Here is a 115343-nt window from a genome sequence, read left to right on the forward strand (position 1 = left end):
TCATTAACGACAGGTAAATTAGGAAGTTCCGCTTTAACTCGCTGTCCATCATTAAAGATATGCTGACCAGCTTTAACTTCAAATTTACCCCCTGTTATCAAACTAATACCTTTATCATTAATTACAATACGTGTACCACCAGCCATACTTTTTTTATTCTCTAATATTAGAATATAAAGTTATACTAGCATAATCTGATTAAATCTAAAAATTAAACCCAATGACCATGATTGTTTCTGCTCACTTAGGTGATGTTATTATGATTGCAGCAGATAAGAGGGCAATGAATTATAATGTTGAGACTAATGAATTAAGCGTATCACATAATAATGAAAATAAAATACAGTTATGGTGCAGAGGTGCAATTGCGGGAACAGGTGATGTTGTATTTATAAACAGAATAATGAAGCGATTCGCTGATATTTCTATTGAAGAACAAAAGATTAAACAAATAGATATAATTGCTGAGGAAATAAATAGAAGATTATATGAAGGATTACCTATAGATTTTATTAATAATAATACAATTGTATTTTCTATTTTTAATGGTGTGAATTCCTTATTATATTCAATACCGATTAGCGCATTTCTTGAAAAACAACTGTCTAATACTTACCTTAATAAAGTTGAACCAGGAACAGTTGAAGTGTGCTGTCTACATACTCCTCCAGATTTATCGTATCTAAAAAACTTTCAAAGTAATTTACGGAGTCTTAATAGTTTCGATAGCATTGTTCAATTCCTTATGTGTTATGTTGAACAACTAAAACAAATCTTTGCGATGCAAGCTTCAATTGATCCCAGTGTTACTTCTGCATTTGATTTATATTTACAGTCTTGCCAGTCAGGTCAAAGGCTTGCTTTACATATTGAAAATCCGCTTTTAATTTCATCTATTATATTTAAATGACTAAACATCTAATTTAGAAGTACTTATTTTGATATGCTTCTATGTAAAAGATAAAGTCGAAGAATATAAAAATTCTGATATAGTAGCCATCTATTGATGGTGGCTTTATTTTATACATGAGTACTTTAGCAATCTTGGGTACTAAATTGAGAATAAAAACCACATCAAAATAGAATCCCCTTATTTATTAGCGAGTTGAATCTAAAATGCTTCTAATGATCGACAATTACGACTCTTTTACCTACAACATCGTCCAGTATTTTGGCGAGTTGAATCAGGAAGTAAAAGTAGTTCGCAATGATCAAGTCACATTAAAGGATATTGAACGATGGCAACCAAAATATCTTGTGATTGGTCCTGGCCCTTGCTCTCCAAGTGAAGCAGGTATTTCAATTCCTGCAATTAATCACTTTGCCGGAAAAATTCCTTTGCTTGGCGTGTGTTTAGGGCATCAAAGTATTGGGCAAGCTTTTGGCGGAAAAATTGTAAGAGCCAAAACGGTGATGCACGGACGTTTATCTGATATGTACCACAGCAATAAAGGTATTTTCAGTAATCTTCCTAGCCCATTCTCGGCAACTCGTTATCATTCTTTGGTGATCGATCAGCAAACACTGCCTGATTGCCTTGAAGTAACTTGCTGGACCAATGAAGCAGATGGTTCAATGGAAGAAATTATGGGTGTTAAACATAAGACACTTCCTGTTGAAGGCGTGCAGTTCCATCCTGAATCAATCTTAAGTCAACATGGCCATCAAATCTTTAAAAACTTTTTAGATATCTATGCATAAGGCTGCCGTAAATAGATTATTTTAAAAGTAATGTGATAAGAACCCTGAATAAAAAAAGCCAACTACGATCAGTTGGCTTTTTTAATGCTTGAATCAATTACAACTTTAACTGCTGCACAATTGATCCATCTTGTTTTGCCACTAAAGATTCACAGAGTTGAATACGTTCTTTGGTCTGTTTCAATCCTCTTTCAACCCCGACTAATTCTTTAGTTCGTGGTGCAAAAAAGTCATTTAACTGGACTGCTTGTTGTTGGGTACATGCTGCCCCACTGAACATTGCAGGAAAACGCCCAGCTGAAGATTTCCCTAAACGATCAAATACGGCGTCATGATTTACCTTAAACCAAGACCATAAGCCACCTTGTTCATCTCCATAATTATTGATTGAGTTGACCACGGTATGAACTTCACCGACTTTAACACGCGGGTTCAAAATTAACTGACGTGCTTGTTGGCGTGTTGCTTCTTGATTTGCTGAACCTAGAGCCGTAAGAATTGCAAGACGTTGTGTTGGTTGAGTCACGCGTTGTAACTCTCCAGATAAACGATCAAAAGCAGGTTGGCCTTTTTCTTGTACACGTACAGCTAAAATGGTTGGCAATAATTCAGGGGTTACTTGCGCAAAGTTAAGCTGCTTTTGAGCAAATAGAGCATCTGACTGTTTTAACAGTTGTGTACGGACTTCGGGAACTTGAATATCTAAAGCAAGAAACTTAACTAACTCACTACGCCACAAACTGTCTTCAGCTGCTTCATCTGTTTTGCTGACATAACCCAACTGATTTAATTTAGGTAAATATAAATTAGCTAAGACTTTTCTAAAATGTTCACGTTCAGCTTCTGTTTTTAATACATGACGATGAATAGTACTTAACTGGGAAAACAAGGCTGTACTAATTTGTCGGCTATTCGAATTGGCAAATTTCTTCGCAGCATCTACGACAGCCAATAAATTAATATCACCATGGTTAAATGCAGCAGAAATTGCGTAGGCGTAGGCCAACTGTTCACTGTTAGAAAGCTTCTCTGTAGCGGCAGTCAGGCGAGTAAATTCTTTTTGAGGCAAACTAAATTGGTAGTATCCCGCCGCATTTGCATTTGGAATATACCAACTGCCAAGACTAGCACCTTTGAGTTCAATCTTAGCTTCTGCTTGGTCTACCAATTCACATTGCACTTTACTACCTGCATTTGGAACTTCATAACGTACACATAATGGTACGCCCCACAGGCTTCTGGCATCACCTTTTGAACCCACAGGTAAATAACGAGTTTGCTTCACATTTAAAAAGACTTTATTACCTTTTTGCTGTAGTGAAGTATTGAGTAAAGGTACACCCGGTTGATCAAGGAAACTTTTCATCGCTTTGGCAAAGCGCTCGCCTTGCTCAGACTGCTCAGCTAAAGCGCTAATTAAATCATTGGCTGTCGCATTACCATATTGGTGCTTATTAATATAATTGCGTACGCCTTGTTTGAATTTTTCTTCACCTAAGTAGCTTTCAAACATATTTAAAACAGCTGCACCTTTTTGATACGTGATGCCATCAAAAGCAGTTTGAATATCGGCATTGCTTAAAATAGGCTGACGAATACGACGCACACTTACCAAGCTATCACTTTTCATCGCATCTGCGGTGTCTGAAATACGCTCTAGATCAGCATTAAATTCGGGATGTAATTTTTGAGTAATTTTACTTTGCATCCATGTCGCGAAAGATTCATTGAGCCACAAATCATCCCACCACGGCATCGTAACGACATCACCAAACCATTGATGCGCCAGCTCATGTGCATTGACATTAAATGAATTCTGTACAAATGAAACTGGTGAGTCCTTATCTAGTAACATTAGATAATCTCTAAAAGTAATCAGCCCCGGGTTTTCCATTGCACCAGCGGCGAAGTCTGGTGCTGCCAGTAAATCGAGCTTGTCAAATGGATAACCAAAGGCAAAATAATCTTCTAAAGTTTTTAAAATGGCTGGCGTTTCAGATAAAGCATGCTGCATTTTTTCAGCTTTAGCATCAGGCGCAATACCACGTAACTGAATCGGCTGCTTACGCCATGAAGTTGTCCCAATATCTGGCCCTTTTTGTAATTGCCACGGTCCAACAGCCAGTGCAAGTAAATACGTTGGTAGTGGTTTAGTTTGTGCAAAACTTAGTGTTTTCCAACCCGACTTCTCTGCTTGCTCGGATGTTTGTTGGGTATTGGCAAACCCTGAATATTTGCTTGGAATCGTCAAACGAATATTAAACGGCGTTTTAAAACGTGGCTCATCAAATGACGGAAATGACTGGCGTGCACTAATTGCTTCCATTTGTGTCATAACATAAGGTTTACCCTCAAACTCGATTTTATAAATACCGTCGAGCTGCTGGTCGTACGCCGCATTAAAATCCAGAACGAGTTGATACTGGCCTGCTGGCAAGGTCTTGGCAAATTTAATTTTACTCACCCCATCAACCTCGGAGGCTTGCTCATATTTTGCCGTGGTTTTGACGCCCTCTGCCGATGTAATATTCACATCTTTCACCGTCAAAGATTTACCATGAATCCAGATGTGATCTGTGGCTTGAGCCAGCTTTAAATGAATCGTAGTTTTACCGGTATAGCCTTTTTGTGCGGGATCAATCTTAAAATCTAAATCATAAGATTCGGGTACGACCCACTCGGGTAATTTACCAATCGGGATTTGTTCACTGTTATTCGATGCAAAAATCTGTGTCGCCGATAAAGATAATAATGTTGAAAGTAGCAATCTTTTTTTAAATGAAGGCTTGACCAGCATAAGGGGTTTTATCCTCTGTAGTTTTAAATAAAAAGATGCAGCAAATGCTGTACCACTTTGCTGCATCCACACATCATTCTTAGAATTTATAGTTAAACTCCAACCAACCTTGACGGCCGAATGGTGAATATGATCCTACCGGATAATACGGCCATCCGCCTGTGTCATCTCGTTTCACTTTGTCAAACAAGTTATTAATAATGATTGAAGCAGAAGCTTTTGGAGAGATTTGATAAGTACCACTCCAGTTCACCAAATACGTTGGGCTTAAGTAAACAGTTTGGTCGCCGTTTGGAATTTTGCCATAACGATTAACTAATACTGTTGATGCCCAATCACCAAAGCTCCAGCTGAGGCTGGTATTAAAACGGTCACGCCAATCAGGAATGGTTAAATCTTTTAAGTAGTCATCTTTCTCGCCATCTTTTGATTGTTGATATTCATGTTCTAGTACGCGGCTATAATTTACCGTCCAGAGGAAGTTACCAAAGCTGTCTGTTTTCCAGCGCCATCTCGTAGTGAAGTCAATCCCGCGGGTATGATCTGATGCAGCATTAATCGGGACAATATTAATATTTTTAATCACATTTGGATCGACAACTGCATTTGCAGGATTGCGTTCTACACGTGCCAAAGCATCAATACAGGCCGCAGAGTTAATATCTTGGTTTCCTAAACGACAATCTGCTTCTAAACGTAGAATTTTGTCCGCACTTAAGTTGGTCACAAGATTATCAATTTTGATATCCCAGTAATCGACGCTAATATCAAATTTATTGGTTGGTGACCAAACAAAACCTGCACCATAAGATTTACCCTCTTCAGGTTTAAGCTCTTTGTTTCCGGTTAAAGTGTAATTCGCCCCAGGTGAGTAATCTTTAAAGCTACATTTATCTAAAGGTTGTCCCGTTTGGCTACAACGTAAATAATCTGTTGTACTTGGGAAATAACCTTTTTGCTTATTTAAAAACAGATAGTTCATATCTGGTGCACGAAAGCTGGTCGCGTAGTTACCACGCACCAATAAAGTCGGATGTGGTCTAAACTCAAGGCCTGAACCAAAAGTTAGCTTATCAATGCTGCTATCTGACAAAGCATAACGGTCATAACGTCCAGACAGGGTTAAATTTAACGGTTTTGCTAAAGGTAAGAATAATTCTGCACCGAGTGCTTGGCGTGTACGTGTACCCCCATATTCGCCACTAGAACTTGCATTGTAATATTCACCATTTTCAAGTGCTTGATCTGGCTTAATCGAAAAACCTTGACGCCCAATTTCGGCCACAGCCGCAAGTTTGGCCGTTCCTGCAGGTAACTTAAATACGTCACCATTCGCGCTTAAAGTTAAACTTTGTGCCCACGATTTATCTTTTTCTGTTGTTGTACCCGAAATACTTTCAAATTCACTTGCTGTGAGTGGTCGACTTAAACGATCTAATCGAGGGGAATAAATAGGAATGCCATCTACATCTGTACCAAGTTGCTGACCTAAGAAATATTCATCGACATTAGAACGTAATAAACCTTGGCGCTTTAGCTGACTGGTATAAATGGAACCATTATAGGCTGCTTCATAACGCCAGCTTGTCTCGCCAATATCGCCTCGAATTCCGAAGTTTAAGTTCGAAGAAAGTTCTTTCCACTTTTTATTTACGCGTTCTACCCCGCCTAATTCTTCAGGTGCAAAACGGCGATTCCAAATTTCATAATTGCCTGAATCTTGATTGAGAAAATAACCGCTCGATGCACCTAAAGAAGTCCATGTCGGACCACGGGTATTATTTTCGATTTGATTGGCGCCAATTAAAAAGTCGCCAAATAATTGAGTTTTATCATTCAATTCATAATCTAAACCGAGGTAACCATTTTGACTGCGGTTTTGAGTTTGAACCGTCCAATAGGTTGGTCGTGCTAGACCACTGGCACAATTGTCCGCACCTGCTTGTCCTATATTATTGACTGATCCTTTAAATAAACCGTTAAATGCCTGACACCCACCAATTGAAAGATATTTACCAGTATCAGCATTTTTACGGCCAACAACCGTGTCAGGCTTCTCACCCAAACGTGTTCGGCTCGACATAAAATCTCGATCGGCTGCCCATATCGGCTCACGGCCACTAAGTTCAACCCCATAAACGAGACTAAGCTTGTCTAAAGTTTTACTGCCACTTAGTTGTAAACGTAAATTTTCACCGCCTTCTTTGGTTCCGCCTGCTTTAATATTAAATTGTGTGCCATCTGTTTTCTTTTTCAGAATAATATTCACCACACCTGCAATTGCATCTGAACCATAAATTGCAGAAGCACCACCGTTTAATATTTCAATACGGTCAATAATGGCCGTTGGAATATTAGCTAAGTTTACGAAATTGACAGAGCCATCATAAGGCACAGGATAATCTGCAACCCGATGCCCATTAATCAAAGTCAAAGTGTGGTTGGGTCCTAAGCCTCGTAAACTAATAGCATTAGCCGCAGGTGTAAAAGTATTTCCATAATCGGCACCTTGTACAAAACCCGTGTTTTGCGTCAGGTTATTGAGTGCATCAAATGCATTACTAAAACCTTGTTTTTCAATATCGGCTGCGGTAATGACAGTTACACTGGTCGGGCCATCTTTTTGTGCTTTTGAAATCCTAGAACCTGTCACGGCAACGCGTACCACTTTATCTGGTTTAGCTTGATTTTGTGGTTGCTCTACAGCTTCTTGTGCATAACTTTCTAACGGATGGAACAGTACAACAAATACAAAAATAAATGAGCGCTTATTTTTTAAAGCCCCTAGATATTTGAAGTTATTTAAATACATATTTATTAATAGACAAAATAAAGACCGCCCTACTATATCCACTTTTATTTGGTTGATTTATACACATTTTTTCTAGATATATTGATGTTTAAGATATACCAAATGGTTAATTATTTATCATAAAAACTCACAACAAACTAAAACCTTTTTCAATAAATAAATTTTGTTTATGAATAGATCCAAAACCTTCATTAGGCAAAATTTCTAAATCTCTTATCGAACAACAAAAATCTTTGGTTATTTTCTGCTAACATAGCTCCCCGTAGCTAGTGAAACATGGAACGCAATAGGCCGAACCTCCCACTCTTGATCAACTTCACCTAAAAATTTTAATCATTAATGCTGTAAATCATGACTATGAATATCCAACAGGCGCTCAACCACATTACCAAGAACATTCATTTGACTCAGCCGCAAATGGAAGACATTATGCGTAGCATCATGCAGGGTGAGGCAACCGAAGCACAAATTGGTGCTTTGATGATGGGCCTTCGCATGAAAGGTGAAAGTATTGACGAAATTACTGCTGCTGCACGTGTCATGCGTGAATTTGCCATTAAAATTGATGTCAGTGATATCAAATATTTAGTTGATATTGTCGGCACGGGTGGCGATGGTCAAAACTTATTCAATGTCTCTACCGCTTCAAGCTTTGTAATTGCGGCGGCAGGTGCAACCATTGCCAAACATGGTAACCGTGGCGTTTCAAGCAAATCAGGTTCATCTGACTTACTTGAGCAAGCTGGTATTAATCTTGATTTAGACATGCAACAAACTGAACGCTGCATCCGTGAGATGGGTGTAGGATTTTTATTTGCTCCAAACCACCACAAAGCAATGAAATATGCTGTTGGACCACGTCGAGAGCTTGGTGTTCGCAGTATCTTTAATTTACTTGGCCCGCTTACGAATCCGGCTGGTGTAAAACGTTTTGTGATTGGGGTATTTTCAGATGAACTTTGTCGTCCAATTGCCGAAGTGATGAAGCAACTTGGTGCTGAACATGTGATGGTGGTTCATTCAAGAGATGGGCTTGATGAAATTAGCCTTGCAGCGCCTACAACTGTTGCTGAACTCAAAGACGGTGAAATTACTGAATGGACACTTACCCCTGAAGATGTCGGAATTGAGTCACAAACTTTAAACGGTTTAGTGGTTGCGGATGCTGCTTCCAGCTTAAAGCTCATTAAAGATGCATTGGGTAAAAATAAAACTGATGTTGGTGAAAAAGCAGCAAATATGATTGCGCTTAATGCAGGCGCAGGAATTTATGTGGCGGGTATTACCAAAACTTATGCTCAGGCTGTTACCTTCGCTCAAGATATTATTTACGGCGGACAAGCTTTAGAAAAAATGAGTGTTTTGGCTGAATTTACCAAAACATTAAAACAATGTCAGGCAGATTAAGGATTTCTCATGATTAATATTCAAAATACCATTTTAGGTAAAATTGTTGACCGTAAACATGAGGAACTTGCTGCGCGATTAAAACAACGTAATTTGCAAGACGTTGAAGAATTAGCAAAAGCTGCGACTCCAGTACGTGGCTTTGCAAATGCTTTACAACATAAACGTCCGGGTGTAATTGCTGAAATTAAAAAAGCATCTCCATCAAAAGGAGTTATTCGCGCAGACTTTAATCCTGCTGAAATTGCCCAGCAATATGAACAAGCTGGTGCAGCCTGTTTATCGGTACTAACTGATGTTGATTTCTTTCAGGGTGCAGATGAAAATATTGCGATTGCTCGCAATCATTGTGCTTTGCCTGCTTTACGTAAAGACTTCTTGGTTGACCCATACAATGTAGTTGAAGCACGTGCTTTGCATGCTGACTGTATTTTATTAATCGTTGCTTGTTTATCTGACCAGCAACTCGAAGAAATGTCAAAAACTGCGTTTGAACATCAACTAGATGTATTGGTTGAAGTTCATGACGAAGAAGAAATGGAACGCGCGTTAAAGCTTTCTGAACAATGTTTATTAGGTGTGAATAACCGTAATTTAAAAACGTTTGATGTAGATTTAAATACGTCTATCCGATTGAAAAAATTACTTCCAGCCTCACGTTTATTAATTACTGAAAGCGGTATTGCGACGCCAGACGATGTGCATATGATGCAAGAGCATGATATTCACAGCTTCTTGGTCGGCGAAAGTTTTATGAAACAACCACGTCCAGATCAAGCTTTTACTGCTCTTTTTGGACAACCTCAAACGGTTTAATGAAGATATATGAGTAATAAAGATTCATCGCTTTCTAAAGAGCAACAAAAATTATTGAAGCAATTTAAAAAGCAAATCTCCAATCCTCATTCAAGCAAAATCGCAAATCAGTCTGAGACTAAAAAATCTCAGGCTGAGCCTGAAGAATTGGAAGATACACATTTGTTTCAACAAGCTGTTGCAGGTGTTAAACGCATCAACAATAGTAATGTGGCTAATGTCAAACCACCTCGTGCCAAAAAAGTCGATGCACAAACACTAGCTAAACGTGCAGCTGCCGAAGGTGGCCGTGATACCGAACATGCTGAATTGTCAGACACTCAAGCTGCTTTAAATCCGGTCGCAAGCCAAGCTTCATTAAGCTATCGCATTGCAACACTTCAACATAAGGTGTTTGAAGACTTAAAAGCAGGCAAGATGCGTTGGTTTGAAGCTGTAGATCTACACGGCTGTACCATTGAACAAGCGCGTGACGCAGTTTTACAAATTATCCAGATGGCAAAAGATGAAAATCAAAATGTCATTAAAATTGTACATGGTAAAGGCCCCGAAGCGGTCTTAAAAACCTATGTCAACGGATGGTTACGCCAACATCGTGATGTTTTAGCTTTTGTAAGTGCTCCAGAAAATCAAGGTGGCACAGGTGCAGTTCTCGTGCTGCTTAAACGCGCAGAAAAAAATCCAAAGTTCGAACAAAAAAAATGATCCTTTGGGATCATTTTTTTACATCAAACACCTGCAATAATTGAGCAACTACTGCAATGGCAATCATTGCAGGTTGTTTCGATGAAATTCCTTCTACCCCGATCGGGCAAACCAAACGTTGTAATGTTTCTGGGGTATAACCACGTACTTGCATACGCTTTTCAAAAATAGCTCTTTTACTTTTTGAACCAATCATTCCGACATAAGCAAATGGTTCCGCCGTAGGTTTTAAGGCTGTAAAACACAATTGCAAATCTAGTTGATGATCGTGCGTTAAAATTAAAATTGCCCCCGAACGATCAAATTGCTCGATCTCGGCGTCTAAGGTATCAGTCGTTATACATTGCACCTGTTGCAGTAAATCGGATGGAAAAATATCATCACGCTGATCAATCCATTTCACCCGAACTCCAATAGGCAATAAACAACGAACAATTGCTTCACCCACATGCCCGGCGCCACAAATCAGCACTTGCATGGCATAAGGTTTTATCTGCTGGCTAAATTGCCATTCTTCACTGCTGCCAGAATGAAACTCGAAACTTGGTTGTTGTTCTATATCCATACTCTGCCAAGTGGACACATATTGATGTGAGACCTTACGCCCTATACGCTGACCAGCTCGCCATGCTTGTAAAATCGCAGATAAATCCGATGTGATCGCATTGGGTAATATTTTTTCAAACAATAACCACATCACCCCGCCACAACACTGTCCCAGCCGAGCACTGAGGTTAAAGCGTTCAATACGCCTCACACAAGTTTCCGTTTCTTTTAACATTTCTTTAGCAATATCAATGGCCTGAAACTCTAGATGCCCGCCACCGATCGTATCGGACTGCTGCCATTGCTGTTGCAAATTAAACCGCAATAACATAGTTGCACCAACTTCTCGTGGTGTTGAACCATTTGCACGTACCACTGTGACCAATACCATAGGCAGAGCATCGACTTGCCACGCCACAAAATCAGTCCACCATTGTAAATGTTGCATAATCTTCTACATTTTAGCTTGTGGTCGGTCAGCCAAAGCTTGTCCGCGTCCAATCGCAATTGCGCGTAAAATTTCTTCGGCAGTTGCTGGAGCATTGAGTACGAGCGGTGCATTTTCTGGAATAGCCGCCTGTACTGCCTGACGAATTGCAGAGAACACTGATAATGCCAACATGAATGGAGGTTCGCCTACCGCTTTAGAGCGATAGATGGTGTCTGCCTGATTTTGGTTATCAAACAGTTTGACATTAAAAATATGAGGAATGTCTACACTGGTCGGGATTTTATAAGTTGAAGGCGCATGGGTAAACAAACGGCCAGCGTGTGGTCCTTGTGGCTGCCAATATAACTCTTCTGTCGTGAGCCATCCCATCCCTTGTACAAAACCACCTTCAATTTGCCCTATATCAATTGCAGGGTTAATTGACTGCCCGACATCATGCAAAATATCGGCACGTAACACTTTCATTTCCCCAGTTAGCGTATCTATTGCGACCTCGCTGACCGCTGCGCCATAAGCATAGTAGAAAAATGGACGCCCTAAATGGTTGACCTGATCATAGTGAATTTCTGGTGTTTTATAAAAACCGCTGTCCCATAGTTGTACACGTGCCATATATGCCCGTTGAACCAAGTCAGGAAATGTCCATGAGTGACCATTCGCTGTTGTGACTATACTATTTTCAAACTGGACTTGTTCAGCTTCACTTTGACTTATTTCTGCTGCAAGTTTTGCCAGACGCTCACGAATTTTAATACAGGCATTTTGAACAGCTTTACCGTTTAGATCTGCGCCACTCGATGCAGCAGTTGCCGAAGTATTTGGCACCCGAGAAGTATCAGTTGCAATTAAGCGAATGCTATCGATTGGTAAACCCAACTCATGAGCGGCAACCTGCCGTACTTTGGTATATAGCCCCTGTCCCATTTCTGTACCGCCATGGGTGATAGAAACAGTACTATCCATATACACGTAGACCAGTGCACCCGCCTGATTGTAATGCACGGCGTTAAACGAAATACCAAACATTAAGGGTGTTAACGCAATACCACGCTTAATGATGTCATTGTTCTCGTTAAAGGTATGAATGCTCTGTTTGCGTTTCGCATAATCGCTACTTTGCAATAATTCGGCTACCAATTTTGGCGCAACATTATCACGGACTTCTGCTCCATAGTGCATACGGTCACGTCCAGCACCGGGCTGTTCGGCAAAGAAATTGCGCTGACGAATTTCAACTGGGTCACAACCTAAATAACGAGCAATATCATCAATAATATTTTCAATGACAAACATACCTTGTGGCCCACCAAAACCACGATATGCCGTATTGGAAACAGTATTGGTTTTACAACGTAAGTTACGTAACTCAACTGCATTTAAATAATAGGCATTGCCAATATGGCAAATCGCACGTTCATTTACTGGCCCAGATAAATCAGCCGAAAAACCGCAGTTTGAAGCCAGTTCTACTTTTAAACCTTGTAAAATACCACTGTCATCAAAGGCTACAGACCACTCATAAGCAAAACCGTGACGTTTGCCTGTAGCGCTCATATCATCATCACGATCTAAGCGTAATTTACACGGACGGCCTGTTTTTTGTGCTGCCAAAGATGCAATGCATGCCCACTGCGCCGACTGCGACTCTTTACCACCAAAACCACCACCCATACGACGGCTTTCCACACTCACCTGATGCATATTCATGCCTAATGCATGACAAATCAGTAGCTGCATTTCGGTTGGATGTTGTGTCGAACAATAGACTTTTAAGCTCTGATTTTCTTGGGGAATCGCATAGGAAATTTGTCCTTCGAGATAAAAATGCTCTTGCCCACCCAGCTCAATAGCACCTGAAAGATGATGTGCTGCATTGTGAAATGCTTGTTCAACTTCACCATGGCTGAATTCAACAGGCGGTAACACCCACGATTCTTTTTCAATCGCATCTTGAATGGTTAAAATCGGAGTTTCGGGCAGATATTCAATTTTTGCTAAGCGAACTGCCTGACGGGCTTGCTGATAACTGTCAGCAACAACCACAAACAGGGCTTGTCCATAAAATTCGACCTGATCTTCGGCAAAAATTGGGTCATCTTTTACAATGGGTCCCCAATTATTTTCAACATCAATATCCTTTGCCGAAAAAACTGCATGCACACCATCGGCCTGACGTACTGCATCTAAATCAAGCTTACTAATTTTGCCTTTTGCACAACTTGAAAATCCGACAGCTAGGTGCATGGTATTTTCAAGCTCAGGTAAATCATCAATATATGTTGCCTGCCCCGTTACATGTAAATGGGCACTCTCGTGTGGAATCGAGTCGCCAGCTTTAGCTGATTTTTTAGAAATGCTTAAGTTAATGGTTTGATTCATGTCAGATCTCCACCATAGCAATCAAGTCATTCACACGAGTTAGTGTTTGAGACAGGACTTTTTCTACATAAAAACGCTGTAAACAGTTTTTCGCGACGTGTAAACGATATGCTGAGCTAGCACGTCCATCATCTAAAGGCTGATAGTCTTGCGACAATACTTCTTGTGCCTGAACGATCAATTCTGATGTAAGTTGTTGGCCTTCCAATATGGCTTCTGCATACTTTGCACGTTTGGGAATAGCAGCCATGCCACCAAAAGCAATTTTCACATTGTGAGCGACACAATGATTATCTAGCTCACATGAAATAGCCGCACATACCGCAGAAATATCTTGCTCAAAACGTTTAGCAATTTTATAGCTGGCAAATTTAAAACGTGGCTGCCCTTCACGAAGTGGAATAACAATCGACTCTACAAACTCACCAAGTTGTAATGCTGTTTTTTGATAATCTAAATAAAAGTCTTCCAAGGCAATTTCACGAGCCTGTTCACCTAAGCGCAAAATTAAGCGTGTACCTAGCGTAATTAATGCTGGCATTGAGTCGCCAATAGGCGAACCATTGGCAATATTTCCACCTAAAGTTCCAGCATTTTTAATAGGCATGGAAGCAAAACGGCGCTGTAATTCTTGAAAGTCAGGATAAAACTCTGAAATTTTGATGAGTGCATCACTCAAACTGACATTTGCCCCAATCGTTAAAGTATGGTCTGTGACTACAATCTTTTTCAGCTCTTCCACCTGACCGATATAAAGCATATCTCCTAAATTACGGCCCTGCTTTGTGACCCACAAACCGACATCTGTACTACCTGCAACAATACGGGCTTGCGGCAACTGTGAACGTATAGCAGCAAAATCCCGCAAAGTTTTGGGTGCAAAAAATTGCTGAACATGATGATTTAAATGCAATGCTGGTAATGCTTGAATGTCTTTTAATACATTAAGTACTTTTTGACGTTCTAATTGAACACGCGGATAGTCATATGCTTTTTTTGCTGCATCTAAAATAGGTCGATAGCCCGTACAGCGGCATAAATTTCCAGAAAGATAATCACTGATTTTATCTTTGCTTGGTGGCTGTTGTTCATTTTCATACATTGCCCATAACGACATAATAAAACCGGGCGTGCAAAAACCACATTGTGAGCCATGCATATCCACCATTGCCTGTTGTACAGGATGCAATGTCCCAGCTTGTGTAGGTAATAAATTATGAAGATCTTCTACTGTAAATAAAGCTTTACCATCTAAAGTCACTAAAAACTGAATACAAGCATTCACGCTCCGTAATTGCAAGCTGTCATTGACTAACTCACCAATCACTACTGTACATGCACCACAATCGCCCTCAGCACAGCCCTCTTTTGTACCAGTCTGCCGAGTCTTATCGGCTTGCGTATATTCTCGGAGAAATTGTAAGACCGTCATGGTGGGTAATACATTTTCTACTTGTTGCTGACTGCCACGAAAAAAAAAGGTAATTGGACGTTCTGACATTTTTTATCCTTATGCTCTATAGTACGGCATATTTGCAAATATGATGCCATGAGGCGATCATTTATAACTTAACTGTATTAGTCGCACATTTCATGTTCAAATACTTGACTATTAACGATAAAAAACATGAAATTTATTCACCATTTATCCAACGCATACCGAACAGGATAAATATAGTGCGACGAGTTATGAACATCAGGTCATGTTTCTGATACAATGCCGAGCTTGTCTAATAGAGTAAATTTATACGCCTTATGTCAATGCAGCAATCGTACGCAAACATTCTGACTGCCGTCGGTGAAGACCTTAATCGTCCCGGCCTTAAAGATACGCCTGTGCGTGCGGCTAAAGCTTTTTCATATTTAACTTCTGGCTATAGTAAAACTTTAGAAGAAGTCACCAATAATGCTGTTTTCCCATCAGATAACCATGAAATGGTATTGGTGAAAAATATTGAATTTTATTCGCTTTGCGAACATCACCTCCTTCCATTCTATGGCCGTGTTCATGTTGCCTATTTACCAGAAGGCAAAGTTCTTGGCTTATCTAAATTTGCACGTATTACCGAGATGTTTGCTCGTCGTTTGCAAATTCAGGAAAATCTAACTCAGCAAATCGCTGAAGCTGTGGCTGAAGTGACTGGTGCTCGCGGTGTTGCTGTCGTAATTGACTCTGCACATATGTGTATGATGATGCGTGGTGTAGGTAAACAAGAGTCTACCACCCGTACAGTTTCTTTTGTCGGAGATTTTAAAACTGACAAAGAAGCACGCCGTGAATTCTTAAGTGCAGTACCAGAAAGCTACTAATCTGGTAGCTACTGCAAAAAAGCCCGACTCAGTTGGGCTTTTTTATATTTAGATAAAGCACTTACTCTATAAAACATAACAATCAAATTATGTGATTTTTGTTATAAAAGTACACATCTTTAATTTTAAATAATTTATGAGTTAATCATGCGATTTAACAAAATTTCTTGCTTACTTTTATTCCCTCTTTTTATTTTTAATACCTCAATTTATGCAGGGAATACACCAAAAGAGCAAGAAATTAAGAAACTGGTTGATCAAAATTTTAAACCGTTATTAGAAAAATATAATGTGCCGGGTATGGCGGTAGGTGTTATTCAAAACAATAAAAAATATGAAATGTATTATGGCCTTCAATCTGTTCAAGATAAAAAAGCTGTAAATAGCAGTACCATTTTTGAGCTAGGTTCTGTCAGTAAACTATTTACCGCTACAGCAGGTGCTTATGCTAAGAATAAGGGAAAAATCTCTTTTGAAGATAAACCAAGTAAATACTGGAAAGAGCTAAAAAACACCCCGATTGATCAGGTCAATTTACTTCAACTTGCTACTTATACCAGTGGTAATCTTGCGCTACAGTTTCCAGATGAAGTACAAACAGACCAACAAGTTTTAACTTTTTTCAAAGACTGGAAGCCTAAAAATCCAATTGGTGAATATAGACAATATTCCAACCCAAGTATTGGCCTATTTGGAAAAGTTGTAAGCTTGTCAATGAATCAGCCTTTTAGTCAGGTTTTAGAAAAAACCATTTTTCCAGACCTTGGCTTAAAACATAGTTATGTCAATGTACCTAAAACTCAAATGCAACATTATGCATTTGGCTATAACCAACAAAATCAGCCGATTCGAGTCAACCCTGGTCCCTTAGATGGTCCAGCTTACGGCGTTAAATCGACTCTTCCAGACATGTTGGGGTTTGTTCATGCCAACCTGAACCCGCAGCAATATCCTGCTGATATTCAACGTGCAATTAATGAGACACATCAAGGTTTCTATCAAGTAGATACCATGTATCAGGCGCTTGGTTGGGAAGAGTTTTCTTACCCTGCAACCTTACAAACTTTATTAGACAGTAATTCTGACCAGATTGTGATGAAGCCTAATAAAGTCACTGCTATTTCTAAAGAACCTTCAATTAAAATGTTTCACAAAACTGGTTCAACCAATGGCTTTGGAACATACGTCGTATTTATTCCTAAAGAAAATATTGGTTTAGTCATGTTAACCAATAAACGTATTCCAAACGAAGAACGCATTAAGGCGGCTTATGCTGTGCTAAATGCGATAAAGAAATAATCATCTTTAGCTAAAACAAAAAAGAGAAATAGATGAAATCTATTTCTCTTTTTTTATGAATATACGATTTAAAAGAACCAAACATATCCAAGACTTGATTTCATCCAGTCCAGATGATTTTGTTTTTCATAATCCCAATTCAGGCGAATAGCATTATTGCTATTAATGGCATATTGCCACTGGGTATTTAAGCGTAAGTTCCATTGGTTTTGGTCTTCCCAATAGGGTAGTTCAACTTGTATCACTGAGTTAAACTTTTCAAACCACTGATTCATACAGCCTAGAGTTGGCCCCATTCCTACACGCCAACCTTTATCTAAATTTGAACCTGCTTGAACATAAGCTTGGACTTGTCCATAGCACACATGTTTACGGTCATAGTCCGCAACACTATAGCCAACTTGGGTATTAAAACTCGCTACACCATGCTGTTTTTCATCACTATAAACACCGTCATGAACTGCTTCTTGACGCCAGCCTAGGTTAAATCCCCAAGTAAGAGGTGTTTTGAATGGTTGGATCGGGTTATAGGAGTTCACTTCTAGTAGATCAAGACGTTCTAGCTTTAAATGATCATCTCTCCACTGGGCATTACCATTTAAAAAAAGCAATTGAGTACCAGCACGATACCCTCCTTGAGGGTCAATCAAGTCATGGTAAGCTTGTCTATGCCCAATCTCGATAAACTTATCACCTTGTACTTCACCCAGTTTTAGCGAAACATTGCGTGCATTATGACCTTGTGTAGGTTCAGTAGAAGGTCGTTTAGGTTCTTGGCGTTGTTTATCTAAATCAATCTGACTTCTCAAAGCCAAAAGTTGCCTTAGCTGTGGTTGAGCAAAACTTTCTTCAACTTTTCGACTAATGAATTGTAGATATAAATCATCGTAAGCCATCTCAAGAATTTTGGCCTGATCTGGCTGACTATACGACTTAAGTATTTCGGAGGACTCTTTAGTTGGCATCATGGCTACCTGATGAGCAACTTTTGCCAAAGACGCGCCATGCTGATGAGCTTGAGCTAATAATTGAGTCTCTAAAGCTGGTCGATATACAGGAGGATTCGTAAGCCCTTGCTGCTGCATCGCTTTAATCGTTTCCATTGGAATAGAAGCGTAATTAAACTTTTCTTGTAAGTTAGACTCAGGTTTAACCAAATCAACCAATCCCAATAAACGATAGGCGCAGTTGTCACTCACAAAGTAATAAGGGAAGCTCACATGTTGCATTTCCCAAATATGAGACACTAAAAAGTGTGTTTCCTCAGGAGATAGATTTAACTCATATTCCCATAAATCACGGCTTTCAAAATCACCATACTCTTTTACCTTACGATAATAAGGCATTAGTGAATATTCACCCGGATACTGCCCTGTTAAGCCTTTCCAAGCATATGACCAGTTGTCATTGCCTGCGACAGTGGCTGCATAATTTACAGCGTAAGAAACGAGGTTTAACTGTTTTTGATCTTTAGGGTCTAAGCGTAATAAGGTATGTCCAAACATTGAGCTTGGATTGCCCATAAAGTCTGTCGCGTAAATTAGCGTCGCTTTATAAGGTTTAATCTGGCCAATCCAGTTTTCAAACTCTGAACATTTTACTTGCGGTAATTCATTTTCTTGAATGCCTAATTGCTTTATAAGCCATTGACTGCGCGCAGGAAACTTACAACGAATTGATTGATTGTCTGGAGCTGGTGCAAATAATGCTGTGATATCTGCTTTCTGTTCTTCTTTTAAATTATTTTTCCCATTTGGTGCCATAAAGTAACCAGCGTAACTCACTTCACTCTTCTGGTTTTTATTGGCATACATCAGACGTTGCCATGTGATGTCTTGATCTAACTTTTTTTGTTCTGCAATAGACCAGTAGTTTTGAATAGATGGATTTATTTCTGCTGAATACGCAATATTAACTGCCAATGAGGCAAAAATTAAAACAACCGATTTCATTAAGCTCATCAATTTTTATCATTAAATATAAGAAAAACCCTGCCAAATGACAGGGTTTTCAATTTCAAACTTATACGTAAGCTTTTAAAACGTCGTCTTTAGCCATTACGTTTTGTAATGATGCTAATACTTGAAGTGTGTTTTGGTTGTCTGCTGAATAGATTTCACCAAAGTTTGCTTTTGAAACTTTGAAGAAACGATCTTTATCTTGTGGTTTAATTTGCATTAACTCAGCAAGTACGTTCAGGCTTTCACCTTGGCCTACAGCCATATCACGCGCTAAAGTTTCTGCATTTTCATTTGTGAAAGTAACAACTTGAGCTGTTACTGTTCCGCCTTGACGGCAGCCTAAAGTACCAAAAGTAATACCTAATAATTGGTTAGTAAAAATACCGTTTGTTGTTGCAGCAAGAATTTTAGGCACCACTCCTTTTTGGCCAGCCCATACTTGCGTACCCACACCACAACCTACATCGTTATCAGCCATAGCAACACTTGAACCAGCTGCTAACAAAGCAGCTAAAGCTAATTTTTTTAACATAGATGTATATCTCCAAAAATCATTATTGATTTGTTTCTTATGTATTGTTATGTGTAACTATTATTACACCCTTCAAAGATAGCGATAAGCCAGTCATTTAGCAATTAAAAATTAAATAATATGATAAAAAGTGAAAATGAAATTTTTACTTTAAATTCCAATTACCTTGATTATCTCGATGACCTAATATTTTAAGAACTAATACTAAACTTAGCAGTAATAATAAATACCACGAACCAAGTTTACCCCATCCCACCATATGCCAAGCATTAATCTGACTTGGGTAAACCCAAATTTTGTAAAATGTACTAATATTTTCAGCAACCCAAATTATGAATGCGAGTGTCACCAAAACAGGGAGCATCGGCGTTTTAAACTTACGTTCATTTATTTGAAAATAAAGTGTAGTTTTCCAGAATATATAAACACTAAATGCAAATAAAATATAGCGAATATCAGGAATAAAAAATTTACTCATAAAGTTAATATATGAGAAAAATGCGAGAAAAAGCATGCTTCCAAAGCTTGGCAGTTTCTCAAAGGAAACTTGAAATAGTCGTATTGAGCGAGCAAAGAAACTACCTACAGCCGAGTACATAAAGCCTGCAAATAAAGGCACAGTAATAATTTTAAATACCGCAGGCTGCGGGTATTGCCATGAAGCAATGCCGGGGTGTGTCAAAAAGATTTCCATGACCATTGCCATGATATGAAATAAAGCAATGACTTTGGCTTCTTGCCATGACTCCAGCTTTAAATATAACAAGCAAATTTGAATAATGAGTGCATAGATGAGTAAATAATCATAACGATAAAAACCCATATATTCATGGCTACCCATCGGTGCTGTCAGGGCAAAAGCTATTAAAAGCAGAATACCAAACAAGGCTGCCGAAACAGCCTTGCCGATAAAATGAATTGGTAAAGTTAGGTGGCGCACAAAGAACTATCCTAGATATTTAGCACTATACTCATGCACTGTATCTACAAAGATTTTTGGTTGCGCAGGATCTACCCACTGGGTAATGCCATGACCCAAGTTTGCAACATAACCAGTCTTCTCACCATTTGCGTAAGCGTCATCTAACATCGCTTTTACGGCTTTTTCAATCGTAGCTGCTGAACCATATAAAACAGCCGGATCAAGGTTCCCTTGTAGAGCAACACGACCTGCTACAGTTGTACGGGCTGTATTTAATGGTGTCGTCCAATCTAAACCTAATGCATCTGCACCTGTTGTGATCATTGGTTCTAACCACTGACCACCACCTTTGGTGAATACAATGACAGGAATACGGCGCCCATCTTTTTCACGTTGCAGACCCGCAATAATCTTTTTCATATAGTTCAAAGAGAACTCTACATATTCACGGTGTGCTAAAGCACCGCCCCAACTGTCAAAGATTTGAATTGCTTGAGCGCCCGCATCAATCTGAGCATTTAGATAGTCAATCACTGAATCTGCTAAATGGTCGAGTAGAGCATGCAAAACTTCCGGCTGTGCATACATCATTTGCTTGGTAAAACGGAACTCTTTGCTTGAACCACCTTCAACCATGTAAGTTGCTAGCGTCCAAGGACTACCCGAAAAACCAATGAGTGGAACCTGACCACCCAAAGCAGAACGAATTGTACTTACTGCGTTCATCACATAATCAAGATCAGATTTAGCATTTAACTTTGGTAAATTTGCTACATCTTGTTCAGTACGAACCGTTTTATGAAACTTAGGGCCTTCGCCTGTTTCAAAGTAAAGACCTAAACCGAGTGCATCTGGAATAGTTAAAATATCTGAAAATAAAATTGCTGCGTCTAAATCATAACGACGTAAAGGCTGTAAAGTTACTTCACAAGCAAACTCTGTATTTTTGCATAAAGATAGAAAGTCACCCGCTTTTGAGCGTGTTTCGCGATATTCAGGCAAATAACGTCCTGCTTGGCGCATCATCCATATCGGTGTGGTGTCTACAGGCTCACGTAATAAAGCACGTAAGAAACGATCATTTTTAAGTGTCGTCATTGCCGATCTCTATCTTTTTCATGTGGCAGCATCATATCAAAACGTAGATGTTTTTATAATTTCAATTTCATACAAAAACTTGTCAATCCACTAAAAAATGCATATTTACACAAAAGTCTACTGCAAGAAGCTCGGTTTTCTGCAATACTTGCAACATGTTACATCGGGTTTATTGATATTCCTTTAATGCTTAAATTCACCAATATTGAATGCGCAAAAATTGCGTTGTTGGTGATTTTATAAACGTTAGGATCAGTCTCCTTGCCCTATTGCTTATATGAAAATTCTTAAGGTTGAATTACATGTTTGTTCGCTCATTACTCGCTATGAGTTTAAGTTGTATTATTGCTAATGTTGCTTTGGCTGCGTCAACAACTGAGCAACCACTGAACCCTAAAAAAGTATCTGCTCCTGTAGAGGATCCAATTGATCCGCTTGCTGTAGATGCTGCTTCAACTGCAAAAGCCCAAGCGCAGACACAGATTACTGCTCAAGAACAAAATGATTTAAATCGAGCGTCTACAACATTACAAAATTTGCAAAAAGCTGAAGACCCAAATGCTGATTCAGGCATTGCTGCTTCAGAACCAACTGCACCAGCTAAAACAGCGACAGCTACTAAGACTTCTGCTCCTGCTCCAGCTGTTTCATGGACATTAGATAGCTTAAACAATGCTGACTGGTACGAAAACATTGGCAAAGGCCAATTTCCAGTTTATGCACGTGCTCACGTTATGTTGAACAATGCACATGCTTCGCCGGGTGCGATTGATGGCATGAGCGGTAAAAATACCCTAAAAGCAATTGCATCTTTCCAACAAATGAATGGTTTATCTCCTACTGGCGAGTTAACTAAAGAAACTTGGGATGCACTTGTTGCAAAACAAACAAAACCAGCATTTATTGAATACACAATTACCGATGCAGACTTAAAAGGTCCATATGCTGAGTCAATTCCTTCTGACTACGCATTACAAGCCAAAATGAAAGGTTTGTACTACACGCGTGTGACTGAAATGTTGGGCGAGAAGTTCCATATTGATGAAGGTTTCTTAAAGAAATTAAACCCGAAAGCAACCTTCAAAAAAGTTGGTGAGAAAGTTATTGTTCCAAACGTACGCAATGACTTACCAGAAGATATTCATTTGATTATTGCGCATAAAGGTGCAAAACAGTTGTATCTGTTTAACAGCCGCAATCAAATGGTAGGTTCCTTTCCTGCAACAATTGGCAGTACTGATACGCCTTCTCCGACCGGTACTTATAAGGTAGTTGGTGTTGCGCGTAACCCTTGGTATAGCTATTCACCTTCAAACTTCGTACAAGGTAAAAACTTAAAACCGCTTTCTTTACCACCAGGCCCTAACGCTCCTGTAGGTAATATCTGGATTGGTTTAAGTAAAAAATCATTTGGTATTCACGGCACACCAAACCCGTCTTTAATTTCTAAAACTGCATCACACGGTTGTATCCGTTTAACCAACTGGGATGCTAACGATTTAGGTAATAAAGTACGTGCAGGTGTAACTGTTAAATTCTTAGAATAATCCTTTAAAGAAGAAAGCCTGCTTTATGCAGGCTTTTTTTATACTTAAAATTTAAAACGAATATTTATTGATATATCGATCATATTAAAAACGCAACAATATGTTGCATCTACTCTATTTTTAGCTTCATTCTACAGGTTTAACATAGTCCTCAAGAGATCAATAATAATTTGAGGAGATCGAGTCATGAATGCTTTTTTGCATCGTAGTGAAGATCGTGGTCATGTTAAAGCGGGTTGGTTAGAGTCTTATCATAGCTTTTCATTTGGTAACTGGTATAACCCGAAATATATGGGTGTCAGTGCATTACGCGTTATTAATGACGACAGAATTGATGCCCATAACGGTTTCGGCACACACTCTCATGACAACATGGAAATTTTAACCTGTGTGCTCGATGGTGCAATTTCACACCGTGATACGATGGGAAATGAAGGCCAAATTAAAGCTGGTGAATGGCAACTCATGAGTGCTGGTACAGGCGTGGCGCACAGTGAAATCAATAACACTGATACACCTGTCCATCTATTACAAATCTGGATTATTCCAGATGTAAAAGAAGCTGAGCCAAACTACCAACAAATTAATTTGGACCCACGTAAAGATCCAAATAAATGGCATTTAATTGCAGGCCCAGATGCAAATGCACCTATGCACATTCGCCAAAACGCAGAAGTAAAATCTGCAGTATTGAAAAAAGGAAATGAACTTCCTGTTGAAACATCAAAACGGGTAAATTACGTTCATGTGATTTCAGGTGTAATTCGTATTGGTGATCAAGAAGTTAAAGCTGGTGATGCTTTAGTGTTTGAAGATAACGCCGTGATTCATGCACTTGAAGACAGTCAATTTATTTGGTTTGATTTACCTTAAACAGCTAAAAGCCCTTTTATATAAAAGGGCTTTTTAGTCACTACTACCGCCACTATCGCAGCTGCCTGAATCCGAAGATGACGAACAATCATTTGAGTGGCTTGAGCTATGATGATGGCTATTGTCATGAACATGATGGTTTGATGAAGATGAATAATCAGGTTCACCCGATGATGAATAATTCTTTCGATAGCGAAGAGCTGCAATTAACAGAAACAGTCCGATGCTGGAAAAAATAGTAATAAATACAATAAAAAACACCTTCAAATAATGACCTCCTAAATAAATCTATGTAGATGATTACTGTATCACCTAGTTCATTATTTAAATGAGGTATGTTGATTAAACAAGTTATTTTTTGATAAATACCATAAAACCTTTAAAGCAAAAAACTGAATGGGTAACCTTTCAAAAAGCACAAAGGTTATGCAACACCAAGTACAACACACACTATGTCTAATTTTATAAATGATGAAAAAGCTTTTAAGTTTCCTTCACATATAAATAGGCACTTGCTCTAGATATACCTAAATGCTGAGCAACCGTTTCCACGGCCTTTTTAATGTCTAATAAGCCATTATTCTTGAGTTCATGTATTAACTGTTTTCGCTCATTGAGTTTTAGCATACGCGGTGTCGTAGCGTGTTTTGAAGCAAATTGATCAATATATCTTCGAATTGCTTCTGTACCATTCGGTTCCAGATTTTCAATAATGTTGTCAGTTTCAATTTTAGTGAACTGGTCTAGAGCACTTTGCATTCCCCTAAATAGGGTTAAATCTATATTCATACATAAAGCGGCCACATATTGCCCTTCTTCATCTTTAATTCCAATAGACGTACTTTTGGCAGGACGACCATCTGCAAATTGGTTTGCGTAATTTGAAATGAGGTTTGGAAACTCTGGAGACATGATTCTAGCCAAGCCCAGCTCAGTGGCAGGATCTCCAATTTTTCGACCAGATAAATTGTTATGTATAGAGAGTATGGCATGCTCAGGATTTGTTAAGTCATGGACAACAACTTCGCAAAAAGGAAATAGCGTTTCACTTAGCCCTTTCGCGATAGTATCTAGTTGAGTGAGTAAATGTTTATCACGATTGCCCAAGGTATTTCCTCCAAATGACTTAGTTGCTATTTCAAGCCCTAGCATAAAGCATGCAATAGTATTTTAGACTTTTTATCCAATTTTAAACTTAATGTAAATCAAAATCTTATATCTCATTGTTATCAAATTAGAAAATAAAATTAGACATTTTATCTAAATCTATATATTTTATCTAAACAAGGTCCATATATTGTATGTCACTTGAGCAATAGCAAATCTTGCATCCGAAAACATTGAATAGCATTAGGTTTAATTATGAAAAATTTAACCCTTCCCACTTATGAAGATGTCGCAGCCGCTGCTGAACGTATAAAAGGTTTCGCAAATAAGACTCCTGTTTTAACTTCACGTACTGTGAACAATGAATTTGAAGCAGAAGTATTTTTTAAATGTGAGAATTTTCAGCGTGTTGGTGCTTTCAAATTTCGTGGTGCAATGAATGCACTTTTGCAATTTAGTGGAGCTCAGAAAAAAGCGGGTGTGGTTGCTTTCTCTTCAGGAAACCATGCGCAAGCAATTGCACTATCAGCAAAAACGCTTGGTATTCCAGCCATAATCGTTATGCCGCAAGATGCACCTGCCGCAAAAATGGCAGCAACACGAGAATACGGCGCCGATATTGTTGAATTTGACCGCTATAGAGAAGATCGGGAAAAAATTGGAAAAGAAATAGCTGAAAAAAATGGCCTGACACTCATTCCATCTTATGACCACCCACATGTAATTGCAGGTCAAGGAACGGCTGCAAAAGAGTTATTTGAAGAAGTCGGCGAATTAGATTACCTGTTTGTATGTTTAGGGGGCGGTGGTTTATTGGCAGGTTCTGCCCTGTCTGCTCGCCATCTCTCTCCAAACTGTAAAATATATGGTGTTGAACCTGCTCTAGGAAATGATGGGCAAATGTCTTTTAGAAAAGGAGAAATTGTTCATATTGATACGCCACAAACCATTGCCGATGGCGCTCAAACTCAATATTTAGGCAAATTAACATTCCCTATTATTCAAAAGAATGTGGATGACATTTTGACAGTAGAAGACGAAGAACTTATTAGCTGTATGAAGTTCTTTGCTGAAAGAATGAAAATGGTAGTTGAACCGACAGGATGTCTCGGATTTGCTGCTGCACGTAATTTAAAGCATGAGTTAAAAGGCAAACGTATAGGCATCATCATTAGTGGTGGCAACGTCGATATTTCTAAATATGTAGAGTTTTTATCTGCTTAATAAAAGTTAGTGCCTATCTATGAGTTCAGTTAATACGTCATAGATAGGCATTACATGCTACTCGTCTCTCGGCTTGCTCGTGTCTTAATTTAAATAAACTTTTGGAGATATGATGAGATTTATTTCTGAGTCTGAATCTGCTGCTCTCATCAATCATGAACTGGCTTATGACGCCATTTACCAAGCTTTAATTGCTGCAACTCAACCAGAAACCAAAAGTTTTGCTGTGGTTCACGGTCAAGGGTCCGATAGCAAAAATACCTTTAGCGTTAAGTCATCGGCGACCGAGCATTTGGCTGGCCTTAAAGTTGGTTCTTTTTGGGAAGATAACCCTAAACATGGTTTGCCTCGCCATAACGCGCTCATTTTATTATTCAATCAAGCTAATGGAAAAATGGCAGCAGCCATCGAAGCAGGCAAAGTCAATGCGTTTCGTACAGCTGCATCTAATGCTGTCGCAACCCAGGTACTTGCAAGAAAAGATTCAAAAGTATTGGCTATATTTGGTACAGGAAATCAGGCCAAATATGAGTGTGAGGCTTTAGCGAGAATTAGAAATTTCGAACAGATTTTTATAGTCGGGCGCGACCCACATAAAGCTGAAAAAATGGCAGAAGACCTCAAACCATTAGGTATTCAGCTTCAAATTACGGGTGCAAAAGAAGCCTGTGAACAAGCCGATATTATTGTGACCGCAACTTCTTCTCATACTCCTCTTTTTAAAGCTGAATGGGTCAAAGCTGGCACTCATATTTCATCGATGGGTTCTGATAAACAAGGCAAACAAGAACTTCCGCCAGAGCTATTTTCACATAGTGGTTTATTTTGCGATCTTAATGTCCAGTCTAAACTCATTGGTGAATTTCAACATGCGCCTGAGTCTGCAACCTTAATCAATATAGGTGATGTGCTTTTAGCAAATGCCCAAGGTAGGCAGTTACCAGAACAAATCACAATTTATGACAGTTCAGGCTTATCTATACAAGATTTATATATCGCTCAGAAAATTTTAGAAATTTCTTAATATTGATCATTTAACTGCATCGTTCAGGCTGATGCAGTTAAATTAAAATCATGTTCCTTTTCACAATGCTTTACTGAATTTTGTTTTTAAAATCAGAATGAATCTTCAATAAAAACTTTAGCAAAAGACGCGATATATTGCTCAGCCTTAGCATCATAATTTTGAAAACCTGCATCAAATACCCATTTTTCAATTTCAGATTTTTTGACTAATTTTTGCAAATAAAGCTGATGATGTTTGTCTAATTCTTCTTTTAAACTTCTTAGCATCAGTTCATTTAAACCAGTAGGAGGATTCAGGCCTGTATCTAAAAGACTAGGCGCAAATGCCACACTTTTGAGTTCCAGTTGATGCACTATTCTTACAACAGTTTTTATCGCAGTCTCGATTCGCTCTAACGTGAAATCTTCTGGTGCTCCCATGCCTATAAGTAAAACTTTAGAGGCATGTATCGTGGATGGGGTTTGATTTATTAAAAGAACATCATTCAATTTTGCGCTAAACCAGTTATTTTTCCGTATTTCATATAGTCTGCCGTTTAGAGCTTCATCTAAATGTGCCAAACCACCCGAAAAAGAACGGTTATTCATTTCATGTTCAAAAACACAAGCACAGGAAAGCTCAACCTCGGCCGTGGTACAGTCCCAAGTCACGAGTTCAATGTTTAAATTTTGGTAACGCCCAATTTTAGTTTGCTTTATACCTGTGCTCATATTTTTACTCTTCTCGTTTTACCAACCATATTTAAGCTCAAGGCCTAAATAGTTTGCGTCTTTACCACCCGCTTTCTTAATGGTATCTCCAACCTCAAAGTGCACGCCTTCGGCAGCCACAGATAGATTAGAATTAATTTTTCGATCTGCTCTGAGTTGAAGATATGCCCCAGTCCAGCTCGAACCTTGCCCCGCGGTATTTGCCATGCTGTTCTTACCTTGGAAATAAATCGCATCTTGGGTAGTTTCACGCCACTGAAAACCTAAGGCACTTAACAAAGTAAGTTTTTCGGAAGGCTTGAGCGTCAGAGACGGTTTTAGGTGAATAATATTGCTATAACCACTATAACCCGCCAAAGTAAAATATGAGCCATTTGCAAAAAGCTGGTTAAAGGTATTAAGTTGATTATCGTTGGTACTTTTGTCGCCTGTGGCAATATCAAATTGCACTCCTAAACGCGGTGACCACGCTTGGTCAGCAAAAGTGTATCCCGTAATACTACTCAGTGCCCAAGCTTGAATTGTTTGTCCACCGATTTTTCCATGCTGAAGCATGCCTTCAACATCCCAATCGACATTATTCTTTTTACCCATATGGCGAAGGTCATATAAGTCTCGAACCTCATTGCCCTTAATACTTGGAAAAGAGGCATTATCTCGTTTATAACGCGAGTAATAACCCGATAACTCGCCATCCCCTACATTTTGTTTATCTACACGAAAGCCGCTAAAACTTAAATTGCTTTTTGAGTGGTCATTAAACGTGGAATCTTTTTCTATCTGAACAGGTCTGGTGAGATAACCTAAAACTCTCCAGTCGCCATATTCATACCCCGACCATACACCATCAAAGGCTTGCCGAACGTTTGGGCCTTCTCTATTCGAGATAAAGCGCTGTAAGTCAAAAGCCATTTCTTGACGGCCTACTCTAAATTTAAAAGTTCCGTTATTTAAAGGGCTCACCCATGCAATAAAGGCTTGTTCTATATCAAGTCTATTTTGATCGGTACTACTAATATTTTTTTTATCAAACGCACGGGCATCGCTTAGCTGAGTAAATAATTGTAAATGATCGCCTATTCTTACATCTGCATGCGCTTGTAATCTTTGAATTAAATAGCTGTCGGCCTGATTATTTCCAGTACCAAACTTTGCATTATTATTGACTTCAAAACGTTCACGAATATTTGCCCCAAGTGATAAATAATTATTATCGCCAAAAGGTATATATTTGAAGTCGTCTCCTATTTTCTTTGGCACACACGGATTTTTTAAAACATCCCAATTTTCTTGCCAACGATTCGTTGAGATTTTTGGACGAGTTGGACATGCATTTGTGTTTGAGGCTTCATTTTCTGCATAAGCAGATTCATAGAAAAATAAACTGCTGGTTAATAACAGACTCATTTTTATTATTTTCAGGTAAGTCTCTGAGTGCTTAGTTCGATATGTTCTATCTTTAAAAACATGCGAGGCCATCAAGTGTTATCCATAGTAATAAATAGGTCGTTGCAGAGACTTGGTGTTTTGCACTCATACTGCTCTTAGGCAACATAAGTGCAAATTTCAATCCATCATTTAGGCTATAAATTATTTGATAGACGCATGAATTTCAGCGATATAACCGCCTGGGAACTGCACCATTGCTGACTCACGACCATCCGACTTATAAGCATTCACCAAAACAGATGCACCTGCTTTTGTGGCTTTATCTAAAGTTTCAGATAAGTTTTTAACTTCATAACCCGTCATATCACGCCCATACGGATAAGGAAGATGACCATTGGTCACGAATACTGTCATTTTGCCGAAGTCAGACTCAACGCGAATACGTCTATACGTTTCATTTGGGCGACCAATTTCTATACCTGCGGCTTTAGGGTTATCGGAAACGACTTTACCGTGCGAGAAACTCACGAACTTCTTAACAAACGAGTCAGCACTTTGTTTTGAAACATAAATACGGTTTTCTGGAACAGTCTCTAACTGGTTATAGTTAGGCTTAGTCGTGTGCCAATAGAGCTGCATATTTACGCCACCCGGCCATTGGACAATCGCATCACGCCCAATTGGGTCTGGGAAAGCATCTACAATGACATCTGCCCCATTTGCTTTGGCAGCCTGCACTGCTGCGTCCATGTCTTTGACTAAATAGCCAGTTCTTTCTAAACCAAACGGATATGGAATTGGAGTTTTAAAACCAAATACAGACAATGTACCTACTGGGGTCAATACAAGCTGAGACATCGTCTGGCTCGGTGTTGGTGTGACTTGGAAAACACCTTGTTTCGACTTGGTACCACCGAATGTTGCGACCAAGCTATCGGTAAATTTGTCAAAGTCTTCAGGGTTTACATAAACATGCGTTGTATCGTATTGGGGGGCTACACCGGGTGCCTCACTTTTTATACTTGTTGTTGTTTTGGCAAAAACCTGAGGAACTAGGGCAACATTTGTGCCCACTAGCATGGTGCTTAAAAGCAATGCTGATAATGATTTACGCATAAAATGCTCCTGTTTAAATGAGATGCTTAAACTTATTGTGATTTTGAAGATTGATTAGAAAGAATGGTGACCATCACCAAAGCAGCGATGAGCCCAAGATGTTCGAAGAAACTATTAAACGTACTAAAAAATGCTGAGCCTGTATGATTCCAAAAGTCGTTTGCAACGAGCATTGCTATGGCAGTTAGACAGCCTAAAGCCCCTGCTCCTAACCAGACAAAACGATTAAAAATAACTAAGAGCGAACCAACAATTTCAATAAAAATAGCGGTAGCTGCCCAAAGCCAAGCAGGCTGTAAACCAAAACTCGCCTGCTCTTCAATAGCCGCATGAAATCCGATGAATTTATTAATTCCCCCCACTAAATACGCTGAAACGAGTGCAAGTCGAAGTAGCGGAAGCAATCCATGAATTGATAAGATCTTTTTTACCCATACTGGGTTATTATTAATCAAGTCACTCATCTATTTACCTTTTTGAAATCTCATAGTTTTAATATTTAAAAAATATAAGTTTCATGCATTAATAAAAGTTTATAAAATATGCAATATTCATGATCTAATTTATAAAATTATCTTTATAAAAAAAAGACAATTTAAATAATTTTAAATATTTTATTAACCTTTAAAAAACCAAATAACTTACGATATATAAAATCAAAAATCCGTGTAAACTACTAGATATTTATTTAAATACAAACTGTATTCTAAAAAGATACAATGATTGATATACAGATATTCCTCATATAATTTAGCGGCAAGATCATTTAGCCTTTAAAATTTGATGGATAAAATAGACTGTATTAATACTTTTATAAGTGTGGTAGAGAATGGAAATTTTAGTCATGCTTCTAGAAATCTAGGCATTACGAGAGATCAAGTTTCAAAAAGAATTTTTTATTTAGAAAGTCTATTTAATACATCATTATTTATACGCAACACCCGAAAGATGGACCTGACTCGCTCTGGAGAAAAGTTCTATGAGCGATGCAAAGTGATTGTGAAAGAGTTAGATTTAGCAGCCCATGACTTTGTATACGACCAGAAGTACCCTGAAGGCTTACTCAAAATTAGTGCTCCACATGCCTTTATCCAAACGTGCTTTTCAGATGTCATTTCTAATTTTCTAATCAAATATCCTCATATTGAAATTGATCTTATGTTTTCAGACCACTCCACTCATATCAATCCTCATAAGTTTGATGTGATTTTAAAAGTTGAAGAAAATATTGAAGAGCAAAATACTTTCATTTTAAACACATATAAAAGAAGCTTTTATGCAACAGACGCATATTTAAATAAATATGGAAAACCGAAAAATATAGAAGAGCTTAGAGAGCATAGCATTTTACTATATTCTAAAGATGACTTAAAAAATAATATTATTAACTCAATACCAAAATTGACATGTAATAATATAGAAATTCTTTTAGAACTTTGTAAGAGAAATCAGGGTATTTTATTTGCACCTGACTTTTTAGCAAAAAAATATGAAGATGAGGGAATTATTATTAATTATTCAAAAACCCTTTTAAACTCTGATCTTTATTTTTATGCAACCACACCTTATGGATCGAGAGTTCCAAAGAAGGTTGAACTTTTTTTAAATTCTTTAAAGCAGCATTTTTCAAATTATCATTAAATGAATAAAACTTTAGCCGCTAAATTACTCTTTTTCTTTATCTACATTTACCAAGTATTCTATTTTAGCTCTGCCCTAGAAAGCCTTAAATTACTTTAATTTAGGGCTTTTTCAGTCATACAAAGCTATCAAGTTTATTTCTTATAAGTTAGAGCCCGCAGAAAATATTCAAGCATCTGCTCTTTGTCGTCTGCTCTATCCGAGCCTAAAAGTTGAATAATTCCGCCTTCAATCATATATAAAAAGAGTTTGGCATCGGTAAATGAAACATCAGTTTTAACTAATCGAAGCTGGCTATAAATTTCATTGGTGAGCCATGTTCTGTACCTCACGGCGGTTAGGTACGCGTTTGGATAGCTATTTTTAGTTTCAAAAATGGCTTTAAATAATAGGTAATATGGCCCATCTATATCACTATGTAGATAATATAGTTTCTTAAGTTTATCTAACGCGCTTGTGGCATGGTCATATTCGACCATTTCAATGACTTGGTCTTGGAGGCGTTCTTTTTGTACAACTAAACAAATGTCAATAAATCGCTCTTTAGAGTGAAAGTAATTATAAAACGTCATTCTCGTTATTTCAGTTTCTCTCACGATTTTGTCGACACCGACTGTGTGAAACCCACCGTGATGAAATACCTGAATCCCGTTATTTATAACTTTTACAGCACGTGCTGGGAGAGTTAAATTTGGCATAGTTTTACCGTTATAAATTAAATTTTTGTTGTATATAAATGAGATATAAAAAGCCTTTCACTTTTTTAAAGCTGAAAAAAAGGCATAGCAAAGCCATAAAGACTGTGCTTGGCACATCTCAAGTTTTATTGTTGATGCAAGTTTTTTGAGCCGTAATGACTGAAAGCCTGAAAACCCTATAGGTGATCAAGCTGCTTTAAATTTTTAAGTGGTGTCGTTATAGCTTTTGGCAAAGGTTGCCAAGAAATAATGGATGTGCAAAGCCAACTCCTTTTTATTGGGAGTTCTGCCAGACATTTATAGAATTATGGTGGCAGAACGGAAGAAGGTTGACAGACTAGTATTATCTCAAACTAGCACACCCGAGGGTGTCCCTCTCCCGTCCTACCGCTACGGGAAAGAGACGAGTGGCACACCACACACAAAACTATTCCTCAGAAGGAAAAGCTCTGATGCGGGAGATAATATTCAGCCTGTCAAAGCCGGCTGGCAATGTGGCCAGCAGGCAAAGAATAGTGCCCAACCCTGTTGCAGTCAAGCACACAAAATGACATTTGTTTTAAATTAGATCATTAAAAAGTAAGGATAAATAATGAGATAGTTATTGTTAAATGGGAGTTTATAAAGGGAAGTAAAAGGAATCAGGTATCAGCACTTATGCTTTTGATCCATAATGTACAAATATTGGCTCATAAAAATATTACATGACTTAAAAAATAGAAATTATTTAACTTCAAATAATAAAAAAAGGATATTAAAATAATATCCCTTCAAAAACATAAATTAATTTACCTATATATCAACTAATTAATTCCTTATTTTCAATTTGATCTAAAATACAAATTAAACGTCTAAATGTTGAAGGGTCAGCAAACTCTTTCAAATTATCAAATTCAGGCTGTAAAAACTCTGCTTTTAAACGCATACAATTATTCACATCTTGATTATTAATCAACCACAAAGCCAAAAAGTCTAATTTCTTATTAATACTACAATCTGAATCAGCTCTATCCTTAATATCCTCTAATACCCAACTTGTATCAAATTTTCTCTTCACATAAGAATTTATTTTGTCTTCATAATATGTCAAATCATTTAAGCACAAACTTTTCAATGCAGGATAATTATCTAGCTCCGATAAAAATGAAGGATCTGCTTTAAAGTATTTCTGTACAGGAAGATAAGTTCTATTCTGTTTTGAAAGTTGAGGTAATGATTCTTTCAAAACATCAATATCTTGAAATGGTAAGTCATCAAATACAATATCTTTACAGATATCAATACTGCCAATACCGCTTAGTCCTCTACTACCATTTGACTCATTTTGCGCTACGCCAACACCTACTACAAATTCTATTTCAGAATTATCAGCTGTGGCTTCATCAAAATCTTTAACTGCGATACGTCTATCGGCTTCCTCTGTAGTTTTTACAATATTATAAATCTGCTCTTTAAATATACGTAATAAATGTACTGGTATTTTCCGTTCTGAATATTGAAGAGCCTTATAAACTTTAGAAAAATCATTCGTTCGAATATGAGTAAAGTATAGTTTTCTCTCTCCTACCGTCATTAAAACAGATTCTATAGCCTCTTTATCATTCGATGGACGAGTCAAGAATATAAGGTTTTTACCTAGACGCTCTAACTGTTCAGATGATTCCATCATATCTGCTATTAATTCGAGAAGATCTGTTATATTTTTATCAGTAATTGAATAACCAATAAAAATTACAGGATTTTCTAAAAAAATTGATAGTAATTTTGCAGCAAGATAGGCATTTTTTTTATTAAAGTTTTCATAATCATTTTTACTTAAAATTAAGCTAGGAAATTTTGAAATACATCCATGTATTTTAAATATTTCACCTATAGATTGAGGATGCTTAAAAAATAAATCAGATTGACCAATATATACTTTTAACGTTGGGAAAAGATTTTCAAGCAATTTATCCCAATTAGTCGTTATAATTCCATCAATTACTACCTTTTCATTAAGCAATTCTTTTAATTCATCATTATTGTGTATTTTACTTTGTATATCTACTTGGCTTAAATATTGTGCAATTTCATATTTTAAAGGCGTTTCTACAGCTGGTGCCCAGTTAGCTGACTGATAAATATCAGTACGATCTTTATTTAAACTCCACCATTCCTTAGAAAAATCTTGTGCTAACGCTAATGCTGCTTTAGGAAAATCATTGTCTGCCGTCCCTAAATAACTGTCAAAAGGCATTGAAGTAGAAAAATGGCTTAATAGGCCTTTCCAATCAGGTAGGTCAAGGTATCGTCTAGAGAAGCCAGAACCTATAAATAAGAATGGAGCCGATAGAGACTCACTCAACAATTCAGCCAATTCTTTTTCAATATCAATTTCTTGTGACATTCTTTAAATCCAAAATTATGTTTGTATATTTATTAAAATACTATACTCAAAAATAAAAAATTTAAATGCAAAAATCAATCTATATTATTAAAATATTATTTTAAATCAAGTAATAGCATTATCATAAGACATGTAAAATAAGAATTAATGATAATTGATTATTAGAATATATATCCGTGCAAGTACAAAATATCAAGACAGAGAACGAGCATTAAATGATTTAAAAACACTTCTTAATTTTTTAAAAATAACTTTATTCAAAGCAATAAAAAAGCCCTAAACCATTACAGTTTAGGGCTTTTCAAGTCATGTAAAGCTATTCGAGTTTATATGACTTTAAATCTTGGTAGGTATATCCAGACTCGAACTGGAGACCTCTACGATGTCAACGTAGCGCTCTAACCAACTGAGCTATACACCTAGAATGGAAAGCATAATATTCATTTTTCAAAAGCAAAACAAGAGATTTGCCATTGAAAAAAATACAAGTGAGCAGACTTTGAGCAAACTTTTTTCATTTTCCAAAAAAATAAAACGGCACATGGTTCAACCACATACCGTTTTGTTTAGCTGAATTTAACTCTCAATTTAACAAGGGCATTTCTTTAAAGTACCGCCTGCCGATGGATAACGCACATCAACACAATGTCGATAGAAAGTCTTCGCATCCATAGGTGTTAAATCTGGATGATGAGCTTTCATGTGCTCCAAATACGTTTGATAGTCTGGCACTCCGACCATGAGTCGGAAGCTTTGCTGTAAACGCTGCCACAAGGTTGCTATACGCGACCAGTTCTTTGGAGAAAGTAATAGCTCTTTTTGCGAGAGCACTGTCATTTTGATGATTTTCGCAATAATGACAGTTCCATTTTTTGCAAATTTAAAATTCATCTTTATTCTCCTCGAGTGGTAACCACTTCAGGATCGGCATATACCGCAGGTGCTTCATTTACAGTCGGAGTACGACTCGCTAAAGCACGGCGAACAATACCAATTGAGGCAATAATCATGACAATCGAAACAATCATAAAGAAGCCACAAAGCGCAGCATTAATCTGATTCGACATCACAATGTTTTGCATCTCAGCAATAGTTTTGGCTGGTTTAATAATTTCACCGCGAGCAATCGCATCAGAGAACTTATGCGCTTGCGCCAAGAAACCAATTTTTGGGTTTTCGTGGAAAATCTTTTGCCAACCAGCAGTCATACAGGTTACGAACAAGAAAATAGTTGGGATAATCGTTACCCATACATATTTTTCTTTTTTCATTTTAAACAGAATGACTGTACCTAAAATAAGTGCCATAGAAGCCAGCATTTGGTTACCAACACCAAACAGAGGCCATAATGAATTAACGCCACCAAGTGGGTCAATCACACCTTGATAGACGAAGAAGCCCCATCCACCAACTGCAACGGCTGTACCAACCAAATTACCAAAGAATGAACCTGATGCTTTAACCGCAGGAATAACAATACCTACCGTGTCTTGCACCATAAAACGACAAGCACGAGTACCGGCATCGACAGCAGTTAAAATAAACAATGCTTCAAATAAAATGGCAAAGTGATACCAAAATGCCATCATTTGGCGGCTATTAAAAATTTCAGAAATGATATGAGCCATACCAATAGCGAAGGTAGGCGCACCACCTGTACGTGAAAGAATCGAGCTTTCACCTACTTCTTGAGCCAATACGGTTAACATTTCTGGGGTAACAATAAAGCCTAAATTACGTACAGCTTCTGCCGCAGACTCTACAGTTGTGCCGAGTACTGCCGCAGGCGCATTAATCGCAAAATATACACCTGGGTCTAAAACTGTCGCACAGATCATGGCCATGATCCCGACAAAAGACTCCATAAGCATACCGCCGTAGCCAATCACACGAATATCAGCTTCGTTATCGACGAGTTTTGGTGTTGTACCACTTGATACAAGCGCATGGAAACCAGAAATAGCACCACAGGCAATGGTAATAAATAGGAATGGGAATAAACTACCTGAGAAAACTGGACCTGTACCATCAATGAAGTGAGTTACAGCAGGCATTTTCAATTCAGGTAATGCAATGATAATACCCACCGCCAAACCAAGAATCACCCCAATTTTAAGGAAGGTAGATAAATAATCACGCGGTGCTAACAACAACCAAACTGGTAATACCGATGCGATAAAACCATAAATGATGAGACACCAAGTGAGTTGTGTACCCGTTAAAGTGAAGAACTCACCCCAGTACGGGTCTGCTGCAACATGTCCACCATAGACAATTGCCAGCATCATTAAAACAAAGCCAATAATTGAAACTTCTGCAATACGTCCTGGACGGATAAAGCGCATATAAACGCCCATGAACAATGCAATTGGAATGGTTGCTGCAATACTAAAGACACCCCACGGACTGTGTGCAAGTGCTTTAACAACCACCAACGCCAGTACTGCAAGGATAATAATCATTACCCCGAGCGCACCGAGCATTACCACAACACCAGCAAAAGAGCCAAGCTCCTGCTTTGCCATTTCACCAAGTGAACGACCATCACGGCGTGTCGATATAAATAAAACTAAAAAGTCTTGTACCGCACCTGCCAGAACCACACCAACCAGTAGCCAAATGGTTCCCGGTAAAAAGCCCATTTGTTCTGCCAAAATTGGTCCGACTAGCGGCCCTGCTCCAGCAATTGCAGCAAAGTGGTGCCCAAAAAGCACATATTTATTGGTGGGAACATAATCCAGACCATCGGCCAAGCGATGTGCTGGGGTTAAACGTCTTGGGTTTAATTCAAATACTTTAGTTGCAATAAATAGACTATAAAATCGGTATGCGATGCTATATACACATGCTGCAGCTAGTACAAGCCAAACCGCGTTAACATGTTCACCACGACTAAGTGCCAGCATCCCAAAAGAAATTGCACCTATAATTGCCACTAGGCTCCAGACCAGCTTGGAGGGAAGCGTAGATTTCGCTTGCATTGTGTCCATTCTTAACCTCTCAATAAATAACTACAGCATTTTTATATTGTTATGTACTGTTTCTCTTAATCCCTGTGACTCTACTCCTCCTTTTTCTTTTTTCCTCTTATACTTTCGCATAAAAAAAGGGATGATTTACATCATCCCTTCGATAATAGTGTATTTTTTAACTATTATGCACGCTCTAAATAATCGCCAGTACGAGTATCTACACGAACGCTTTCTTCTTGCTGAACAAATAACGGAACACGAACAACCGCACCTGTTTCAAGCTTAGCTGGTTTACCGCCACCGCCAGATGTATCACCACGTACGCCCGGATCAGTTTCAACGATTTTTAATACAACGAAGTTCGGTGGGCTTACTGTTAAAGGTACGCCGTTGAACAACATAATTGTACATTTTTCATTTGAATCGTCTTTTAACCATTTAGCAGCATCGCCCATTGCAACTTTGTCTGCAGCGATTTGCTCAAAAGATACAGGATCCATGAAGTTCCACATTTCACCATCGTTGTATAGGTATTCCATTTCAACTTCAACGATGTCAGCTGCTTCTAAAGAGTCACCTGATTTGAAAGTTTTTTCTAATACTTTACCGGTTTTAAGGTTACGTAATTTTACACGGTTGAACGCTTGACCTTTACCTGGTTTTACATATTCGTTTTCCATGATAGAACATGGGTTACCATCAAGCATAACCTTAAGGCCAGCTTTGAAATCATTTGTAGAATAATAGGCCATGAAAGGCACACTCCAAACTTAACAAGTCAACTATGCGATATAATGCGTTGTTGCATTATCTTAATCGTGTCAAATGATAAACTATTTATACCAAGAGCAAAACTGGCAATCACAACTCAGTGACCTTATTACTGATCCTTCTGAACTGCTAAGCCTACTCGAGTTATCCTCAGATCAGCTATTATCGGGTGCGATTCTAGCTTCTGAAAAGTTTAAATTACGTGTGCCTCGTGCGTTCGTCGGAAAAATGAACGCTAAAAACCCACTTGACCCGCTTTTGCTACAGGTATTGCCTCATCATTTAGAACTTGAAGAACATCCTGAGTTTGTAACCGACCCTTTAGGTGAAGAAGCAGCTAACCAGTTACCGGGTGTATTACACAAATATAAATCACGTTTTTTACTGACTTTGACAGGTGCTTGCGCAGTTCATTGTCGTTATTGTTTCCGTCGTCACTTTCCCTATCAGGAAAATTTGCCAAAAAATGACGATTGGCTAAACATTAAAAACTATATTGAAGCGAATCCTGACATTAATGAAGTGATTTTAAGTGGCGGTGACCCACTTACATTGTCTAACCGAAAATTAGCACTTTGGTTGGAACGTTTATCATCTCTCAAACAAGTGAAGATTCTGAGAATTCATTCACGCGTTCCAATTGTTATTCCAAACCGTATCGATGAACAGCTTATTTCTTTATTAAAAAACAGTAGGCTGCGTATTGTTCTGGTGGTACACTCGAACCATGCTTCTGAACTCGATGACTTTACTTGTTCAAAATTGTTGCAGTTATCTGACGAGCACATTACTGTACTTAATCAGGCGGTGTTGCTTAAAGGTGTTAATGATTCTGCCGAGACACTCGTTGATTTAAGTTATCGTTTATTTGAAGCTCGCGTTATGCCTTATTACTTACATGTTTTAGATAAAGTAAAAGGTGCACAACATTTTGATTTAATACCATCTGAAATAGATGCAATATATCAAGACGTGTTAGCGAGCCTACCGGGGTATTTGGTTCCTAAACTCGTCAGGGAAATTGCGGGCGAAAAGAATAAAACACCGCTTTTTGGGGCTACAACTTTTTGAGTTATATAATAAGTGATGATGAATAATGCACTTTCGGACATTTTTCACAATCAAACCGCACTTACTCGTGAACGGTTAAGCTTTTGTGAAGCCAATATTAAAGACCTTAATGAATGGGTTACTACCCTTTCTATTATGCAATTGGGTGATACCTCAAAGGCGTTATTTACAGCACTTTTGGAATTGAATGAATTAAATTGCAGTGAAACGCTTCGCTTCGATTTAATTCAAACACTTCACCCAACCATTAATAATGTTTTAGCGAGTCTAGAAAAAAACTTTTTTAACCAAGGTGTGATTAGTACAGACCGTAACGAGCACATTATTGAACTGGCAATGCTTCTACGTTGTTATTTTGCGAGTATTTATTTAAATATCGCAAGGACAAGCCACGGACAACTACAAAGACAGAAGTTTTCTCTATTTTCATTTAAACAAAAGAAAAATTTACAAACTGCGCGTATTTTGGCGACTTTCCATGCATTGCAGCAACTCACCAACCTTTTATATCAGCAGCACATGCTCTATAGCGAACCTGTCAAAGGCCAATGGTTAATTGCTCATGAACTTTATGAAACCGCAGTCCAATATAAATATCATTTAACCAATATTAATCATATTCAAGGCGTACAGCATCCTTTAGCCAATATTACACAGGCATACGCTCAGCTTATTTTATTAGATATTTTTAATACCAATCAGATTCGTCAATCGGAAATTCAAGCGCTATTCCAGTGTAGTTTTGACTGGGCACGTATGATTCAAATTTTACCTAAAGATAGTGCTTTAACTAAGTATGTGGTCGACCCGACTAAAGACCATCCACCGGTATATAACAAAAAACAAAGCTCAAATTTCAATCCAAGCATTTTTATTAGCACTCAAGCGTTGCTTGAGCATGTCACTGCCACCATGCATAAAAATGCTCAGTACATGTCTAAAAATGAAAAGATTTATTTAAGCCCTGCGTTAAAGTTTCACGTTCAAACCATTTTAGGCACGACCGCACAGCGCCGTCATGAACGTTATGAATATAATGCTGCTCTCCAAATTTGCTTCGGATTAACTACCGCACATTTTTATCTATCTAAAGCAAAGAACTTTGAAGAAACACTACAACTGAACAATAACTATAATTTACAAAGTGAATCGAAAGTTTTATCAAACCTAGAGAAAAAAGAGCAACAAACTTCGTCTTACCAACGCTTAAGCCGTGAAAGTAAAACCATTTATCAAACCACAGTGCTTGATATCAGTGTTAATGGCTATCGTATTAAATGGTCTGGTGAAGCGCCTAAAAACTTACGAACTGGCGAATATATTTTAGTTAAAGAAACATTGCATGGTCAGTGGCGTGGCGGTGTGATTCGCTGGATTAAACAATCAACAGAAAAAAGTTTGGAACTGGGCTTAGAAATTCTTTCACAAGCCATGTTCCCTTGTGCTGTACATATTCAGGCTGAGCGCCATACTCGTAATTATCACCCTGCACTATTACTACAAACTCAAAACTTAGAAGAAATACAAAACACGCTTATTTTACCGGGGTCTCAAATTTTTAGAGAGCAACAAACAATTCATTTACGATTGGGGACAGAAGAAATCAAAGTGTATCTACTCAAAGCACAACTCATTACTCAGAGTTTTATTCAATTTCAATTTGAACTTTTAAATGATCAGCAACAACATTTGCTTGATCAGTTCATGTTGAAAAAGAATAGTAACGCGAATAGTCAAGATTTATGGGAAGCATTAAAGTGAGAAACTCTTTACTATCTAAAAAGTTAAGACGTACTGAAATACGTTTACTCATTATTGATGATAACCAGTTACGTTATAACCAAATTTTAAATCTTTTATCGGGGAATCAATATCAAGTTAATGCTTTATTACTTGATGATTTAAAAAGTTTTGAAAAGCAGCTCAATACATCATGGGATGTGATTATTTTTGGCCGCGCGTACGATTTGAAAATTGAACAAACTCTCTCCCTCGTTCAAGCGTCAGAACAGCCGCAGCTTCCAATTTTACTTTTACAACCAGATGATTATCAAACACAGCAATACCAAAGCTATGTTCAAAAAGGTATTTACGATGTAGTCCCATTAGAACCATTGGATTATTTCTACATCACCCTTGTTCGAACCTTATCGTATAGCCGCCTTTTACAAACGGAACAACGTTTGTTAGCAGAGCTTGATACCATTCATAGTCATACGCAAACTCTAGTCGACAACAGCCATAAAGCAGTCGCTATTTTTCAAGAAGGCATACATATTAAGGCAAATCCTGAATACCTTAATCTTTTTGGCTTTAAGCAAGAAGAAGATATTATTGGTTTGCCAATTTTGGATGTCTTACAGCCGAACGATTTAAATATTTTCAAACAACGATTTAAGAAAATTTCTTTAGGTCAGTTTGATCAAGCTCGTTTTGAAATTCAAAGTCAGCATCAGGCTATTTCTGGTAATAATGCTTTGAAATTGGAATTTATTCCAAGCCAAGAAGAAGATGCTGTACAACTGACCATCGATTATCAAGTTGATTTAAGCATTCCAGCAAACACGTCTCCATCCGAAAAAAGTGTCGGATTAAGTACGGCTTGGCAACAAATCAATCGACATTTATCAACCCATCCTGCGCAAGCCAATGCTGTAGTGTTATTTAAGCTCGCGCAATGCCCAGAACGCCTCTTTCAACAAGGTTGGCAGACGTTAGGACTATATTTCAATCAGCTTCATGGTTTTTTAAAAGACCATGCGCAAATGCCAATTTTCCAAGTCGATTTGGGAACTTATGCTGGGATTTTACAAGCTGAAAATAGTTCAGTTTTAAATTCGCAGTTAACAAGTCTACAAACTTTGCAAAAAGAACACTTGTTAAAAGTGAATGAACAAAACTTCTCGGTACAGTTAAAGCTTGGCTATGCTCCGCTTAACCAACCACTCACTGAGATTTCTTTTAGCTCATTACTCAATGAAGCTGAAAAGCAGAATCTACCTCAAGTTACACCTCAACTTGAAATAGCACCAATTGAAGAAAAAATCGTTTCAACGACTGTTGAAACTGTTCCTCTAGATTTAACGATTGAACATTTCGAGGTGAGTTCTCAGTCATCTTTGCTACAGCAGTTAAAACAAAAACTTGCTAAAGGTGAGATACATTTGAAGTATCAGCAAGTGTATGACAAACATGATGAAGAAACTCATAACTATGAAGTGACGAGTGGCTTTATTGCTGATGAACAATGGCATGATTTAAATGACTTAGCTGACTTAAAAGAAGATGCTGAGCTTTCAATTCAAGTAGATCGCTGGATATTAGTTGAAGCATGTAAACAGCTTCACAATTTTATTGCTCAGTATCCTAAAGCAAGACTCATTATTAACCTGAATATTGATATTTTGCTGAAAGATAAATCATTCCCAGAGCTAATTTCAAAGCTGCTTACCATCATTGGTAGCAAACTTGAAAGTCCATTGATTTTGCAATTTTCAGAACAAGCACTTCAGCACTACCTTCCAACAGTTCAGCCATTGATTGGTCGTTTACGTCAACACGGTGCAGAAGTTTCAATTCGAGATTTTGCTTCTTCTATGCATAGTGATTCAATTTTACAGCAGCTTGATATTCAGCTTGTAAAATTACAGTCTAGCAAAACGGATTTGTTAAGTTCAGATCAGGGTCTGAATAACTTGCAAGAAAAGGTATTGAACTATCTGACTGTAAAACCAATTGGAATTTTATTGGCTAACTTAAATGATATGAACCTATTTGCAAATGCATGGAATGTGGAAGCACGTTTCTTACAAGGTGATTATTTCCAGAAAAAACTTGATCGCTTAACTGATGTACAAGACCAGTAATGGTCTTGTTATTTAAAAAATAAAAAACGGGCATAAGCCCGTTTTTTATTTCGTTCTGAAGTATTAACGCTTGATAGAGCGAGACATACCAGAGAAACGTTGTTTGAATTTGTCGATACGACCACCAGTATCTACATTCTTTTGTTTACCAGTGTAGAATGGGTGGCAAGCTGAACATACGTCAAGGTAAATAGTTTCTTTACCTAAAGCAGAACGAGTTTCGATTACGTTACCGCATGAGCAAGTTGCAACTAATTTTTCATATTTTGGGTGAATATCGGCGCGCATCGTCGATTACTCCTAATTGAAGAAAGGCTTAAGCTGTCATCGCAATTGATCACTCTCAATTAAATTGAGGAAAGCTTTTTCAAGCAGATCAACACCACAACAGACCATTCTTTTGGCCCACCGAAACCTCTAGGGTTAGAGCTAAGCACAACAAGTGGACAGTATTATACGCCATATAAATCTTTTTTGCGAATTAATCTTGGGATTTAGCCCAGTAATTTGCGATTACTCCACACACCATTAGCTGTATTTGGTGAAATATCATAATTGGCAAAACAATCATTCCTAACGGCTGACCAATAAATAAGATTTGTGCCATAGGTACACCGCTTGCCAAGGTCTTTTTTGAGCCACAAAAGAAAACAGTAATCTGATCGGCACGGCTAAAACCAAAAGCACGCGGTAAATACAGCGCAAGCAACATAATAATGGTGAGTAACACAGAACAAGCGAGTGCCAAAAGCAGTAAAGTTTTCCAGTTTACCTGATGCCAAAGTCCGGCAACTACTGCCCCGCTAAAAGCGCCGTAAACCACCATCAAGATTGAACCTTGATCGAATGCTTTTACAATGCTTGGTACTTTTGCCATATATGGAAAAACGTAGGGACGAAGCAATTGGCCTAAAACAAATGGCACTAATAGCAACAGCGTAATTTCAATAATAGACGATGTAGGATCAAACCCGTGCTGACTTTGCCCTAAAATAAAAAAGCTGACTAAAACTGGCGTGATAAACATACCCACCAAGTTTGAGAAAGATGCACTACATACCGCCCCTGCCACATTTCCTTTTGCAACTGAAGTAAATGCAATAGAAGACTGAACAGTAGATGGCAAGAAGCACATAAATAGAAAGCCCCAATAGAGCTGCTGTCCTAATAAGGGTAAAAGAATAGGTTTAGCCAATAACCCCAAGGCAGGAAAAATAAAGAACGTAATTGCAAATACAAGTAAATGCATTTTCCAATGCAAAATACCTTCAATTACAGCCTCACGAGACAATTTAGCACCGTGTAGAAAAAATAAAATTGCAATCGCGACTGTAGTTAATGTATTGAAATACTGCGCAGCTTGACCACTGACTGGAAAAAACGTTGCTAGTAGTACCATGCCAACCAACAAAACTGTAAATCGATCAAGTGCCAAGAACTTCAGCATATTCACATCCTATGATTATTTTAGACAAATAAAAGCCCAGTTGATAAATTGACCATTTGGTCAGGTCTTCATCATACTGGGCTATAAAAATAAAGCTAGACTTTTAAGAGCTAAATCTTAAAGCACTTAAGTCATTTACTTAATTATTTCTGGCATCTGCATCTTGCTGAATGAGCTCGATTTTGTAGCCATCTGGATCTTCAACAAAGGCAATAACCGTAACACCACCCTTCATTGGGCCAGCTTCACGCACAACTTTACCGCCACGTGCTTTAATTTCTTCACATGCTTTGTAAGCGTCTTCGACACCAATCGCAATGTGACCATAGCCATTTCCTAAATCATAACTTGAGGTATCCCAGTTATGAGTAAGTTCAAGCACGGTATTATTTTCTTCATCGCCATAACCAACAAATGCCAGTGTAAAGCGACCTTCTTCATAATCACGCTTACGAAGTAACTTCATCCCTAATACTTCGGTATAGAACTTTAAAGATTGTTCTAAATTGCCTACTCGCAACATTGTATGAAGCATTCGCATATATTTATCTCCAGAAAACCCTCATTCTGATGCTTGTTTAGCCAATAACTTACTTACCCAAATTACAAGTAGTAAAATTGGTAATCCCATCAAGAACGTAACCGTAAAAAAGCCAGAATAGCCTATATGATTTACTATTGTACCTGAGTATCCGCCAATAGTTTTAGGCAGTAATAACATTAATGAACTAAAAATAGCGTATTGCATAGCTGTAAAAGATACACTTGTTAGACTTGAAAGAAATGCAATAAAAACCGCTCCTGCCAGACCCGAAGCTAGATTATCAAATATGATTCCCATAACAAGCCATGTCTTACTGTAAGGTACAACTACTTTTCCTTTCAATTCGATATCAATATTTTTATCAATCGGAATCGCTGGGATATCGGATAAACTCATACGATATCTAGGTTGGCTTTCTGATAAATTTTTTTGATAGGTATGAATCTGAACTAAAGTCTTTGTTTGCCCATTAACCTCATAATTTGCCTGCACTCTTATTGCATCAAGCTTAGCAAGTTCTGTCCCTGAAATAACTGCATTCCAGTCACTATTTTTAATTTTACCATCTACTTTAACTTGTGGATTTAAGAAAATATTTACAGATTTTATTTGACTATTTTTCGGCAAATTTAGCAAAGTGCCATGAAGGATTATATCTTTTGCTAACTCATCTTTATATACAAGATTATCGCCCCCTATAGCTTGGATATAAATCTCCGGTTTTGGCTCATTTTTGTATAGTTTTAGTGGAATAGTTATTTTTAAAGGTTCAATATACCCTTTAGGTTGCGAGGCAATAGAAACTTCTGCTTGGGTTGTTAAAGTATTACTTGGAAATTTTAAAGACCAGTTTCCTACCTCATCAGGGTTTGCGGTATATACTTGATCGCCAATATTAACCCGGACCTCTTGCATAGAAGCACCAGATTTGACTAAACCAACAAAAATTAAATTAGTTGTGCTAGCTAAAATTGCTCCTAACAACATCATTTTCATGATGTTATAACGCTGAGCTAACATCCCTCCGAGAAATCCACCTAATATTACAAAGAAAATCGCAAAAAACTTATTAAACCAAGCAATTTCTTCTTTATCAAAATTTAAATCTAAATAAAACAGATTAGCCATTACCCCAGCAACGACATCTGAAATACGATAGAAACCTATTAATAATAAAATTGCTAAAGCTACTTTTAATCCATATCGCTTAAAAAAGTCTAGTAAAGGTGATAACCATGTTTCTACAACAATTTTTTTATTAATTAAACCAAATTTAATTAAACCCAGAATAACAATAACAGCAATTGATATACTAATTAAAAACTTAATAACTAAAAGTATAAAATTTAAAAAAGCATCTTCGATAGAAAATGAATCAAAAATTAAACCGATTTGATAAAAACTAATTCCAAAAACTATGGTTGAAATAACAAAAACTGCAAATAACTGGACATAATCTTTTGCATGATAATGATGTTGTAGGCGCTTAACTACAGGTTCATGGATGAGTAAAGTTGTAATAATTCCTACAATCATCAAACCAGCCATTAATAAATAGGTGGTTCGCCATGCTTCATAAATATAATTACCAACTGCTGTTCCCAAAGATGCAGCAAATAATAGTGCACCTAATTGAGTAATAATTGTAGCAGTGCGATACCCTGCATTATAAGTTGAAGCTAAAACAGTTTGTATATTTGGGTCTTCAGTTAATTCGATACGGTAAGCATCCACAATAATATCTTGTGTTGCTGATGAGAACCCAAGAAAAATAGCAGCCCCTGCCATAATCGTTAAATTTGACAATGAACCGAAATCAGATGTGTTGGGTAATGGATTTGTAAATGCCATCATACAAATTGCACAAATTACCAAAAGTTGTGATACCAACAACCAACTACGTCTTAGGCCCATTCTTCTGGTTAGATATGGCAAGGGTAACTTGTCTATTAGCGGCGCCCAAATAAACTTAAATGAATAAGCCAAAGCTGCCCAAGAGAACATTGTAATAGTACTTCGGTTAATTCCAGCCTCAGTCAACCAAAATGATAGAGTTGAAAAAATTAGAAAAATTGGAATTCCCGATGAAAAACCCAAAAACAACATAATGATTGCACGGCGATCCAAGAAAGCTTTAAAAGAACTTTTCCACCCTTTCGATTCAGAAATCATTCGTTTTTTATTTTCCATAAATTATAAATGTGCCTATTCAATCGCTTCTTACCATTCCTTTCAAGATTCTTTATGCAATCAAGTTTGGTTTTGATGATAAAAACGGCAAGTTTGCTTGATATTTTATGCTAAACCTGTATACCTTTAACCCTCAACCTTCGTTTTCTTTTGCTGGATACCAACAGTGACACAAAAACTTGATCAAGTGACAACTTCAACTTTATCACTCGCTAAAACAAACACCACAAACGTCACAATAAATGCATTTCCTTCAGCTCTTGAGCAACCTGATATAAAAATGACTTTAGATAAAACAGCCTTAAAACCGGAACAACTTACCCATATTCCAGATTTTGAAAATATTCCAGCTTCAACAAAACGTATCAAACCACTCAATAATTTTTTAGGTCAAGACCGCGCTAAAGCATCGGTAGAAGCGGGCATTTCTTTACCCTACTCAGGTTATAACATTTTTGCAGTAGGAACGGCAGGCTTAGGCAAACGCACCATGATTAAGCGTTTACTACAGCAACATGCCAAAACAATGCCAACCCCTGACGACTGGGTATATGTCTATAATTTTAAACACGCGCGTCAACCAATTGCCTTACGCTTCCCTGCTGGTCAAGGCACCAAGTTCCAACAAGCTCTTCATCAAGCTTGGCAAATTATTTTAAAACAGCTTGAACGTCGTTTTAGTGCCGAAACTTATCATAACCGTATTGAACGTATCCGTGAGGAAACCGGAGATGAACAACAACAAGCGCTGGTTGAGTTAACCAAAGAAGGCGAAGAGCTCGACTTAAAATTGATTTCTCGAAATGAGAAACATGGTTTTGTACCTGTACAAGTAAAAGACGATCAGGTGCAAGAGCTCACTCAAACAGAAATTGATGCTTTAAATACGAAACAACGCGCTGAAATCGCGGCTAATGTTCGCTACATGGATAAAAAACTTGAGCGTCTTGGTTTGCATTTAGGCGATTTAGAAGATGATGCACGCGACAAAGTTTCTGTATTAAATCGAGATATTGCGACTCAAGTGGTTATGCCTCGAATAGATCTGATTTTAAATAAATATAGCCAAGTGAAAGGCCTTGAAGATTATTTAAAACAATATGCTCAAGATATAATTGAGAATGTTGAACTCATTTTAGAGCAAGAAGAAGACGACTTTGCTCCTGCTATGTTCAATCGCGTACCAGCACGTTACCAAGCAAATGTGATTGTCTCAAATAAACCAAACAGTGGTGCTCCGGTTATTTTTGAAGATTTCCCAACGCACTACAACTTACTTGGTCACGTTGAGCAACTTACACATAACGGCACAATTACCACAGATTTTACTCTCATTCGTCCTGGTGCTCTTCATCAAGCGAATGGTGGTTTTCTAATGCTTGAGGCAGAGCAATTACTTGAGCAACCTTATGCATGGCAAGGTTTAAAACGTGCCTTAAAATCAGGCCAACTCAAGCTCTCTTCTCTTGAGCATATGTTGACGTTAACAGGTTCTATCTCGATTGAGCCTGCTGCGGTTCCACTGGATATTAAAGTGGTACTTATGGCAGAACCTGAAATTTATTATGAAATTTTAGAAGTAGAACCAGAGCTTGGCAGCGTATTTAAAATACGCGCAGATTTTACCGATACATTACAACGTAATGACGAAAATGAACAAGCTTACATGCAGCTAATTGCTGACTATGTCCAAACCGACAAACTACTTCCATTTGACCGTAGTGCTTTAGCTGCTTTACTTACCGACTCAAGCCGTCAAGCAGAAGATCAAAGCTCACTGTCGTTACATGCTTCAACTTTGGGTGACCTGATTCGTGAAGCACATCATCATGCGTTTAAAGCCAATGAAAAGCTTGTAACTGATCAGCACATTAACCTTGCGCTACAACATAGACAGTATCGCTTAGGCTATTTAAGAGAGCTTTACTGGCAGGATTTATCACGCGGAACTCAGCTAATTGAGACTTCTGGTCATCGTTTAGGTCAAATTAATGCCCTCTCTGTTATTCACTATGCAGATGTCGAGTTCGGTTTACCTTCACGGTTGACTGCATCAGTCTATCAAGGTGGCGGCGATATTCTTGATATTGAGCGTAGTGTAGAGCTTGGTGGTTCACTGCATGCTAAAGGCGTCTTACTTATGTCGAGCTTTTTGAAAGCTCACTTTGGTCGTGAACAGATTTTACATTTTTCTGCTGCGCTTGCATTTGAACAAAGCTATGGCCAAGTAGATGGAGATAGCGCCACGGTTGCCGAACTTTCTGCGTTAATTTCTGCAATTAGCCAAATTCCAATTGATCAATCATGGGCGATTACAGGTTCTATGAACCAGTTAGGTCAGGTTCAACCCATTGGCGGTGTAAATGCAAAAATTGAAGGCTTCTATGATGCTTGTAAATTACAAGGTTTAACGGGTAAACAAGGTGTCATTATTCCACGTCAAAACATGCAGCATTTAATGCTACGCCAAGATGTAATTGATGCGGTACAAAGTGGTCAATTCCATATCCATGCGATTGATACCATTGATCAAGCACTTGAAATTTTAATGGCTCGCCCTGTTGGTACATTGGATAAAAAAGGTAGATACAGCAAACATTCAATTTACGCTGCCGTAATGGAACAGCTTGAATATTGGCAAGCGATTGAAGATGGCGAAGAAATTGAAGAGGAGCCAAAGAAGAAAAAGAAAAATAAGAAAAAAATTAAGAAGCACGAAGAGCTCACAGCAAATGATCTTCCACAGGAAACTCAGGAAGAAGTTGCGACTCTCAAGCAAAAATAATACTCATATAAAAAGGGCTTGTAATCACAAGCCCTTTTTATGCATCAATTGAAAGTTAGCGAACGATCTGCATCGCTCGTCCACCAGCCAACTGACTAAAATATTGTTTAAGTGCTTCAACACAGCGTTGAATTTTCATTGGCTGTTGATCGTGTTTGGCAATCTCTGCATACAAAGTAAAAGCCGGCAGTTTCCAATCTGGTAAGATTTCAATTAAAGAACCAGCTTTCAATTCTTTTTGAGCATCTAAATATAAAATTCTAGCAATACCATGTCCTTGCTGACATAAGGCTTTAGCAACTTGCAAATTATTGCTTTGCAAACGGCTTGCCATTTCAATATGCAATTTTTCACCAGTTTTAGCATGTTGAAAATGAAAACTGCGTGATTCATTCATTGCATTGATTGAAAGCAACTCATGGTTGTTTAAATCGTTTGGATGCAAAATCGGGCTCGATTGATTGAGATAGCTGGGAGAAGCTACCAAAATCTGATCTACAAAAGCCATAGGAACGACAGAACTACTCTCTTCTACTGGTGTAGAACTCATACGCACTGCAACATCAATTCGTTCTTCAATGAGGTCAATATAACGATGACCTACTTCGAAATGAACAGATAAACCGCGATGAGCTGACATCCAATGAGATAGAGCAGGAATAATGTGCTGAACCGCTAAGTCTGGTGTGCTTGCAATCCGCAAATCTCCAATCAAATCATCTCGCAATTCATTGATTCTGATTTTGCCTCTTTCTGCAGCTGCCAACATTTCTTGACAACTTGAAAAAAAAGCCTGTCCGGCCTCTGTCAAACTAAGTTTCCGAGTAGAACGGTGTAATAAAATTACATCCATTTCATGCTCAAGAGAACGTATTTGCTGACTTACAGCACTTGTTGTAATGCCTAATTCACGTGCCGCACCACTAAATGAACTTTTTTCAACCACACAAGCAAAAACACCCATCGCACGAAGCTGATCTAACATAGGTTTCCTCAAATCTAATTTTAAATTTATAAAAAATGCTTATTGTTGTAATGAAAGCAACCAATTACATTATACGAGGAAACCTATATTTATTGCATTAGCTAATTAGGTAAAAGATTTGCTGGGTTGATTGGTTTACCATCAAGGCGAATTTGGAACTCAAGCATAACTCTCGACGCACCTGAAGAGCCCATTTCTGCAATCTTTTGACCTGCGGTTACATTATCTCCACTCTTCACCATCATCTTGCTATTGTGGGCATACGCACTGATATAGCCATCAATATGTTTAATTAAAACTAAATTACCATATTCTTTTAAGCCATCGGCTGCGTATACGACTTGACCATCTGCTGCCGCATAAATTGGATCACCTTGATTACCACCATAACGAATTCCTTTGACATTATTCGCCAAATTAAATCCTTGAATCACTGGTCCGTTATTTGGTTTGATCCAACGTAAGCTTGAACTTGGAATAGCAGTTCCCACTGTTGTATTGGTGGTTGGTGCAACTGTTCGTGGTGGGGTTGTTGTTGGTGCCGTTGTTGTCGTAGTCGGTAATGCTATTGTTTGGCGCTTAATTGGTTCAGGTTGCGCCATGACTTGTGTCGACACGGTTCTTGGTGAAGAAGATTTCTTTAATCGTAATGATTGATTAACATAAATACGATACGGTGGAGCAATACCATTCATTTCAGCAATACTGACATAATCCAGACCGTAGCGCATTGCAATACCACTTAAAGTATCACCCGAACGAACTGTATAATAGTTAGGAGCCGTCGCATAGCGAGAACTATTATTAATTTGTGGTCTAGAAGCACATCCTGCCATTGCAACAGTAAAACCCACAGCTAAAGACAACATCATAATTTTCATTATTTTGTCTCTTTGAATATGCAATCTGCTTTGTTGCTCAGTTAAATGCATCGATCTCCCTCACTAAATGCTACAAATCATTTCGGCTAAGAGTACCAAAAAAGTAAGAGGAAACATGTTCCTCTTTTTCTTTATTCACAAAGTTATAACATTCGACCTAGATTATTCGCCCAAACTGGCCTGTAAATCCTCTAAAACCGCATAGTTTGTTGCATCCATCTGAATTGGAGTTACACTCACAAAACCATTTGCAACTGCAAAAAAGTCAGATTGAATCTGGCTAGCAATACGCTGTGGGTCAGTAACAGCTTCACCTGCCAGACCAATCCAATAAACCTGTCTTCCTCTTGGGTCGACATGACTGGTGATTGGTTTAGATTGAGCACGGCGGCCTTGATAGGTAATTTGAGTCCCTTTAAGCTGTGGCACATCCGGAATATTAATATTAAAAATATGTCGCGGTGGTAGCGCAGGTAAACCTTTGGCAATAAAGTCATGCACCCACTTGGCTGCTTGCGCATAATCATCTTTATGATTGTATGAACGTACATCCGACCCAGCTAAAGAAACTGCAATTGCAGGTTGTTTCATTAAGCGGCCTTCAAACGCAGCACCGACTGTTCCCGAGTACAGAACATCGTCACCTAGGTTTGCGCCACTATTGATTCCACTCACAACCAAGTCAAATTCGAAATCGAATAGACCATTCATAGATAAATAAACGCAATCCGCTGGTGTTCCATTCACAGCCCACACATCTTCGGCAATTTGAATAGGACGTAAAGGACGATCAAGTGTTAATGCACTTGAAAAACCACTTCTCTCACTTTCTGGAGCAACCACGACAACACGGCCTAATGGTTTTAACGCTTCAGCTAAAGCTTGTATACCTGGTGCAAAGACACCGTCATCATTCGCAATTAAAATATTCACTAAAAATCTTTCTCGACAAATAAACCCGAAGGTTTTCTCAATTGAATTATTTGTTGAATTATATATATTTATGCCTCCATAGCATTATAAAATTGTGAAAAAATGAAAACTTTCGCTCCTTTTTTTCAAGTATTGGGGATCAGTATCACACTGTGTACACAGACGGTTTTTGCTGATGAGGGTATCTCGACACAAGAAGCTGATAGCTTAATTAAAGATGACATTGCATCTACTCAAGTTTTACAAGAAATTTGCCCGACTTTTGTTGGTGCAAATAAAAATCTTGAAACCAATACTAAAAAGATTATTGCAATGTACCTTGGCGGTTATTCCAATAAATCAATCACCTTCTCTGCGCTGCAAAATGATTCAGAATATAAAACCCTGCTAAATGAAGCTCGTCAGGCTGCAAAAGAAATGGATCACCATGAACAACATGAGCTTTGTGAAGAAGTGGTAAATTACAAAGACTAAGCCTATTTCACTTGATATGCTTTTCTTTAAAAGGTTTTCTGTTGATGTAAAGCAGAAAACCTACATAACAATACATTTTTTCCATTTTTTTAGCCCTTAAATTGTTTAAGCTATCGGCATATTTCAAATTTTTGTTTCAGGTTATCCATGTTTATGAAAAAAAGCTTAGTTCAATCTCTTTCTGTTGTTTTACTTATGACAATGGCAACAGTGGGTTATGCTGCTGACAAGAAAAAACCAACTGAAAATGAAAATGTTGTTGAAGTTACCCCAAATAAAGGCACTACGCCGGAAGAGTTAGCAGCAATTCAGGTACTTTCTGAAATTTGCCCAAGTTTGATTGGCAAAAAAGATGCAGAATTTGCTCAAGGTTATGAACGTCTTGTAAAAGACTATTTGCCAAATGAAGCAGACCCAGTTGCAGCTTTAGAAAAACGTACAAAAGACAAAAGTTTCAAGAAAGTCTTAAAAGAAGCGCGTAATGATGCAAAAGCTGCTGGTAACGAGCAAAATACGTTAGTTTGTCAAGACGTAAAAGCTTATCAATCGCAAAACTAAATTAGTTAAAAACTCTCTAGTTACAATACTGTTCGAAAAAGCCGACTTCCCCCATAGAAGTCGGCTTTGCTTTGTCCTAAAATGCTAGGTTCTTCTGCTTCATACAAGATATTGGAATTACCTAGAATGACTCGAAAAAGCGCTATTGCTGCACTCCTCCTCTTACCAAGTTTTTCTTATGCAGCAACTGTCTTATCAGCTCCGCCAGAATTAAATAATAAGTCTTATGTATTAATGGATTACGAGACAGGACAAATTCTTGCTTCTAAAAATGAAAATGAAAAGCTTGCACCTGCTTCTATGACTAAAATGATGACAAGCTACATCATTGAACAAAAACTATTAAAAGGTGAACTTACCGAGAATGAAAAGGTTCGTATGAACGAATCTGCTTGGTGTAAAGGCAGTAGTTCCGAATCATGTATGTATGTTCCATTAAATGGTACAGCAACTGTTTTAGAGATGCTTCGAGGTATTATCATCCAGTCTGGTAATGACGCATCAAAAGCAATGGCTGAGCATATTGCTGGAAATGAAGGTACTTTTGCTCACCTGATGAATCAGGAAGCAAAACGTATTGGCATGACCAATACACAATTTATGAACTCTACGGGTTTACCTGCAGAAGGCCATTATTCAACTGCAAAAGATATGGCAGTTTTAGCTCAACATATTATTAAAGATAGCTCAAGATACTATCCAATTTACTCTGAGAAAGAGTTTACATTTAACGGTATCAAACAAGGTAACCGTAATGCTTTACTTTACACAGACCCAAGTGTTGATGGCCTAAAAACAGGTCATACCGATGAAGCTGGTTACTGCTTAACAACTTCAAGTAAGCGCGGTCCAATGCGTTTAATCTCAGTGATTTTTGGTACCAATAGCGTTAATGAACGTGCAAACCAAACACGTGCATTGTTGTCTTGGGGTTTTGCAAACTTTGAAACTGCAAATGTTCAACCTGCAAATCAAGTTCTTGCAAAAGCTAAAGTATGGTTTGGTAAAGAAAATGAAGTTCAAATTGGTTTAGCAGAGAACTTTAACGTTACTATGCCTAAAGGCAAAGCAGGCGGCATTAAAACTCAATTGGTTGTTCAACCAAATTTAAATGCGCCTCTTCAAAAAGGCCAAGTGGTTGGTAAACTTGTTGCAAGTTTAGATGGCAAGGTCATTGCTGAAAAACCTTTAGTTGCATTAAAACCTGTTGAAGAAGCAGGCTTCTTTGCACGTATGATCGACCATATTAAACAATTCTTTAGCAACTTATTCTAATTTTAGAGTAGTTGGATTAAGCACTCATGCTATTAGCTTGAGTGCTTTTTTATTTTATAATTTGATTAAATTTTATTTTGATACTTCTTATGACAAAAAACATCCGTCCCTATTTAGATCATCATCCACAAATTGATCCAAGCTGTTACATTGATGATATGTCAGTGGTTGTTGGTGATGTGAAATTGGCCGAAAATGTTTCAGTTTGGCCTTTTGCAGTCATTCGCGGAGATGTAAATAGCATTCAAATTGGTAAAAATAGTAATGTACAAGACCATTGTATGTTACATGTCAGCCATAAAAATGATGCAAAACCTAATGGTTCCCCGCTTATTATTGGTGAAGATGTGACTGTAGGTCATCATGTGACTTTACATGGCTGTACAATTGGTAACCGCGTACTAGTAGGTATCAATACCGTTATTTTAGATGATGTTGTTATTGAAGATGACGTGATGATTGGTGCAGGCAGTTTAGTTCCACCTCGTAAAGTCTTAAAAAGTGGTTATTTATATGTTGGAAGCCCTGTACAGCAAGTACGTCCTCTAACTGAAAAAGAATTGGCATTTTTACCTTATTCAGCAAGACATTATGTAAAAGTGCAAAACAACCATAAAGATACCCAAACAAATTAAATGTACTGAGTTTTTTCAAACGATAGCGTTTTACAATCCTCTATCGTTTGTAAGATCACCGTAGCCAAAAACCCCTAAATTTCGTATCATACGACTTTTAAATTCATGGTGCTTTTTTATGGCCGCATGGACTCCTCATGTCACTGTCGCTACAGTCGTAGAAAAAGATGGACGCTATCTTTTTGTTGAAGAACATAGCGAAGGTTTTGTACACACAGTGTTTAATCAACCTGCTGGTCATGTGGAATGTGGTGAAACGCTAATAGAAGCTGCCATTCGTGAAACTCTTGAAGAAACGGGTCATCATGTTGAGATAGATGCTTTACTTGGCATTTATACATATACTCCACCCATGTTTCCGGATCGGACTTACTATCGCTTCTGCTTTTTAGCGCACGTCACTCATGTCGAAAGCGACCCTAAACTTGATACAGGTATTGTTTCTGCTGTTTGGATGACTCTAGATGAGCTTCAAGAATCTGCCCGTGCTCGTAGCCCTTTGGTGATTAAAGCCCTTGAAGATGCTATAAAAGGTCACCATTATCCTTTAGCTCTTATTTATGAGCACCCTTTCTCTCCCTCATTAACTTCACATTTGGATGCCTAGTCCTATGCAACAACGTGTCATCGTCGGTATGTCTGGTGGCGTAGATTCATCTGTTTCTGCGGCGCTTTTACTTCAACAGGGTTATCAAGTTGAAGGTCTTTTCATGAAAAACTGGGAGGAAGATGACGGCACGGAATACTGTACAGCAATGGAAGATTTAGCCGATGCTCAAGCAGTAGCTGACAAAATAGGTATTAAACTCCATACCGCAAACTTTGCTATGGAATATTGGGATCGTGTGTTTGAACTTTTCCTAGCTGAATATGCAGCGGGCCGCACCCCAAACCCAGATATCTTATGTAATAAAGAAATTAAGTTCCGTGCATTTTTAGACCATGCCATGACTTTAGGCGCAGATTTTATTGCAACAGGTCATTATGCTCGTCGTGCTGAAACTGCTTATAACTCTAAAGGTGAAGCATATGCACCTTTATTACGTGGTTTAGATAACAACAAAGACCAAACCTATTTCTTGCATGCAGTGCATGGCCGTGAAATTAATAAAACCCTATTCCCCGTTGGTGAAATTGAAAAGCCAGAAGTGCGTAGAATTGCCGAAGAACTGGACTTAGCAACGGCGAAGAAAAAAGATTCAACTGGTATATGCTTTATCGGCGAACGCCGCTTTAATGACTTCCTTAAACAATATTTACCCGCTCAACCAGGTAAAATCGTGTTGGATAACGGTAAAGAAGTTGGTGAACATCACGGTCTGATGTACTATACGCTCGGTCAGCGTGGCGGTATTGGTCTTGGTGGACTAAAAGGTGCAGCAGAAGGTGCATGGTTTGTACTTCATAAAGACCTTGCCAACAATCGTTTAGTTGTAGGCCAAGGACATGAACACCCACTTATGCAAAGTACACAGCTTTGGAGTGAGTCAATTGACTGGGTAGCTGGAGAACAACATATTCCGACTGAAGGATTACGTTGTACTGCCAAAACACGCTATCGCCAACCTGATCAGGCTTGCACAGTGTTTATTGATGAAAATAGTGAACACGGTATTCGTGTTGAGTTTGATGAACCTCAGCGCGCAGTCACACCTGGCCAAAGTGTTGTATTTTATTCGGATGAAGTTTGCTTAGGCGGGGGTGTGATTCACCATACAAATGCCCCTACACCAGATTTTATTTAAGGGAATGGATGGCATGGTGGAGTTACCCTTTCAACAATCACAAGCCTTGAATGTTCGCCAAAACCGTGCCCTTGCTTTGGCTGGGGTATTCCAAGCGACCCAGCTTACGCATATGACTGCCATGACTGGACAACAAAGTATTGGTGAAAGCGGTAATTTCTATTTTGAGTTATTAATAAAGGCGAGTTTAAATATTCGCCCTACAATAAATAATAATAATGTTCAGACTTTAGATTTTTTTAATCAACTGGCTGATATTTCATTAGGTCTTAAGACACTCGAAAATTGTATTACGCAGCCTTTTACCAATGCGCCTAAATCTCGTTTGCCTAAAATGCGTAGTGCAAAACTTCCCATGTCTTATGCGATGTCACTTTTGCAATTAGAAAAAAAGGTCTATAGCAATCCTGAATATGTAGCGATTATTGAAAAAGCACAGCAGAAAATTTTAAAACAGCTTTCTTTTTTCGATAATAACTATTTACACCCAAGTATTTTAGCCAATTTGGCGCAAACCTATGTAGATACCGCTGGGCAAATTAATCCACGTATTCTTGTTCGTGGTAATGCTGAGGCATTTAAAGATACCAACCATACTAACCGTATTCGTGCTTGTCTGTTTACAGGGCTACAAATGGCTCATTTATGGCGACAACTCGGCGGTAGTTCATGGAACATGATTTTTAGCAAACGTAAATTGCTACAGGATATTCAAGCACTTGCTCGTTTACAGTACCAAGTTATCTAACGCTGTAACGAGATTATTTTTGTTTTATGTTTATTCCAGCATTAAGGAATCGTTATGAACGCTTTAACCGCACTATCACCATTAGATGGACGTTATGCCAGCAAATGTGATGCGCTACGCCCTTTTCTTTCTGAGTTTGGTTTAATTCATGCTCGTGTCACTGTAGAAGTGCGTTGGTTACAAGCGCTTTCTAACCGTCCAGAAATTATTGAAGTTGCTTCTTTCTCAGCTGAAACAAATGCAGCTTTAGATGCAATCGTAAGCAACTTCTCTGAAGAAGATGCGAATCGCATTAAAGAAATTGAACGTACAACTAACCATGACGTAAAAGCAGTTGAATATTTCTTGAAAGAGAAAATTGCTGGTATTGCTGAATTACAAAATGCGGGCGAGTTCATTCACTTTGCTTGTACATCAGAAGACATCAACAACTTGTCTCATGCGCTCATGCTTAAAAACGGTCGTGAAGTTTTAGTATCAAGCATGAAGCAAATTTTAAATGCAATTTCTGCTTTAGCAACGACTCATGCTGAACAACCTATGTTGTCTCGTACACATGGTCAAACTGCTAGCCCAACAACTTTGGGTAAAGAAATGGCAAACGTTGCATATCGTTTAGCTCGTCAAATCAAACAGTTTGAAAATGTTGAGTTATTAGGCAAAATCAATGGTGCGGTAGGTAACTACAATGCTCACCTTTCTGCTTATCCAGATGTTGACTGGGCTGCTCACGCACAAGCTTTTGTTGAATCTTTAGGTTTAACATTTAACCCATACACAACTCAAATCGAGCCACACGACTACATGGCTGAGTTGTTTGATGCATTACGTCGTTACAATACAATTTTGATCGACTTTAACCGCGACGTATGGGGTTATATCTCTTTAGGTTACTTCAAACAAAAACTTAAAGAAGGCGAAGTTGGTTCTTCAACTATGCCACACAAAGTTAACCCAATTGACTTTGAAAACTCTGAAGGTAACTTAGGCATTGCAAATGCAGTGTTGGCTCACTTAGGCGAAAAATTACCAATTTCTCGCTGGCAGCGTGACTTAACTGACTCAACTGTACTTCGCAACATGGGTGTTGGTTTTGCTCAAAGCTTAATTGCTTTTGATGCTTGCTTAAAAGGTGTTGGTAAACTTGAGCTTAACGCAAATCGTTTAAATGAAGATCTTGACCAAGCTCAAGAAGTTCTTGCAGAGCCAATTCAAACAGTTATGCGTCGTTACAACATTGAAAAACCATATGAGAAGTTAAAAGCTTTAACTCGTGGTCAAGCAATGACTCGCGACATGATGGTTGATTTCGTAAATGGTAACGAACTTGCTCAAGTACCAAGCGAAGAGCGTGCTCGTTTAGCTGAGCTTACTCCTGCAACTTATACGGGTAACGCAGCTGAACAAGCAAAACAAATTAATGAATTAATTAGTAAAATCTAATTAAAAAGTTAATCAAAAGCGAAGCCTAGGCTTCGCTTTTTTATTACACTTATACTCATCAAAATAAAGTTTTCCATAAAATGATCGAAAAAAAATTTCAACTTAAACACTATATTGCAATCAGCCTGCTTTTGATTGCCATTATTGTTTCAGGTATCAATCCTCTGGAGTTTGAAGCTTACTTACTTCATCAATCCGGCACTATTTTAATGCTGATTTTACTTTTTATTATTTTCAAAAAAATTGGTCTCGATTTTTTAAGTTTTTGTTTTTATTTACTGTTTCTTTTAATCCACGTAATTGGTGCTCATTATCTGTATTCATACGTTCCGTATAACGACTGGATTCAGCACATCTTTCATTTTAATTTAGATGAATACATGGGTTGGTCTCGCAATATGTATGATCGACTTGTGCACTTTTCATATGGTGCTTTGCTCTACCCTCTTATTTATCGCGTTTTTCAAGTTTGGTTGCCGACTGCACGTCCGTTTTCCCTATTTTTACTTGTAGTTCAATTCGTGATGGCATCTAGTGTTTTTTATGAACTGATCGAATGGCTCATTGCTATTGGCTTATCACCTGAACAAGCTGAAAATTATAATGGGCAACAAGGCGACATGTGGGATGCTCATAAAGACATGTTACTCGCCACAATTGGATCAATTGTTTATGGAGTTATTACTCTTATAACAACACCGAAAATCAAAAATTAGCCATAAGTAAAAAGCGCTCATTGAGCGCTTTTATATTTTACATAGAGTCTTTTAAACAACCGGATAAGTCTGTTCTAAAATATTTTGCAAAGGTGAAGAAGTCGTATTTGGTAAAATTTGATCAAGATTTATTGTCTGGTCAACTGAAGTATTTACATCAGTTTGTTCAGGTGCTTGTGTAGGCTTTAATGCAGTCGATGCTAAAAGCTTTGCCACTGGATCTGAGTCACTCGCAGAAGAACTTTTCAATAAATCATCTATAGGAACAGTTTTCTGCTGAGTATTGGTCTCAGGTGTTGTATTTTGTGCGACTTTTAAAGTACTCAGTCCAACACTATCTGCTAAAGCTGGTTCATGTGTACCCAACATATCTACTGAGGCATCAGCTAAACTTGCAGTTTTCGGTGCAACTACATAAAAGATAAATGGAGAGCTTGCTTCACTCGTAAGCCCTGCCGCATCAGTTTGAGTCAAAGTAATGCTATGCTTACCCAAAGCTAAGTCTTTATCAAATGTAAATGTCCATGATTTACCAGTTGATACAGTCACTACTCCAATTGCAATACCATTATCATAAATCGTAAGCGTCGCATTTGCCTCGCCTGAACCTGTAAGTTTTGGTCTAGCATCATCCGTTTCTGAGCCAGATCCAATAGTGCCTTTTACATCACCGACATCATCTTCTGCGCTATTTAATATAGGTTTTGTTGGAGGAATAGTATCTTTCGTACCCACAATATCGAAGCTTTCAGACCGGTTTCCAGCGTTATCGATGGCTGAAACAGAACCATGACTGTTATCAGTTAATGCTGGTGAAATGCTAATAGTAAATTTTCCATTCGCATCTGCTGTTCCACTACCAATAACCTTACCTGTCACATCTTTTATTTCAATTTTGGCATTTGCTTCGGCTGTACCAGTTACCGAATTACCCTCTGCATTAATTTGAGCAGTTGGTTTATCAGGAGCAATCGAATCAAAACCTGGTTTAATCTCGACAGGCTTAGACGTATTACCAGCTGCATCTTCAACAACTACTGTACCTTTTTGAGACTCTTTTAAAGCAGGTGAAAGCGTAATTTGAAAGTCACCTTGGGCATCCGCCATGCCAGTTCCAATGACTTTGCCATCTGCATCTTTAATTTGAACTTTTGCATTTGCTTCGGTTTTACCATGTATTACCGACCCTTCTTTGTTAACTTCAACAAAAGGGGAAGCTGGTGGTACAGTGTCTTTACCCGCAATAATTTTAACTTCTTCAGATTTATTACCAGCAGCATCTTCGGCAACTACTTTGCCTCCGGCTTCACTAGTTAATGGTGGAGTAATTTTTAAAGAATAGATACCATCTTTATTTGCAAAAACAGTTCCTAATACTTTGCCAGTGGCATCATAAACTGTGATTTTTGCATTTGCTTCAGCCTTACCAGTTACCAATGATCCATCATCGTTCAATTGAGCCTGTGGAGCATCTGGGGCAATTGTATCTTTTGTTCCTGTTACAACAGTCGCTTTTGAATTATTTCCAGCTCCATCCTGAGCAATAACATTTAATTTATCACCATTCACGAGTGGCTTATCTAATTTAATCGTGTAGTTACCACTTGCATCTGCAACACCTGATGCAACCGTATTGCCTGCGGCATCTTTAAGATAGATTTTTGCATTCGCTTCAGTTTTACCAGTCACTGTCACGGTATCATCAGCAAGCGTAGCTGTAGGAGCAGCAGGTGCGATTAAATCAGGCGCACTTGATGAATCCTCCTTATCATCTTTCTTAAAAGCCCAAAGATATAGTCCTTCCGCAGCTAAAACTGCTAGACCTGCTTTAAGTACGCTTCCCATTGAAAAACTTGGATCACTATCAACCGCGATGTTTGCAGCGGCTGGACTAGTACTGCCGTAACCTAAGTCTGTAACGTGATTTAAGCCTTTATAGTCGATTACTTTACCTTGGGCATCGAATTGTGCTTCAACAAATTTTCCATGTTCAGTCGGAAAAACAAGGGAATGCTCTGTTGTATTTGTTGCTTCATTAAAGAAATTTTCTAAGACAATTGTCTCGCCATTCTTTAAGTGGATGACTAGCCGCCCACCCTGTTTTTCCATCGATGCAATATCTTTTTGACTGATACCAATTTGGATGATCGTAGGTTGATTCAAAATTACTTTATTGAGCTGACCATCTTGCAGAACGTCCAAACCCTTTTTGGATGCCACAATTATTCTTGTCATTATTTCCTATCCTGAATTTCAGTTATATTTTTAAATGTTTAACTTTTTAAATGAGTCATCTAAAAGCTATTTTATTGTTGCCTAAAATATCAAAATCACTTACTCATCACAATTCAATAAGTATATTTATCAATAATATTTTTTTACTTTCCATTCAAAATATAACTAAACAGGACAGACATAAAACGTATATATTACATTCCTAAGTAAAAGTAGCTAAATGCACCTATAAGGACTAAAACAAATAAAGCCATATAATTCGTTATTTTCTTATCAGCAAGTGTCATCTTAAGCATAGTCCAACCCTGAAAGCGTTTCGCAAGTATGCTATTTAAAACAAGTGTCGAAAGATGCACGATAACTAAGGCTAAAAATAAGTTTGCGAAAAATGAATGTAAGTCTCTCAAAGAATAAGTAAAGTGCTCTGTTCCGTATCCAAGTGCTACAACAACAGGAATGAGTATGAAAATAAATACAATCGAAGCTTGAAATAGTCCAATGCTGAACAGTTGAATTGAATTTTTCGAAAAAATACTTGCTGAATTTGCATGACTAAATGATTTTTTAATTGCATTGAATGCCATACTGCTGCGCTTTTTTATGCCAAATGGTGCGCTATTTGAAACACGGGGACTTAAAAAATGCCAAATAACTCGTATGGTAATACTGATGAGAAGTATATAACCAAACATCATATGCACTTGATGTAGGTCTTCATTATCGCCTGTAAAGTAAGCTCCAGTAAAAGCAATCATAATAATGATGTGTAAAATTCTTATGAGAATATCAATATGCGACAAAGTCTTTGACATCACAAAACTCAAAACTTAGGAATTAGCTCCTACTTTGGCAATTGAAACTTAAACAAATATTAAGCAAATTCTTTTAATCATCGATATAAAAAGAGCACCCATTAAGGTGCTCTTTCTTTTATAAATATCTTAATTAAAATTTTGTATCACGCATCTGAACTAGCGTTGAATTCGCTTTTGCCAAAGTGTCTGCAACTTTATTCATTACCGCCGGAATCAGGCTATCCGCCATTTGAGCAGCTTGTAAACCCAACTTTTCACCCAAAGTTGCCTTTTTACGTGTGTTGATCACATAGACATCATGCTGAGGTAATAAAGCTAATAAATACTCATCAGATGTTTCTAGTTTATCTACAAGGTTTAAATCAAGCGCATCTTGTCCATACCAATGCTCGCCTGTAGCAACTTTATCTACATTCAGCTGTGGACGATACTTCTCTACAAAGTGCTTAAACAAGATATGTGTTTGTTGTAGCTCTTCTTCAAACTTCGCTTTACCTTCAGGCGTATTTTCACCAAACATGGTCACAGTACGCTTATATTGCCCTGCTGTATAAAGTTCGAAGTCAACGTTATGCTGTTTTAAAAGACGATTGAAATTTGGAACCTGAGCAACGACACCAATCGAACCAACAACAGCAAATGGCGCAGAAATAATTTCATTCGCAATACAAGCCATCATATAGCCGCCACTTGCAGCAACCTTGTCGACACAAATTGTTAAATGAAAACCTGCGTCACGCAAACGAACCAACTGAGCTGCTGCCAGTCCATAACCATGAACCATACCACCTGGACTTTCAAGGCGTACCACAACACGGTCGCGTCCGGCTTTAGCCGTTGCTAAAATAAGTGTGATTTCTTCACGAAGATTTTCAACCGCAGATGCCTGAATATCACCTTTAAAATCTAAAACAAAAATTTTCTGATTGTTCTTACGGCGGATTTTAGCTTCTTTCGCAAGTTGTTGAGCTAATTGTAAAAGCTCTAAACGACTTGCTGTGGTTTGTGCAATTTTTTTTCTCTGTTCATTTACACGTGCATTTAAATGACTAACACGTATTTCCGCAGGGAGTTTAGGCAAATGGAATAACATAAAATTCTATGCTCATAAGTTTGTCTTTATAGCCTTAAGATGTGGTTCTTTTGATTAAAATTCAATAGCGATTTTGCAAAATAGATTCATTTTCATTTATTGAATAAAAAAAAGAGCACAAGGCTCTTTTTCTTTTACAGCTATAAATTAACCGAAACGGCCAGTAATGTACGCTTCTGTTAATTGATGATCAGGTTGCGTAAATACTTTTTCTGTAGAGTTTACTTCGATCAGATCACCTAAATGGAAGTAAGCTGTACGGTCTGAAACACGTGCTGCTTGTTGCATTGAGTGCGTTACAATCACAATCGTATATTGATCAGAAAGTTCTGAAATAAGCTCTTCCACTTTTGCTGTTGCAATTGGATCAAGTGCAGAACATGGTTCATCCATCAGAATAACTTCAGGACTTACTGCAATCGTACGTGCAATACATAAACGTTGCTGCTGACCACCAGATAAACCTGTACCCGGCTGATTCAAACGGTCTTTCACTTCTTCCCATAAGCCCGCTTTACGCAAGCTATTTTCAACGATTTCTTCTAGGTCGTATTTATCACGTGCTAGACCGTGTAGCTTTGGTCCATAAGCAACGTTATCAAAAATAGATTTAGGAAATGGGTTTGGCTTTTGGAATACCATGCCCACCTGAGCACGTAGCAATACAACGTCCAGATTTGGATCATAGATATTTTTATTATCTAAAGTGATCTTACCTGTTACACGGCAACCATCAATCGTGTCATTCATACGGTTTAGAGTACGTAGGAAAGTCGATTTACCACAACCTGATGGTCCAATGAATGCAATCACTTCATTTTGATAGATATCTAAATCGATGCCTTTAATTGCTTCAAAGTCGCCATAGTAAACATGGGCATCTTGTGCACTAATTTTGATTTCAGTTGAGTTCTGCTTTTTTGAAGTTTGCGGTTCAAAATGCGAAACATATGAAGTGCCATGGTTCAGCGGCTTATCTGTAAATTGAGACTGTTCAGTATTCACCAACTTATCCTTTTCTAAGGAATTCGTAATATCAATAGTATTCATTATTTATCCTCTATTACCAACGCACTTCGAACTTTTTACGTAACCAAATTGCAAGGCTGTTTAAACCAATCATTAATGCAAGAAGTACGATAATCGCAGCAGCAGTACGGCCTTCGAAGAAGTTACGCAACTCATTGCCCTGCCATAAGTAAACTTGAACAGGTAAAGCAGTTGCTTGATCAAATGGAGTTGTTGGAATACTTGCAACGAATGCACTCATTCCGATTAAAAGTAACGGCGCAGTTTCACCAAGGGCGTGTGCAACACCAATAATTGAACCTGTCATGATCCCTGGCATCGCCAAAGGTAAAACATGATGGAAAACGGTTTGTACTTTTGAAGCCCCCAAACCAAGTGCAGCTTGACGAATTGATGGTGGCACAGCTTTTAAAGAAGCACGGGTTGTAATAATGACTGTTGGTAATGTCATTAAACTTAGTACCAAACCACCAACAAACGGAGCCGACAATGGTAAGTGCATCCAGCCAATGAAAATGGCTGCACCAAGCAAACCGAACACAATTGAAGGAACAGCCGCAAGGTTATTAATGTTGACTTCAATAATGTCTGTAAGAAAGTTCTTTGGTGCAAACTCTTCCAGATAAATAGCACTCGCTACCCCAATTGGGATCGAAATAATGATCACAATCAGCATCATAAATAACGAGCCCATGAATGCACCTGCAAGACCACTAATTGCTGGTGAACTACGAGAGTCCGGATTTGTAAATAAATTGGTATTAAATGTATTTTCGAGAATACCTTTTGCTTTCAAATCATCTGCAAGCTTACGAGTTTCCGGGTCAAGCTGTTGCTGGTCATCTGGTAATGAGCGGTCAATGTTACCTTTTAACCATACGTCTACGTTAGCATCGCCCAAGAAAGTAAGGTTCTCTTTTTTACCAATCAGCGATGGGTCAGCAAATACCATGTCACGTAAACGATAAGCTTCAGAACTTGCATATAGACTACGTAAGGAATCGCGCTGTGACTCAAGTGAAGGGTCTTTAGCAACCATACCATTTACGATCAGGCTATCCCAATCCATCATACCCATTTTTGTTTGCCAATCGACATAACGTTCTTGGTAATGCGCCGGTGTTTCACCCTGAGTACGAACAGGCACAGGACCCGCATCAATCACTTTAGGGTCAAAGTAAACTGGAACATTCATGCTGGTTTGCCAAAATGCTGGTAAACCTTTTGCCAAAATACTACCGAACAATAGCGCAACGAATGCAAGACCAATAACAACTGCCGATAAACCAGCAATACGGAAAGCTTTTTCTTTGCGGTGACGCTTCGCCAATGATTTTTCAATCACTTTTTTACGGCGATCACGTGCCTGAGCAGCAGCTTGTGGATCAAATACGTTCTGATCCATAGGAGACGATGTATTTGATGTACTCATTCGTATTGCTCACGGTATTTACGCACAATGTACAGTGCAACAATGTTTAATCCCAAGGTAATCACAAAGAGTGTTAAACCCAGTGCAAATGCCACCAAGGCTTGCGGGCTTGCAAAATCGGTATCGCCAGTTAACTGTTTTACGATGGTTACAGTCACTGTCGAAACAGCTTCAAACGGATTTGCATGTAGAAGTGGACTGTTCCCTGCTGCCAAAACCACAATCATGGTTTCCCCTACGGCACGCGATACAGCCAATAAAAATGCCCCAGTAATACCCGGTAAAGCTGCTGGTAAAACCACTTGGCGGATTGTTTCTGATTTGGTTGCCCCAAGCCCGAGTGAACCATCACGAAGTGCACGTGGAACTTGAGTAATAATGTCATCTGACAAAGATGAAACAAATGGGATAATCATGATTCCCATTACGAAACCTGCAGTCAAAGCACTGGTTGCGTTAATTTCGATACCAATATGAGCACCAACAGCTTTAAAGAATGGACCAATAACCATCATGGCAAAAACACCATAAACAATCGTTGGAATACCCGCTAAAACTTCAATGGTTGGTTTTGCCCATGAGCGTAACCATGGAGATGCGTATTCAGCTAGATAAATAGCAATCATTAAGCCAACTGGTACGGCAACCAATAAGGCAATACCACTGACCATGAGCGTACCCCATAGTAATGGTAATAAACCATAGCTACCTTCTGCATTACCTGAAGTACTAAAACCTGGGTTCCATTCAGTTCCAAAGAAAAAGTCAATTGGACTTACAAAATGGAAGAAGTGCATTGCTTCACCAAACATCGACATTACAATGCCGATAGTGGTTAAAATTGCAACACCAGAACACAGGATTAAAGCAACATTAATGGCACGTTCAACTTGGTTACGAGCGCGATATTCTTGATTGATTTTGTTCTTTGCCCAGACCAAGCCTAGTAAGGCAGTACAAACAACAACGGCAAATTTGGCAAAAGAGGCAATAGTTTGAAATTTTGCATATTGCTGAGCCGCAGCCAATTCATAAGCTTCCGGATGATCACTTACCCCAAAACCTGAAGCAATCGATTGAACTCGATCAACAAGAACACTTCTTGCTGCTTCATCTAGAGATGCAGCGACAGAAGCAGGAACATTATTAAAGATAATATGATTTAAAATACTTGGCTCAACCAAGTTCCAAATGATCAAAATTAAAAAAGCAGGGATACCGCACCAAAGCCCAACCAGTGCGCCATAATAACCAGGACGAGAATGTAGTGTCGCCGAGTTGCTTCCCTTACCTGCTAGGTGGCGGCTCTTTCTTAGCCCAAGTTGATATGCAATTGCCACAAGGGCTAACAACACACCGATAAGTAGCAGATTCATGTATTCTCCACTGTTTTCTCAATTGTCATAATTTGGGAAAAACGTGTTAGACAAAAAGGCTGATGATCACTTGGGATCACCAGCCCCTATTCAAAACAAATTATTTAACAGTTTTACCTGCTTTAAAGTCAGCCAAGACTTTAGCGCGTTCTGCATCAGACATTGCGATTAAACCGTCACGCTCAGCTTTAGAACCTTTACCAGTCGCTTTTTTGCTTAGGAAGTATTCTACATACTGTGGTAAACCTTTAACTGATTTTAAGTGTTCGCCTTTCACATAGAAGAACAATGGGCGAGATACAGGGTATGTACCGTTTAACACAGTTTTCTCAGAAGGAAGTACGTTGTTTACTGATGCTACACGTAACTTGTCACGGTTCATGTCATAGAAGCTTAAACCGAACACACCTACCGCACTTGGAGAAGTTTTTAAGCGAGCTAAAGTTTCTGTATAGTCGCCAGCAATTTCAATTACACGACCGTCTTTACGGAAAGTCGAACATGCTTTCTTCTGAGCGTCTTTATCTAAGTTTTTGAAGTATTCGTATGATTCACAACCAGCATCAATCATTTTCTCTTGGAAAACTTCACGCGTACCATGGTTAGACGCAGGAATTACAAGCGTAATAGGTTCGTTAGGAAGTGATTTATCGATTTGGTTCCAGTTTGTATATGGGTTTGGAACCAATTTACCTTTTGAAGGTAACTGCGCAGCTAAAGCAGCAAACACATGGTAAGGCTTTAATTTATAAGCTGCTTTGTGTGAGCTAGACGCGAATACGATACCGTCATAACCAATTTTGATTTCTTGAATTTGTTTTACACCAGCTTTGTTACAAGCTTCAATTTCAGTGCTTTTAATTTTACGAGAAGCGTTTGCAACGTCGATTGTGTTGTCACCAACACCTTGACAGAACTGCTTTAAACCAGCAGAAGAACCACCAGAACCCACAACAGGAGTTTTAAATTGAGGGAATGTATTACCAAACTCTTCAGCTACAACGCTGGCAAACGGTAATACAGTTGAAGAACCAGCAATTTGAATCGTATCACGAGCTGCATTTGCAGTCGTAGTTACAGCGGCCCCAGTTACTGCTAACGCAATTGCGATTTGACGTGGATTTAAGCGCATTCTGTTCTCTCTCATTAATGCAATAGGTTGTACGTCACTTTTTGTTTAGTGCTTGTACGCTCTTCGATAGCTGCATTGTGAATAGAAAATATGACAAATAAGTTACAGTATTATGACGCTTTAATGATTTTTAAAATTGGGACTGTCATATTTCTAATTCTATTTTATATCAATTATTTAATCTTATTTTACAAGGTAGCTCGCACTCAAGTTTAATCTTGAATATGACAAACTCTCAAATCAACAAATTGATAATTTTGCTTAAATTATAAAAACTTAATGAATTGAGATTACAAAATTATTTTACTAACCCATTTTTTATTTTTTTACATGTCATATTTATTTTGAAAAATTATTTCGCTCAAACATGAAAATATTATGACAAAAAGATAAACGGTTATCTGCCCTTTGTCAGATAACCGCAATATCACTGTAAATTTAAGCTTATTAGTTTGATTGCACTTCTGGCATTGCGACCATTTTTTTACGGTACTTCAAGAAATACATGATAGCTAAAGCCGCCAACCAAATAGGCCCTAAAATAACAGCCAATCTCATATCTGGCGTCATCGCCATAATAATAAGAATAAAGCATACAAAGCTAATGGTTAAATAATTACTCCATGGACTCATAATGCTTTGGAACTTAGTTTGGCGACGTTGTAATTTCATTGCTTTGGTAAATTTCAAATGTGTGACTGAAATCATAAGCCAGTTAATGACAAGTGCTGCCACAACCAACATCATAAAGATCTGAAACGCTTGACCAGGAATTAAGTAGTTCACTACCACACATACAGCTGTGATTGATGCAGAAACAACCGCTGCCGGAACTGGAATACCACGACTGTTCACTTTCTTCAAAATTGCAGGAGCATTACCCTGCTCTGCTAAACCATGCAACATGCGGCTATTACAATAGATACAGCTGTTATAAACCGAAATAGCAGCAATTAAGACCACAAAGTTAAGAACATTTGCCACGCCATTACTATTGAGTGACTGGAAAATTAAAACAAACGGGCTACCACCTTCTGCAACCATATTCCAAGGGTAAAGACATAAAAGAATACCAATTGCACCGATATAAAAAATCAGGATGCGGTACACAATTTGATTTACTGCTTTTGGAATTGTTGTTTCTGGTTTCTTGGTTTCTGCAGCCGCAATACCAATAAGCTCTAAGCCACCAAATGCGAACATAATGACAGCCAAAGCCATAATAAAGCCATGAATACCATGCGGGAAAAAACCACCGTGTTGCCATAAATTTGCAACACCTGCTTGCGGACCTGCTGAACCGGAAAATAATAAATAAGCACCAAAGCCAATCATGCTTAAAATGGCAACAATTTTAATGCAGGAAAATAAGAACTCGGATTCCCCAAAAAAGCGGACATTTACCAAGTTAATGCCGTTAATTAAAATAAAGAAAAATAATGCAGTCATCCATGTCGGAATTTCGGGCCACCAAAATTGGATAAACGTACCAATAGCACTCAGTTCGGCCATACTAACTAGTACATACAATACCCAATAGTTCCAACCAGACATAAAACCAGCCATTTTGCCCCAATACTTGTTCGCAAAATAACTAAAAGAACCACTCACTGGTTCTTCAACAACCATTTCACCTAAATGGCGCATAATTAAAAAGGCAATAATTCCTGCAATTGCATATCCTAATAAAATTGAAGGACCAGCCAATTTAATTGTTTGTGAAAGACCTAAGAATAACCCTGTTCCGATCGCTCCTCCGAGTGCGATGAGTTGAATATGCCGATTGGATAAGCCTTGTTTTAACTCGTGCTTATTGTTTGCATCCATAACATTATCTCCAATGTTGGTGTCACTTCCTGTACACCTTTATTCAGCACTACATCCGAAGATCAGAAACCGACCTTCGGACATAAGTTGCTTTAATATGAGTCCATTTAATTTTAAGAAGACTTGTCCTATCTTCTATTTAAAACGAGCTTGCATCCTTACATTTAACTGGCTGGGAACGCTCCTTTAAAATTTCGTAGCCACGATCGCCGTAGTCAAAACGCGCAATCACAGAAGCAAATTTTTTCAAACTTACAGGTGCATCCATTGCAGGTAGTTTTAATTCAATAAAAGTTAACTGGTCATTTAAATGAACATTGTCTAAAACGCTCTTTAGCTGCCCTGCTGTTTCAACCACATAAGTGGTATGGCCTTTTTTACCGTTAAATACCGCTGGAATTTCAGTGTATTTCCAGTTTTGCACGTCGTTATAGGCAGCATTTTCACCCATAATTAAGCGCTCAATGGTGTAGCCGCCATTGTTCAACAAGAAAATAATTGGTTTTAAACCGTGACGGATAATGGTAGAAAGCTCTTGTACCGTAAGCTGGAAAGAACCATCGCCAATAAACAAAATTTGACGGCGTTCAGGGGCAGCCAACAAACTACCAAGCAAAGCTGGTAATGTGTAACCAATAGAACCCCAAAGCGGCTGTGCAATATATTTAGCTGTAGCAGGCAGCTTTATACCCGACAAAGCAGAGTTTGATGTCCCGACTTCACCAATAATCACATCATCTTCTTTTAAGAATCCTGAAATATAATTCCAAAGCACATCTTGGCTTAGTTTTTGTTGAGCTGGAGCTTCAACTACTTTCTGAGGATGTTTTTCGAGAAGAGGTGTTGATGATTTACGTGGCGCAACTTTTTTATTTAGCTCAACAAGTAATTGTCCAATCTCAATACCTGGAAAATCCTGACCAAAAATATTTAGGCCATAAGATTTAATTTCGATGTAGTTCTTGGTTTCAATTTGATGAGTAAATACAGCTGACCCCACATCGGTAAAACGTGCACCAATACCAATCAAACAGTCAGATTGCTCAATGATATTTTTCACATGCGGTTGGCTTGCCCCACCCACATAAGTCCCGATATAACGAGGTGAGCCTTCATCCATAATATTTTTTGCAGTATTCATACCTGCAAATGGAATCGAGCATTTTTGAGATAAATCATTTAAAAGCGACGTTACACCAAAAACTGAAGCTTCATTATCAATAAGAAGTGCTGGGCTTTGAGCATTCTCAATAATGTCACAGAGTTTTTTTACCACAGTTTGTAATAATTCAGGTTCAACAGCTGGGTAGCTTAAGTCGAGCGGACGCTCAGATACTTCAATTTTAACGTGGGTAATATCGCCTGGTAGTTGAATGTGTACAGGACGGCGTTCAAGGAAACACTGACGTAATACACGGTCAATTTCAAAGGCTGCATTTGCTGGAGTTAAACGAGTTTGGGCAACTGTAAACTCTTTCATACAGTTCATAATATTGTCATAGTTACCATCGACAAGCGTATGGTGTATGAGAGTACCCCTTTGAACTGCATGTAACGGTGGAATTCCTGAGATATGAATAAGAGGTACATTTTCTGCGTAGGCACCTGCAATACCATTAATCGCACTTAAGTCACCTACACCATAAGTGGTTGCCAAGGCAGAAAAACCGTTAATTCGTGCATAACCGTCTGCTGCATAGGCAGCATTTAATTCATTACAATTTCCAATAAATTCGAGTTGTGGGTCTGCTTCAACTTGTTCTAGATATGAGAGGTTAAAATCACCAGGTACACCAAAGAGATGTTGGATACCCATTTGTTTTAAACGAAGATTTAAAAAGTCACCGATTTCTATGAACATTGCTCTATATCCTTTGAGACCAATTTTTATTCCATAGAAAAATAATATTTCATCTACCTTTTAGATTTCGTGCATAATGAAAACGCATTTTAATAAAAATACATGATTTGTGTATCATAAAAGGATTTTATGCAATGGATAAGTTCGACTGGCAAATCATTCAAGCACTACAAAAGAATGGACGGCTCACCAATCAGGAAATAGGAGATTTAATCGGTTTATCTGCTTCACAATGTTCTAGAAGAAGACAGTTACTCGAGCAAAAAGGCATAATCTTAGGTTATACCGCGCGCATCCAGCAGCAGGCGCTAGGCCTGGAAGTGACGGCAATGATTCATATTAATTTAAGAACACACGAGGCAAAGTCACAACAAGCTTTTCAAGAATTGATTGAAGCCGAAGATAATATTCAAGATGCGTTTTCAATTAGTGGTGATGCAGATTTTATTTTAAAAGTTGTTGCTGAAAACTTAGAACAGCTTTCTCAATTTGTGACTGAAAGGTTACTTTCTTATAATTTTATAGGTCACATAAAGTCTTACATTGTTCTTAAAAAAATTAAAGAACAGAATCATTTTTTAATCAAACCTAAAAGTATGAGCTATCATCACTCCCAATAAGCAAGCCAAGCTTTCCTACCTTATCAGTGAAAATAAAAGGCGGATACTAGATCCGCCTTAAAATTAATATTTAGACTTTACTGATATGAACCGTTTGCCCAATCGTATTTTCAAGCAAACCTTCCAAACCAAACTCGGCACCTATACCAGACATTTTCCAGCCACCAAAAGGTGCATGAGGCAGGACTTCTGCATGGGTATTAATCCAAACAGTACCGCATTGAAGTTGAGTAGCATAAGTTTGAGCAGCTTTAATATCGGAAGACCAAATTGAGCCACCTAAACCAAACTCACTGTCATTGGCACGAGCAATTGCATCATTGATATCTGTATATTTTAAGATAGGCAATACTGGACCAAACTGCTCCTCTTGCACCACGCGACAAGAGTCAGAAACTTCAGTCAAAATAGTTGGCGCAATAAAGTAGCCTTGCTCTGGTAGCTGTTGTTGTCCAGAAAGTGCTTTTGCACCTTGTTCAATCGCTTCAGCAATAAGCGCTTTCACTTTGTTATATTGCATTTGGTTTTGTACTGGGCCAAATGTGGTAGAAGACGCCATACCATCACCTACAACTTGAGCATTGGCAATGTCAGCTAACTTTTGAGATAAAGCCTCATATTCGCTTTCATGCACGTATAGACGCTTTAAGGCTGCACATGTTTGACCAGCGTTTAAGAACGCCATGTTAAAAATCTTGGCTGCAATTTCATCGATATTTGCATCTGACAATACAATACCAGCATCATTACCACCCAACTCTAAAGTTAAGTGTTTTAACTGCTGAGCTGCACCAGCCATAATGTGCTGGCCTGTTCGAGTTGAACCCGTAAACACGACTTTTTGTACATCTGGATGAGAAGATAGCGCTTCGCCAATCTCACCAGCACCAACCACAATTGAAATAACACCAGCAGGAACTTCTTGCTGAATGATTTCACATAAACGTAAAGTCGATAGTGGTGTGTATTCAGAAGGTTTGCTAATAACAACGTTACCCGCGCGTAAAGCAGGCATGATATGCCAAACCGCAATCATGAGTGGCCAGTTCCATGGTGTAATTGAAGCCACTACACCTAATGGTTGGCGATGGCGCTCAATACGCTTAGTTTCACTGTCTTCAATGACTTCTACAGGTAAATCCATAGCAGCCGCATACCGCGTCCAACCAATTGCACCCTGCACTTCCATTTGCGCAAGTGCGAGTGGCTTACCTTGTTCAAGTACAACCAACTCTGCAAGCATTTCAGCGTGCTTTTCAATGCCATCTGCAATCTTGTTTAAGATTGACTTACGCTCTTCGTGGGAGACTTGTTGCCAAGCTTTAGATGCCTGTTTAGCTGCACTCACTGCCTGATTGACCTGTGCAACTGATGCTTTTGCACAACGTGCAGCAGTTAAGCCAGTAGCAGGGTTTAGAATTTCTAGTTCACCTTGCTCACCTGAACAAAGTTGACCGCCAATAATGAGTTTAAATTCATTGAGCATATTCGCTTGTTGCATTTCTTCTTCCTTGTCTTAATTGTAATTACAGCCACTTACTTTTTTCAGTTAAAGCGGGATTATTTAAAGTAAGTACGATATTGATATATCAATGCGACCCAAAATATCGGTAACATACCAATACAATAAGAAATTTGCTCCCCATAAATCATGCATAATTATTTTTGTTTTTTGAAAATATGCATGTTTTGTGCATATCAATCTCTTGTGATGCACACTTTAAATAAAAATAATATGTAATAAAAAAGCCCGGCAATAAACCGAGCTTTTTTTGTTATCAACTCAATTAGTCGATTGGTGGTACATAGTTACCAGAAGCAATTGCATCTTTAATGCGGTCAGCTTCAGCCAATACTTGACCTAAAAGGTTTTTAACATTTTCAAATGTCACAACAGGGCTTAATGTTGTCATTTTCAATGACTGTACATCACCCACTTTTGTTACACCGATATTTGCTTCGCCACGTGCAAACAATTCGTCTGCTACGTTTTGGTTCAAGCTATCGATAAACTCAACTGGGTAGCCTTGTGGCACAACACGGAACAATACCGAAGCAAATTGTGGTTCAACTAAAAGTTCTAAACCTTCAGTTGCCTTGATGTAATCTGCAACTTCACGAGTCAGTTTTACACCATGGTCAATCATTGAACCATATAGGTCTTCACCTAGTGATTCAATTGTCATCCACAATTTTAATGCATCAAAACGACGAGTCGTTTGTAATGACTTAGATACAAGGTTTGGTACACCATGTTCTTCGTCATAAGCAGAGTTCAAGTATTCAGCTTCATAATGCATGAAACGATAGTTCGCTTCGTCTTTCAACAAGAACGCGCCACAGCTAATGCTTTGGAAGTAATGCTTATGGAAGTCGAGGGTAATCGAGTCAGACAACTCAATACCATCAAGCATTGCACGATAGTCATTTGACAAAATCAGTGCACCGCCCCACGCAGCATCGATGTGCATCCATGAACCATATTTCGTTGTGATTTCACGAATTTTCTTCAATGGATCAATTGCACCAGCATCAGTTGTACCGGCTGTCGCAACAACACAAGCAACAACTTTGCCTTCAGCTTGAAGATGCGCCATCGTTTTTTCGAGAGCATCAACATCCATCTGAGCATTTTCATTCACAGGAACAGTCACAACTGACTGGAAGCCCATGCCCATCATTGCCATGTTCTTTTGCACAGAGAAATGCGCATTTTCAGAACAAATAACTTTGACGTTTTTCATTGCTTCAGCTGGAATACCATCACGCTGTACAGACCATGGATTACCATTTTCGTCTTTCCAGTTTTTCGAGATGCACCAGTCACGAGCAAGCAAAACACCCATCAAGTTAGATTGAGTACCGCCAGAAGTGAATACACCTGCCTGACCAGAACCATAACCTACTTTTTGACGCAACCAATCAATCAACTGAACTTCCATTAATGAACCTGCCGGGCTTTGATCCCATGAGTCCATAGACTGGTTAGTTGCATTGATTAACACTTCCGCAATCTGGCTCATCACCATAGTTGGGCAGTGTAAATGCGCTAATGAATGTGGATGGTGTACTTTCAAGCTTTTATTTAAGAAAAGCTCAATCATACGTTGAAGTGATTCTTGTACACCCATACCTTCTTTTGAAGGCTGGAAAGAAATTGCTGAACGCAATTCTTTGATGCTACCGCCTGTGTACATTTTTTCATTTTGCAACCATGCTGAAACGGCTTTTACCGCTTCGCCCATTGCTGACTCATAGTCAGCAATGGATTGTGCATCATTGCAGAGTAACGCTTTACGATGTTCTGCAAAATCCACCATTCTTACGCGCCTCGTACTGCAACCAATGCTTCTGCAATTGCTTTCTTAAAGCGGGCAATTACTTCCACACACTCTTCTTGAGTAATGATAAGTGGGCAAAGTAAACGAATTACTGTACCGTTACGACCACCTTTTTCAAGCAATAACTTGTTGTTAAAGCAAGCAGTCTGGATCGCAGCCGCTAACTGAGAGTCAGCAGGATGAGAACCGATACGGTCAGCAGGTTTACGCTCGTCAACGATTTCAACACCAATCATTAAACCGCGGCCACGTACATTACCGATACATGGGAATTCAGTAGCTAATTTTTTCAATTCAGCTTGTAGGAAGTCACCACGTTCTTGCGCATTTTGAGCAAGATTTTGTTCGCTAATCGTTTTTAGTACGACAAGGCCTGTACCCATAGCAAGTTGGTTACCACGGAAAGTACCGGTGTGACCAGCAGGCTGCCAAGCATCAAATTTACGTTTAATACCTAATACTGCAAGTGGTAAACCACCACCTACTGCTTTAGACATTACAACAACATCAGGTTCAATACCTGCATGTTCAAACGCAAACATTTTGCCTGAACGTGCAAAGCCAGCTTGAACTTCGTCTAAAATTAAAACGATGTTGTGCTTTTCAGTCACTTCACGGATTTTTTGCAACCATTTTACTGGAGCAGTAACAACACCGCCTTCACCTTGAATTGCTTCAAGAATTACAGCAGCAGGTTTTGTTACACCGCTTTCAACATCTTCAATAAAGTTTTCAAAATAGTAAGTTAAAGCATCAACACCAGCTTCACCACCCAAACCAAGTGGGCAGCGATATTCATGCGGATATGGCATGAATTGTACGCCTGGCATTAAACCGTTAACCGAGTTTTTCGCACTTAAGTTACCAGTCATTGCCAGTGAACCATGGGTCATACCATGATAACCACCAGAAAAACTGATTACTGAACTACGACCAGTGTAAGTCTTAGCAAGTTTAACCGCTGCTTCAGTCGCGTCTGCACCAGCAGGACCACAGAACTGTAAGCAGTACTCTTCTTTACCGCCTGGTAAATATGCTAACAACGCTTCAGTAAACGCATCTTTTAAAGGTGTGGTTAAGTCTAAAGTATGCAATGGCAAACCACTTGCCAATGTGTCTTGAATACTTTGAATCACCGCAGGATGATTATGACCTAAAGCCAATGTACCTGCCCCAGCTAAACAATCAAGGTACTGTGTACCTTCAACATCAGTAACCCAGCAGCCTTGTGCTTTCGCTATCGCTAACGGTAATTTACGTGGATAGCTACGAACATTCGATTCCATCTGACTTTGGCGAGTCAAATAATATTCGTTGGTAGCATTGTCGGCAGGGTTGACAGAAGTAACGCTCATATCGGATTACCATCTCTGATAAGGGTAGAAAGAAATAAGTCTGGTGACTTTTGGTCCTTTGACTCGGTGCTTTATAGAACTAGCGAAGACACATATTTTATATCTTGTAACTAGGAGCGCGATGATACCTAATTTTGCAAGAAAAAAAACGTCTTTTGTGTACTTTACTCATCTAATCTTATTGAAAATATGTATTATCCCAATAGTTATGATGAATTATCATCATACTATGTGACAACCTAAAGAAAATATTCTTTTTTTATATTAGTTTGATTCTTTAAGTTACATTGAAACACTTTAATTTTAAGCTTTTATTTTTTATAGTTTTTATTCTTACCAAAAATTAAAAAAATTGATTTAAATATTACAAATACCCCACAAAATCTGCCAAAGTTATGCATAACTTATGTTTAACATTTCTTAATGAAAAAAATTAAATTTATATTAATTTTTAAAGGATAAATTTATGCGTACTTTAGCAATATCTACTCTTCTACTTGGTACGGTACTCAGCCCTATGGTTTTTGCCCAAGATGATAATGCCCTTCACTACAATATTGTAAATGTACAAGCTGAAGCTTCTCGTCAGGTATCTAACGATGAAATGCATGCCACTTTGTATATTGAAAAAAGTAACAAGCAGCCTGCTGAACTTTCAAATCAGATTAACCAGTTAATGAATCAAGCGCTTGCAACTTCCCGTAAATACCCGCAAGTAAAAGTGGAAACTGGTGCTCAAAGCACTTATCCAATTTACGATAACGATAGCAATAAGTTAAAAGAATGGCGTGGTCGTGCAGAAATTCGTCTTGAAAGTAAAGATTTTAAAGCCGCTAGCCAGTTAGTGAACGAATTGCAGCAAAACTTCCAAACTCAATCGATTAATTTTACGGTTTCTGACGAACAACGTAAAAAAGTTGAAAATGAGTTGATGGTTGAAGCATCTAAAAACTTCCAACAACGTGCTCAAATGTTGACTCAAGCATGGAATAAAAACCAATATACATTGGTCAATTTAAACTTGAACACTAACAACTATTTCCCTCAACCCGTAATGCGTGCCAGCATGGCTAAGTTTGCTATGGCAGAAGCTGCACCGGCTCAAGACATGGCTGCTGGTGAGTCTAAAATTACCGTAAATGCAAACGGTTCAATCCAGTTTAAATAATTTATCTTTCAAACTAAAAAACCGCATAAAGAATGCGGTTTTTTATTGCTAAATATTAAGGTTTTAAACGCAAATCCTGCAATGAACTCCACGCTGCTTTAGCTAACACATCTTTGTAAACTTTAGGGTTGGATTTTACACGTTGTGATAACCACGCACGACAATAGCTCTCTGTAGAACCAATCACCAATGAAAGCAAAAGCTCATTTGGAATTAAACTTAATGCTTTAAATTCTTCAAAATTTGCAATCTGGCTAAATATATTTTGGTTTCTGTTCTTATTTCTTTGGACGAGCTGCTGGTGTTCTTCACCTTTCATCATGTTAAAACGTGCTGAATTTAAAAATCTTGCAAATTCAGGCTGCTCACTTACCCAGTCCACATAACTATGAATTAAAGAAAATACCACGTCTTGTAGCGTTTTGGCCTGTTTTAAGTATTCATCTCTTAGAACCGTTTGGTCATCTAAAGCTGAAAAAAATAATGCCGCGACGATACCCTCTTTATTTTTAAAATGATGATAAATCGCTCCAACACTCGTTTCTGATTTGGCACGAATCATTTCGATACTGGTCGTTTCTATGCCATGCTCTAAAAAACATATTAAAGCATCTAACAATATTTGTCGTTTTAAAGCAGCCCTTCTTCCGGGATACAAACGTTCTAATAAGTTTTGAGCAGATACCATTTTGTATTCTCTAACCAGTCATCGGAGATATTTTGAATGACTTGACGTCTATTTGTAAACAGAACTATATTCTTTAACAGAAGAATATTCTGTATTTAAAATTATAGGAAGTGAAAATCATGGCAACCACCTTAGAACTTTGGAAAAAAGTGACTGCTTTTCCTAAAGGAAAGTGGACATTCTCTCGTATGCTATGTCTAAAAGCGCCTTATTTCGGTAGCATTTCCCCTCTTTTTATTGAGTTAAAACCGAACTATTGCGAAATTTCTATTAAGAAGAAGCGCTCTGTCCTTAACCACATTGGGACAGTCCACGCAATTGCCATGTGCAATATGGCAGAACTCGCAGGTGGGACTATGACAGAAGTTACCGTCCCTTCCACACACCGCTGGATTCCCAAAGGTATGACTGTTGAATATTTAAAAAAGGCAGAAACAGATCTCATCGCTATTGCGACGCCTGTACAAGCTGATTATGACTGGGAAAAAGCAGGAGAATATTTAGTAAGTGTAGATGTTTACGATACTCATAAAGACAAAGTATTTCATGCGGTCATTACAATGTGGATTTCTAAAAAGAAATAAAAAAAGCCCTGAAATTTCAGGGCTTTTTTGACTTATTTTTTAAAAGGTAAAGCATATTTAAAGATACGACCTACAACCTGTCCAAACTGTTTCACCAGACTCGCATTGTTATAATTAATACCATATTTTTCACATACAGCCTCAACTTTTGGAGCCATTTGACGATAACGGCGTGCTGGAACATCAGGAAATAAATGATGTTCAATCTGATGGCTCAAATGTCCACTTAAAATATGTAATGCTTCTGAACCTTTTAGGTTTGAAGAACCACGAATTTGGCGCATATACCAGTGTCCACGGCTTTCTTCTTGTAAAACAGACTTTGGAAATACCTCTGCATCTTTTGTAAAGTGACCACAGAAAATAATCGTAAATGTCCACATATTACGCAGACCATTTGCAACTAGGTTTCCAGTAAATACAGGCAACGCTGCGGGCCCTGCAATTAATGGGAAGAACACATAGTCTTTAAAAAGTTGTTTACCAATTTTTTTATTAACTGGTTTTAACTCTTCTAAAAATTTGGCTTTAGTCTTACGTTTGTAAAGAACACGACCAATTTCAAGATTCTGAATTGCTACGCCCCACTGGAACAATAAACAAAACGGAATGCTATAAACAGGTTGGAGTAAAAAACCTGGTTTCCAACGTTGCTCTGGGAATAAACGGAGCAAGCCATACCCAATGTCATCATCAACACCTTTAATATTGGTATAGGTATGATGCTTATAGTTATGCGTTTGGCGCCAGTTATCAGATGTACCTACTGTGTCCCACTCATAAGTTTGACCATTAAACTTAGGGTCGTTCATCCAGTCATATTGACCGTGCATCACGTTATGACCAAGTTCCATGTTCTCCATAATTTTAGAGAAACCTAATAGACCTGTACCTAAAACCCATGCTGGCGGAAACCATCCAGCAAATAGACAAGCACGACCTAAAAGACCACTGTAACGAACTGCGGCATAGACACGGCGAATATATTTAGCGTCTTTTTCACCCAAATCATCCAATACTTCTTGTTTGATCTGATCAAGCTCTTTTGCAAATGCTTCAAGCTCTGCTGGAGTCAAATCGCGATTTTTAGGATTTTTAAAATATTCGACTTTCACTGGCATATTCATCAGAGTTCTCTCTTAAAGATCAATAACTAGATCGGATTGTGCTGAGTTGACACAAATCTTAAGTAACTGGCTTGGTTCAGTATTTTGACTACCGTTTAGCAAATTACGGGTAGAACCTTGCGCTTTACTACAAACACATTTATTGCAAATTCCCATACGACAACCATGTGTTGGCTTAAGCCCTTCATGCTCAAGGCTCACCAAAATCGATTGTCCCTTAGGAATTGCAATCACTTTATTAGACTGGGTTAATGTGACATTTACATAACCAACATCATCTGCAGAACTTTCATTAGTTAAACTAAAAGCTTCAGTCAGTACGGCTGGTGCTTGTTCAAAAAGCTCTTCAACAGTGGCAACAAAACCCGATGGACCACACGCATAGATTGTGCTGTTTTCAATATCATCAACTAACGCAATATGTTCAGCATTTAAACGCTCATCATTTGGTGTTTCTTGTGTATAGAACACCTGATAGCTAAAGTTTGGGTTTTGTTCAGCCACTTGCTCAAAATATTCTGTAAAAGCAGCATCAGAGCGCTGTTTTACCCAATATAAAAGCTGAACCTGTACTTTTTCTAACTGCTGGCTTTGCTTAATTGCTGTAATTAAACTCAACATTGGTGTAATACCACTGCCTGCAGCCAACATAATTAATTTCGGTGTCTGAATATTTTGTTGCATGTCACCATAAGGTTGACCAAGCTCAAAAATATCTCCAATTTTACTTTCAGCAATAAACCAGTTACTGACAATACCGTCAGCAACTTTTTTAACTGTTAAACGTAAGTGCTCAGCATCGATTTGCGTCAAGCTATAAGTACGTTCGTAACGGCGGCCAGCAATTTCAACAATAACAGGATGATGCTGACCTGCTGCGCCCGTTTTGACCAAACGGTTGCATTTTAGAGTAAGGCTCACAGTGTCATGAGCCACGAATTCTTTTTTTACAATTTGAACTAGTCCGTGCTGTACAGACCATAAAGGATTTATTTTTTGTAGCCAGAAACTCGCTATATTTTTATCAAATACAGCTTGTGTTAATGAATTGAATAGAGAATTTCTCTTTTCGATTGCTTGCATAACTGAGGGCTCTGTCGCTCTTTTTTAATTATTATACACATGTATATATATTTGTATATACACCCGTACTTTTAATTACAATTTCACAAGTTACCTGTCTAACGCTATAATCCAGACAGTTTAAGAACATATTGAAAAGCATGACCCAAACCTCACTTTCTCAGAGCCAAAATGACACAGCCTCTTCACAAGATGTCATTGAAATAAAAACAGCAACGCGTTCTGTTGGAAGAAAAGCGACGATTACGAAAGACGAACTTTTTCAGGCCGCTCTTAACCTGATCGGTCCTCAAAAAAGTATCGCCTCATTAAGTTTACGTGAAGTCGCACGGGAAGCTGGTATTGCACCAAATAGCTTTTATCGTCACTTTAAAGATATTGATGAATTAGCCATTTCACTGATTGACCGCGCAGGTATCGTATTACGTAAAATTATTCGTCAGGCTCGTTTACGTGCCTCTTTCCAAGACAGCATTATTCGTAGTTCTGTAGAAATTTTTCTTCAACAGCTTGATGCAGACGAAGGTAATTTAAGTCTATTGTTACGCGAAGGCTTTACAGGTTCAGCTTCTTATAAAGCTGCGGTAGACCGCCAACTCAATTTCTTCCAACAAGAACTACAAGAAGATTTAATCCGTCTAGAGCGTTTAAATAACAATCACCTATATCATCCTGAGCTTGTTGCAAAAGCAATTACGCAACTTGTATTTCATATGGGTGCTAAGGTGATTGATCTTCCAGTTCATCAACGTGCGGAAGTCGCTGAACAAACCATGATCATGATCAGAATGATTTTAGAAGGTGCTCGTCATCTAGACGAAGCAAAGATACGATAAGATCAGCACAAAATGGTTTGTAATTGTACAAGCCATTTTTTATACAGACATACTTATTTCTTGATAAAAATATAATTCACAGATTGAAGCAACCAACATGCAAGAGTATAAGTAATTATTATTCTAGCAATATATACCCATATTTCCCCACGATATTTAGGGATTCACATGCAAAGTTTGAGTAATCGTCAAAGCCTGATTGCAAGCTATATTCTGATGGGCATTTTTTTGCTTTCGGTTATCCCCTTGCATCTCTTAGCAAGCTTTTTTGCTGGCTTTCTCATTTATGAAATTATTATTAGTTTAAGCTCTATTGTTGAACGTTATATTGATGGTCAAAGAGCCCGCATTTTTATTAGTATTTTACTGAGTATTATCACGGTTTCACTCATCGCCTTTTTCATTACAAGTTTAATTAGCTTTGTCGTTTATGACTTAAAAGGTGTAGGTATCCATAATATCAACAATAAAGTTGATCAAACGCTATTACACTTACAAACTGAAATTGGCAAATATCTTCCAGGTTATATTCCAGATAGTGTTACAGAACTAAAAGATGAAATTTTTGCGTTTATGAAAGATAACGTGACGACATTAAAAAATGCCAGTTCCGATATCTTACATAACTTTGTAACGATGATTATGGGCCTCATTATTGGTATTTTGGTGGCGATTCATGGCTTTCACCGTCGTACACCACAGCCTGTATTTAAGTCTTTACTCATTCAACGTATTCAAAAGTTATCAATTTCTTTTAGAAATGTCGTTTTTGCCCAAATTAAAATTTCGGCAATTAATACGCTGCTCTTTATATTATTTGCGTTTGTAATATTGCCGATTTGGGGTGTTCATCTGCCTTTTGCTAAAACATTAACTATTCTTACTTTCTTGTTTGGTTTAATTCCGATTTTAGGCAACTTAATTTCAAATACGCTTACCTTTATTGCTGCGCTTACGGTTTCACTGGGTTTAGCAGGTGTTGCTCTGCTCTATCTCGTATTAGTACATAAGTTAGAATATTTTATTAATGCCAAAATTATTGGACATAAAATTAATGCCAATGCATGGGAAATTTTATTGGCAATGTTAATTTTTGAGTCAATTTTTGGTTTAGGTGGCCTGATTGCAGCCCCAATCTTTTATGCCTATTTAAAATTAGAATTGAAAGATGCCAGAATGATTTAATTAAAATTTATTCAATAAAAAAGCGCCTTAAAGGCGCTTTTTTATGACTTATGATTTATGGTTTATGGTTTAACAACAACAAGTACCTGAATTGCTTCCGGAGTTACTGTTAAGCCATCGAGTAAGCTCAAGCCTTCTTTTTGCAACTTCTGTAAGCGCTCAATTTCGTCTTGACGAATACTTGGGTTGAACTGTTTCAAATACGTTAAACGGTCAATCTCGTATTGCCATTTATTACCATAATGCTCTTTTGCCTGCTGTTGAAGCTGTGGCAAGCCGACTTTAGCAATATCAAGCGCTTGTCTATAGCGCTCTTCAATCACTTCACGGCGAGCTTTAACGACTTGGCGACAGCTATTGCCATCTAAATGATGCAAATATGGTTTTAAAATGGTTGGATCAATCTTTTCAGATAAGTCCTGACCATTTTCACTTAACAACACGCGAATGAGCTGTTTCGGTAAGCTTGATGGCAAGTTCAAAGATTTTGGTGCAACTACATCAACTTTAAACCAAACTTCAAGTAATACAGAACCTTGCTTTAATGCGTTTGACTTAAGAACAGCAACATTAGTACTGCCAAATGATTGTGTACGGATCATTTCCATGACACTTTCAATGAACGGATGTTCTAAAGTCAGATATTGAGCATCTTCACGCATTTGCGCCTGATCACGATAGAACGTCGCAGTCATGCCTTCTTCGTCTAATGCCAAACCTTGCACTTGCATTTGGTCTGTCGGACGAATAATAACAGTACCGTTACTTTGCTCATCAAAATCAATATTAGTTGAAGACATAAAACGCTTCACAAACATAGGTAATGTTGTGTTGTCATCGTAGTCTTCTAAAGCTTGAACAATTTCTTGTGCAACGATAGGACGACATGAGTTGTATTCAAGCAAGCGGTCTCGACCAGCTTGTAACTCTGTTTCTAAAGCTTGACGTTGAACATTTACTTCTTCGAGTAAATCTTCAAAGGTTTGACCTTGGTCTGAAAGTAAGCAGTCTTTTAATTCAACAATAAAGTTTTCTTGCAGCGTTTGAGCTGTCGGAGAAATATTGCTGAAAATATTCAACGCTTCGTTGTACCAACGGAACATACGCTCTTGAGCAGTGCCCATTAAGTAAGGTACATGAATTTGGATACGGTTTTCTTGACCAATACGGTCTAAACGACCGATACGTTGTTCTAAAACATCAGGGTTTGCAGGCAAATCAAATAAAATCAGATCACTTGCAAACTGGAAGTTACGGCCTTCTGAACCAATTTCAGAACATAGTAGAATTTGAGCACCATAGCTTTCTTCTGCAAAGTAAGCAGCCGCTTGGTCACGCTCAAGTAGACTCATGCCTTCATGGAACATTGCAGTACGAATACCAGCATGCAAACGAAGTACACTTTCTAAAGATTCAACAACAGGACCACTACGAGCAATTAAAAGAACTTTTTTGTGCTTAAGTTCTTTACGCAAGATTTCCATTAACCATGGCACACGTGGGTCATTTTGCATCCATGAACCATCAAGTTGTGCTTCTTCTGGCCACATTTGCTCACGTAATTTACCGTCTTTTGACCAATCTTCTGGCGCTGGCAAAGGTGCTGGTTGACAATCACGGCCTGGGAAGCCTTGAATCGCTTCACGCGTATTACGGAATAAAATACGACCTGTACCGTGACGATCTAACAACTCATGAATCGCTCTGAAACGTTGCTCAGGCTGATCTTCAATTGAATGACCCAACAAACCTTCTAAAGCAGTTAAATGCTCTTGAGTTAAAGGTTCATCCGACATAAGTACTTCTGCAACTTGAGCAGTTTGCTGATATTGCGCTTCTTCATCTAAGAAACGTTCTAAACTGCTAAAACGCTGAGGGTCTAACAAACGTAAGCGTGCAAAGTGACTTTCTACACCAAGCTGTTCAGGTGTTGCTGTAAGCAACAATACACCAGCCGTGTTTTCAGCAAGCTCTTCAACCAAGTCGTAACGATCGTTGCCGCCTTCTTCTTCACTCCACATTAAGTGATGCGCTTCATCGACTACAAGCAAATCGAAACCAGCTTCTAATGCTTGCTCACGCAAGTCGTCATGGTCAACCATCAAGTCTACGCTGGCAATAATGCATTGCTCAGTCAAGAACGGGTTAAGCTCTGGATCATGTTCTTTAATAGACGCAGTACGGGTTAAATCGAACAGAGAAAATTGCAAGTTGAAACGGCGACGCATTTCAATCATCCACTGATATTGTAATGAATCAGGGACTAAAATGAGGATACGTTCAGAGCGGCCAGTTTTAAGCTGTTGGTGGATAATTAAACCAGCTTCAATTGTTTTACCTAAACCTACTTCATCGGCAAGTAAAACACGTGGTGCGAAACGTTTACCGACTTCATGTGCAATATAGAGTTGATGTGGGATTAAACCTACACGCGCACCAACCAAGCCACGTAAAGGACTGGTTTGCATTTGCGATTGCATGAGCATGGCTTCAATGCGTAGGTCATACCATTCTTTATAATCGATCTGGCTTGCCAGTAAACGATCTAAGGGTTTTGATAACTGAATTTGTGCACCAATACGAGTTTCATTGAGCGCTTTACGTTCTTGTTCGCCATTTTCTAAAGTACGAACAACGTTATAACGCAAAACACCATGGCGGTCTTCAACAGTCTCAACAATCCACTTCTGGCCTTCTTGATCTTGAACTTCATCATTTTTGTTGAAGATGATGCGAGACAACGGCGCATTGTTACGTGCATAGACACGCGTTTCATCACTTTTGGGGAATAAAATGCTGACAGATCTTTCATCTACATCAATAAGAACGCCTAAACCGAGCTCAGTCTCTGTATCTGATAGCCAACGTTGACCAATAGCATACTGCTGCAATTTTTCCACCTTTTTCTCAAGTTCGCACTACATATTGTACGATGCAAATTAGCTTATTTTTGCATCTTTTTATGTAGTCTTTAAAGCAAAATTTTGCAGCAGAAACCAATTAAATTGTTTCGCTACAAAAATTACTCATTGAAAGTTTTTACATTAAAACGGTACAGGACAGTTAAACGTTAATGATTCCCCTGTCACAGGGTGATTAAAGCTTAACTGTTTAGCATGCAAGCACAGACGAGGAACAAGTAATTGTTCCGGTGTTGCATACAATGTATCACCTACAATCGGATGTCCCAGATATTGCATGTGTACACGGAGTTGATGAGAACGCCCGGTAATCGGTGTTAATTTGACACGCGTAACCGGTTGTCCCTGAATCTGGAAATGTTCAATCGCCTGCCAGTGTGTTAAAGCAGGTTTGTTATGAGAAGCATCGACAATATGCAACGGTGGTCGACTCGGGTCATAGACTACTGGAATATCGACTGTCCCTTCACCGTCTAGGTGGCCTGCGACTAACGCTTCATATATTTTCGAGGTTTGACGGTCTTGAAATTGGCGTGCAATCGCACTTTGTCCACGCTTAGATAACCCAAAAACCAAAATACCCGAGGTATCGCGGTCAAGGCGATGGATGAGCAAAGTTCGTGGTTCAATTGCCACCAGTCTTGTCAAAACGCTGTCATGTAAATCACCTTTCCCTGGCACACTCAAAATGTCCGAAGGTTTATGAATCACCATAAAATCATCATCACGATAGATCAGATGTTCACTTAGAAAATCACTCAAAGTTGTATTCCCAAGGCAAGATGAAAAACAAGCGGGCAATAATAAAAAGCTTACGTCCGAATTACAATGCCGTTCGGGTAAATTAACGACAGAATTTGCAAATATTATGATTCAGTTTATGGCTAAAGCCGATTAGTGCTTCAATAACTGCATAATATGTTGCAAGCTAGGTGTTTGCATCAGCTCTTCAGCACTTAGACTCGCACCGTTCGCACGCCATAACTCCACCAGATAATTGACTCCTACAGCATCTAAACCATAGTTTCTTAAATCTATTTCAGGATGAATTTCCATTGGATGCCGCCCCACCTGCTCAGCAACTGCCAATAAAATTCCTTTATCGGACAACACCTGTGACGATGGCGCACTTAAAGACCATAAGCGCACTAAAGCCTGTGTGTTTATATGTTGAATGGAGTCAAAACTGATTTTTTCAATCCATTGTATATGCTGCTCTAAACTACCTGCCAAGATCGCATCATTTACAACAGCTACATAATCTGTAATGGATAAAACAAGCTGCATCACTTGCTTAAACAACGGGGATAAATTTCCAGCTATTATCACTTGTGCTTGAGTGTTTGATGACAATTGTTGCCCAAGCTGTAACATGACCTGTTGAAGTTGAGATGACTGAATCATCATGACTGGAATTTCGAGTGCCTGTGCTCTTTTGCTTAGTAATTCTAAATGATCGGCTAAAGGCTGATTTATCCAGTCAGGGGCATTTTCAAGTTCATTTAATCCAACCATGAGCAAGATGCTATGCTTAGATTCAATAGGCCAATTTGAAGTACTTGGGGCTAACTGGATTTTTCGAGGTAAGGGATAAAACATTGTTCTCTACAAATATAAAAATAGCTCAAATTAAAAAGCCCGTTTAACACGGGCTTTTTTGCTTACTTCATTTCGGCAAATGTTTCTTTTGCAGCCTGAATCGTATATTCGATATCTTCATCAGAATGAGCAGATGAAATAAAGCCTGCTTCAAATGCTGACGGTGCCAAGTTTACACCGCGCTTTAACATACCATGGAAGAACTTTTTGAAAGCTTCTATATCACATGCCAACATTGAGTCAAAGCTTGTAATATCTTCTTGATCGGTAAAGTAAAGACCAAACATTGCGCCCGCTTGCTGAGTTTTAAATGGAATACCTGCTTCATCAGCCGCGGCTTGTAAACCCGCAAGTAACTTTTCAAGTTGAGCAGATAACTTGCTGTAAAAGTCAGGTTGACGTAAATGTTTAAACATCTCGATACCCGCACGCATAGCAAGTGGGTTACCAGATAAAGTTCCCGCTTGGTATACACCACCTAAAGGTGCGATGCATTCCATGATTTCACGCTTACCGCCAAACGCACCTACAGGTAAGCCCGCACCAATAATTTTACCCAAAGTCGTTAAGTCAGGTTTAACGTTATAAACTGACTGAGCACCACCTAAAGCAACGCGGAAACCTGTCATTACTTCATCAATAATAAATACAGATTTATATTCATCACACACATCACGAATGGCTTGTAAGAAACCGTCAATTGGTTTCACCATGTTCATGTTACCCGCAACAGGTTCAATAATGACGCCCGCAATTTCATGACCGAATTTGGCAAAACACTCTTTTAATGCAGCAATATCATTATAAGGCAGCGTTAAAGTATGTTTAGCAAAATCGACTGGAACACCTTTTGAAGTTGGCTCACCCTCGCCTAAAGTAAGTAAACCCGAACCCGCTTTTACTAAAAGTGAGTCAGAGTGACCGTGGTAACAACCCTCAAACTTCACGATTTTGTCACGGCCAGTATAACCACGCGCTAAACGAATAGCGGTCATGGTCGCTTCTGTACCAGAGTTGGTCATACGTACCAATTCAATGGATGGCATGATTTCACAGATAATATCTGCCAAAGTCGTTTCATGTACGGTTGGTGCACCAAAACTTAAACCATCTTCTGCTGCTGTTTGTACCGCTTTAATAATTTCTGGATGAGCATGGCCCAAAATCATTGGTCCCCAAGAACCAACATAGTCAACATAGCGCTTACCATCGACATCCCACAAATAAGCACCTTTAGCTTTCTCGATGAAAACTGGTGTTCCTCCAACGCCATTAAAGGCACGTACCGGAGAGTTCACACCACCAGGAATGTGTTTGCTGGCTTGTTTAAATAACTGTTCTTGCTTTGGAGATAAACTCATGGAAATGCTCGTCTTAAATATCTAAAAAATAATTTTGAAAGCTTAAGAAAATAATTGTGCCCACGCTTTTACACGGGCAGGAATTTCAGCAGTTGATCGACCTAATATATCACTAATGACTGCGCAGAGGTCAGCTCCAGCCTCAATCACAGGTTTTGAGTTTTCAACAGTTAAACCACCAATCGCACAAATTGGTAAATCATATTGAGCTGCTGCTTGCTTAATGACTTCAATACCTACATTACCTGCTTCTGGTTTTGTGGCAGTTGCATACACAGCACCAAAGGCAACATAGGTTGCGCCATCGGCAATTGCTTTTCGAGCAAGATCTAAAGAGTTGAGGCAAGTACGGCCAATAATGACGCCTTCAGGAAGTTTCGATTTTGCATCTGTGATTTCACCGTCACTTTGCCCTAAATGCACACCTAAACCAAACTGAGCGGCCAGTTGTAAGTCATCATTAATGACAAAAGGAACCTGATATTTTTCACACAATATCTTAATCTGTTCAACTTCAGCAGGCTGGTCAGTTTTTTCTATTTTTTTACGGCGGTACTGTAAAATTGCGATCTGACGAGTTGCGAGCGCGACCTCTAGTTTTTCTAATAATAATTGGATTGGGTCATCATTGGTAATGAGATATAAACCGCGCATACTCTACTCTCGCTTTTAAAAACTACGCTAGTATAACGGATTTATAGGACATCATAAGTACCGATTGATATAGGCTTAACAGTACCAATCGGTATATTAAAATAGGAATAAAAAATTAACTCGGAATTTTATCGTGCTTCCGGTCAATCAAACTTAATCGACCAGTCGCCACATCAGACAGCATTCGCCAATCAGAAATAAAGCTATAAAGAGGCTGTTTAAAACTGGCAGGCTTATTTTTTTCAAATACAAAATGTCCAACCCATGCACATGCATAGCCAGACACTAAACCATAAAGTGCGTATTTGGCCTGTTTCTTACGAATGGCTTTTGAAAAAAAGTATATCCCAATGCTACTACCCACCACATGTAGGCGTCTGCTCATAATGTTACGGTGTTCAGTTAAATAAAAGCGATAAAATTCCTGATAGTTTTTAATCGGTAATTCAAACTCTAGCTGAGCTTCATGGTTGAAGTTTACTGGTGCATTCACGATCATCTTCCTGATTTTTATTTGATCAAAACGTCACCTGATTGTACACCTAAAACAAAGTGTAGCGTCATAGGTTTGATTGTAACTTTCTCTATCAAAAACATTATTTTTAGCACTAAGCTATTATACTTATTCAAGATAGTTTAAATACCTGATTCAGGGAGATCCGTTATGGTTGAAGTTGAGCTTAAGTTTCAGTTACCTGAATCGAAGAAAAAAACTGTTCAGCAGTATTTGAAAAAGCATAAAGCACAGCATATTCACTTGCAGGCCAAATATTACGATACACCAGACCGTCTACTCGCAAAAAATGGTATGGCCCTACGTTTACGTAAAGAAAATGATTTGTGGGTACAAACCTTTAAAGCCGCTGGTCAAAGTCATTTACACCGTGTTGAAGAAGAAGTTTTTCTAGGTAAATGCGAGCAAGAACCCGAACTAAACCTTAATCTATATAAAGATAATAAAGCAGTCACAGATTTAATTACTGAAGCTTTAGGCACTGAAGTCGAAAAGCTAAGCTTACAGTTTGAGACAGATGTACAACGTACTTATCATGTATTTGAAGCCGATGACACTGCTATTGAAGTCTGTCTTGATGACGGTGTAGTAAAAACGGCAACCACCCAAAGTAAAATTTGTGAAGTTGAGTTTGAGCTTAAACAAGGTGCTGTTAAAACACTGATTCAATTTGCACAGCAATGGATTAATCGTTATGAGTTATGGCTCGATGTTAGAAGTAAAGCCGAACGCGGTAATTTACTCGCATTAGGAAAAGCCGTTTCACCTGCTGTTCACGCAAAAAGCTTGAGTTTAGATAAGAATATTTCAGCAGAACAAGCTCTCAAAAAAATTGTTGAAAACTGTTTAGCACAATTCTTACCGAATATGGCTGCAATTGCCGATAACGTCGCCGAAGCTGAGCATATCCATCAGGCACGTGTAAGCTTACGTCGTTTACGCAGTGCACTTCATCATTTTTCAGGATGGTCAGACGATTTAAACCCTGCTTGGGAAGAGCAAATTGCAGCACTTTTCCGCAAGCTTGGAAACACGCGTGACGTAGATGCTATTCGTACTGAAATTTTACCTATGATTGTGCAACATGGTTCACCTGAGCTTTTACTTCCAATCTCAGAGGAGCCATTAAAAGATCTTGCTACACTGTTCAAATCGGCAGAAACCGTCAAGCTTGTACTCGCATTACTGGCATTTGCTTATTCAGAAGAAGATAGCCAAAGTACCAAAGGAAAATTTAAAAAGGAGATAGAAAAAAGCTTAGATAAGTTACATTACCAAGTTGTGAGTCATGCTAAAGATTTCAATGAACTCGAAGTAACTGAACAGCACAAGATACGTAAAAAAGCTAAACAGCTACGTTACTGCATTGAATTTATATCAAGCTTATATCCATCTAAAAATGTTCAACAGTTTTTAAAGAAATTGCAACCCGTGCAAAATACCTTAGGACTATATAACGATTTGTTTATAGCTGAAGATCTCTTTAATAAAGCAATTGAACACGACCCGCACTTTTGGTTTGCTCTAGGATGGATTAAGGCCAAACAACCTTATTTACAAAATCAGTCTGCCGAAGCTTTGCAAAAATTTAATAAAGTAAAAACTTTTTGGTAAATATCTTAAAGTCGCGACATAGATGTCGCGACTTTTTATATTATCGGTATTTACCAAATACTTTCCATACACCGTTATCTGCTAACGGGTCATTATAGCTATCGCTACGCTGCTTTCTTGGTTTATCTCGGGCATCGACGAGTTCAAAGTGAGGCTCTACCCCTAGTACTATACCATTGGTATAAAAACGTGAACGTGTATATTCACTTTGACCATGCTGGAACACATAAGTTCTCAAGTCGATAAATTCACGGTGAGCAACCAGTGCTGCCGTATCATCACTCTGCAACCATTCTTGCATGGTAAAAATCTGATCTGTTTCAAACTGACCGCATTTTTCAATAAGACTTGCCACACCACGAAAAGTTTTCGACTCTTTAGCACGTGTTTTATTAATACGAATCCGATCTACATGAAAAAAGAATAATGGTAAGTTCAGATGGCTTGGTAAATGAATTGCATCTGGTAATTCATCTTCCATAAAAGGTTGAAAAAGCTCTTGTGCCCTTTCGATTAAATCTTTCCATTGTTGGTAATAGGCTAAAACTTCTTCTTGCAAACCATAATAAATTGGTAGCCCTTCGACATGCTCTAAATATTGGGGTGGAAAAATATGCTGACGTAATAGAGCAATGTCTGTTTTTAAACTTTGAACGGCTATCGCATCTTGCATAATTAGAACTTCCAACACTTAGGCTATTTACAGACTAAGGCAAAGGTTTTGTTTCCGCAAGGCTTTGCCTATAATAAGCAGCTCTATTTTTGCGGGAATATGTCATGTCTCAAAAGATTAATGCAACAGATATTACTGAAGAAGAAGCGTTAAATGCTGTTTTCTTTGAGCGTGCGGATGAATTCATTAAACAAGCGAATGATTTTTGTCGCCCGCCTAAAGGCCAAAAGCCTGACCCTGCTGAACTTCGCGGCCAAGTGAGTGCAGCCATGTTATTTGCCACTGCCCGTTTTAACACGTGGGTGGCTGCAAACAATTTTAAAGATGGCAATGAAATGCGCGATGCAAAAGAGCAAGTGATGTCTTATTTGCTTCAGCAATTTCAAATGATGCTCGAAGATAACTTTGATGAGTATTGTGAACAGTTCGAAAACTACTTACGTTTCCGTAAGAATGAAGATTTCCATGCTCACAAACATGACCATGACCATTAATAAGCTTTAAATACTCAAATAAAAAGCCACTTCATGTGGCTTTTTATTTGATAAGTTAGTTATTGCTTTTGCGCTTGGCCATATTGGTCAGCCATCACTTCCACAAGGTTTGAAGGTTTAATATATTTTTTAACAACTGCGTTCACATCGGCAACGGTCAACTTAGTTAAGTCTTGATCATGCTTAACGCGGTCAAGTAATGTTTTACCCGACTCAAGCTCAATATTTAACATACCGTGAATGTTGCGCTCATCTTCTAATGCAGTAACACGCTTCTTCATGAGATCTGCTTTAGCTGCTGCAAGCTCTTGCTCAGTGATACCCTTCGTTAACAAGTCATTTAGTACTTTATGAACTGAATCAGAGACTTGTGCTGAACGCCCAGCCGTATAGTTTGCACTAATACTTAACGCACCAACATTCGTGTCCTGATCAAGCTGTAGACCTGTTCCAAAACCATATACCAATGCATTTTTTTCACGAAGCTCTTGAGCCAAACGCGATGAGATTTGAGAATCACCTAAAATATAATTCATTAAAATTAATGCAGGTGCGTCAGGATGATTTTTCCCAACTGGTAGTGTGATTATACTTTGATAACTACCAAACTCGCGTTGTTCAGATAAAGCATGCACTTTCTGAGCAGGAAAATCGACATGTTTAATTAAGATTTTTTCGTATGGTTGCTTACTATTCCAGCTCCCAAACTCTTGATTCAAGAGATTTTTCATTTTCTTTGCATCAAATGCACCCGTAATCGCAATTTGCGCATGGTTCATTGCAAAGAAATGCTGATATAGCTCTTTCACTTGTTCTTGAGTCACATTCTTCAATTGTTTTTTAGCCAACTCAGGTTCGAAGTGATAACGCAAATCACCCGGTTGGTATTCTTCAATTAAACGTGATAATGTTAAACCTGCCACGACATCTGGTTCAGTATAAGGACGATCAAGGCTCGACAAGCTTTGAGACTTAATTAAATCAAATTGAGATTGTTCGAACTTCGGATTTTTCATGACCTCTAAAACAAACTTGAAAAATTCATCAAATTTTTCAGTTTTAGATTGAATGTTAATAGTCATGCCATTGCCGTCGGCACTTGCATAAGCTGCACCACCTGCATCAATCGATTTATCTGCAATATCTTGCAAACTATATTTGTCAGAGCCACGCAGTAATAAATATGAAGTTAAATCAACAACTGTGCCTTTATCAAATAAAGATTTTTCCGTACCAAAATCCATCGTAATGGTGGCATAGGTACGATCATCACGAGTTTCTACGGGGAACAAAGCATACTTCATTCCGTTTTTAAGTTTCCCGCGGCTAATCTTTTTCTCATTAGTTTCGGCATATTGCTTTGAGGTTTTTAAAAACTCATTAACTTCTTGTTGATAAACTTTCGGGTCTTTTAAAGGCTCTGGTTTAACATCGGTTTGATCTAAAGTTTTAGGCTTATCTTTAGGGTCAAGTTGCAATGCTTTCTTTTGATCTTCAGGTGTCGGCAAAATATCGCCATCAATACGATGGCCAGCAACAAGAAACTGCTTTAAGGTTTGATTGACTTCATTGAGTTTCACTTTCTCAACTGCATCTAAATCTTTAAAATATTGGTCCCATTGCCCACCAGCTACACTGTAATCACTTAAACGAGAACCCAAAGCAACAGCATCTTTATTGACTAACTCGCCTTGCGTTTTCATTAAGCTTTTTACGCGATTTAGCTCAGTCTCTGTAAAAGGCTTACCCTTTTCTATTCCAGAGAGTAGAGCACTTTCAACTTTATTAGGGTCATTTTTTGGTGAGTAAACCGCCCCTAAAAATACGACATTAAAATCTTGATCTAACCATGTTGATGCCTGAACGTCTGTAGAAATACCCGTTTCAACCATGTTTTGGTATAAATGACCACTTGGTTGCATGGTATATAACATTGGTGCTAAAGCGAGTGTTGGCTGAATTTTCGTGTTTTTTCCATTCATATAGATATGGAATTTGGCCAAATCACTGCCCTTTTTCACTAAAAACTCACGATCCTTCATTTTTGTAGAATCTAAGACAGGTACCTGAACAGGCTTCGGCACAGCTCGCGCAGGAATCGGACTAAAATATTGGTCAATTGTTTTTAAAACATCAGTTTTATCAAACTTACCTGAAACAACCATAACCGCATTGTTAGGTGCGTACCAACTGCGGTAGAACTGGTTCAATTCAGGCATTTTAATAGACTTAAGCTCAGGTAAATCACCAATTGGTAATCGCCCTAAATACTTGTTTCCATAAGCCGATTTCCACATTTGATCCATTAAGACAGCAAAAGGCTGATCCATACGGACTTCACGTTCACGCTTTACGATTTCAATTTCAGAAGGTACAAATTTTTCTTGTAGAACCAATTTATCCATACGCTCTGATTCAAGGTACAACACTTGATCTAGCGCATTTTTCTCTGGACGAACAATATTGGTATATTTGGTTGAATAGTAATCCGTGCTCGCATTTGTCATTAATGTATATTGATCTAAACGGCGCTGAAATTCTTCACCCTTTACGTTTTGCGTGCCTTTAAATGCCAAATGCTCAAGTAAATGGGCTAAGCCACTTTTACCTTGTGGGTCATTTAAAGAACCTGTCAAATAGATAGTATTAATAAAGATTTTATTTTCTTTGTCATTCGGTGCAAGCACTACCCGAAAGCCATTATCTAATTTATATTCCTCAATATTTTGCTTACTTTTTACTAATGTCGTTTGTGCAAAAGACGCAGCACTTAAACCAAGAATACATAGGGAGAGAGTCAGTTGTTTAAACTGCATGAACATAGAAATACCAATTAATTTGAATAATAAAAAATCAATAGTTGTAAGAGTATAGTAGGTAATTTAAGCTGACATTAATAGTAAAGTTTTGAAAAGAAAGCCGTTTATTTAAACGGCTTTTTATTTTAAAGAAAAATTTCTGCTTGCATATAAAGTTTGCCATATCCTGCAATTTCAATACGTTCCTGATTCAGTATATTGCAATATAAAACGCCTCCACGGCTAGAAGCTTGATAAGCCACAATATTATTTTTGCTCAGCTTTTCTGCCCATAACGGCGCTATTGCAGTATGAATTGAACCTGTAACAGGGTCTTCTTCAATGCCTGCAACAGGTGCAAAATAACGAGACACACAGTCATAATGCTCGTCTGCTTTTGTAGTGATTACGATATCCATATCTGTAGTCGTAATAGCTGTCCGTTTACCTAAGGCTTTAAGTAAGTTCATGTCAGGCTGCTCATCTAACACGTCTTGCACTGATTCATACTCAACAATATAAGCTTGAACATTTTGATAAACAGCCTTAAATGGTTTGCTTAAAGCTTGTCGTAAAATAGCTGGATAATCTTCCACTTGTTCAGCCTTACGAATTGGAAAATTCATTCTGATTTTGCCATCTTCATCTTGGTGAACAATAAAAAGCCCTAAGTTCCGGACATGAAAATTAATGGTCTTTTTATCCGTAAAATCTTTAAAGAGTACAAAAGCACTCGCAAGAGTCGCATGACCACAAAAATCGACTTCAACCATTGGTGTAAACCAACGAATTTCATAGTTTTCAGAATCTATAATTTTTACAAAAGCAGTTTCAGATAAGTTATTTTCAAGCGCTATCTTTTGCATTAAATCTGCATCTAGCCACTCTTTTTCAACAATCACAGCAGCTGGATTTCCACGAAATAACTCTTTTGTAAAAGCATCGACTTGATACATTTTCATGATAGTGCTCTCTTTTGTAATAAGCTCATTTTCTAAAACTATTTAAAATAAAAACAGATACAGTTTTTTTAAAATTAACATCACAGTGGCAATTTAAGCATATAAAAAACGGCTCATTCAGATATGAATGAGCCGTTTTATACTAACTATTAATGATGTTGAGTTAACTCAATTTCATCTTCACTATTTAATATGTCTTTATCTGTTTGGCCCATCAGTTGACTCGTCACTACACCTGCAGTCATTGAACCATTTACATTTAATGCAGTACGGCCCATATCAATTAACGGTTCGATTGAAATAAGCAGCGCAACCAAAGTTACAGGTAAACCCATTGCAGGAAGCACAATCAGTGCAGCAAAAGTTGCACCACCACCAACACCAGCCACACCAATTGAACTTAAAGTCACAATACCCACTAAAGAAGCAATCCACATTGGGTCGAGTGTATTAATACCCATGGTTGGCGCAACCATGACTGCCAACATTGCTGGGTATAAACCCGCACAACCATTTTGACCAATGGTTGCACCAAACGAAGCAGAAAAACTCGCAATAGATTCGGGAATACCCAAACGACGAGTTTGCGCTTCAATACTCAGTGGAATACTTGCTGCACTTGAACGGCTTGTAAATGCGAATGTTAAAACAGGCGCAACTTTCTTAAAGAACTTAAGCGGAGAAACACCTGTTAGAGTCAAAATAATGGCATGAACGCCAAACATAATCGCCAAACCTAAATATGACGCAACTAAAAAACCACCTAGGTTTAAAATGTCAGCCACATTTGAACTTGCCACAACCTTAGTCATAAGCGCAAAAACACCATACGGTGTAAGCGTCATGACTAAACGTACAAGCTTCATGACCCAAGACTGTAACGTCTGAATAGCAGTCAAAATACGCTGACCTTTTTCTGCATCATCTTTCATTAAATTAAGCGCAGCTATCCCTAAAAAGACAGCAAAAATAACTACACTAATAATTGAAGTCGGATTTGCACCCGTTAACTCAGCAAAAGGGTTACTTGGAATAAAGGAAAGAATAAATTGCGGTACGCTTAAATCTGTTACTTTGCTTACATAATCAGTATTAATTGCAGTTAAACGCGCAGTTTCAGCAGCACCTTGCACCAAACCTTTGGCAGTTAAACCAAATAAGTTCGTCACAAATACACCAACCAGCGCAGCAATTAACGTTGTGAATAGTAGAGTTCCGATGGTATAGACGCTGATTTTTCCTAAAGAGGAAGCCTGATGCAACTTGGCTACTGCGCCTAAAATCGATACAAATACCAAAGGCATCACGACCATTTGTAAAAGTTTTACATAGCCGTTACCAACAATATTAAACCAGCTAATAGATTCAGCAAGAATCGGATGGCCACCGCCATAAATCAAATGTAGTCCTAAACCAAACACTACACCTAGAACTAAGCCAGCAAGAACTTTTTTAGATAAGCTCCAGTCCGTTTTACGTGTTTGGGCGAGTAAAAATATTAACCCGACAAAAACCACAATATTGATGATTAAGGGTATATTCATTCCCAAACTCCAAATTATTGCTTGTGTCATCTTTTAAGGGGGCATATTTGACCATAGCCGGCCTATATAAACTACCCTTTTCCACAATTTTCTAGCATGCAGATCATTGCCGATCTGGATGAGAATATAAAATGACATTTAAATACATATATATCACTTTTAGGGCATAAGCTAAGTAGGACATTTATGTATTAAAATTAAGCACATTTCTGTATAAACTGTTGCTCAATAAAACCAATAAATTGCTTTAGATTGCTCCCCCATGTCTCAGGAGGCTGAGCAACGACATAAGTGGTAAAGTGTGCAGATTCAGTATTAATTTCAAAACAGCTTAACGACAATTTATCAGCCACTTTAGTCAAATATGACTTTGGCAATAGCGCAAAGCCGACACCTAGCTCCACACAACTGACAATACCGTCCAGACTGCCCATTTCCATGATTTGCGAAGGCGGCACACTATGGTCATTTAAAAACAGCTCAATTGCATGGCGATAGGAACACCCTTGTCGAAATGCAATAAATCTGGTCTTTGCAAGCGTGGCAATATCAGGAAACTCGGTTTGCTGTTTCGGACAAACTAAAACCAATTGTTCTTGCCATATTGGATAGCTATATAACTCAGGAATCACATATTTCGAGGCTACAAAAGCGCAATCAAGCTCACCTTGCTGCACAGCGTTAATCAAATATCCTGTTGGGTGAGTTTGAAGCTCAATCGGCAAATTAGGATATTGCTGCATACATTCATTCAGTAATTGAGGAAGTCGTATGGCCGCTGTAGTTTCCATACTGCCTAAACGAATGGTTTCGTTCGGATCAATATCACTGTATTGAAAGATTTTTTTCGCTTTATTGTGCAGCGCGATCATTTGAACAGCATAACTATGCAACTGCTGCCCTGCATTGGTTAATGTCACGGGATTATGGCGATTTAATAAAACCACTCCTAACTCTTCTTCAAGCTTTTTCACATGACTGGTGATATTCGATTGAACCGTATACATTTTTTGTGCAGCCAGTGAAAAACTTCCACTCTCTGCCACTGCTAAAAAAAACTCTAGAGACTTAAGCAACATACCACTATCTCAAAATAAGATAATTAGTATCATATTAAATCATTTTTAAAGATTGCAAAACTCGCTTTTAATAATAAAAAAATTGAGTGATTTCTCATGACTACGCTTTATCGAATGAGTCTGCTTGTATTTTTAGCAACTTGCTTGGGTATTGGTGTTTTTAGATTTTCCTACACTGCCCTCATGCCAATCATGATTGTGCAATACGGATGGACACACGACTTCGCAAGCTTCTTAGGCAGTGCAAATTTGCTGGGCTATTTGCTAGGTGCATTATTGGCGTTATTTAGTATTAAAGAAAAATCTATTCCCATACTCATTGTAAGTTCGGCAGTTGTAGGCAGTTTAAGCCTACTCTGCTGTGCTTTGATACACATGCCATTGGTTTGGTTCGTGTTCTGGCGCACAATTTCAGGAATTGCAGGCGGCCTACTCATGATTTTGGCACCGAGCTTTGCCATGAAAAATATTGCAATAAGTCAAAGACTCAAAGTCAATTTTTTAGGGTTTAGCGGCATTGGTGTAGGCGTGTTATCTGCGACTATTATTATTCCCTTACTTAAAAATATGCCCGTTCAATATGTCTGGAGCATTTTTGCAGCGCTCTCTATTTTTGGCAGTTTGGTACTTTTCCAATTACTCAACCATCAACCACAGCAGTCTGTTCAAACAACCAGCCAAGTTCCTCAAAGCATCAAACATTCACGCTTGGGACTGGTCATTATTATTGCCTATATGTGCAGTGCTTTTGCCTATATTCCGCACTCTTTGTTTTGGATGGATTACTTATCGGGAACCTTGCATTTTCCATTGCAACAGCGAAATTTGTTTTGGGTGCTGTATGGCATCGGAAGCTGTATAGGCGCTTTCGTGGCGTACTGTTTAAGCCGCCTCACCGGATATTTACAAGCAATTAAATGGCTTTATGGCATTTACTCCATAGCCGTTGCATTACCGTTCTTTTCACATGCCATATCTTTACTTGCATTGTCTTCATTTCTTACAGGTTTGCTCACGCCTGCCACCGTGTTTATTAGCTCTTATAGCCTTTTACAAATTTATGAGCAGCGTTATCAAAAACTTTGGAGCCTTGCCACGATTGGCTTTGCCAGTACCCAGCTTTTAGGTGGCGTGGTTATAAGTACCTTACATCACTTGCACTGGTCGTATGCCCATCTCTTTTTAATGGGTGGCATTGTTTTGCTATTTGCGTTGAGCCTTTTAGTTCGCACCCGTCCTTCCCTACCTACCACTCTCGGAGCAACCGAAACGTGAAAACTATATTGTTTCCTGTATTTTTAATTGCATTTGTACTGGTGATACAGGTCTTAGACCAAAGCTACCAAAAGAAAATCGGTGCACCCAAAACGACAAAACACCCTGAGTTTATGCAATAAAAAAAGCCCCGACTAATAAGGGGCTTGTCAATTTTTTCAAAGTGAACATTAACGATTAAATCTGTGTCGTAAAAAGGTATCGTTTGCATTTCTTGATTATTTACAAAGCAGCTGTATTGACAAAAAATGTCATATTTTGTCAATGTAGAGTGTTTTCGTCTCATCTATATTTATTCAAAATTTATAATTTTAATACTTAAAATAGAGTAAGACATGAGCAATAACAATTATATTGATGAGCTTTTAAAGCTCTTAGCGATGTTCGCTTTTATCTGCGTTTCATTATTAGCATTTAAATGTCGAACTATATTTGCACTGGACATCACAACATCCTATGAAGTCTCTGTAAAGATTATTATCTATATTGCCACAGCGGCTACCCTTGGCTTTTTAACACGCGATCATATTGAGTTTACAACACAATTTTTAATTGCTATTCCATTTGCATACTTTTGGCTATCGCCTGTTCTTGACTATAAAGCCATTCAAACCATCCCAGAGGTTCCATTTTACCTCTCTGGTCATGGTCAAATTTTAGGATTATTCCTCGTCATTATCTTCTGCTTTGCGCTATGGGTATTTAAAGAAACAAGCTCAAATTCGCATTAGTCTTAAAAAGTCTGAATAGCGATTTTTCGTGATTTTTATAAAGTTAAAAATGGTCACTGAAATATATATTTTTATAATATATATTTTAAATAAATTATTTTATATCAATTAAAACTTAAAAATGTTAAATGTATCAAGCCCAGCAAATGCTGTTGTAGTAACTATTATTTCAATAATTGCTACATTTAGCCTTCTTATATGGAAGTTTAATATTTATGTTGGTATAGATGTCTATACCAGTGGAGAAGTACTTTTCAAAACTCTGTTATATGTAATGGTAATAGGGCTATTTAGTTACTATTTCCGCTTTACCATTAAAATGAGTAACACGGTAATCTTTTCATTACCGCTGTTTTTCTTTTGCATTAGACCTATTTTGAACTATAAACTTACGCACAGTATTGGACAAGTTCCCCTCTATGCAACTCATTATGGTCAGGGTGGAATATTGTTAAGTTTAACTGTACTGACTTGTATGCTTTGGGCTTATACCGCGAACTCATAGCTTGTTATTTGTATTAACTTCAATACTATAAAAAACTATAAATAAAAAACTATAAATAATAATCACAAAGTAATAAAAAAGCCCTCATTAAGGGCTTCTTTATGACAGTCTAATCTTCCATATGACGAATAATTGCCTCACCAAATTCAGAGCAACGCAATAAGGTTGCTCCTGGCATTAAACGTTCAAAATCGTAAGTCACCGTTTTGGCTGCAATCGCTCCTGAAATACCTTTAATAATCAGGTCTGCCGCTTCCGTCCAGCCCATATCACGTAGCATCATTTCAGCAGAAAGAATAATTGAACCAGGGTTTACTTTATCTTGCCCAGCATATTTAGGTGCTGTGCCATGTGTTGCCTCATATACGGCAATTGCCCCCCCGATATTTGCTCCCGGAGCAATTCCTATACCTCCTACTTCTGCTGCTAATGCATCAGAAATATAGTCACCATTTAAATTAAGGGTTGCTATCACTGAGTAATCTGCAGGACGCATCAAAATTTGCTGTAAGAAAGCGTCCGCAATCACGTCTTTAATTATGATGTCTTTACCATTTTTAGGGTTCTTAATTTTAACCCATGGCCCACCATCTATGAGTTCACCACCAAAACGATCTAAAGCTAACTCATAACCCCATTCTTTAAAGGCACCTTCGGTATATTTCATAATATTACCTTTATGAACAAGGGTTACCGATGGTTTGTCATTATCTATTGCAAATTGAATGGCTTTACGAACTAAACGTTGCGATCCTTCTTTAGATACTGGCTTGATTCCAATGCCGCATCCTTCTGGAAAGCGAATTTTTGTGACGCCCATTTCATCTTGAAGGAACTTAATCACTTTTTTGGCTTCTTCAGAATCAGCTTTCCATTCAATACCAGCATAAATATCTTCCGAGTTTTCACGGAAAATCACCATGTCGGTTAGTTCAGGATGCTGAACAGGTGATGGAACACCCTCAAACCAACGTACAGGGCGTACACACACGTACAAGTCTAATTCTTGGCGTAATGCCACATTAAGTGAGCGAATACCACCACCAACTGGAGTAGTTAAGGGACCTTTAATTGAAACGACAAATTCACGCAGAGCTTCAAAAGTTTCTTCTGGCATATAACTGCTATAAATTTTATTAGCCTTTTCACCGCAATAGACTTCCATCCACTCAATGGAACGTTTACCGCCATAGGCTTTTAAAACAGCCGCATCAACAACTGTTTTCATGGTCGGTGTAATATCTACACCAATACCATCACCCTCAATGAAAGGAATAATTGGATGATTTGGTACATTCAGTGATAGGTCTGCTTTTACTTTAATTTTATCACCATCGGCAGGAACCACGATCTTCTGATAACCCATTGTGTAGATTCTCCCTTTTATAATATTTAACTAAACAAACAAAAATAATTATCGATAAACAATACTTTCAACTTTTATTAACGCATAATAGCTTAATCGAATTTAATCCTTTTTGAGATTTATGTGGGAAATAAGCAAATTTCACACTTAAATATAGCTCAATGTTTTTACCGCTTATTTGAAAGAAGAAGTCATTTTTTATGAAAATCGTCATTCTTAACAATTCTAAAGATAATAATCTGTTGTAATCTGTATCAATCTGCCAAAACCATACAATTCAAGAGATAGCCATAATTATTTGTCTGTTTTAATCTTTTATAATCTATTTTAATCTTCGCAAAAAACGGGTATCGTGGCGGGTAACCTCTTTTCATTACCCGTTACCCGTATGCTTTCTGACTCTAAAATCAAGACCTTAAAGCCAACTGAAAAAATGTATCGCATTCTTGATGCTGAACGTCTTTATATTGAAGTGCGCCCATCAGGTAAAAAAATATGGCGCTTTAAATATACTTTAAATGGCAAGGAAGGAACTATTAGTTTTGGTGAGTACCCGTCTGTATCATTAGCTGATGCCAGGAAGCGAAAAGAAGACGCAAAGGCCTTACTTGCGAAAGGCATTAATCCAGTTGAAGACAGAAATCAGAAAGAAGAAGAAAAACGTGCTGCAACTAATAACAGCTTTAAGGCTATTACAGAAGAGTTCATTAAAGAAAAGATGAAATACAAATCCGAAGGATATGTGGATCGTTTTAAGGGGGCAATGGAACGAGATATTTATAAGATAATTGGAAGTAAGCCAATCAAAGAAGTTAATTCGGCTGATGTTCTCCAAATCATGAAGAACACTATGGAGCGAATTAAAAAACAAGATAACTTTGCTACAGGTGAGGCCGCAGCCAACCTGAATAGGCGCTTTATTGGGCTAGTCATGCGCTATGCAATTGTTACACTGCGGACTGATACTGACCCGACCTACGCAGTTAAAGAGGCTATTGAAAGCCCACAAGTAGAACATGCAAGACCACTTGAGCCGCACGAACGGACTATCCTTCGGACTAACATTGATACTTATAAAGGCTCTTCTACTGTTAGAAATGCCACACTAACCTTGCTCTACTCAATGTTGAGAACAATTGAAGTAAGAAAAATGGAGTGGCCATTTGTTCATTTTGATGACCGGATAATTAAATTCCCTAGATCTTCTCGCCGAAGAAGGCAAGAAAGGTCAATGAAGATGGATAGAGTTCATATCGTACCTATGTCTGACCAACTGTATGAGATATTGAAAGACCAGTATGCAATTACTAAAGGCCAGAAGTATGTATTTGCTTCTCCTCAGAAACGTGACTGTATGATTTCTAGGACAACGTTAAATAAAATGCTTACTTACATTGGGTTGAATGATGTAACTGCTCACGACTTTCGTGCAACAGCTTCTACCCTACTATATGAAAAAGGTTATGAAGAGGCGTGGATTGAAAAACAACTTGCTCATGCAGAACAAAATAGAACAAAAGCATCTTATGACCATTCGCAGCACTTGGATGCTAGGCGAAAAATGATGCAAGACTGGGCAGATATTGTAGATAGTTGGAAAGATTAAAAGCTTTGCTTCTTATCAAAGGTCCATCTTTTACCATTGTAAGTCACAGTTCCATCCAAATTAATTGGTAACTCTTTTAATGAGTAGTCATAGATTTTAAGAACATTCCCGTTCTTATCTAAATCAGCGGGTAGATTGCAAGTATTTTCCATTCTGCCCGCTTCCGAAACCATGATCATGACTTGCGACATCACAAAGCCCTTACACAAATCGAGACGTTCACATTACTATTTATAGTGTGAGCTGTGCAACCTGAGAAGATTAAGCACAGCAATGTGATGATTGATGCAACTTTGGTACGCTTACACATATAAGTTACTTCTTTAAAAAGAGTGCTCGCTCTGCTTCTCGGCGACGAACTAAACCTTTCATGACTTTACCGCCTGCCTTATTCCAGACAAGGAATTGATCAGCAGCGCCTTGATAATCACCTTTATTCAGTTTTTTTAATAAGGTTGAATTATTAAAAGCACCTGAGCCAATGTTGTAAGTCAGCGATACCAAAGCATCAAACTGATTTTGAGTTAAAGGCACTGTCACAGATTCATTTACAGTCTTTTCAAATTTAGCTAAGTCGTGTTTAAAGTAGGCTTTAGCTTGTTCTGCTGTACAAGCATCGCCCTTCTTAACCTTCACGCCATTAGGATAAACTGTTGTGCCAGTACCAATGGTCCAAACCCCTACACCATCATCGTAAGCATTGAATCGCGTGCCTTCAAAACTAGTTATTAAATCTATACCATCATCACTTGTAGTTTTTCCACCTGGTGCAAGTTTTTCGACCACTTTATTTAGATCGTCTACTTGCGCCTGTGTAAGCTTGCCGCCTGCAATTACTCGGGCAGCATCGAAGAATGGTTTAGTTGTCATTGGATTCACCTTTCTTTTTCTCTAACTCAGAGCTACCAAAATAAAACCCACATGCTGTTGTCATAGCCCCAGCAATAAAACCCAATGCCGTATTAATCAGATTGCTATTTTCACGTGGCATATCCACAAAAAATAAAGCTATCACTAAAACAAACATCAGTCCCACTAATGCGAAAGCTAGATAAGCTCTTGTGTTTTCACTATTCATCGTCCTGCTTCCTCTAACCGTGATACTTTCTCTTTAATTAAAGATTGATCTTGGCTTAATTGAATAATTGAAGATCCAACCCAAGCGCAGAGCGAAAATACGATTCCTGCAAAGATGCCAAGCAGTACACGCAATACAGAAAGACCGCCATCTTGCGAAGCTGTACGATTTTCCAAATTCGCGACTTTGATATCTAATGTATCGATGTCCTTTTTGTTCTGTTCGCTAGTCTCTTTGTGTGCTTCATTAATAAAAGTCAGTCGAGTAACATGATCTGACAACATGCGAATATCACTCTGAATGGAGTCGATTTTCTTTTCAAATCTCAACCCGTATGATTCATTTTCAGTCATGCCTTCCCCCTTTCGTTTAGGCAATAAAAAAGCACCCGGTTGGGTGCTATATAAGAAATTTCTAAATTAATCTCTTAAGACTAACTCATCATTTTTAACCAAGTATTTGTTTGCTGATACCTGGTGATCTACTTCTAAAAACTGTTGTCCATCTCTTCAGAAACTGGGAAAAAACCGATTGTGGCGTATGGTCTTTAGAAATATAAATCTCTATCTATACAAACCATAATTTGTTTGATTTTTATAGATAGAAATTTTTAAAATTGCTAACATTGCACCCAAATCTGAAAGGGTTAAGAAATGCCTGTAAAAATCTATAAAGAAAGCTTCGTTGTTCTAAATATTCGAATGCTTGTGTTGTGTTTTTTTATCTTATTTAGAGAACTGTATGAAAGCGTTCAATTTATTTCTCTTTTTGTTAGTGTCTATTTATTATGTGAAATAATTTTTGTTAATAGACTGAATTATACAAGTCCAAACCTTGTTTTTAATACCTCTTGGTTGTTGATAATTTTATTTTCAATGTTTGATTACTCATCATATTACAGGGTCTTAAATATATCCACAATATCGATTATTTCGATATCATTATTTATATTTAATATCTTTTGCAGTATTAATCTTGGTTATATTAATAAAAAATCAGATGATATTAAATATAATAATAGCAATCTAAATGCTATAAAGTTAGTTTTTATATTTTTTGTTTTGTTAAATATCGCTATAGCTGGGTACATACCATTAATAAAACTTTTTATAACAGGTGATTCAGGTTATTTAGATTTTGGCATGCCCGGACTTTATGGTTTATTTTTGGCATTTAGCAATGCTCTAGGTATTTTATGTTTTTATATCTACATGAAAACAAATAACAAGAGGCATTTATATTTTTACTTATTTATTTTCCTAATTTTTATTTTGTTTATGACAAGGCAAAATATTTTTTCATTAGCAATAGAAAGCTTCTTTATTTACACAATTTTAAAAGGGCGAATTCAAGTTGTCAAAGCCATGATAATTGTTACTGTAGCAATTGTTTTTTTTGGTTTTATGGGGAGTTTGAGAAGTGGGGACATTACAGAATTGGCTGGTGTTCATCAAAAATGGCAATGGCTACCAACAAGCTTTACTTGGATATACTCGTATTTCTATTTTAATATTTTAAACTTAGACAATATGATCAATTATTCGGGCGCACCTTTTTACGATAACTCATCTTTATCGGGTCTGATTCCATCCTTTTTGCGAGGTGAAAGCTCTCAAGATTATATCTCTACACTAGAAGTGATAAACTTTAACATTGCTTCTTATATGTATCCGATTTATGCAGATATGGGGAGATATTGGCTATATAGTTTTACAGCAATTGTTGCATTCATGACAAAGATTTATTTTGATCGACTTTCAAAAAATATTAACTTTAAAACATTATCTGCTTGCTCAGTTCTATATTTTTGCGCTTTAATGTCGTTCTTTGTTAACTTTTGGACGTTTCTACCCATTATATTTCAACTTGTTTTTATTCCAATATTATGGGGCTTTATCAGAATAAAAGAAAGAAGCCCTTAAGGGCTTCAAAATCAAAAAACTCTCTGAAAATTTACAACACAAAGTATTGATACTAATGCACCTTGTGCAAGCTGAAAATTACTTCCGCTTGCGCTTGCTGTAACATTATTTTCAAATATTGGTCGTATATATAAATTTCCCGCAACATTTACAAAAACATCCCACTCCCCGTTCAGCCCATTGTCTGCTGACACACATGTAACTTTATACATTTCAGAAACAGCTGCTACTGTACCGTTGTTTTTTCGAAGTAACTGAAAAACATTAGTTACAGCGCCTTGACTTAATGTAACACCAACTTCTTGACCATATGTTCGATAATCATTCATGTAAAGATGTCTATATGGTGCTAATAGAGTTTCCGTTACATCAAAAACATTTGTGTCAAAATAAGCATCGCGGAGTGTTAAAATTGATCCGCTGTGAACAAATTGTGATCCGTTTCTATTATTTGTTTTCGCATCAGTAGAATTGTAATACTGAATATCACTTGAAAATAATTGAGAACCAACAAGGCCTCCCGAATAAGGTGTTTTAATTAGACATTTAGCAAATGGCTGACCTGAAAAATCATGGACGATGTCCGGATACCAGTTTGAGGTAGCTGCCGTTCTTAAAGATTTAATTGTTCCAGAAAATCCTGCGACTGTTGTTATAGTGTTGCCAATACTAAATTTACTGCCGCCTGCCGTATTTTGGTTTTCATAAACAAGAATTGTATATACGCCTTTTTTCTGTTGATAAAAGGCTATAATATCGGCAGTATTTGAACCGCTTGATAAAACAGCATCTCTTGTCAATCCAGTAAACGATGTTTCATTGATTGTGATTTCAGTACAATATGTTCCATTAAAATCCAACTGACTTTCAATACGTGCATATTGCGCATCTCTTAATATTATTCCGCCTGCGTTAAAGTTCGCAATGAAATTTACATCAAAGACCCACCCTTCAACAACGTAGCTTCCTTTTTCTACTATAGCTCCATAACCTGTCCCATTGACCCAATATCCACCTGTAATTTTGTTAGAAGCTGCATTAAAATTTGGTTTGATTGCAGAAACACCATTGACCATGTTTTCCATTTTGTCACAATGAAAATTGGAACCGCCGCAAGCATATCCACCAAAATTTAACCAGCTCGCTTTCCCTGCTCCATTTAAATAACCGCAAGTGATATTTAAGCCAACCATGGAGCCACCAACGCCATTTTGTCCAATCTGGAAAAAAGGAGTTGCAGTTTTGTAATTTGTTTTGTCCGGGTAGTTTATTCCAGCTTCAACACTTCTCAAATACATGTTTAAGCCATAGCCAAAATTTACAATTAAAACTGAGTTTGAAAATGTATATTTGCCATTTCCAATTATTGAGTATTTTTTCGATTGCTCGCTACTAGTCAGCAAATAATTTAAACATTTCTGAACTGCTTCGTTATCTGAAATAAGTCCAGCCCCAGCCATTTCAGGAGTGATAATTAAGCTGTCTAATTGACGTGTCCATCCAGAAAAATTTACAACCTGATCATTTAAAGCGGCATTTGCAGATATATATTTAAACTCACCGCCTTGCGAACCTCCAACATATACAGTGCGACCTTCCCATACTTCTAAATTTTCTAAATCCTCAATGCTATTTACAGATTTAACCAAATTTTTTTGATCAAAAATCGCATCTGATCGCAGATCTGTATATGAAATTACACCATTTTTATTTTTTACTGTGATAGAGCAAGAACTTTCAGCAACAAAAATCTTTCCAGCTCTTCCGTTTTTTGAAATAAATCCATTTCGTGTGCGAAGTGGCTGGGCGGCTGGTACGGTTAAATCTTCGTCCCAAAAAACATTTATTGGGTAAACTTCTGGATTTTTCCCCGCTTCGCCGATATAGATGTAACCCGCATTTAATGGACGACCATCAATATCAGAAAAAAAGGGATAAGGCACTTGTACTTTGCTGCTCATAGTGGTTCCTTTAAATTTGGCATAAAAAAACCGCCCGAAGGCGGCATTTGTTTGGCTAGATTAGTTTGATTGATTGATATTTAAAGCTTGATTCACACGTTTGCGAATCTTATTGTCTTTAATGCGTTTTGTGGCAAGTCGTAATGCCGTAGCCACTGGAGCAGGAACTCCAGATAAACCAGACATTGCGATATCCATTGCGGCAGCTAATGTTGCGGCTGTATTGCTATGATTGATTGCAGCAGATGTTGGTGTAGTAAAGAGCGTTTTAGATATTTCGTTAATTGCTCGAAGTTTCTCAGCTCCATTTTTTTCAAAGATAAAATCCAACTTCCCATCTCGATCAAGACGGCTAATAGCCTTGTTTAATGCAGCAGCACTTACCATCTGGTTACCTTGTCCATCTGGCGCAACACCAGCAGTAGCAGCATCTTTGATTTCCTGAAGGGTTTGCCCTTTGATATCTTTCCAAGCTTGCCATCCTTCTTCACCTGAATTCAGAAGTGTTCTCTTGGTGAACCTAAGATCATCTAGTGAGCCATCATAAACAATCCGCTTCTGAATATCTTCCAGAGCAACTTTTCGATCATCAGTACCACGTTTATTAGTTGTTAAATCAGTGATAATTTTTCGTTTTTCCCATTGGTCTCCTAACTTCTTACGCTCAGCTCTAGCTGCACGATAAAGTATGCCCTCAACTGGTTGTGTATGAGCATCAATCATGTTTTTTAATATTGATGCTTGGCGTATATTTGGGGCTTCATAATTCACATTGTTGTTAATTTCAGAGCGCCACTTTTCCATCGTCTTAACTGTTGGTTTGAGTGGAATTAACATTCCATCTTCACCTTTTGCTGCAACACCTGTTTCGATAGCCATCTTCTTTGCAACTTGCAAAATAGGAGTGGTAGTTAGGTCGGGTTGAGAATTGAGGTAATCAATTACTGACATAGGATCCATATTCCCAACTTGTACAGGTAGAGAGACATCAACAGGTGCTTGAGCTTCTTCCGACTTGTCTGCTTTCGCATAAGCTACTCGGACCTTGTTTTTATCTGCTTGCAATTGCTTTTGAAGTGCTTTATCTACTGACAAGCCCGCTTCACGCATATTCGTTGCTTTAGCACCAGTCATATCAATGAATGCATCTAAGTTGTGTTGCATAACTTGATGCTGTTCTTCTTGACGTTTTCGAAGTGGAGCACCAAGTTCTGGATCCTTGGCAGTTTCAACTTCAAACTTAAGCTGTGCAGGATCTCGGGTCATTTGCCCTTCTGTTAATTGAACTGGATAAGGCAAATCTTGAGAAAGGGCTTGGCGAATTGTTGCCTGATCAACTTGAGCTGCACCGACATTTGCAGGTGCTGGAACTTCTGGTTCTGGTGTTCTTAAGCCTACCATCTCACCCATGCGCTGAACACCTAAGCGTGTGGCATTAGCTACAGCTTGAACTGGTCTTGCTGCCATTTGGCCTGCACGCTCTACTACTGGTGCAACCGCTTGAGCTGTGCGAATCGCTTGGCCTTGTGCAATTGGAGCAGTGGCGCGTGCAGCTTGACCAGCTAAAGCCAATTCACTTAAAGCTGGAGTTAAAGCCACCAGTGGTTCAGAGATTTCACCCAAAGCTTGAGTATATTCTTGACCTGCTTGAGTACGTGGCGCATATGTTAGATTTGCTGCACCTACAGCGGCATTTTGTGAAATGCGTTGAGCAGCCTCTGGTGTGCCGAAATCACCCGAAAGAACCTCACGACCAACTTGACCAATCGTACCGCCAATCATGCCAAGCGTGCCACTTGTTGCACCTGTGGCAGCAGATAGTGCTGTTTCGCCAATACCTAAAGCTTTATCTGCTAAAGATGGTTCAGGTTGTTTAGGTGCTGCTTGTGGTTGTTCATAGGTTATGACGCCATTTGCATCGAAATCTGGGAGTCCTTGTGGTTGATTAGCAGCATTGTTCATTTGTGCCTTTTGGTATGCTTCTACAATTCGTTGAGCACGGCCTGTATCTACTTGTAGCTGTGCTTTTGTTTCTTGTTCTTTTTGTTTTTGCTTGTATGCAGCAACGATTTTTGAAGCTTGTGATTGATAATCTTCACGTGCAGGATTACTAATACCTAGATCTTTCCATGAGCGTTTAGGCTGTGCATATGGTGAAGAAGGCAATGAGGCCCATGTGCTACCAGATTTTTGAACAGCAGTTTTAAAGTCACCTTTCAAAACTGATGGTAAAGCGCCATTTTGAGCAAGTAATGCCACTGCCGCAATATCTTGATTTTTTGGAGAAAAGTCTTTCAATCCAAGATCTTTTGCTACTCCATCCCACGTATCTTTCAAGAACTGATATCGACCTGCGGCAGTTGTATTCTTTACTTGCCCATCAGTCTGCTTAAATTGCTTTTTAAT

Annotated in this window: 99 protein-coding genes and 1 tRNA gene (2 of these 100 only partly in view); 39 read left to right on the forward strand and 61 right to left on the reverse strand. The window is 38.2% G+C overall.

The features are described from left to right. Positions 1 to 146, reverse strand: partial view of a hypothetical protein gene (locus MSG95_RS00965; protein WP_004700366.1) — the 5' end (the start) only. 295 nt of this gene lie to the left of the window's left edge; the window shows 146 of its 441 coding nt (coding positions 1-146); the start codon lies at positions 144 to 146; its stop codon lies beyond the left edge, outside the window. A 113-nt stretch (positions 147 to 259) separates the two neighbouring features. Here MSG95_RS00965 and MSG95_RS00970 point away from each other — a divergent pair, with 113 nt between their 5' ends. Continuing rightward, positions 260 to 910, forward strand: coding sequence for a hypothetical protein (locus MSG95_RS00970; RefSeq protein ID WP_139344720.1), 651 nt, complete (start codon positions 260 to 262; stop codon positions 908 to 910). A gap of 206 nt (positions 911 to 1116) precedes the next feature. Next, positions 1117 to 1701, forward strand: a complete 585-nt coding sequence (locus MSG95_RS00975; protein WP_324624568.1) for an aminodeoxychorismate/anthranilate synthase component II — start codon at positions 1117 to 1119, stop codon at positions 1699 to 1701. Positions 1702 to 1798: 97 nt separating this feature from the next. Here the strand turns inward: MSG95_RS00975 and MSG95_RS00980 are convergent, their stop codons facing one another. Both MSG95_RS00980 and MSG95_RS00985 read right to left on the reverse strand, forming a co-directional pair. Next, entirely contained in the window at positions 1799 to 4570 is a 2772-nt protein-coding gene (locus MSG95_RS00980; RefSeq protein WP_077164824.1) for a M1 family metallopeptidase, read from the reverse strand. Positions 4571 to 4577: 7 nt separating this feature from the next. Next, positions 4578 to 7310 carry a TonB-dependent receptor plug domain-containing protein gene (locus tag MSG95_RS00985; RefSeq protein WP_004700223.1) on the reverse strand — a complete coding sequence of 911 codons (2733 nt, stop codon included), beginning with the start codon at positions 7308 to 7310 and terminating at the stop codon, positions 4578 to 4580. 357 nt (positions 7311 to 7667) lie between these two features. On the opposite strand from MSG95_RS00985, the gene trpD reads away from it, so the two are divergent. The 3 genes from trpD to MSG95_RS01000 are packed head-to-tail and all read left to right on the forward strand — an operon-like array spanning position 7668 to position 10238. Next, positions 7668 to 8717, forward strand: a complete 1050-nt coding sequence (gene trpD, locus MSG95_RS00990) for an anthranilate phosphoribosyltransferase (RefSeq protein WP_077164829.1) — start codon at positions 7668 to 7670, stop codon at positions 8715 to 8717. Between the two features lie 9 nt (positions 8718 to 8726). After that, positions 8727 to 9533: an indole-3-glycerol phosphate synthase TrpC gene (trpC, locus tag MSG95_RS00995; RefSeq protein ID WP_004700219.1), complete on the forward strand. Its 807-nt coding sequence runs from the start codon at positions 8727 to 8729 to the stop codon at positions 9531 to 9533. A 9-nt stretch (positions 9534 to 9542) separates the two neighbouring features. Continuing rightward, a complete protein-coding gene (locus MSG95_RS01000; RefSeq protein WP_004700216.1) occupies positions 9543 to 10238 on the forward strand; it encodes a Smr/MutS family protein in 696 nt (231 codons plus the stop codon). Between the two features lie 10 nt (positions 10239 to 10248). On the opposite strand, the gene xdhC is transcribed toward MSG95_RS01000, so the two are convergent. The 3 genes from xdhC to xdhA are packed head-to-tail and all read right to left on the reverse strand — an operon-like array spanning position 10249 to position 15115. Continuing rightward, complete coding sequence (gene xdhC / locus MSG95_RS01005; protein ID WP_004700215.1) at positions 10249 to 11232, reverse strand: xanthine dehydrogenase accessory protein XdhC; 984 nt, start codon at positions 11230 to 11232, stop codon at positions 10249 to 10251. Between the two features lie 6 nt (positions 11233 to 11238). Beyond that, a complete protein-coding gene (gene xdhB / locus MSG95_RS01010) occupies positions 11239 to 13614 on the reverse strand; it encodes a xanthine dehydrogenase molybdopterin binding subunit (protein WP_324624569.1) in 2376 nt (791 codons plus the stop codon). Position 13615: 1 nt separating this feature from the next. Then, complete coding sequence (gene xdhA / locus MSG95_RS01015) at positions 13616 to 15115, reverse strand: xanthine dehydrogenase small subunit (protein WP_077164822.1); 1500 nt, start codon at positions 15113 to 15115, stop codon at positions 13616 to 13618. 260 nt (positions 15116 to 15375) lie between these two features. On the opposite strand from xdhA, the gene folE reads away from it, so the two are divergent. Together folE and MSG95_RS01025 are read left to right on the forward strand one after the other, a co-directional pair. Further along, positions 15376 to 15924, forward strand: coding sequence for a GTP cyclohydrolase I FolE (folE, locus tag MSG95_RS01020; RefSeq protein ID WP_001187844.1), 549 nt, complete (start codon positions 15376 to 15378; stop codon positions 15922 to 15924). A gap of 147 nt (positions 15925 to 16071) precedes the next feature. Next, a complete protein-coding gene (locus tag MSG95_RS01025; RefSeq protein ID WP_004700205.1) occupies positions 16072 to 17223 on the forward strand; it encodes an extended-spectrum class C beta-lactamase ADC-133 in 1152 nt (383 codons plus the stop codon). 68 nt (positions 17224 to 17291) lie between these two features. On the opposite strand, the gene MSG95_RS01030 is transcribed toward MSG95_RS01025, so the two are convergent. From MSG95_RS01030 to hemE, 4 genes are all read right to left on the reverse strand, one after another. After that, positions 17292 to 19184 (reverse strand): DUF4105 domain-containing protein, encoded by a 1893-nt coding sequence (locus MSG95_RS01030; RefSeq protein ID WP_025469086.1) that lies wholly within the window; start codon positions 19182 to 19184, stop codon positions 17292 to 17294. 61 nt (positions 19185 to 19245) lie between these two features. Beyond that, the gene (locus tag MSG95_RS01035) at positions 19246 to 19716 is read right to left on the reverse strand and encodes a DUF3015 family protein (RefSeq protein ID WP_004700201.1); all 471 of its coding nucleotides are present in this window, start codon (positions 19714 to 19716) and stop codon (positions 19246 to 19248) included. A 145-nt stretch (positions 19717 to 19861) separates the two neighbouring features. Then, the gene (locus MSG95_RS01040) at positions 19862 to 20656 is read right to left on the reverse strand and encodes a DUF817 family protein (protein ID WP_004700200.1); all 795 of its coding nucleotides are present in this window, start codon (positions 20654 to 20656) and stop codon (positions 19862 to 19864) included. A gap of 6 nt (positions 20657 to 20662) precedes the next feature. After that, complete coding sequence (gene hemE / locus MSG95_RS01045) at positions 20663 to 21736, reverse strand: uroporphyrinogen decarboxylase (protein ID WP_004700197.1); 1074 nt, start codon at positions 21734 to 21736, stop codon at positions 20663 to 20665. A 302-nt stretch (positions 21737 to 22038) separates the two neighbouring features. Here hemE and MSG95_RS01050 point away from each other — a divergent pair, with 302 nt between their 5' ends. The 3 genes from MSG95_RS01050 (at position 22039) to MSG95_RS01060 (ending at position 24395) form a co-directional block, all read left to right on the forward strand. Beyond that, positions 22039 to 23283: a L,D-transpeptidase family protein gene (locus MSG95_RS01050; protein ID WP_004700194.1), complete on the forward strand. Its 1245-nt coding sequence runs from the start codon at positions 22039 to 22041 to the stop codon at positions 23281 to 23283. 186 nt (positions 23284 to 23469) lie between these two features. Continuing rightward, positions 23470 to 24156 carry a pirin family protein gene (locus tag MSG95_RS01055; RefSeq protein WP_004700191.1) on the forward strand — a complete coding sequence of 229 codons (687 nt, stop codon included), beginning with the start codon at positions 23470 to 23472 and terminating at the stop codon, positions 24154 to 24156. 77 nt (positions 24157 to 24233) lie between these two features. Next, positions 24234 to 24395, forward strand: coding sequence for a hypothetical protein (locus tag MSG95_RS01060; protein ID WP_157668061.1), 162 nt, complete (start codon positions 24234 to 24236; stop codon positions 24393 to 24395). A 244-nt stretch (positions 24396 to 24639) separates the two neighbouring features. Here the strand turns inward: MSG95_RS01060 and MSG95_RS01065 are convergent, their stop codons facing one another. After that, positions 24640 to 25263, reverse strand: coding sequence for a helix-turn-helix transcriptional regulator (locus tag MSG95_RS01065; RefSeq protein ID WP_019457749.1), 624 nt, complete (start codon positions 25261 to 25263; stop codon positions 24640 to 24642). A gap of 255 nt (positions 25264 to 25518) precedes the next feature. Between MSG95_RS01065 and MSG95_RS01070 the strand changes: the two genes are divergently transcribed. Beyond that, positions 25519 to 26487 carry a threo-3-hydroxy-L-aspartate ammonia-lyase gene (locus MSG95_RS01070; protein WP_004700188.1) on the forward strand — a complete coding sequence of 323 codons (969 nt, stop codon included), beginning with the start codon at positions 25519 to 25521 and terminating at the stop codon, positions 26485 to 26487. 112 nt (positions 26488 to 26599) lie between these two features. Continuing rightward, the gene (locus tag MSG95_RS01075; RefSeq protein ID WP_004700186.1) at positions 26600 to 27511 is read left to right on the forward strand and encodes an ornithine cyclodeaminase family protein; all 912 of its coding nucleotides are present in this window, start codon (positions 26600 to 26602) and stop codon (positions 27509 to 27511) included. A gap of 92 nt (positions 27512 to 27603) precedes the next feature. Here MSG95_RS01075 and MSG95_RS01080 read toward each other — a convergent pair whose 3' ends face one another. From MSG95_RS01080 to MSG95_RS01095, 4 genes are all read right to left on the reverse strand, one after another. Beyond that, positions 27604 to 28224: a M17 family peptidase N-terminal domain-containing protein gene (locus MSG95_RS01080; protein WP_004700183.1), complete on the reverse strand. Its 621-nt coding sequence runs from the start codon at positions 28222 to 28224 to the stop codon at positions 27604 to 27606. An 18-nt stretch (positions 28225 to 28242) separates the two neighbouring features. Continuing rightward, positions 28243 to 29703: an alginate export family protein gene (locus tag MSG95_RS01085; protein ID WP_324624570.1), complete on the reverse strand. Its 1461-nt coding sequence runs from the start codon at positions 29701 to 29703 to the stop codon at positions 28243 to 28245. Positions 29704 to 29814: 111 nt separating this feature from the next. Continuing rightward, positions 29815 to 30729 carry a hypothetical protein gene (locus MSG95_RS01090; protein WP_004700180.1) on the reverse strand — a complete coding sequence of 305 codons (915 nt, stop codon included), beginning with the start codon at positions 30727 to 30729 and terminating at the stop codon, positions 29815 to 29817. 32 nt (positions 30730 to 30761) lie between these two features. Then, the gene (locus tag MSG95_RS01095; protein WP_077164819.1) at positions 30762 to 31193 is read right to left on the reverse strand and encodes a DoxX family protein; all 432 of its coding nucleotides are present in this window, start codon (positions 31191 to 31193) and stop codon (positions 30762 to 30764) included. Positions 31194 to 31512: 319 nt separating this feature from the next. On the opposite strand from MSG95_RS01095, the gene MSG95_RS01100 reads away from it, so the two are divergent. After that, positions 31513 to 32370, forward strand: coding sequence for a LysR family transcriptional regulator (locus MSG95_RS01100; RefSeq protein WP_004700175.1), 858 nt, complete (start codon positions 31513 to 31515; stop codon positions 32368 to 32370). Positions 32371 to 32504: 134 nt separating this feature from the next. Here MSG95_RS01100 and MSG95_RS01105 read toward each other — a convergent pair whose 3' ends face one another. From MSG95_RS01105 to efp, 6 genes are all read right to left on the reverse strand, one after another. Continuing rightward, positions 32505 to 33068 carry a TetR/AcrR family transcriptional regulator gene (locus MSG95_RS01105; RefSeq protein ID WP_004700174.1) on the reverse strand — a complete coding sequence of 188 codons (564 nt, stop codon included), beginning with the start codon at positions 33066 to 33068 and terminating at the stop codon, positions 32505 to 32507. 799 nt (positions 33069 to 33867) lie between these two features. Further along, a complete protein-coding gene (locus MSG95_RS01110) occupies positions 33868 to 35454 on the reverse strand; it encodes an SIR2 family protein (RefSeq protein WP_004700173.1) in 1587 nt (528 codons plus the stop codon). Positions 35455 to 35798: 344 nt separating this feature from the next. Then, a tRNA-Val gene (locus tag MSG95_RS01115) sits at positions 35799 to 35875 on the reverse strand. A gap of 167 nt (positions 35876 to 36042) precedes the next feature. Continuing rightward, positions 36043 to 36345 carry a YbdD/YjiX family protein gene (locus tag MSG95_RS01120; protein WP_002052430.1) on the reverse strand — a complete coding sequence of 101 codons (303 nt, stop codon included), beginning with the start codon at positions 36343 to 36345 and terminating at the stop codon, positions 36043 to 36045. A 2-nt stretch (positions 36346 to 36347) separates the two neighbouring features. Beyond that, positions 36348 to 38444 carry a carbon starvation CstA family protein gene (locus MSG95_RS01125; RefSeq protein WP_324644931.1) on the reverse strand — a complete coding sequence of 699 codons (2097 nt, stop codon included), beginning with the start codon at positions 38442 to 38444 and terminating at the stop codon, positions 36348 to 36350. 164 nt (positions 38445 to 38608) lie between these two features. After that, entirely contained in the window at positions 38609 to 39178 is a 570-nt protein-coding gene (efp, locus tag MSG95_RS01130) for an elongation factor P (protein ID WP_004700171.1), read from the reverse strand. A gap of 73 nt (positions 39179 to 39251) precedes the next feature. Between efp and epmB the strand changes: the two genes are divergently transcribed. From epmB to MSG95_RS01145, 3 genes are read left to right on the forward strand one after another with little or no spacing between them, the layout of a single operon-like run. Next, entirely contained in the window at positions 39252 to 40268 is a 1017-nt protein-coding gene (gene epmB, locus MSG95_RS01135; RefSeq protein WP_004700170.1) for an EF-P beta-lysylation protein EpmB, read from the forward strand. A gap of 15 nt (positions 40269 to 40283) precedes the next feature. After that, positions 40284 to 42029, forward strand: coding sequence for a hypothetical protein (locus MSG95_RS01140; protein WP_025465158.1), 1746 nt, complete (start codon positions 40284 to 40286; stop codon positions 42027 to 42029). Next, a complete protein-coding gene (locus MSG95_RS01145; RefSeq protein ID WP_077164827.1) occupies positions 42026 to 44134 on the forward strand; it encodes an EAL domain-containing protein in 2109 nt (702 codons plus the stop codon). Before MSG95_RS01140 ends, MSG95_RS01145 begins: the two co-directional genes overlap by 4 nt. A 63-nt stretch (positions 44135 to 44197) precedes the next feature. Here the strand turns inward: MSG95_RS01145 and rpmE are convergent, their stop codons facing one another. The 4 genes from rpmE to MSG95_RS01165 form a co-directional block, all read right to left on the reverse strand. Then, positions 44198 to 44422 carry a 50S ribosomal protein L31 gene (gene rpmE / locus MSG95_RS01150; protein ID WP_004652835.1) on the reverse strand — a complete coding sequence of 75 codons (225 nt, stop codon included), beginning with the start codon at positions 44420 to 44422 and terminating at the stop codon, positions 44198 to 44200. A gap of 193 nt (positions 44423 to 44615) precedes the next feature. Further along, on the reverse strand, positions 44616 to 45587 hold the full coding sequence (locus tag MSG95_RS01155) for a bile acid:sodium symporter family protein (protein WP_085945699.1): 972 nt from the start codon (positions 45585 to 45587) through the stop codon (positions 44616 to 44618). Between the two features lie 133 nt (positions 45588 to 45720). Continuing rightward, the gene (gloA, locus tag MSG95_RS01160; RefSeq protein WP_004700166.1) at positions 45721 to 46122 is read right to left on the reverse strand and encodes a lactoylglutathione lyase; all 402 of its coding nucleotides are present in this window, start codon (positions 46120 to 46122) and stop codon (positions 45721 to 45723) included. 21 nt (positions 46123 to 46143) lie between these two features. Beyond that, positions 46144 to 48315, reverse strand: coding sequence for an AmpG family muropeptide MFS transporter (locus MSG95_RS01165; protein WP_324624571.1), 2172 nt, complete (start codon positions 48313 to 48315; stop codon positions 46144 to 46146). Positions 48316 to 48481: 166 nt separating this feature from the next. Here MSG95_RS01165 and MSG95_RS01170 point away from each other — a divergent pair, with 166 nt between their 5' ends. Continuing rightward, positions 48482 to 51100: a Lon protease family protein gene (locus tag MSG95_RS01170; protein WP_004700162.1), complete on the forward strand. Its 2619-nt coding sequence runs from the start codon at positions 48482 to 48484 to the stop codon at positions 51098 to 51100. Positions 51101 to 51155: 55 nt separating this feature from the next. On the opposite strand, the gene MSG95_RS01175 is transcribed toward MSG95_RS01170, so the two are convergent. The 3 genes from MSG95_RS01175 to surE form a co-directional block, all read right to left on the reverse strand. Beyond that, entirely contained in the window at positions 51156 to 52085 is a 930-nt protein-coding gene (locus MSG95_RS01175) for a LysR family transcriptional regulator (protein WP_004700160.1), read from the reverse strand. Between the two features lie 101 nt (positions 52086 to 52186). Beyond that, a complete protein-coding gene (locus MSG95_RS01180) occupies positions 52187 to 53017 on the reverse strand; it encodes a peptidoglycan DD-metalloendopeptidase family protein (protein ID WP_004700158.1) in 831 nt (276 codons plus the stop codon). Between the two features lie 111 nt (positions 53018 to 53128). Further along, positions 53129 to 53899, reverse strand: coding sequence for a 5'/3'-nucleotidase SurE (surE, locus tag MSG95_RS01185; protein ID WP_004700156.1), 771 nt, complete (start codon positions 53897 to 53899; stop codon positions 53129 to 53131). Positions 53900 to 54001: 102 nt separating this feature from the next. On the opposite strand from surE, the gene MSG95_RS01190 reads away from it, so the two are divergent. The 9 genes from MSG95_RS01190 to MSG95_RS01230 all read left to right on the forward strand — a co-directional run bounded on the left by MSG95_RS01190 (position 54002) and on the right by MSG95_RS01230 (position 61493). After that, positions 54002 to 54373 (forward strand): MCR_0457 family protein, encoded by a 372-nt coding sequence (locus MSG95_RS01190; protein ID WP_004700154.1) that lies wholly within the window; start codon positions 54002 to 54004, stop codon positions 54371 to 54373. 147 nt (positions 54374 to 54520) lie between these two features. After that, positions 54521 to 54931 (forward strand): MCR_0457 family protein, encoded by a 411-nt coding sequence (locus MSG95_RS01195; RefSeq protein ID WP_004700152.1) that lies wholly within the window; start codon positions 54521 to 54523, stop codon positions 54929 to 54931. Between the two features lie 126 nt (positions 54932 to 55057). Beyond that, positions 55058 to 56206, forward strand: a complete 1149-nt coding sequence (gene dacC / locus MSG95_RS01200) for a D-alanyl-D-alanine carboxypeptidase PBP5/6 (RefSeq protein WP_004700150.1) — start codon at positions 55058 to 55060, stop codon at positions 56204 to 56206. An 89-nt stretch (positions 56207 to 56295) separates the two neighbouring features. Continuing rightward, on the forward strand, positions 56296 to 56841 hold the full coding sequence (locus tag MSG95_RS01205) for a gamma carbonic anhydrase family protein (RefSeq protein ID WP_004700148.1): 546 nt from the start codon (positions 56296 to 56298) through the stop codon (positions 56839 to 56841). A gap of 118 nt (positions 56842 to 56959) precedes the next feature. Then, complete coding sequence (locus MSG95_RS01210; protein WP_004700146.1) at positions 56960 to 57448, forward strand: NUDIX hydrolase; 489 nt, start codon at positions 56960 to 56962, stop codon at positions 57446 to 57448. A 4-nt stretch (positions 57449 to 57452) separates the two neighbouring features. Next, positions 57453 to 58586 carry a tRNA 2-thiouridine(34) synthase MnmA gene (gene mnmA / locus MSG95_RS01215; RefSeq protein ID WP_004700144.1) on the forward strand — a complete coding sequence of 378 codons (1134 nt, stop codon included), beginning with the start codon at positions 57453 to 57455 and terminating at the stop codon, positions 58584 to 58586. A 13-nt stretch (positions 58587 to 58599) separates the two neighbouring features. After that, entirely contained in the window at positions 58600 to 59334 is a 735-nt protein-coding gene (hflD, locus tag MSG95_RS01220) for a high frequency lysogenization protein HflD (RefSeq protein ID WP_004700142.1), read from the forward strand. A 54-nt stretch (positions 59335 to 59388) separates the two neighbouring features. Next, positions 59389 to 60777 carry an adenylosuccinate lyase gene (gene purB / locus MSG95_RS01225; RefSeq protein ID WP_004700140.1) on the forward strand — a complete coding sequence of 463 codons (1389 nt, stop codon included), beginning with the start codon at positions 59389 to 59391 and terminating at the stop codon, positions 60775 to 60777. A gap of 80 nt (positions 60778 to 60857) precedes the next feature. Beyond that, positions 60858 to 61493 carry a DUF2238 domain-containing protein gene (locus tag MSG95_RS01230; protein WP_004700138.1) on the forward strand — a complete coding sequence of 212 codons (636 nt, stop codon included), beginning with the start codon at positions 60858 to 60860 and terminating at the stop codon, positions 61491 to 61493. Positions 61494 to 61544: 51 nt separating this feature from the next. Here MSG95_RS01230 and blp2 read toward each other — a convergent pair whose 3' ends face one another. The 9 genes from blp2 to MSG95_RS01275 form a co-directional block, all read right to left on the reverse strand. Beyond that, positions 61545 to 63728, reverse strand: coding sequence for an Ig-like repeat protein Blp2 (blp2, locus tag MSG95_RS01235; protein WP_004700136.1), 2184 nt, complete (start codon positions 63726 to 63728; stop codon positions 61545 to 61547). A gap of 194 nt (positions 63729 to 63922) precedes the next feature. Next, a complete protein-coding gene (locus MSG95_RS01240) occupies positions 63923 to 64540 on the reverse strand; it encodes a cytochrome b/b6 domain-containing protein (protein WP_004700134.1) in 618 nt (205 codons plus the stop codon). A gap of 133 nt (positions 64541 to 64673) precedes the next feature. Continuing rightward, the gene (gene sohB / locus MSG95_RS01245; protein WP_004700132.1) at positions 64674 to 65636 is read right to left on the reverse strand and encodes a protease SohB; all 963 of its coding nucleotides are present in this window, start codon (positions 65634 to 65636) and stop codon (positions 64674 to 64676) included. A 147-nt stretch (positions 65637 to 65783) separates the two neighbouring features. After that, entirely contained in the window at positions 65784 to 66686 is a 903-nt protein-coding gene (gene pstB / locus MSG95_RS01250; RefSeq protein WP_004700130.1) for a phosphate ABC transporter ATP-binding protein PstB, read from the reverse strand. A gap of 13 nt (positions 66687 to 66699) precedes the next feature. Beyond that, complete coding sequence (gene pstA, locus MSG95_RS01255) at positions 66700 to 68097, reverse strand: phosphate ABC transporter permease PstA (RefSeq protein ID WP_324624572.1); 1398 nt, start codon at positions 68095 to 68097, stop codon at positions 66700 to 66702. Next, on the reverse strand, positions 68094 to 69473 hold the full coding sequence (gene pstC, locus MSG95_RS01260; protein WP_004700126.1) for a phosphate ABC transporter permease subunit PstC: 1380 nt from the start codon (positions 69471 to 69473) through the stop codon (positions 68094 to 68096). Before pstC ends, pstA begins: the two co-directional genes overlap by 4 nt. A gap of 100 nt (positions 69474 to 69573) precedes the next feature. Then, positions 69574 to 70605 (reverse strand): substrate-binding domain-containing protein, encoded by a 1032-nt coding sequence (locus tag MSG95_RS01265; RefSeq protein ID WP_004700123.1) that lies wholly within the window; start codon positions 70603 to 70605, stop codon positions 69574 to 69576. A gap of 447 nt (positions 70606 to 71052) precedes the next feature. Beyond that, positions 71053 to 72432 carry an amino acid permease gene (locus MSG95_RS01270; protein WP_019457717.1) on the reverse strand — a complete coding sequence of 460 codons (1380 nt, stop codon included), beginning with the start codon at positions 72430 to 72432 and terminating at the stop codon, positions 71053 to 71055. 139 nt (positions 72433 to 72571) lie between these two features. Next, positions 72572 to 74293: an alpha-keto acid decarboxylase family protein gene (locus MSG95_RS01275; RefSeq protein ID WP_004700119.1), complete on the reverse strand. Its 1722-nt coding sequence runs from the start codon at positions 74291 to 74293 to the stop codon at positions 72572 to 72574. A gap of 134 nt (positions 74294 to 74427) precedes the next feature. Between MSG95_RS01275 and MSG95_RS01280 the strand changes: the two genes are divergently transcribed. Beyond that, the gene (locus tag MSG95_RS01280) at positions 74428 to 74913 is read left to right on the forward strand and encodes an Lrp/AsnC family transcriptional regulator (protein WP_004700117.1); all 486 of its coding nucleotides are present in this window, start codon (positions 74428 to 74430) and stop codon (positions 74911 to 74913) included. Between the two features lie 70 nt (positions 74914 to 74983). Here the strand turns inward: MSG95_RS01280 and MSG95_RS01285 are convergent, their stop codons facing one another. From MSG95_RS01285 to MSG95_RS01295, 3 genes are all read right to left on the reverse strand, one after another. Beyond that, a complete protein-coding gene (locus MSG95_RS01285; RefSeq protein ID WP_004700116.1) occupies positions 74984 to 76414 on the reverse strand; it encodes an aldehyde dehydrogenase family protein in 1431 nt (476 codons plus the stop codon). A gap of 286 nt (positions 76415 to 76700) precedes the next feature. Continuing rightward, positions 76701 to 78233 (reverse strand): pyridoxal phosphate-dependent decarboxylase family protein, encoded by a 1533-nt coding sequence (locus MSG95_RS01290; protein WP_004700113.1) that lies wholly within the window; start codon positions 78231 to 78233, stop codon positions 76701 to 76703. Positions 78234 to 78235: 2 nt separating this feature from the next. Continuing rightward, positions 78236 to 79609, reverse strand: a complete 1374-nt coding sequence (locus MSG95_RS01295) for a diaminobutyrate--2-oxoglutarate transaminase (RefSeq protein ID WP_004700112.1) — start codon at positions 79607 to 79609, stop codon at positions 78236 to 78238. 466 nt (positions 79610 to 80075) lie between these two features. Between MSG95_RS01295 and MSG95_RS01300 the strand changes: the two genes are divergently transcribed. Further along, positions 80076 to 80777 (forward strand): SIMPL domain-containing protein, encoded by a 702-nt coding sequence (locus MSG95_RS01300; protein ID WP_004700109.1) that lies wholly within the window; start codon positions 80076 to 80078, stop codon positions 80775 to 80777. Between the two features lie 55 nt (positions 80778 to 80832). Here MSG95_RS01300 and MSG95_RS01305 read toward each other — a convergent pair whose 3' ends face one another. Continuing rightward, on the reverse strand, positions 80833 to 81465 hold the full coding sequence (locus MSG95_RS01305) for a TetR/AcrR family transcriptional regulator (RefSeq protein ID WP_004700108.1): 633 nt from the start codon (positions 81463 to 81465) through the stop codon (positions 80833 to 80835). Positions 81466 to 81584: 119 nt separating this feature from the next. On the opposite strand from MSG95_RS01305, the gene MSG95_RS01310 reads away from it, so the two are divergent. After that, on the forward strand, positions 81585 to 82049 hold the full coding sequence (locus MSG95_RS01310; protein ID WP_004700105.1) for a hotdog fold domain-containing protein: 465 nt from the start codon (positions 81585 to 81587) through the stop codon (positions 82047 to 82049). A 32-nt stretch (positions 82050 to 82081) separates the two neighbouring features. On the opposite strand, the gene MSG95_RS01315 is transcribed toward MSG95_RS01310, so the two are convergent. Both MSG95_RS01315 and MSG95_RS01320 read right to left on the reverse strand, forming a co-directional pair. Then, complete coding sequence (locus MSG95_RS01315; protein WP_004700103.1) at positions 82082 to 83176, reverse strand: fatty acid desaturase family protein; 1095 nt, start codon at positions 83174 to 83176, stop codon at positions 82082 to 82084. A gap of 12 nt (positions 83177 to 83188) precedes the next feature. Further along, positions 83189 to 84259 carry a ferredoxin reductase gene (locus tag MSG95_RS01320; protein WP_077164815.1) on the reverse strand — a complete coding sequence of 357 codons (1071 nt, stop codon included), beginning with the start codon at positions 84257 to 84259 and terminating at the stop codon, positions 83189 to 83191. 140 nt (positions 84260 to 84399) lie between these two features. Here MSG95_RS01320 and fabR point away from each other — a divergent pair, with 140 nt between their 5' ends. Together fabR and MSG95_RS01330 are read left to right on the forward strand one after the other, a co-directional pair. Then, positions 84400 to 85095 carry an HTH-type transcriptional repressor FabR gene (gene fabR / locus MSG95_RS01325; RefSeq protein ID WP_004700096.1) on the forward strand — a complete coding sequence of 232 codons (696 nt, stop codon included), beginning with the start codon at positions 84400 to 84402 and terminating at the stop codon, positions 85093 to 85095. 168 nt (positions 85096 to 85263) lie between these two features. Then, a complete protein-coding gene (locus MSG95_RS01330; RefSeq protein ID WP_004700095.1) occupies positions 85264 to 86280 on the forward strand; it encodes an AI-2E family transporter in 1017 nt (338 codons plus the stop codon). A 62-nt stretch (positions 86281 to 86342) separates the two neighbouring features. Here MSG95_RS01330 and rapA read toward each other — a convergent pair whose 3' ends face one another. From rapA to MSG95_RS01360, 6 genes are all read right to left on the reverse strand, one after another. Continuing rightward, positions 86343 to 89180, reverse strand: coding sequence for an RNA polymerase-associated protein RapA (rapA, locus tag MSG95_RS01335; RefSeq protein ID WP_004700092.1), 2838 nt, complete (start codon positions 89178 to 89180; stop codon positions 86343 to 86345). 144 nt (positions 89181 to 89324) lie between these two features. Beyond that, on the reverse strand, positions 89325 to 89963 hold the full coding sequence (locus MSG95_RS01340; RefSeq protein WP_004700090.1) for an RluA family pseudouridine synthase: 639 nt from the start codon (positions 89961 to 89963) through the stop codon (positions 89325 to 89327). Positions 89964 to 90095: 132 nt separating this feature from the next. Further along, entirely contained in the window at positions 90096 to 90800 is a 705-nt protein-coding gene (locus MSG95_RS01345) for a hypothetical protein (RefSeq protein ID WP_004700088.1), read from the reverse strand. 62 nt (positions 90801 to 90862) lie between these two features. Continuing rightward, positions 90863 to 92161 carry a glutamate-1-semialdehyde 2,1-aminomutase gene (hemL, locus tag MSG95_RS01350; RefSeq protein ID WP_004700086.1) on the reverse strand — a complete coding sequence of 433 codons (1299 nt, stop codon included), beginning with the start codon at positions 92159 to 92161 and terminating at the stop codon, positions 90863 to 90865. A 42-nt stretch (positions 92162 to 92203) separates the two neighbouring features. Further along, entirely contained in the window at positions 92204 to 92815 is a 612-nt protein-coding gene (thiE, locus tag MSG95_RS01355; protein ID WP_004700085.1) for a thiamine phosphate synthase, read from the reverse strand. Between the two features lie 115 nt (positions 92816 to 92930). After that, complete coding sequence (locus MSG95_RS01360; RefSeq protein ID WP_077164814.1) at positions 92931 to 93314, reverse strand: DUF962 domain-containing protein; 384 nt, start codon at positions 93312 to 93314, stop codon at positions 92931 to 92933. 165 nt (positions 93315 to 93479) lie between these two features. On the opposite strand from MSG95_RS01360, the gene MSG95_RS01365 reads away from it, so the two are divergent. Beyond that, entirely contained in the window at positions 93480 to 94943 is a 1464-nt protein-coding gene (locus tag MSG95_RS01365) for a CYTH and CHAD domain-containing protein (protein ID WP_004700080.1), read from the forward strand. A gap of 40 nt (positions 94944 to 94983) precedes the next feature. On the opposite strand, the gene MSG95_RS01370 is transcribed toward MSG95_RS01365, so the two are convergent. Then, positions 94984 to 95616, reverse strand: a complete 633-nt coding sequence (locus MSG95_RS01370; protein WP_004700077.1) for a hypothetical protein — start codon at positions 95614 to 95616, stop codon at positions 94984 to 94986. A 104-nt stretch (positions 95617 to 95720) separates the two neighbouring features. Between MSG95_RS01370 and MSG95_RS01375 the strand changes: the two genes are divergently transcribed. Beyond that, complete coding sequence (locus MSG95_RS01375) at positions 95721 to 96110, forward strand: DUF3144 domain-containing protein (protein WP_004700075.1); 390 nt, start codon at positions 95721 to 95723, stop codon at positions 96108 to 96110. A 59-nt stretch (positions 96111 to 96169) separates the two neighbouring features. Here MSG95_RS01375 and MSG95_RS01380 read toward each other — a convergent pair whose 3' ends face one another. From MSG95_RS01380 to MSG95_RS01395, 4 genes are all read right to left on the reverse strand, one after another. After that, positions 96170 to 98932 carry a M16 family metallopeptidase gene (locus MSG95_RS01380; protein WP_077164813.1) on the reverse strand — a complete coding sequence of 921 codons (2763 nt, stop codon included), beginning with the start codon at positions 98930 to 98932 and terminating at the stop codon, positions 96170 to 96172. A 122-nt stretch (positions 98933 to 99054) separates the two neighbouring features. Beyond that, positions 99055 to 99870, reverse strand: coding sequence for a PhzF family phenazine biosynthesis protein (locus MSG95_RS01385; protein WP_004700072.1), 816 nt, complete (start codon positions 99868 to 99870; stop codon positions 99055 to 99057). A gap of 149 nt (positions 99871 to 100019) precedes the next feature. Then, entirely contained in the window at positions 100020 to 101414 is a 1395-nt protein-coding gene (locus tag MSG95_RS01390) for an L-cystine transporter (protein WP_004700069.1), read from the reverse strand. Positions 101415 to 101611: 197 nt separating this feature from the next. Continuing rightward, positions 101612 to 102493 carry a LysR family transcriptional regulator gene (locus tag MSG95_RS01395; protein ID WP_077164812.1) on the reverse strand — a complete coding sequence of 294 codons (882 nt, stop codon included), beginning with the start codon at positions 102491 to 102493 and terminating at the stop codon, positions 101612 to 101614. Positions 102494 to 102589: 96 nt separating this feature from the next. On the opposite strand from MSG95_RS01395, the gene MSG95_RS01400 reads away from it, so the two are divergent. The 4 genes from MSG95_RS01400 (at position 102590) to MSG95_RS01415 (ending at position 105004) form a co-directional block, all read left to right on the forward strand. Continuing rightward, positions 102590 to 103768: a YbfB/YjiJ family MFS transporter gene (locus MSG95_RS01400; RefSeq protein WP_004700065.1), complete on the forward strand. Its 1179-nt coding sequence runs from the start codon at positions 102590 to 102592 to the stop codon at positions 103766 to 103768. Continuing rightward, positions 103765 to 103890: a hypothetical protein gene (locus tag MSG95_RS01405; RefSeq protein WP_077164811.1), complete on the forward strand. Its 126-nt coding sequence runs from the start codon at positions 103765 to 103767 to the stop codon at positions 103888 to 103890. Before MSG95_RS01400 ends, MSG95_RS01405 begins: the two co-directional genes overlap by 4 nt. Positions 103891 to 104103: 213 nt before the next feature. After that, complete coding sequence (locus MSG95_RS01410; RefSeq protein ID WP_004700063.1) at positions 104104 to 104499, forward strand: hypothetical protein; 396 nt, start codon at positions 104104 to 104106, stop codon at positions 104497 to 104499. Positions 104500 to 104620: 121 nt separating this feature from the next. Further along, on the forward strand, positions 104621 to 105004 hold the full coding sequence (locus MSG95_RS01415; protein ID WP_004700062.1) for a hypothetical protein: 384 nt from the start codon (positions 104621 to 104623) through the stop codon (positions 105002 to 105004). A gap of 109 nt (positions 105005 to 105113) precedes the next feature. Here MSG95_RS01415 and icd read toward each other — a convergent pair whose 3' ends face one another. Next, positions 105114 to 106370 (reverse strand): NADP-dependent isocitrate dehydrogenase, encoded by a 1257-nt coding sequence (icd, locus tag MSG95_RS01420; protein WP_077164810.1) that lies wholly within the window; start codon positions 106368 to 106370, stop codon positions 105114 to 105116. A gap of 388 nt (positions 106371 to 106758) precedes the next feature. On the opposite strand from icd, the gene MSG95_RS01425 reads away from it, so the two are divergent. Continuing rightward, a complete protein-coding gene (locus tag MSG95_RS01425) occupies positions 106759 to 107976 on the forward strand; it encodes a tyrosine-type recombinase/integrase (protein WP_086238315.1) in 1218 nt (405 codons plus the stop codon). On the opposite strand, the gene MSG95_RS01430 is transcribed toward MSG95_RS01425, so the two are convergent. The 4 genes from MSG95_RS01430 to MSG95_RS01445 form a co-directional block, all read right to left on the reverse strand. Next, entirely contained in the window at positions 107973 to 108167 is a 195-nt protein-coding gene (locus MSG95_RS01430) for a hypothetical protein (protein WP_000084540.1), read from the reverse strand. The genes MSG95_RS01425 and MSG95_RS01430 overlap by 4 nt on opposite strands. A gap of 124 nt (positions 108168 to 108291) precedes the next feature. Continuing rightward, the gene (locus tag MSG95_RS01435; RefSeq protein WP_006581821.1) at positions 108292 to 108846 is read right to left on the reverse strand and encodes a lysozyme; all 555 of its coding nucleotides are present in this window, start codon (positions 108844 to 108846) and stop codon (positions 108292 to 108294) included. After that, on the reverse strand, positions 108836 to 109054 hold the full coding sequence (locus tag MSG95_RS01440) for a hypothetical protein (RefSeq protein ID WP_001083663.1): 219 nt from the start codon (positions 109052 to 109054) through the stop codon (positions 108836 to 108838). Before MSG95_RS01440 ends, MSG95_RS01435 begins: the two co-directional genes overlap by 11 nt. Next, positions 109051 to 109407, reverse strand: a complete 357-nt coding sequence (locus MSG95_RS01445) for a hypothetical protein (RefSeq protein WP_000138209.1) — start codon at positions 109405 to 109407, stop codon at positions 109051 to 109053. Before MSG95_RS01445 ends, MSG95_RS01440 begins: the two co-directional genes overlap by 4 nt. A 300-nt stretch (positions 109408 to 109707) precedes the next feature. On the opposite strand from MSG95_RS01445, the gene MSG95_RS01450 reads away from it, so the two are divergent. Further along, complete coding sequence (locus MSG95_RS01450; RefSeq protein WP_324624739.1) at positions 109708 to 110976, forward strand: O-antigen polymerase; 1269 nt, start codon at positions 109708 to 109710, stop codon at positions 110974 to 110976. 11 nt (positions 110977 to 110987) lie between these two features. On the opposite strand, the gene MSG95_RS01455 is transcribed toward MSG95_RS01450, so the two are convergent. After that, positions 110988 to 112937, reverse strand: coding sequence for a hypothetical protein (locus tag MSG95_RS01455; protein WP_324624740.1), 1950 nt, complete (start codon positions 112935 to 112937; stop codon positions 110988 to 110990). 60 nt (positions 112938 to 112997) lie between these two features. Continuing rightward, positions 112998 to 115343 carry the 3' portion of a hypothetical protein gene (locus MSG95_RS01460; protein ID WP_324624741.1) on the reverse strand. Its footprint extends 150 nt past the window's final position, so 2346 of the gene's 2496 nt are visible here — the last part of the coding sequence; its start codon lies off the right edge, out of view; the stop codon is at positions 112998 to 113000.

The organism is Acinetobacter sp. IK23, from assembly GCF_035615275.1.
Taxonomy (GTDB): Bacteria; Pseudomonadota; Gammaproteobacteria; order Pseudomonadales; family Moraxellaceae; genus Acinetobacter; species Acinetobacter seifertii.

Excerpts from the sequence above, each read along its gene's own strand:
- MSG95_RS00970 (WP_139344720.1), top strand. The coding sequence starts at position 260 with ATGATTGCAGCAGATAAGAGGGCAATGAATTATAATGTTGAGACTAAT.
- MSG95_RS00975 (WP_324624568.1), top strand. The coding sequence starts at position 1,117 with ATGCTTCTAATGATCGACAATTACGACTCTTTTACCTACAACATCGTC.
- MSG95_RS00985 (WP_004700223.1), bottom strand. The coding sequence starts at position 7,310 with ATGTATTTAAATAACTTCAAATATCTAGGGGCTTTAAAAAATAAGCGC.
- trpD (WP_077164829.1), top strand. The coding sequence starts at position 7,668 with ATGAATATCCAACAGGCGCTCAACCACATTACCAAGAACATTCATTTG.
- trpC (WP_004700219.1), top strand. The coding sequence starts at position 8,727 with ATGATTAATATTCAAAATACCATTTTAGGTAAAATTGTTGACCGTAAA.
- MSG95_RS01000 (WP_004700216.1), top strand. The coding sequence starts at position 9,543 with ATGAGTAATAAAGATTCATCGCTTTCTAAAGAGCAACAAAAATTATTG.
- xdhC (WP_004700215.1), bottom strand. The coding sequence starts at position 11,232 with ATGCAACATTTACAATGGTGGACTGATTTTGTGGCGTGGCAAGTCGAT.
- xdhB (WP_324624569.1), bottom strand. The coding sequence starts at position 13,614 with ATGAATCAAACCATTAACTTAAGCATTTCTAAAAAATCAGCTAAAGCT.
- xdhA (WP_077164822.1), bottom strand. The coding sequence starts at position 15,115 with ATGTCAGAACGTCCAATTACCTTTTTTTTTCGTGGCAGTCAGCAACAA.
- folE (WP_001187844.1), top strand. The coding sequence starts at position 15,376 with ATGCAGCAATCGTACGCAAACATTCTGACTGCCGTCGGTGAAGACCTT.
- MSG95_RS01025 (WP_004700205.1), top strand. The coding sequence starts at position 16,072 with ATGCGATTTAACAAAATTTCTTGCTTACTTTTATTCCCTCTTTTTATT.
- MSG95_RS01030 (WP_025469086.1), bottom strand. The coding sequence starts at position 19,184 with ATGAGCTTAATGAAATCGGTTGTTTTAATTTTTGCCTCATTGGCAGTT.
- MSG95_RS01035 (WP_004700201.1), bottom strand. The coding sequence starts at position 19,716 with ATGTTAAAAAAATTAGCTTTAGCTGCTTTGTTAGCAGCTGGTTCAAGT.
- hemE (WP_004700197.1), bottom strand. The coding sequence starts at position 21,736 with ATGACGACACTTAAAAATGATCGTTTCTTACGTGCTTTATTACGTGAG.
- MSG95_RS01050 (WP_004700194.1), top strand. The coding sequence starts at position 22,039 with ATGTTTGTTCGCTCATTACTCGCTATGAGTTTAAGTTGTATTATTGCT.
- MSG95_RS01055 (WP_004700191.1), top strand. The coding sequence starts at position 23,470 with ATGAATGCTTTTTTGCATCGTAGTGAAGATCGTGGTCATGTTAAAGCG.
- MSG95_RS01060 (WP_157668061.1), top strand. The coding sequence starts at position 24,234 with ATGACGAACAATCATTTGAGTGGCTTGAGCTATGATGATGGCTATTGT.
- MSG95_RS01070 (WP_004700188.1), top strand. The coding sequence starts at position 25,519 with ATGAAAAATTTAACCCTTCCCACTTATGAAGATGTCGCAGCCGCTGCT.
- MSG95_RS01075 (WP_004700186.1), top strand. The coding sequence starts at position 26,600 with ATGAGATTTATTTCTGAGTCTGAATCTGCTGCTCTCATCAATCATGAA.
- MSG95_RS01080 (WP_004700183.1), bottom strand. The coding sequence starts at position 28,224 with ATGAGCACAGGTATAAAGCAAACTAAAATTGGGCGTTACCAAAATTTA.
- MSG95_RS01085 (WP_324624570.1), bottom strand. The coding sequence starts at position 29,703 with ATGGCCTCGCATGTTTTTAAAGATAGAACATATCGAACTAAGCACTCA.
- MSG95_RS01090 (WP_004700180.1), bottom strand. The coding sequence starts at position 30,729 with ATGCGTAAATCATTATCAGCATTGCTTTTAAGCACCATGCTAGTGGGC.
- MSG95_RS01095 (WP_077164819.1), bottom strand. The coding sequence starts at position 31,193 with ATGAGTGACTTGATTAATAATAACCCAGTATGGGTAAAAAAGATCTTA.
- MSG95_RS01100 (WP_004700175.1), top strand. The coding sequence starts at position 31,513 with ATGGATAAAATAGACTGTATTAATACTTTTATAAGTGTGGTAGAGAAT.
- MSG95_RS01105 (WP_004700174.1), bottom strand. The coding sequence starts at position 33,068 with ATGCCAAATTTAACTCTCCCAGCACGTGCTGTAAAAGTTATAAATAAC.
- MSG95_RS01110 (WP_004700173.1), bottom strand. The coding sequence starts at position 35,454 with ATGTCACAAGAAATTGATATTGAAAAAGAATTGGCTGAATTGTTGAGT.
- MSG95_RS01120 (WP_002052430.1), bottom strand. The coding sequence starts at position 36,345 with ATGAATTTTAAATTTGCAAAAAATGGAACTGTCATTATTGCGAAAATC.
- MSG95_RS01125 (WP_324644931.1), bottom strand. The coding sequence starts at position 38,444 with ATGGACACAATGCAAGCGAAATCTACGCTTCCCTCCAAGCTGGTCTGG.
- efp (WP_004700171.1), bottom strand. The coding sequence starts at position 39,178 with ATGGCCTATTATTCTACAAATGATTTCAAAGCTGGCCTTAAGGTTATG.
- epmB (WP_004700170.1), top strand. The coding sequence starts at position 39,252 with ATGATAAACTATTTATACCAAGAGCAAAACTGGCAATCACAACTCAGT.
- MSG95_RS01140 (WP_025465158.1), top strand. The coding sequence starts at position 40,284 with ATGATGAATAATGCACTTTCGGACATTTTTCACAATCAAACCGCACTT.
- rpmE (WP_004652835.1), bottom strand. The coding sequence starts at position 44,422 with ATGCGCGCCGATATTCACCCAAAATATGAAAAATTAGTTGCAACTTGC.
- gloA (WP_004700166.1), bottom strand. The coding sequence starts at position 46,122 with ATGCGAATGCTTCATACAATGTTGCGAGTAGGCAATTTAGAACAATCT.
- MSG95_RS01165 (WP_324624571.1), bottom strand. The coding sequence starts at position 48,315 with ATGGAAAATAAAAAACGAATGATTTCTGAATCGAAAGGGTGGAAAAGT.
- MSG95_RS01175 (WP_004700160.1), bottom strand. The coding sequence starts at position 52,085 with ATGTTAGATCAGCTTCGTGCGATGGGTGTTTTTGCTTGTGTGGTTGAA.
- MSG95_RS01180 (WP_004700158.1), bottom strand. The coding sequence starts at position 53,017 with ATGCATTTAACTGAGCAACAAAGCAGATTGCATATTCAAAGAGACAAA.
- MSG95_RS01190 (WP_004700154.1), top strand. The coding sequence starts at position 54,002 with ATGAAAACTTTCGCTCCTTTTTTTCAAGTATTGGGGATCAGTATCACA.
- MSG95_RS01195 (WP_004700152.1), top strand. The coding sequence starts at position 54,521 with ATGTTTATGAAAAAAAGCTTAGTTCAATCTCTTTCTGTTGTTTTACTT.
- dacC (WP_004700150.1), top strand. The coding sequence starts at position 55,058 with ATGACTCGAAAAAGCGCTATTGCTGCACTCCTCCTCTTACCAAGTTTT.
- MSG95_RS01205 (WP_004700148.1), top strand. The coding sequence starts at position 56,296 with ATGACAAAAAACATCCGTCCCTATTTAGATCATCATCCACAAATTGAT.
- MSG95_RS01210 (WP_004700146.1), top strand. The coding sequence starts at position 56,960 with ATGGCCGCATGGACTCCTCATGTCACTGTCGCTACAGTCGTAGAAAAA.
- mnmA (WP_004700144.1), top strand. The coding sequence starts at position 57,453 with ATGCAACAACGTGTCATCGTCGGTATGTCTGGTGGCGTAGATTCATCT.
- hflD (WP_004700142.1), top strand. The coding sequence starts at position 58,600 with ATGGTGGAGTTACCCTTTCAACAATCACAAGCCTTGAATGTTCGCCAA.
- purB (WP_004700140.1), top strand. The coding sequence starts at position 59,389 with ATGAACGCTTTAACCGCACTATCACCATTAGATGGACGTTATGCCAGC.
- MSG95_RS01230 (WP_004700138.1), top strand. The coding sequence starts at position 60,858 with ATGATCGAAAAAAAATTTCAACTTAAACACTATATTGCAATCAGCCTG.
- blp2 (WP_004700136.1), bottom strand. The coding sequence starts at position 63,728 with ATGACAAGAATAATTGTGGCATCCAAAAAGGGTTTGGACGTTCTGCAA.
- MSG95_RS01240 (WP_004700134.1), bottom strand. The coding sequence starts at position 64,540 with ATGTCAAAGACTTTGTCGCATATTGATATTCTCATAAGAATTTTACAC.
- sohB (WP_004700132.1), bottom strand. The coding sequence starts at position 65,636 with ATGTTATTCCATTTGCCTAAACTCCCTGCGGAAATACGTGTTAGTCAT.
- pstB (WP_004700130.1), bottom strand. The coding sequence starts at position 66,686 with ATGAATACTATTGATATTACGAATTCCTTAGAAAAGGATAAGTTGGTG.
- pstA (WP_324624572.1), bottom strand. The coding sequence starts at position 68,097 with ATGAGTACATCAAATACATCGTCTCCTATGGATCAGAACGTATTTGAT.
- pstC (WP_004700126.1), bottom strand. The coding sequence starts at position 69,473 with ATGAATCTGCTACTTATCGGTGTGTTGTTAGCCCTTGTGGCAATTGCA.
- MSG95_RS01265 (WP_004700123.1), bottom strand. The coding sequence starts at position 70,605 with ATGCGCTTAAATCCACGTCAAATCGCAATTGCGTTAGCAGTAACTGGG.
- MSG95_RS01270 (WP_019457717.1), bottom strand. The coding sequence starts at position 72,432 with ATGGATGCAAACAATAAGCACGAGTTAAAACAAGGCTTATCCAATCGG.
- MSG95_RS01275 (WP_004700119.1), bottom strand. The coding sequence starts at position 74,293 with ATGTTCATAGAAATCGGTGACTTTTTAAATCTTCGTTTAAAACAAATG.
- MSG95_RS01280 (WP_004700117.1), top strand. The coding sequence starts at position 74,428 with ATGGATAAGTTCGACTGGCAAATCATTCAAGCACTACAAAAGAATGGA.
- MSG95_RS01285 (WP_004700116.1), bottom strand. The coding sequence starts at position 76,414 with ATGCAACAAGCGAATATGCTCAATGAATTTAAACTCATTATTGGCGGT.
- MSG95_RS01290 (WP_004700113.1), bottom strand. The coding sequence starts at position 78,233 with ATGGTGGATTTTGCAGAACATCGTAAAGCGTTACTCTGCAATGATGCA.
- MSG95_RS01295 (WP_004700112.1), bottom strand. The coding sequence starts at position 79,609 with ATGAGCGTTACTTCTGTCAACCCTGCCGACAATGCTACCAACGAATAT.
- MSG95_RS01300 (WP_004700109.1), top strand. The coding sequence starts at position 80,076 with ATGCGTACTTTAGCAATATCTACTCTTCTACTTGGTACGGTACTCAGC.
- MSG95_RS01305 (WP_004700108.1), bottom strand. The coding sequence starts at position 81,465 with ATGGTATCTGCTCAAAACTTATTAGAACGTTTGTATCCCGGAAGAAGG.
- MSG95_RS01310 (WP_004700105.1), top strand. The coding sequence starts at position 81,585 with ATGGCAACCACCTTAGAACTTTGGAAAAAAGTGACTGCTTTTCCTAAA.
- MSG95_RS01315 (WP_004700103.1), bottom strand. The coding sequence starts at position 83,176 with ATGAATATGCCAGTGAAAGTCGAATATTTTAAAAATCCTAAAAATCGC.
- MSG95_RS01320 (WP_077164815.1), bottom strand. The coding sequence starts at position 84,259 with ATGCAAGCAATCGAAAAGAGAAATTCTCTATTCAATTCATTAACACAA.
- fabR (WP_004700096.1), top strand. The coding sequence starts at position 84,400 with ATGACCCAAACCTCACTTTCTCAGAGCCAAAATGACACAGCCTCTTCA.
- MSG95_RS01330 (WP_004700095.1), top strand. The coding sequence starts at position 85,264 with ATGCAAAGTTTGAGTAATCGTCAAAGCCTGATTGCAAGCTATATTCTG.
- MSG95_RS01345 (WP_004700088.1), bottom strand. The coding sequence starts at position 90,800 with ATGTTTTATCCCTTACCTCGAAAAATCCAGTTAGCCCCAAGTACTTCA.
- hemL (WP_004700086.1), bottom strand. The coding sequence starts at position 92,161 with ATGAGTTTATCTCCAAAGCAAGAACAGTTATTTAAACAAGCCAGCAAA.
- thiE (WP_004700085.1), bottom strand. The coding sequence starts at position 92,815 with ATGCGCGGTTTATATCTCATTACCAATGATGACCCAATCCAATTATTA.
- MSG95_RS01360 (WP_077164814.1), bottom strand. The coding sequence starts at position 93,314 with ATGATCGTGAATGCACCAGTAAACTTCAACCATGAAGCTCAGCTAGAG.
- MSG95_RS01365 (WP_004700080.1), top strand. The coding sequence starts at position 93,480 with ATGGTTGAAGTTGAGCTTAAGTTTCAGTTACCTGAATCGAAGAAAAAA.
- MSG95_RS01370 (WP_004700077.1), bottom strand. The coding sequence starts at position 95,616 with ATGCAAGATGCGATAGCCGTTCAAAGTTTAAAAACAGACATTGCTCTA.
- MSG95_RS01375 (WP_004700075.1), top strand. The coding sequence starts at position 95,721 with ATGTCTCAAAAGATTAATGCAACAGATATTACTGAAGAAGAAGCGTTA.
- MSG95_RS01380 (WP_077164813.1), bottom strand. The coding sequence starts at position 98,932 with ATGTTCATGCAGTTTAAACAACTGACTCTCTCCCTATGTATTCTTGGT.
- MSG95_RS01385 (WP_004700072.1), bottom strand. The coding sequence starts at position 99,870 with ATGAAAATGTATCAAGTCGATGCTTTTACAAAAGAGTTATTTCGTGGA.
- MSG95_RS01390 (WP_004700069.1), bottom strand. The coding sequence starts at position 101,414 with ATGAATATACCCTTAATCATCAATATTGTGGTTTTTGTCGGGTTAATA.
- MSG95_RS01395 (WP_077164812.1), bottom strand. The coding sequence starts at position 102,493 with ATGTTGCTTAAGTCTCTAGAGTTTTTTTTAGCAGTGGCAGAGAGTGGA.
- MSG95_RS01400 (WP_004700065.1), top strand. The coding sequence starts at position 102,590 with ATGACTACGCTTTATCGAATGAGTCTGCTTGTATTTTTAGCAACTTGC.
- MSG95_RS01410 (WP_004700063.1), top strand. The coding sequence starts at position 104,104 with ATGAGCAATAACAATTATATTGATGAGCTTTTAAAGCTCTTAGCGATG.
- MSG95_RS01415 (WP_004700062.1), top strand. The coding sequence starts at position 104,621 with ATGTTAAATGTATCAAGCCCAGCAAATGCTGTTGTAGTAACTATTATT.
- icd (WP_077164810.1), bottom strand. The coding sequence starts at position 106,370 with ATGGGTTATCAGAAGATCGTGGTTCCTGCCGATGGTGATAAAATTAAA.
- MSG95_RS01425 (WP_086238315.1), top strand. The coding sequence starts at position 106,759 with ATGCTTTCTGACTCTAAAATCAAGACCTTAAAGCCAACTGAAAAAATG.
- MSG95_RS01430 (WP_000084540.1), bottom strand. The coding sequence starts at position 108,167 with ATGTCGCAAGTCATGATCATGGTTTCGGAAGCGGGCAGAATGGAAAAT.
- MSG95_RS01435 (WP_006581821.1), bottom strand. The coding sequence starts at position 108,846 with ATGACAACTAAACCATTCTTCGATGCTGCCCGAGTAATTGCAGGCGGC.
- MSG95_RS01440 (WP_001083663.1), bottom strand. The coding sequence starts at position 109,054 with ATGAATAGTGAAAACACAAGAGCTTATCTAGCTTTCGCATTAGTGGGA.
- MSG95_RS01445 (WP_000138209.1), bottom strand. The coding sequence starts at position 109,407 with ATGACTGAAAATGAATCATACGGGTTGAGATTTGAAAAGAAAATCGAC.
- MSG95_RS01450 (WP_324624739.1), top strand. The coding sequence starts at position 109,708 with ATGCCTGTAAAAATCTATAAAGAAAGCTTCGTTGTTCTAAATATTCGA.
- MSG95_RS01455 (WP_324624740.1), bottom strand. The coding sequence starts at position 112,937 with ATGAGCAGCAAAGTACAAGTGCCTTATCCCTTTTTTTCTGATATTGAT.